This window comes from Aeribacillus sp. FSL K6-1121 (assembly GCF_038003725.1).
GTDB lineage: Bacteria > Bacillota > Bacilli > Bacillales > Aeribacillaceae > Aeribacillus > Aeribacillus composti.
The window spans coordinates 57,672-173,014 of the sequence record NZ_JBBOPS010000001.1 but is presented as its reverse complement, the minus strand read 5'-3'; the positions used below and the strand labels follow the sequence as shown (position 1 = coordinate 173,014).

At 37.7% G+C, this 115,343-nt stretch carries 112 protein-coding genes, 1 tRNA gene, 1 pseudogene, 1 riboswitch and 1 other annotated feature (2 of these 116 cut by a window edge); of the genes and pseudogenes, 50 read left to right on the top strand and 64 right to left on the bottom strand.

Going from position 1 to position 115,343, the window contains the following annotated elements; genetic code table 11:
* The gene (locus NSQ61_RS00830) for an IS3 family transposase (RefSeq protein WP_445659443.1) occupies positions 1-707 on the top strand (it extends 450 nt beyond the left edge of the window). Within the gene, positions 1-707 belong to an annotated coding region that runs on past the window's edge; the region does not span the whole gene.
* A 132-nt stretch (positions 708-839) separates the two neighbouring features.
* Here the strand turns inward: NSQ61_RS00830 and NSQ61_RS00825 are convergent.
* The 8 genes from NSQ61_RS00825 to tyrS all read right to left on the bottom strand — a co-directional run bounded on the left by NSQ61_RS00825 (position 840) and on the right by tyrS (position 8,339).
* Entirely contained in the window at positions 840-1,544 is a 705-nt protein-coding gene (locus tag NSQ61_RS00825) for an Imm26 family immunity protein (protein WP_340808016.1), read from the bottom strand.
* A 905-nt stretch (positions 1,545-2,449) separates the two neighbouring features.
* The gene (locus NSQ61_RS00820; protein WP_242513835.1) at positions 2,450-3,004 is read right to left on the bottom strand and encodes a stage II sporulation protein M; all 555 of its coding nucleotides are present in this window, start codon (positions 3,002-3,004) and stop codon (positions 2,450-2,452) included.
* Positions 2,985-3,656 (bottom strand): ABC transporter ATP-binding protein, encoded by a 672-nt coding sequence (locus tag NSQ61_RS00815; protein ID WP_327856387.1) that lies wholly within the window; start codon positions 3,654-3,656, stop codon positions 2,985-2,987. The genes NSQ61_RS00820 and NSQ61_RS00815 overlap by 20 nt, the downstream gene beginning before the upstream one ends.
* A 3-nt stretch (positions 3,657-3,659) precedes the next feature.
* On the bottom strand, positions 3,660-4,949 hold the full coding sequence (locus NSQ61_RS00810; RefSeq protein ID WP_327856388.1) for a sugar transporter: 1,290 nt from the start codon (positions 4,947-4,949) through the stop codon (positions 3,660-3,662).
* Positions 4,950-5,091: 142 nt separating this feature from the next.
* Positions 5,092-5,649 (bottom strand): hypothetical protein, encoded by a 558-nt coding sequence (locus NSQ61_RS00805; protein WP_327856389.1) that lies wholly within the window; start codon positions 5,647-5,649, stop codon positions 5,092-5,094.
* Between the two features lie 61 nt (positions 5,650-5,710).
* Positions 5,711-5,920, bottom strand: a complete 210-nt coding sequence (locus NSQ61_RS00800; RefSeq protein ID WP_327856390.1) for a hypothetical protein — start codon at positions 5,918-5,920, stop codon at positions 5,711-5,713.
* Between the two features lie 490 nt (positions 5,921-6,410).
* Positions 6,411-6,791 carry a hypothetical protein gene (locus NSQ61_RS00795; protein ID WP_340805675.1) on the bottom strand — a complete coding sequence of 127 codons (381 nt, stop codon included), beginning with the start codon at positions 6,789-6,791 and terminating at the stop codon, positions 6,411-6,413.
* 285 nt (positions 6,792-7,076) lie between these two features.
* Positions 7,077-8,339, bottom strand: coding sequence for a tyrosine--tRNA ligase (gene tyrS, locus NSQ61_RS00790; protein WP_340805673.1), 1,263 nt, complete (start codon positions 8,337-8,339; stop codon positions 7,077-7,079).
* Positions 8,340-8,387: 48 nt separating this feature from the next.
* Positions 8,388-8,603 (bottom strand) — a binding site (T-box leader).
* A 128-nt stretch (positions 8,604-8,731) separates the two neighbouring features.
* Here tyrS and NSQ61_RS00785 point away from each other — a divergent pair.
* Positions 8,732-11,521 carry a transglycosylase domain-containing protein gene (locus NSQ61_RS00785; RefSeq protein ID WP_340805670.1) on the top strand — a complete coding sequence of 930 codons (2,790 nt, stop codon included), beginning with the start codon at positions 8,732-8,734 and terminating at the stop codon, positions 11,519-11,521.
* A 129-nt stretch (positions 11,522-11,650) separates the two neighbouring features.
* Here NSQ61_RS00785 and NSQ61_RS00780 read toward each other — a convergent pair whose 3' ends face one another.
* Together NSQ61_RS00780 and acsA are read right to left on the bottom strand one after the other, a co-directional pair.
* On the bottom strand, positions 11,651-12,097 hold the full coding sequence (locus NSQ61_RS00780; protein WP_340788173.1) for a GNAT family N-acetyltransferase: 447 nt from the start codon (positions 12,095-12,097) through the stop codon (positions 11,651-11,653).
* Positions 12,098-12,203: 106 nt separating this feature from the next.
* On the bottom strand, positions 12,204-13,919 hold the full coding sequence (gene acsA, locus NSQ61_RS00775; RefSeq protein ID WP_063387341.1) for an acetate--CoA ligase: 1,716 nt from the start codon (positions 13,917-13,919) through the stop codon (positions 12,204-12,206).
* 159 nt (positions 13,920-14,078) lie between these two features.
* Here acsA and NSQ61_RS00770 point away from each other — a divergent pair, with 159 nt between their 5' ends.
* The 3 genes from NSQ61_RS00770 to NSQ61_RS00760 are packed head-to-tail and all read left to right on the top strand — an operon-like array spanning position 14,079 to position 16,585.
* Positions 14,079-14,711, top strand: a complete 633-nt coding sequence (locus NSQ61_RS00770) for a GNAT family N-acetyltransferase (RefSeq protein ID WP_066248879.1) — start codon at positions 14,079-14,081, stop codon at positions 14,709-14,711.
* Positions 14,712-14,745: 34 nt separating this feature from the next.
* Complete coding sequence (locus NSQ61_RS00765) at positions 14,746-15,387, top strand: acetoin utilization AcuB family protein (protein ID WP_063387339.1); 642 nt, start codon at positions 14,746-14,748, stop codon at positions 15,385-15,387.
* Between the two features lies 1 nt (position 15,388).
* Entirely contained in the window at positions 15,389-16,585 is a 1,197-nt protein-coding gene (locus NSQ61_RS00760) for an acetoin utilization protein AcuC (protein WP_063387338.1), read from the top strand.
* A gap of 35 nt (positions 16,586-16,620) precedes the next feature.
* Here the strand turns inward: NSQ61_RS00760 and ccpA are convergent, their stop codons facing one another.
* The 4 genes from ccpA to NSQ61_RS00740 all read right to left on the bottom strand — a co-directional run bounded on the left by ccpA (position 16,621) and on the right by NSQ61_RS00740 (position 20,327).
* Positions 16,621-17,625, bottom strand: coding sequence for a catabolite control protein A (gene ccpA / locus NSQ61_RS00755; protein ID WP_066248881.1), 1,005 nt, complete (start codon positions 17,623-17,625; stop codon positions 16,621-16,623).
* Positions 17,626-17,865: 240 nt separating this feature from the next.
* Entirely contained in the window at positions 17,866-18,942 is a 1,077-nt protein-coding gene (locus NSQ61_RS00750) for a bifunctional 3-deoxy-7-phosphoheptulonate synthase/chorismate mutase (protein ID WP_063387336.1), read from the bottom strand.
* Positions 18,943-19,419: 477 nt separating this feature from the next.
* Positions 19,420-19,863, bottom strand: coding sequence for a YtxH domain-containing protein (locus NSQ61_RS00745; RefSeq protein WP_340805667.1), 444 nt, complete (start codon positions 19,861-19,863; stop codon positions 19,420-19,422).
* 32 nt (positions 19,864-19,895) lie between these two features.
* Positions 19,896-20,327 (bottom strand): DUF948 domain-containing protein, encoded by a 432-nt coding sequence (locus NSQ61_RS00740; protein ID WP_063387334.1) that lies wholly within the window; start codon positions 20,325-20,327, stop codon positions 19,896-19,898.
* Between the two features lie 197 nt (positions 20,328-20,524).
* Here NSQ61_RS00740 and NSQ61_RS00735 point away from each other — a divergent pair, with 197 nt between their 5' ends.
* Positions 20,525-21,640: an aminopeptidase gene (locus NSQ61_RS00735; RefSeq protein WP_066248885.1), complete on the top strand. Its 1,116-nt coding sequence runs from the start codon at positions 20,525-20,527 to the stop codon at positions 21,638-21,640.
* Positions 21,641-21,699: 59 nt separating this feature from the next.
* Here NSQ61_RS00735 and murC read toward each other — a convergent pair whose 3' ends face one another.
* The 10 genes from murC to NSQ61_RS00685 all read right to left on the bottom strand — a co-directional run bounded on the left by murC (position 21,700) and on the right by NSQ61_RS00685 (position 32,638).
* Positions 21,700-22,998, bottom strand: a complete 1,299-nt coding sequence (gene murC / locus NSQ61_RS00730) for a UDP-N-acetylmuramate--L-alanine ligase (protein ID WP_063387332.1) — start codon at positions 22,996-22,998, stop codon at positions 21,700-21,702.
* A gap of 203 nt (positions 22,999-23,201) precedes the next feature.
* Positions 23,202-25,730: a DNA translocase FtsK gene (locus tag NSQ61_RS00725; RefSeq protein WP_340805664.1), complete on the bottom strand. Its 2,529-nt coding sequence runs from the start codon at positions 25,728-25,730 to the stop codon at positions 23,202-23,204.
* 153 nt (positions 25,731-25,883) lie between these two features.
* A complete protein-coding gene (locus NSQ61_RS00720; protein ID WP_339230274.1) occupies positions 25,884-27,143 on the bottom strand; it encodes a M48 family metallopeptidase in 1,260 nt (419 codons plus the stop codon).
* A gap of 83 nt (positions 27,144-27,226) precedes the next feature.
* Positions 27,227-27,532: an AzlD domain-containing protein gene (locus tag NSQ61_RS00715; protein ID WP_066248892.1), complete on the bottom strand. Its 306-nt coding sequence runs from the start codon at positions 27,530-27,532 to the stop codon at positions 27,227-27,229.
* Positions 27,525-28,244 (bottom strand): AzlC family ABC transporter permease, encoded by a 720-nt coding sequence (locus NSQ61_RS00710; protein ID WP_340805662.1) that lies wholly within the window; start codon positions 28,242-28,244, stop codon positions 27,525-27,527. The genes NSQ61_RS00715 and NSQ61_RS00710 overlap by 8 nt, the downstream gene beginning before the upstream one ends.
* 18 nt (positions 28,245-28,262) lie before the next feature.
* A complete protein-coding gene (locus tag NSQ61_RS00705; protein ID WP_327856394.1) occupies positions 28,263-28,820 on the bottom strand; it encodes a helix-turn-helix domain-containing protein in 558 nt (185 codons plus the stop codon).
* A gap of 105 nt (positions 28,821-28,925) precedes the next feature.
* Positions 28,926-29,714: an ABC transporter ATP-binding protein gene (locus NSQ61_RS00700; protein WP_094244635.1), complete on the bottom strand. Its 789-nt coding sequence runs from the start codon at positions 29,712-29,714 to the stop codon at positions 28,926-28,928.
* Positions 29,689-30,657, bottom strand: a complete 969-nt coding sequence (locus NSQ61_RS00695; RefSeq protein ID WP_066248901.1) for an ABC transporter permease — start codon at positions 30,655-30,657, stop codon at positions 29,689-29,691. The genes NSQ61_RS00700 and NSQ61_RS00695 overlap by 26 nt, the downstream gene beginning before the upstream one ends.
* A gap of 17 nt (positions 30,658-30,674) precedes the next feature.
* On the bottom strand, positions 30,675-31,637 hold the full coding sequence (locus NSQ61_RS00690; protein ID WP_340808014.1) for an ABC transporter substrate-binding protein: 963 nt from the start codon (positions 31,635-31,637) through the stop codon (positions 30,675-30,677).
* Positions 31,638-31,900: 263 nt separating this feature from the next.
* Entirely contained in the window at positions 31,901-32,638 is a 738-nt protein-coding gene (locus NSQ61_RS00685) for an MBL fold metallo-hydrolase (RefSeq protein ID WP_066248904.1), read from the bottom strand.
* Between the two features lie 103 nt (positions 32,639-32,741).
* Here NSQ61_RS00685 and yhfH point away from each other — a divergent pair, with 103 nt between their 5' ends.
* Positions 32,742-32,873, top strand: coding sequence for a protein YhfH (yhfH, locus tag NSQ61_RS00680; RefSeq protein ID WP_065095529.1), 132 nt, complete (start codon positions 32,742-32,744; stop codon positions 32,871-32,873).
* Between the two features lie 61 nt (positions 32,874-32,934).
* Here the strand turns inward: yhfH and NSQ61_RS00675 are convergent, their stop codons facing one another.
* The 5 genes from NSQ61_RS00675 to NSQ61_RS00655 all read right to left on the bottom strand — a co-directional run bounded on the left by NSQ61_RS00675 (position 32,935) and on the right by NSQ61_RS00655 (position 39,917).
* Positions 32,935-33,948 (bottom strand): LacI family DNA-binding transcriptional regulator, encoded by a 1,014-nt coding sequence (locus NSQ61_RS00675; protein WP_063387323.1) that lies wholly within the window; start codon positions 33,946-33,948, stop codon positions 32,935-32,937.
* 278 nt (positions 33,949-34,226) lie between these two features.
* A complete protein-coding gene (gene hemY / locus NSQ61_RS00670) occupies positions 34,227-35,645 on the bottom strand; it encodes a protoporphyrinogen oxidase (protein WP_340805655.1) in 1,419 nt (472 codons plus the stop codon).
* 12 nt (positions 35,646-35,657) lie between these two features.
* Complete coding sequence (gene hemH, locus NSQ61_RS00665; RefSeq protein WP_340805653.1) at positions 35,658-36,596, bottom strand: ferrochelatase; 939 nt, start codon at positions 36,594-36,596, stop codon at positions 35,658-35,660.
* A gap of 41 nt (positions 36,597-36,637) precedes the next feature.
* On the bottom strand, positions 36,638-37,678 hold the full coding sequence (hemE, locus tag NSQ61_RS00660; RefSeq protein ID WP_144597114.1) for a uroporphyrinogen decarboxylase: 1,041 nt from the start codon (positions 37,676-37,678) through the stop codon (positions 36,638-36,640).
* Between the two features lie 127 nt (positions 37,679-37,805).
* On the bottom strand, positions 37,806-39,917 hold the full coding sequence (locus NSQ61_RS00655; protein WP_066248983.1) for a transglycosylase domain-containing protein: 2,112 nt from the start codon (positions 39,915-39,917) through the stop codon (positions 37,806-37,808).
* 133 nt (positions 39,918-40,050) lie between these two features.
* Between NSQ61_RS00655 and NSQ61_RS00650 the strand changes: the two genes are divergently transcribed.
* The 8 genes from NSQ61_RS00650 (at position 40,051) to NSQ61_RS00615 (ending at position 47,133) form a co-directional block, all read left to right on the top strand.
* Positions 40,051-40,557, top strand: a complete 507-nt coding sequence (locus NSQ61_RS00650) for an antibiotic biosynthesis monooxygenase family protein (RefSeq protein ID WP_066248912.1) — start codon at positions 40,051-40,053, stop codon at positions 40,555-40,557.
* Between the two features lie 111 nt (positions 40,558-40,668).
* A complete protein-coding gene (locus NSQ61_RS00645) occupies positions 40,669-41,418 on the top strand; it encodes an ABC transporter ATP-binding protein (RefSeq protein ID WP_063387318.1) in 750 nt (249 codons plus the stop codon).
* Positions 41,402-42,613 (top strand): ABC transporter permease, encoded by a 1,212-nt coding sequence (locus NSQ61_RS00640; protein WP_144597112.1) that lies wholly within the window; start codon positions 41,402-41,404, stop codon positions 42,611-42,613. The genes NSQ61_RS00645 and NSQ61_RS00640 overlap by 17 nt, the downstream gene beginning before the upstream one ends.
* Positions 42,614-43,307: 694 nt before the next feature.
* Complete coding sequence (locus tag NSQ61_RS00635; RefSeq protein ID WP_063387316.1) at positions 43,308-43,730, top strand: HIT family protein; 423 nt, start codon at positions 43,308-43,310, stop codon at positions 43,728-43,730.
* 130 nt (positions 43,731-43,860) lie between these two features.
* A complete protein-coding gene (serC, locus tag NSQ61_RS00630) occupies positions 43,861-44,940 on the top strand; it encodes a 3-phosphoserine/phosphohydroxythreonine transaminase (RefSeq protein WP_063387315.1) in 1,080 nt (359 codons plus the stop codon).
* 82 nt (positions 44,941-45,022) lie between these two features.
* Positions 45,023-45,550 (top strand): tryptophan transporter, encoded by a 528-nt coding sequence (locus NSQ61_RS00625; RefSeq protein WP_063387314.1) that lies wholly within the window; start codon positions 45,023-45,025, stop codon positions 45,548-45,550.
* A 319-nt stretch (positions 45,551-45,869) separates the two neighbouring features.
* Positions 45,870-46,235, top strand: a complete 366-nt coding sequence (locus NSQ61_RS00620; protein ID WP_063387312.1) for a hypothetical protein — start codon at positions 45,870-45,872, stop codon at positions 46,233-46,235.
* Between the two features lie 295 nt (positions 46,236-46,530).
* A complete protein-coding gene (locus NSQ61_RS00615; protein WP_066248920.1) occupies positions 46,531-47,133 on the top strand; it encodes an HTH-type transcriptional regulator Hpr in 603 nt (200 codons plus the stop codon).
* On the opposite strand, the gene NSQ61_RS00610 is transcribed toward NSQ61_RS00615, so the two are convergent.
* Positions 47,117-47,455 (bottom strand): DUF1878 family protein, encoded by a 339-nt coding sequence (locus tag NSQ61_RS00610; RefSeq protein WP_063387310.1) that lies wholly within the window; start codon positions 47,453-47,455, stop codon positions 47,117-47,119. The two genes, NSQ61_RS00615 and NSQ61_RS00610, sit on opposite strands and share 17 nt — an antisense overlap.
* Before the next feature lie 123 nt (positions 47,456-47,578).
* On the opposite strand from NSQ61_RS00610, the gene NSQ61_RS00605 reads away from it, so the two are divergent.
* A complete protein-coding gene (locus NSQ61_RS00605; protein ID WP_066248923.1) occupies positions 47,579-47,758 on the top strand; it encodes a hypothetical protein in 180 nt (59 codons plus the stop codon).
* Between the two features lie 63 nt (positions 47,759-47,821).
* Here the strand turns inward: NSQ61_RS00605 and NSQ61_RS00600 are convergent, their stop codons facing one another.
* On the bottom strand, positions 47,822-47,908 hold the full coding sequence (locus NSQ61_RS00600; RefSeq protein WP_063387309.1) for a YjcZ family sporulation protein: 87 nt from the start codon (positions 47,906-47,908) through the stop codon (positions 47,822-47,824).
* 209 nt (positions 47,909-48,117) lie between these two features.
* On the opposite strand from NSQ61_RS00600, the gene NSQ61_RS00595 reads away from it, so the two are divergent.
* Entirely contained in the window at positions 48,118-48,954 is an 837-nt protein-coding gene (locus NSQ61_RS00595) for a peptidylprolyl isomerase (RefSeq protein ID WP_066248925.1), read from the top strand.
* Between the two features lie 272 nt (positions 48,955-49,226).
* On the opposite strand, the gene NSQ61_RS00590 is transcribed toward NSQ61_RS00595, so the two are convergent.
* From NSQ61_RS00590 to NSQ61_RS00575, 4 genes are all read right to left on the bottom strand, one after another.
* Complete coding sequence (locus NSQ61_RS00590; protein ID WP_063387307.1) at positions 49,227-49,421, bottom strand: sporulation YhaL family protein; 195 nt, start codon at positions 49,419-49,421, stop codon at positions 49,227-49,229.
* A 69-nt stretch (positions 49,422-49,490) separates the two neighbouring features.
* Positions 49,491-50,435 carry a 3'-5' exoribonuclease YhaM gene (yhaM, locus tag NSQ61_RS00585; protein ID WP_066248928.1) on the bottom strand — a complete coding sequence of 315 codons (945 nt, stop codon included), beginning with the start codon at positions 50,433-50,435 and terminating at the stop codon, positions 49,491-49,493.
* 80 nt (positions 50,436-50,515) lie between these two features.
* Positions 50,516-53,494 carry an ATP-binding protein gene (locus tag NSQ61_RS00580; protein ID WP_340805650.1) on the bottom strand — a complete coding sequence of 993 codons (2,979 nt, stop codon included), beginning with the start codon at positions 53,492-53,494 and terminating at the stop codon, positions 50,516-50,518.
* Positions 53,495-53,507: 13 nt separating this feature from the next.
* On the bottom strand, positions 53,508-54,746 hold the full coding sequence (locus NSQ61_RS00575) for a metallophosphoesterase family protein (RefSeq protein ID WP_340805648.1): 1,239 nt from the start codon (positions 54,744-54,746) through the stop codon (positions 53,508-53,510).
* Between the two features lie 179 nt (positions 54,747-54,925).
* Between NSQ61_RS00575 and NSQ61_RS00570 the strand changes: the two genes are divergently transcribed.
* On the top strand, positions 54,926-55,111 hold the full coding sequence (locus tag NSQ61_RS00570) for a YhzD family protein (RefSeq protein WP_066248936.1): 186 nt from the start codon (positions 54,926-54,928) through the stop codon (positions 55,109-55,111).
* A 204-nt stretch (positions 55,112-55,315) separates the two neighbouring features.
* On the opposite strand, the gene NSQ61_RS00565 is transcribed toward NSQ61_RS00570, so the two are convergent.
* The 13 genes and pseudogenes from NSQ61_RS00565 to NSQ61_RS00510 all read right to left on the bottom strand — a co-directional run bounded on the left by NSQ61_RS00565 (position 55,316) and on the right by NSQ61_RS00510 (position 67,881).
* Positions 55,316-55,510 (bottom strand): hypothetical protein, encoded by a 195-nt coding sequence (locus tag NSQ61_RS00565; RefSeq protein ID WP_311066419.1) that lies wholly within the window; start codon positions 55,508-55,510, stop codon positions 55,316-55,318.
* 368 nt (positions 55,511-55,878) lie between these two features.
* Complete coding sequence (locus NSQ61_RS00560) at positions 55,879-57,372, bottom strand: coproporphyrinogen III oxidase (protein ID WP_130158840.1); 1,494 nt, start codon at positions 57,370-57,372, stop codon at positions 55,879-55,881.
* Positions 57,373-57,469: 97 nt separating this feature from the next.
* Positions 57,470-58,333, bottom strand: a complete 864-nt coding sequence (locus tag NSQ61_RS00555) for a Cof-type HAD-IIB family hydrolase (RefSeq protein ID WP_094244621.1) — start codon at positions 58,331-58,333, stop codon at positions 57,470-57,472.
* A gap of 95 nt (positions 58,334-58,428) precedes the next feature.
* A complete protein-coding gene (locus tag NSQ61_RS00550) occupies positions 58,429-59,484 on the bottom strand; it encodes an ROK family protein (RefSeq protein WP_340805646.1) in 1,056 nt (351 codons plus the stop codon).
* Between the two features lie 3 nt (positions 59,485-59,487).
* Positions 59,488-59,586: pseudogene (locus NSQ61_RS20165) on the bottom strand (winged helix-turn-helix transcriptional regulator); the annotation flags it as partial.
* Positions 59,587-59,595: 9 nt separating this feature from the next.
* Positions 59,596-60,957 (bottom strand): IS4 family transposase, encoded by a 1,362-nt coding sequence (locus NSQ61_RS00545; RefSeq protein ID WP_094245809.1) that lies wholly within the window; start codon positions 60,955-60,957, stop codon positions 59,596-59,598.
* A 414-nt stretch (positions 60,958-61,371) separates the two neighbouring features.
* Positions 61,372-61,788: a GreA/GreB family elongation factor gene (locus NSQ61_RS00540; RefSeq protein ID WP_063387297.1), complete on the bottom strand. Its 417-nt coding sequence runs from the start codon at positions 61,786-61,788 to the stop codon at positions 61,372-61,374.
* A 179-nt stretch (positions 61,789-61,967) separates the two neighbouring features.
* The gene (locus NSQ61_RS00535; RefSeq protein WP_066248950.1) at positions 61,968-62,318 is read right to left on the bottom strand and encodes a YlbF family regulator; all 351 of its coding nucleotides are present in this window, start codon (positions 62,316-62,318) and stop codon (positions 61,968-61,970) included.
* Positions 62,319-62,437: 119 nt separating this feature from the next.
* Positions 62,438-63,640, bottom strand: coding sequence for a Ger(x)C family spore germination protein (locus NSQ61_RS00530; protein WP_066248952.1), 1,203 nt, complete (start codon positions 63,638-63,640; stop codon positions 62,438-62,440).
* A complete protein-coding gene (locus NSQ61_RS00525) occupies positions 63,637-64,746 on the bottom strand; it encodes a GerAB/ArcD/ProY family transporter (RefSeq protein ID WP_144597092.1) in 1,110 nt (369 codons plus the stop codon). Before NSQ61_RS00525 ends, NSQ61_RS00530 begins: the two co-directional genes overlap by 4 nt.
* A gap of 15 nt (positions 64,747-64,761) precedes the next feature.
* On the bottom strand, positions 64,762-64,995 hold the full coding sequence (locus tag NSQ61_RS00520; protein ID WP_066248956.1) for a hypothetical protein: 234 nt from the start codon (positions 64,993-64,995) through the stop codon (positions 64,762-64,764).
* A 24-nt stretch (positions 64,996-65,019) separates the two neighbouring features.
* The gene (locus NSQ61_RS00515; RefSeq protein ID WP_340805644.1) at positions 65,020-66,645 is read right to left on the bottom strand and encodes a spore germination protein; all 1,626 of its coding nucleotides are present in this window, start codon (positions 66,643-66,645) and stop codon (positions 65,020-65,022) included.
* Between the two features lie 108 nt (positions 66,646-66,753).
* Positions 66,754-67,881, bottom strand: coding sequence for a DUF445 domain-containing protein (locus NSQ61_RS00510; protein WP_158640161.1), 1,128 nt, complete (start codon positions 67,879-67,881; stop codon positions 66,754-66,756).
* Positions 67,882-68,001: 120 nt separating this feature from the next.
* On the opposite strand from NSQ61_RS00510, the gene NSQ61_RS00505 reads away from it, so the two are divergent.
* From NSQ61_RS00505 to NSQ61_RS00485, 5 genes are all read left to right on the top strand, one after another.
* Positions 68,002-69,363 (top strand): YheC/YheD family endospore coat-associated protein, encoded by a 1,362-nt coding sequence (locus NSQ61_RS00505; protein WP_144597088.1) that lies wholly within the window; start codon positions 68,002-68,004, stop codon positions 69,361-69,363.
* A gap of 53 nt (positions 69,364-69,416) precedes the next feature.
* Positions 69,417-70,526 carry a YheC/YheD family endospore coat-associated protein gene (locus tag NSQ61_RS00500; RefSeq protein ID WP_094244613.1) on the top strand — a complete coding sequence of 370 codons (1,110 nt, stop codon included), beginning with the start codon at positions 69,417-69,419 and terminating at the stop codon, positions 70,524-70,526.
* Complete coding sequence (locus NSQ61_RS00495; RefSeq protein ID WP_340805640.1) at positions 70,510-71,862, top strand: YheC/YheD family endospore coat-associated protein; 1,353 nt, start codon at positions 70,510-70,512, stop codon at positions 71,860-71,862. The genes NSQ61_RS00500 and NSQ61_RS00495 overlap by 17 nt, the downstream gene beginning before the upstream one ends.
* Positions 71,852-72,925, top strand: coding sequence for a YheC/YheD family endospore coat-associated protein (locus NSQ61_RS00490; RefSeq protein WP_340805638.1), 1,074 nt, complete (start codon positions 71,852-71,854; stop codon positions 72,923-72,925). Before NSQ61_RS00495 ends, NSQ61_RS00490 begins: the two co-directional genes overlap by 11 nt.
* A gap of 92 nt (positions 72,926-73,017) precedes the next feature.
* Positions 73,018-73,215 carry a hypothetical protein gene (locus NSQ61_RS00485; RefSeq protein WP_063387287.1) on the top strand — a complete coding sequence of 66 codons (198 nt, stop codon included), beginning with the start codon at positions 73,018-73,020 and terminating at the stop codon, positions 73,213-73,215.
* 83 nt (positions 73,216-73,298) lie between these two features.
* Here the strand turns inward: NSQ61_RS00485 and NSQ61_RS00480 are convergent, their stop codons facing one another.
* Positions 73,299-73,544: a hypothetical protein gene (locus NSQ61_RS00480; protein ID WP_327873883.1), complete on the bottom strand. Its 246-nt coding sequence runs from the start codon at positions 73,542-73,544 to the stop codon at positions 73,299-73,301.
* Between the two features lie 249 nt (positions 73,545-73,793).
* Between NSQ61_RS00480 and NSQ61_RS00475 the strand changes: the two genes are divergently transcribed.
* Positions 73,794-74,009, top strand: coding sequence for an alpha/beta-type small acid-soluble spore protein (locus NSQ61_RS00475; RefSeq protein WP_063387285.1), 216 nt, complete (start codon positions 73,794-73,796; stop codon positions 74,007-74,009).
* A 75-nt stretch (positions 74,010-74,084) separates the two neighbouring features.
* Complete coding sequence (locus tag NSQ61_RS00470; RefSeq protein ID WP_063387284.1) at positions 74,085-74,291, top strand: DUF1657 domain-containing protein; 207 nt, start codon at positions 74,085-74,087, stop codon at positions 74,289-74,291.
* A gap of 91 nt (positions 74,292-74,382) precedes the next feature.
* Here NSQ61_RS00470 and NSQ61_RS00465 read toward each other — a convergent pair whose 3' ends face one another.
* Positions 74,383-75,330 carry a LysR family transcriptional regulator gene (locus NSQ61_RS00465; RefSeq protein WP_063387283.1) on the bottom strand — a complete coding sequence of 316 codons (948 nt, stop codon included), beginning with the start codon at positions 75,328-75,330 and terminating at the stop codon, positions 74,383-74,385.
* A gap of 240 nt (positions 75,331-75,570) precedes the next feature.
* On the opposite strand from NSQ61_RS00465, the gene NSQ61_RS00460 reads away from it, so the two are divergent.
* From NSQ61_RS00460 to NSQ61_RS00430, 7 genes are all read left to right on the top strand, one after another.
* On the top strand, positions 75,571-76,188 hold the full coding sequence (locus NSQ61_RS00460) for an isochorismatase family protein (RefSeq protein ID WP_063387282.1): 618 nt from the start codon (positions 75,571-75,573) through the stop codon (positions 76,186-76,188).
* A gap of 35 nt (positions 76,189-76,223) precedes the next feature.
* Positions 76,224-77,489, top strand: a complete 1,266-nt coding sequence (locus NSQ61_RS00455; RefSeq protein ID WP_327856409.1) for an MFS transporter — start codon at positions 76,224-76,226, stop codon at positions 77,487-77,489.
* 395 nt (positions 77,490-77,884) lie between these two features.
* Positions 77,885-79,096, top strand: a complete 1,212-nt coding sequence (locus NSQ61_RS00450; protein ID WP_327873884.1) for an ABC transporter substrate-binding protein — start codon at positions 77,885-77,887, stop codon at positions 79,094-79,096.
* 89 nt (positions 79,097-79,185) lie between these two features.
* Entirely contained in the window at positions 79,186-80,046 is an 861-nt protein-coding gene (locus NSQ61_RS00445; RefSeq protein WP_094246385.1) for a branched-chain amino acid ABC transporter permease, read from the top strand.
* Positions 80,047-81,039: a branched-chain amino acid ABC transporter permease gene (locus NSQ61_RS00440; protein WP_094244607.1), complete on the top strand. Its 993-nt coding sequence runs from the start codon at positions 80,047-80,049 to the stop codon at positions 81,037-81,039.
* On the top strand, positions 81,036-81,791 hold the full coding sequence (locus NSQ61_RS00435; RefSeq protein ID WP_063387278.1) for an ABC transporter ATP-binding protein: 756 nt from the start codon (positions 81,036-81,038) through the stop codon (positions 81,789-81,791). Before NSQ61_RS00440 ends, NSQ61_RS00435 begins: the two co-directional genes overlap by 4 nt.
* On the top strand, positions 81,784-82,488 hold the full coding sequence (locus NSQ61_RS00430; RefSeq protein ID WP_094244608.1) for an ABC transporter ATP-binding protein: 705 nt from the start codon (positions 81,784-81,786) through the stop codon (positions 82,486-82,488). The genes NSQ61_RS00435 and NSQ61_RS00430 overlap by 8 nt, the downstream gene beginning before the upstream one ends.
* Positions 82,489-82,861: 373 nt before the next feature.
* Here NSQ61_RS00430 and NSQ61_RS00425 read toward each other — a convergent pair whose 3' ends face one another.
* Positions 82,862-84,151 (bottom strand): globin-coupled sensor protein, encoded by a 1,290-nt coding sequence (locus NSQ61_RS00425; RefSeq protein WP_340805630.1) that lies wholly within the window; start codon positions 84,149-84,151, stop codon positions 82,862-82,864.
* 343 nt (positions 84,152-84,494) lie between these two features.
* Between NSQ61_RS00425 and NSQ61_RS00420 the strand changes: the two genes are divergently transcribed.
* From NSQ61_RS00420 to NSQ61_RS00395, 6 genes are all read left to right on the top strand, one after another.
* Positions 84,495-84,935 carry an Hsp20/alpha crystallin family protein gene (locus tag NSQ61_RS00420; RefSeq protein ID WP_327848593.1) on the top strand — a complete coding sequence of 147 codons (441 nt, stop codon included), beginning with the start codon at positions 84,495-84,497 and terminating at the stop codon, positions 84,933-84,935.
* A gap of 133 nt (positions 84,936-85,068) precedes the next feature.
* A riboswitch (cobalamin riboswitch) is annotated at positions 85,069-85,247 on the top strand.
* Positions 85,248-85,383: 136 nt separating this feature from the next.
* Complete coding sequence (locus tag NSQ61_RS00415) at positions 85,384-87,648, top strand: ribonucleoside-diphosphate reductase subunit alpha (protein ID WP_340805628.1); 2,265 nt, start codon at positions 85,384-85,386, stop codon at positions 87,646-87,648.
* A gap of 12 nt (positions 87,649-87,660) precedes the next feature.
* A complete protein-coding gene (locus tag NSQ61_RS00410; protein WP_327848594.1) occupies positions 87,661-88,704 on the top strand; it encodes a ribonucleotide-diphosphate reductase subunit beta in 1,044 nt (347 codons plus the stop codon).
* 550 nt (positions 88,705-89,254) lie between these two features.
* Positions 89,255-89,662: a fluoride efflux transporter CrcB gene (gene crcB, locus NSQ61_RS00405; RefSeq protein ID WP_327873886.1), complete on the top strand. Its 408-nt coding sequence runs from the start codon at positions 89,255-89,257 to the stop codon at positions 89,660-89,662.
* Positions 89,663-89,674: 12 nt separating this feature from the next.
* Positions 89,675-90,037 (top strand): fluoride efflux transporter CrcB, encoded by a 363-nt coding sequence (gene crcB / locus NSQ61_RS00400; protein WP_063387269.1) that lies wholly within the window; start codon positions 89,675-89,677, stop codon positions 90,035-90,037.
* Positions 90,038-90,097: 60 nt separating this feature from the next.
* Positions 90,098-90,171, top strand: a tRNA-Pro gene (locus NSQ61_RS00395).
* Positions 90,172-90,246: 75 nt separating this feature from the next.
* On the opposite strand, the gene NSQ61_RS00390 is transcribed toward NSQ61_RS00395, so the two are convergent.
* Complete coding sequence (locus NSQ61_RS00390; protein WP_066250881.1) at positions 90,247-91,338, bottom strand: AI-2E family transporter; 1,092 nt, start codon at positions 91,336-91,338, stop codon at positions 90,247-90,249.
* Positions 91,339-91,479: 141 nt separating this feature from the next.
* On the bottom strand, positions 91,480-92,508 hold the full coding sequence (gene ytvI / locus NSQ61_RS00385) for a sporulation integral membrane protein YtvI (RefSeq protein WP_063387477.1): 1,029 nt from the start codon (positions 92,506-92,508) through the stop codon (positions 91,480-91,482).
* Between the two features lie 377 nt (positions 92,509-92,885).
* On the opposite strand from ytvI, the gene NSQ61_RS00380 reads away from it, so the two are divergent.
* The 3 genes from NSQ61_RS00380 to NSQ61_RS00370 are packed head-to-tail and all read left to right on the top strand — an operon-like array spanning position 92,886 to position 94,312.
* On the top strand, positions 92,886-93,332 hold the full coding sequence (locus NSQ61_RS00380) for a sporulation protein (protein WP_063387267.1): 447 nt from the start codon (positions 92,886-92,888) through the stop codon (positions 93,330-93,332).
* The gene (locus NSQ61_RS00375; RefSeq protein WP_066250884.1) at positions 93,295-93,570 is read left to right on the top strand and encodes a YkvA family protein; all 276 of its coding nucleotides are present in this window, start codon (positions 93,295-93,297) and stop codon (positions 93,568-93,570) included. The genes NSQ61_RS00380 and NSQ61_RS00375 overlap by 38 nt, the downstream gene beginning before the upstream one ends.
* A 52-nt stretch (positions 93,571-93,622) precedes the next feature.
* Positions 93,623-94,312, top strand: a complete 690-nt coding sequence (locus NSQ61_RS00370) for a TerC family protein (protein WP_340734154.1) — start codon at positions 93,623-93,625, stop codon at positions 94,310-94,312.
* 173 nt (positions 94,313-94,485) lie between these two features.
* Here the strand turns inward: NSQ61_RS00370 and NSQ61_RS00365 are convergent, their stop codons facing one another.
* Positions 94,486-95,901 (bottom strand): SpoVR family protein, encoded by a 1,416-nt coding sequence (locus tag NSQ61_RS00365; RefSeq protein WP_063387264.1) that lies wholly within the window; start codon positions 95,899-95,901, stop codon positions 94,486-94,488.
* 54 nt (positions 95,902-95,955) lie between these two features.
* Between NSQ61_RS00365 and NSQ61_RS00360 the strand changes: the two genes are divergently transcribed.
* Entirely contained in the window at positions 95,956-96,078 is a 123-nt protein-coding gene (locus NSQ61_RS00360) for a hypothetical protein (protein ID WP_339212004.1), read from the top strand.
* 57 nt (positions 96,079-96,135) lie between these two features.
* On the opposite strand, the gene hmpA is transcribed toward NSQ61_RS00360, so the two are convergent.
* Positions 96,136-97,356, bottom strand: a complete 1,221-nt coding sequence (gene hmpA / locus NSQ61_RS00355; protein ID WP_130156492.1) for an NO-inducible flavohemoprotein — start codon at positions 97,354-97,356, stop codon at positions 96,136-96,138.
* Positions 97,357-97,534: 178 nt separating this feature from the next.
* Here hmpA and NSQ61_RS00350 point away from each other — a divergent pair, with 178 nt between their 5' ends.
* Both NSQ61_RS00350 and NSQ61_RS00345 read left to right on the top strand, forming a co-directional pair.
* A complete protein-coding gene (locus NSQ61_RS00350; RefSeq protein ID WP_063387262.1) occupies positions 97,535-97,972 on the top strand; it encodes an Rrf2 family transcriptional regulator in 438 nt (145 codons plus the stop codon).
* A 155-nt stretch (positions 97,973-98,127) separates the two neighbouring features.
* The gene (locus NSQ61_RS00345) at positions 98,128-98,373 is read left to right on the top strand and encodes a YhdB family protein (RefSeq protein WP_063387261.1); all 246 of its coding nucleotides are present in this window, start codon (positions 98,128-98,130) and stop codon (positions 98,371-98,373) included.
* Positions 98,374-98,715: 342 nt separating this feature from the next.
* Here NSQ61_RS00345 and NSQ61_RS00340 read toward each other — a convergent pair whose 3' ends face one another.
* Entirely contained in the window at positions 98,716-100,464 is a 1,749-nt protein-coding gene (locus tag NSQ61_RS00340; protein WP_063387260.1) for a phospho-sugar mutase, read from the bottom strand.
* A 296-nt stretch (positions 100,465-100,760) separates the two neighbouring features.
* Complete coding sequence (locus NSQ61_RS00335) at positions 100,761-101,183, bottom strand: CBS domain-containing protein (protein WP_063387258.1); 423 nt, start codon at positions 101,181-101,183, stop codon at positions 100,761-100,763.
* Between the two features lie 158 nt (positions 101,184-101,341).
* On the opposite strand from NSQ61_RS00335, the gene NSQ61_RS00330 reads away from it, so the two are divergent.
* The 3 genes from NSQ61_RS00330 (at position 101,342) to NSQ61_RS00320 (ending at position 104,722) form a co-directional block, all read left to right on the top strand.
* Entirely contained in the window at positions 101,342-101,761 is a 420-nt protein-coding gene (locus NSQ61_RS00330) for a disulfide oxidoreductase (protein ID WP_063387257.1), read from the top strand.
* Between the two features lie 299 nt (positions 101,762-102,060).
* Positions 102,061-102,534 (top strand): thioredoxin family protein, encoded by a 474-nt coding sequence (locus NSQ61_RS00325; protein WP_340805623.1) that lies wholly within the window; start codon positions 102,061-102,063, stop codon positions 102,532-102,534.
* A gap of 244 nt (positions 102,535-102,778) precedes the next feature.
* Complete coding sequence (locus NSQ61_RS00320; RefSeq protein ID WP_340805621.1) at positions 102,779-104,722, top strand: IS1182 family transposase; 1,944 nt, start codon at positions 102,779-102,781, stop codon at positions 104,720-104,722.
* A gap of 152 nt (positions 104,723-104,874) precedes the next feature.
* Here NSQ61_RS00320 and NSQ61_RS00315 read toward each other — a convergent pair whose 3' ends face one another.
* Positions 104,875-105,699, bottom strand: coding sequence for an aldo/keto reductase (locus tag NSQ61_RS00315; RefSeq protein WP_094244595.1), 825 nt, complete (start codon positions 105,697-105,699; stop codon positions 104,875-104,877).
* Positions 105,700-105,780: 81 nt separating this feature from the next.
* Entirely contained in the window at positions 105,781-106,356 is a 576-nt protein-coding gene (locus tag NSQ61_RS00310) for an NAD(P)H-dependent oxidoreductase (protein ID WP_144597066.1), read from the bottom strand.
* A gap of 196 nt (positions 106,357-106,552) precedes the next feature.
* Here NSQ61_RS00310 and NSQ61_RS00305 point away from each other — a divergent pair, with 196 nt between their 5' ends.
* Together NSQ61_RS00305 and NSQ61_RS00300 are read left to right on the top strand one after the other, a co-directional pair.
* Positions 106,553-106,792 carry a hypothetical protein gene (locus NSQ61_RS00305; RefSeq protein ID WP_144597064.1) on the top strand — a complete coding sequence of 80 codons (240 nt, stop codon included), beginning with the start codon at positions 106,553-106,555 and terminating at the stop codon, positions 106,790-106,792.
* Between the two features lie 99 nt (positions 106,793-106,891).
* Positions 106,892-107,509, top strand: a complete 618-nt coding sequence (locus NSQ61_RS00300) for a DedA family protein (RefSeq protein WP_066250903.1) — start codon at positions 106,892-106,894, stop codon at positions 107,507-107,509.
* Between the two features lie 201 nt (positions 107,510-107,710).
* On the opposite strand, the gene NSQ61_RS00295 is transcribed toward NSQ61_RS00300, so the two are convergent.
* Genes NSQ61_RS00295 through NSQ61_RS00285 form a run of 3 tightly spaced genes read right to left on the bottom strand, consistent with a single transcriptional unit; the run spans position 107,711 to position 110,909 of the window.
* Positions 107,711-108,859 carry a thiolase family protein gene (locus NSQ61_RS00295; protein WP_144597062.1) on the bottom strand — a complete coding sequence of 383 codons (1,149 nt, stop codon included), beginning with the start codon at positions 108,857-108,859 and terminating at the stop codon, positions 107,711-107,713.
* Positions 108,856-110,337: an AMP-binding protein gene (locus tag NSQ61_RS00290; protein ID WP_144597060.1), complete on the bottom strand. Its 1,482-nt coding sequence runs from the start codon at positions 110,335-110,337 to the stop codon at positions 108,856-108,858. The genes NSQ61_RS00295 and NSQ61_RS00290 overlap by 4 nt, the downstream gene beginning before the upstream one ends.
* Positions 110,338-110,348: 11 nt before the next feature.
* The gene (locus NSQ61_RS00285; RefSeq protein WP_094244590.1) at positions 110,349-110,909 is read right to left on the bottom strand and encodes a biotin transporter BioY; all 561 of its coding nucleotides are present in this window, start codon (positions 110,907-110,909) and stop codon (positions 110,349-110,351) included.
* Between the two features lie 480 nt (positions 110,910-111,389).
* Between NSQ61_RS00285 and yidC the strand changes: the two genes are divergently transcribed.
* Positions 111,390-112,166 carry a membrane protein insertase YidC gene (gene yidC, locus NSQ61_RS00280; RefSeq protein WP_063387247.1) on the top strand — a complete coding sequence of 259 codons (777 nt, stop codon included), beginning with the start codon at positions 111,390-111,392 and terminating at the stop codon, positions 112,164-112,166.
* A gap of 269 nt (positions 112,167-112,435) precedes the next feature.
* On the opposite strand, the gene yhbH is transcribed toward yidC, so the two are convergent.
* Entirely contained in the window at positions 112,436-113,602 is a 1,167-nt protein-coding gene (gene yhbH / locus NSQ61_RS00275) for a sporulation protein YhbH (protein WP_340805620.1), read from the bottom strand.
* Between the two features lie 198 nt (positions 113,603-113,800).
* On the bottom strand, positions 113,801-115,343 hold the 3' portion of the coding sequence (locus NSQ61_RS00270; protein WP_063387245.1) for a PrkA family serine protein kinase. The gene runs 353 nt beyond the window's last position; the window shows 1,543 of its 1,896 coding nt (coding positions 354-1,896); its start codon lies off the right edge, out of view — the gene reads right to left on this strand; it ends in the stop codon at positions 113,801-113,803.

Below are 115,343 nucleotides of genomic sequence, written 5' to 3'. Positions count from 1 at the left end.
ATATCGAATCCCGCCAACTGTATGGGAGTCCCAAGGTTACCAAAAAGCTTAATCATGGAGGAATTAAGGTTTCACAGAAGACGGTTTCCCGCATAATGAATGAAGAGGGAATGAAGTCTCGTACCGTGAAAAAGCATAAGGCAACTACTAACTCAAAACATAACCATCCGGTCCACGAAAATGTCTTAAACCAACATTTTACTGTTACGAAACCAAATGAAGTATGGGTAGCTGATATCACATACATTCCAACGGATGAAGGTTGGCTTTATCTAGCTAGTATGATGGATTTGTATTCAAGGAAAATAGTCGGCTGGCATATAGACTGTTCAATGAAAAAGGAGCTAGTGTTGAGTGCTTTAAAGCAAGCCTATCAGCGTCAACAACCACAGGGTTCTATCCTCCATCATTCTGATCGAGGGAGTCAATATGCTTCAAATGACTATCAAGCTAAGCTAATGGAATACGGAATGAAATGTAGCATGAGCCGCAAAGGAAATTGTTATGACAACGCTTGTATTGAATCATTTCATGGGATAATAAAAAAAGAACTAATCTATCAGACTCGTTATAAAACAAGGGAAGAAGCAAAAAAGAGCATATTTGAGTATATAGAAATATTTTACAATAATAAACGTATTCACTCCGCAACAGAGTATTTTTCACCATCTGAATACGAACGTATGTACGACAAAAAGGGAGCTTAATGAGCATATTAATAGAATAGTTAGACCCGAAAATTTACCTTTAAAAATAATTAGGACAACGTCGTAATTATTTTTAAAAGGCCACCAAGCGATAGCGCGGTAGCTGCGAAAAAAATTTATAAATTTTTGTGTCTACTTTATTGACCTAATATCATCTTCACAGTAGTATATTAATGTTATACTGCTGTGCTGGATATTGCGAACCGGGTCTCTTCTAATATTTTCTTTAATTTTTGCAAATAGTGGTAAATTATTAATTACTTTAAAAGAATAATCATTTAATTTATCAGGAATAAAACTTAGTGCAGTTAAGATTTCTGCTTTAGCAAGCTCCGTATATTCAGGTAACGTATTTTTATTTACATCGAATAAGATACAAATTGGTGTTAATCCCTCTACTAACTCCACTATTTGACCAAAGTAATACGTGCCGTCTGATAAAGGAATTGAAAAAATATCACCAATTCCCCACTTTTGTTTTTTAGGAGTTTTCCAGGAAGTCAAGAATTTATTATATTCTGTAATAACTTCTTCCTCTATAGAATATTTTTTTAAATTATTGATCAAAAGGGCAACTGACAAGATAAGACTTGCATTTTTGGTTCTTAAGGAAACATAGTCACTTTCTGAATCTAAAGTAATTTTTCCTTTGATACCACTTTCTTTAATCTTCTTTTTTAAAAAAAACTCAGCCTCAAAATTAGATTCAATATCTAATAACGTTGCTAAATCTTCAAAGATAAAAAATTCTTTGGAGTTATGGTCTGGTAGGAAAATCTTTACTAACCCCACTTGTAGATAGTTTTCTAATTTATTAAAACTTTTACTGTTTATCACTTCCAAAATAACACCACTCCTATTTTTATGATTATATTTTGTATTTTCTAGGAGTTATTTCATGTCTTTTATTTTCTAACAGTCCTCCATATCTTACGGGAGCACCCAATCGGTTAGTCCATTTTTGCTCATACCTTCTTGCTTGTCGACCAGGCTTTGTTCTTTGAAGAACATAATATTGATATCTAGCTCCACTTTTGGTACTGTCAAGAATTTTGTGTAATGTAAGATAAATAGGGTATCTCTGAAATGGATTTAGAATAGAGAGGGATATTTCCTCCACACAGGAGACTGAATATTCAGTCTCCTGTGTGGAAAGGGAGAATCTCCTTTTTATTTACAATATTTGGTTAATCATAACGTTCTTCAAACATTCGCTGGAGGGCTTCATGAGCTTTGGCAAATCCTCGTAACTTTTTTGGCAATCGCTGTTTGAGTCCAGCCTTTCTGATACAACTCTCGAATCATAAAAAACTCCCCAATCTTCAGCATCGTTTCTCCCCTCATCCAAGATGTCGTTTTGAAACGATTATCTGTCATTTTTGGGGAATTTTAAACCGCTGTTATTGGGGATTTTATCACCGTTGATGACATACTACTAATGCAAAGGTTCAAAAGATATAAGGAAGTAAATGTTAAAACTGGGTGCAGACATGTTGCTAAATGGGTTTTCCCTGTGCCGAGGAGCAGGCAGGCAATTGCCAATGAAGCGCAGGCTGCACAGTTCCCTAGCATCCAACTGAGGAGCCAGATGGATCTTCTCATTCCACTGGAATGTTCTTGGTTTAGGAAACGGCGCCTTGTTGAGCAGGCGCGCCACCTTTGCCTCTTCCCTCAATGCCAGCTGCTTGCATATGAAGGTTTATACGAAATCTTTGATGTTACCGAAATTAAACAATGCCAATTTAATGATGGTAAAGATGATTTATATTACTTTTATCGACTAATAACGGAGATAAATATGTTTCCAACAGTGCGGCAATTAATAAAAGCAATACATCTATGATCAAAAGTATAAAAAGATTTTTTCCCAAACTGATAAATGACTTCCTACCAAATTCCTTTTTTTTTATCATATTAAAAATGTTTACAGTAACATATAAACCTATTGATGCCGTAAAAAACATATTTATAACTTCGATTATTCCATGCCCGGCGAAAAAGGAATATGCTGTTTTTAAGCTAGTTTTTTCTACCAAGCTATGGAAAATAAATCCTAAATAAAAAAACTGCTGGAAGAGAAAAATCAAAGAAAACAATCCGAAACTAATGATTGAGAAAAAAATGGTATGAATATGTATTTCAAAGTTCGTAAAAAAAATCTTTTTAAAAGAAGGATGCAAGTCCGGGTTAAACTGCTCATTAGGTAATAACAAAAAACCTAAAAAGAAAAATATGATTCCCGTTAACGAACTAACTAAAAAACAAATACTAAATATTTTAAATTTCACGGGTACCACTCTCTAATACCACCTTATCAAACAGATCATCTCTTCTTAACCTTATCGTTTTATTTGAAAAATCAGATAAATATATGTCTGTTGAATGAGTTGCATAAATTAAAATTGCTTTGTTTTGAACGACGTAATTCTTCAAAAAATCGAGAATGACTTTTCTAGAACGAACATCTAAATTTACAAAAGGTTCATCAAGCAGAATCAAATCAGGCGAAGAAAGAAGTGCAAGTATTAATGACAGTTTTTGTCTTGTACCCAATGATAGTTCCCGTGTTAGTGTATCTTTATATTTATGGAGCCCAATTTCTTCCATGAGAGCACCAAGAGTCTCGTCTAATCTTTTTTTATTCAAGAAGGACAAGATCATATCTATAGTTTCGGAAGGAGTTAAATATTCATATAAAAAAGGTGTATTACCAATTAATGAAACTCCTTCCATATACTTTTTGAAATTGTCCTTTAATGAAATTCCGTTTAACTTGATGTCACCCTCGAATTTGGTCATTCCGCCAATGGTATTCAGTAAAGTTGATTTACCGATACCATTTTCACCCAGTAATTCCACAATACTTTTTTTATCAATTTTCAAATTTATACCATCAAAAATATAAGCTGAATCTCCATATCTTTTCTTAATGTTTATTAACTCAAGCATTTTTTACCTCTCTTTAAGAAAGTTATAAAATAATAAAAAAATAGAGTATATAAAAAAGCAAATGATTATATGATAGACACTTCCTGATTTTATCGAATAAATAGCGACAGCACTGCTAATAATTAAAGGAAATCCAATTATAAACAGATCTTCTATTGGATTGAAAAAATAAATAAAAAAATTGTCTTTGATTTCTTCTAATGATAATTTTTTAAATCGAAAGACTCTTTTTGTAATGATCTGTATTGTGCTGAAGTAGATAACGGTTGAACATAAGCCAATGATGGCAGTAACGGACGAAAATCCGTAAAGTACGAGTAAACCAAGATAATAGCTGAGCAGGATAACAAAGAGTTTTCTGGAAAGAAATTTAGAAAGTAAATTCTCATAGTATTTTTTCTTATCAAACTTCTTTATATAATAGTAATCACTTAAATTTGAGTTATTTAACATCTTTGAACTATTTATGATTCCCTGGGATATAAAACTGATCATCACGCTTTCAACTGCTAAATAAACAGTTAGGATAATAAACTTATGAACACCAAAATGATAAGTTATAAACCATATTATAAATGGTAAAATTGCTGCGAATAGATAAATATAAAATATATATAAATAGTAGGTTCTATTTTGAACGGACCGGGACAAAGCAATCAGGTACTTATCTAATTGCGAATCATATTGATATCTTATGAAATGTTCTTTCCGCTTCATATCGTTTGGACCGTGAAAAAATAAAAATAAAATCTGATGATTACTCCAATAGAATTTTAAAAGAATTGTAAGAATGGCAGCAATGATTCCGAAAACCTCATATAAAAAGATTATTACGTAGCTAACATTCATTTTTTCCATATAAATAAAGATAAAAATGCAGTAAAAAAGAATGCTTGTTCCAAATGTTAATGCCAATCTTTCCAGGATTAGCAACTTGAATTTATTTTTTCGGGCTTTATACATCCATTCGGAAACATTTTCCATTTCCTGAGGATCATAATCATCATTATTGATATCTGTGGACCAAAGGCTAAAAATTAAATAGATTGTTGCGACATACAAAGGATTTATAAAAGGTTCTAAATAGGAATGAAAATAATAAATGAGCGAGTAAACAAAAATTGGTGCTATTTTTGAAATAAAATTAATAACCTGATTTATTTTGTATAATACAGACAGCAATATTTTTTTATCTGCTTCAGAAAACTCATTGAAAATAGATCTGTAGAAAATCTCTATATTGGAAATTGCTTTTCTTTTTTTTATTAAACGTTTATATTTGAAATACTTCATCTGTCCTCAATTCCCTAACATTTTCCCGATGATTCTTATCAATGTGATAACGCCTACCAATAAAAAAATAACTGAAATGGCGAATACGACCATCATCTTCAACTTAAAATATTTTTCCATATTCTTTTACACCTTTCCCAAATTATTGAAAAAATGTAGCATTTATCAATGTATGTATAATAAGTGGCACACCATACAATACCGAAAATATAAGAACCCCTAATTTGATTTTTACGTTGTTCGATATAGACTTATCAATAATCGAAAAAAATATATATATAAAAACTGCCAACAATATTTGTGAGACTGGCGACCAGATCAGCCATGGAATGTTTTGCATATCATCAAGACCGATAGCCTTAATAATAGTCATATTTAATAGTGTTGAAAAGATATTCGCTAAAAGGATTGGAAATATATAGTTGCTAAATTTTAATTTCTTTTTAGTCATGAAATTTGCTACAAAAGTAACAAATAGTGTTTCCATTATTACAACTGTTATACCCGCTATCAATTGCACCGAAGTTATAAAGACAATAACAAATGATTCGGTAAATAAAGGTAAGTTTTTTTGGATTTCGTTAAATTGTTCAATGATCCCAAATTGCCTGATTGAAAAAAAAGTATTGGCAACCAATATCAGAGACAATAGAAAAAAAGAAAGCGTATTGATTAATCCTTGACGTTTTAATATAAGCATATTTATCCCCTTCATATAAAGAAGTTAGTGCCCCACACACTACCTTCTTTACTATATTCTATTAAAGTGCTTTTGCTGCTGCTCTTTTACCCGCTCTGGATAGTCCCAAAATTGTAGCACGATAAGACCAAACTGCTGCTGATGCAGCAGCTCCAAGTCCAGTTAGAGTCAGTAATAATGATGCGTAGGAAATCCAATCCAAATAATCAAGAATAACCCCTGCAGTGGTTAAACTAACACCTGTAAGTGATCTAATCAAAACTTTTTCCATTATATTCAATTCATTCGTTATTCATTAATCTATAAATTATGTGGAGGCACTCAAAAATAAGATTCGGATCCGCTCAATTATATAAAATAGTTGAGCAGACCTAACGCAAATATAATGACATAAAGCAAGTCAGATTAATTACATTAATAAAATTAACTTATACAGTTGTCTGCTAGAATGCTATAGTATTACACTTACAAATCAGAATTACACAATTTATTTATTAAAATATTCCATCATAGCACTTTCAAAAATAATTATAATTATTTTTCCAAATATGTAAATATTTTTATTAAATAACAAATAATGTTTAAAAGTTTGTGTAAAGCATTTTGCTAGACCAAAAGAAAAAGATAGGTATTCTCTGATTTGGCCATAACACATTCCAAAATTTAATATGGACACAAAATCATAAGGTGACATTTACTGATCGTTTACATCATTTCGCATGGATTGTAACTTTATTTTGAAAAAGAAAACAAAACACTGTTTATATGGAAAGTAAATAAAGTTTCGTATCTTCTTCATAAATGTTGATGAAATAGAAATTTATCGATTTTAGATTAGGAGAAATTTCCTCAAATGACTTCCCCTTCTTTTTCCTTATATGGATCGGCTCAAAATAAATCTTTTTGGTAAATGTGCCATCACCATTGTAAAAAACTTTTGTATTCTCTGTCCGTTCCTCAATGATTTCCCCTCGTTTAAAGTTAATTTTAGGGGTCGGGACTTTTGACGGTAAATGACTTTCAGTAGAGTTGTTGTCTTTAGAATGAATGGTTTCTGCGAAAACGTCTAAAGGAACGGATGAGAAAAATAACAGATTCACAATTGCCCATATCAACCATTTTTTTAAACGACTAATTTTCATATAATTCCTCCTTTTCAATAATTTGTTAAATTGATTATACTTTATAAAAACTAGATTTAGGTACATTTTTTGACATACAAAATTCTGTATTTTTCGACAAATTTTGCTTCTTTTGTACGAAAAAACCCCCCTTCAATGAATAAATTAATCCATTCAATTGAAGGGGGGGTGCTTTTGACTTATTTAATAGAATACGGGTATGAGCGGTGGTCGTTTAGAATCACTCGCCCGTATATTTTCCAATTGATTTTAATAGGCCCCTAAAGTGTGAGCAGAGGCATATGATTATTTGAAATGAATTAAGAAATATTTCTTTTTGCCCCGGCGGATCACAGCAAATTGACCTTCGATGATGTCTTTTTCAGACACAATATAATCAAGCTCCTGCACCCGTTCGCCGTTAATGTAAATCGCACCGTTTCCGATGTCTTCTCTTGCCTGCCGTTTCGATGGAGAAATTTTCGCTTGAACCAATAAATCGACTAATCCGATTTCATTTTCGGTCGTTTCATACGAAGGCACATCTTTAAAGCCTTGTTTTATTTCTTCTGCTGTTAAAGCTTTTATATTGCCGCTGAACAGCGCTTCGGAAATTTTGACTGCCTGTTTGAGTGCTTCTTCGCCATGAACAAGTTTTGTCACTTCTTCCGCTAACGCTTTTTGCGCAGACCGTTTTTCAGGAGCATTTTTCACTTCTTCTGCCAATTGTTCAATTTCTTCTTTTGATAAGAAAGTAAAATATTTTAAATATTTGATGACATCCCGGTCATCGGTATTGATCCAAAATTGATAAAATTCGTAAGGCGATGTTTTTTCTTTATCGAGCCAGATGGCTCCTCCTTCCGTTTTGCCGAATTTTGTGCCGTCGGCTTTCGTGACGAGCTGGAGTGTAAGACCGTATGCTTTCGCATTTTCTTCCGTTTTTCGAATTAGTTCAAGTCCTGACGTAATATTTCCCCATTGGTCGCTTCCGCCGATTTGCAAGCGGCAATCATAGGTTTGGTACAGCTTTAAAAAATCGTACGATTGCAAAATCATGTAGCTGAATTCCGTAAAGGAAATGCCCGTTTCAATTCTTGACTGCACAGTTTCTTTCGCCAGCATATAGTTTATGCCAAAGCTTTTGCCGATATCGCGCAAAAATGTGATGACATCCAATGGCCCGATCCAATCGTAGTTGTTGGCCAAAATGGCCGGATTCCCTTCTTTTTCAAAATCCAAAAAGCGGGAAAGCTGTTCCTTAATGCGTTCTGACCACTGCTTCACCGTTTCTTTTTCATTTAATGTTCTTTCCTGTTTTTTTCCGCTTGGATCGCCGATCAAGCCTGTTGCGCCGCCAACAAGAGCAATCGGTTGATGACCTGCCTCTTGAAATCTTTTTAACGTTAAAATCGGCAGCAAATGCCCGATATGAAGGCTGTCTGCCGTCGGGTCAAAACCGCAGTACAGCTTCACCTGTTCCTCTGACAACAATTTATCTAACCCTTCTTCATCCGTTACTTGATTAATGAGTCCGCGATATTTTAAATCTTCTAGCAAAGCATTCATCAAACCCACTCCTTTTCAAATTTTATCCAAATAAAAAACGCCCCTTCATGAAGGGACGTATAATTACGCGGTACCACCCTGCTTAAGAACATTTGCATGTTCTTCACTCATTCTGATAACGGCTAAAACCGTCCTTTGCTACTTCACTTTCACAAAGAATGCTCATGGAGGTAATTCACAAAGCATTTATGTGCTGATTCGCACCGGCCATCAGCTCTCTGAAACAGGGAAATGCCTGCTACTTTCTCCAATCAACGCTCAAGTATTTTTTTCATTAATAAACATTTTTAGCATAATTGACATCCTTTGTCAACTAAGATTAGAACAGAGGGCGTCAACCGGAGAAAAAAATATGCTATAATAAACTAGATTTTGTAGAGGGATGATGAAAAATGGAGAAATGGTACGAATTTTTTAGGAAGGTAAGCTCCTTTTATCATAAGCACCAGCAAAAAATGGTCATTGCCTATAACGTAACATGGAACTTATTTCTTTTACTATTGGTTATCGGTTTAATAGGCTTCTCCTTTATCGGAGGATTAGGAGCTGGTTATTTTGCATCGCTTGTAAAAGATGAGCCGATCCGTTCCGAAAAAGAATTGGAAAAAGACATTTACGATTATTCTGAAACAACGAAAGTGTACTTTGCAGACAATGTCTATTTAGGGAAAATTCGCACAGATCTTGAACGTGAAAAAATCAAAATTGATCAAATTTCCGAGCATTTAAAACATGCAATTGTTGCAGTGGAGGACGAATATTTTTACGAGCATAAAGGGATTGTCCCAAAGGCGATCATGCGGGCGATTTTCCAGGAGTTCTCAAACTCTTCTGTCAGAACCGGCGGAAGCACCCTCACACAGCAATTAATTAAAAACCAAATATTGACCAACGAAGTGTCATTTGAAAGAAAAGCAAAAGAAATCCTGCTAGCATTGAGATTAGAAAAATATTTTACGAAAGATCAAATATTAGAAGCCTATTTAAATGTATCATCATTTGGACGAAACAGCTCCGGAAGAAACATTGCAGGCGTGCAGGCTGCAGCGCAGGGGATTTTTGGCATAGATGCGAAAGACTTATCGATACCGCAGGCAGCTTTTATCGCTGGTCTCCCTCAAAATCCTTTTGCTTATACACCGTTCACAAAGGACGGAGAAGTAAAAGAAGATTTACAGCCTGGTATAAACCGAATGAAAACCGTCCTAAGAAAAATGTTTGCAGAAGGATATATTACAAAAAAAGAATATGAAGAAGCACTTAAGTTTGATTTAAAGGCTCATTTAGCCAAAAAGAAAAAACCTGATATTGAGCAATATCCTTGGATTATATACGAAGTTGAAAAAAGAGTGAAGGATATACTGGCTGAGCAGCTGGCGAAAAAAGACGGTCACAAGCTGGAGGATCTCCGAAAAAATAATAAAGAGCTGTTTAATCGATACATGGCGCTGGCCGATCAAGACATGAGACAAAACGGCTACAACATTCATACGACCATTAACAAGAAAATTTATGACAAAATGCAAGAGGTTGTCAAAAACTACGAGTATTACGGAAGTCCAAAGCTTGAAAAGAAAAAAGATCCTGAAACAGGCAAGACCGTAACCATCGAGGAACCGGTTGAAGTCGGCGCTGTTTTAATCGAAAACAAAACTGGAAAAATTATCTCCTTTGTTGGCGGCCGTGATCATAACAGGGAGCAGACAAACCATGCTACAAGAGCATTAAGACCAAACGGTTCAACAATGAAACCGCTCGCTGTCTATGCACCCGCGATGGAAATGGGCATCGTCCAGCCGGGAACTGTTGTGGCAGATCTTCCATTTTCAATCGGGAAATATCAGCCGAAAAACTATGGAGGCGGCTATCACGGATTAACAAGTATTCGAACAGCATTGAAACATTCATATAACATTCCGGCGGTAAAAACCTATGCAAAAATTATTTCGCAAAATCCGGTATCCTATTTAGAAAAAATGGGATTTAGTTCACTTGCTCAAGAAGATTACAGTTCATTCTCCCTCGCTCTTGGGGCAATGACTTACGGAGTAACCGTGGAGGAAAACGTAAACGCCTTCGCAACATTTGCCAATAACGGTGAATTTGTCGACGCCTACATGATTGAAAAAATTGAAACACAAGACGGAAAAGTTATATATCAACATAACAGCAAGAAAGAGAAGGTCTTTTCCCCTCAAACAGCCTATTTAATGATTGATATGATGCGGGATGTCATTCAAAGCGGAACGGCTTCCTCTTTAAAAAGGTATCTATCATTTCAATCTGATTGGGCTGGAAAAACAGGAACTGGGCAGGATTATCGGGATGCATGGTTTGTTGCTGTAAATCCTAATGTATCCTTCGGCACATGGATCGGTTATGACACGCCGAAAAGGCTGGAAACGACCTACAAAGGTTTGACCTACAGCAATAGAAATATATTGCTTTGGGCAAAATTAATGAACGCCGCATACAGCGTCAAACCTGACTTAATAGATCCTAACACTTCCTTTAAAATGCCTAAAGGAATTGTTTCAAGATCGTATTGCGCCCTCTCTGGGGATCTGCCTTCTGAATTATGTAAGAAAGCTGGACTCGTTCAAACTGACTTGTATAACGCTAAATTTCTGCCGAATAAAGTGGATAAAAGCTTGGCGTACGGCAAATTTGTTTTAGTAGACAACGTAGCCTATCAAGTGCCGGCAAATGCACCGGCTGAATTTGTCCAGGAAGGGCCTCTGCTGAAAAAAGAAGTATTGAATAATCTTGGGATTTCAGACGTGTCCCAATTGACTAAACTTCTGCCTAGCGGAGTTAATATAGAGGCTTTGACGTTGACCGGCAATAGGGTTCTTAAAGATAATGGCAAGGCTCCTTCTAAAGTGCCCGCTGTAAAGCTTAGCGGAACAACATTATCCTGGAGCAAAAGCGGTGAATATGATGTTATCGGGTACAGGGTTTATGCAGCTCCATCTAATTCAAATAGTTTCAAAAAAATTGCCAGCATACCTGCAAAAAATAACTTAAGCATCTCAGTCGGAAAATCTCCTGCCTCCTATTATGTCGTTGCAGTTGATGTGGCAGGAAAAACGTCTCCTCCTTCAGCCATTGTAAAAACGGTGCAATCTGGAAAAGCAGAGCCGCAGCAAAAACCGAAGCAGACGGCAAATGCAAGACAATAGGCGAATGGAAAAGATGCATTAAACGATCAATAAAGTAGACGAAAGAGAAAAAACAGCCCAGCAAAACTTGCTTTCACCCAATAAATATTTTAAAAAGGACCGCACGTGGTCCTTTTTATCTTTTACTGGCTAGTGTGACGGCAGCTTTTTTAAGAAAACATAGCTTACTTTATTGTATCGCATTTTTTCTTCATAGAAGCGGTGTGCGTCAACGCGCTGCAAGCCGGAAGATAAAGAAACAATATTATAGCCATTTTCTACAGCATATTGATGAACATACGTTAAAAGCTTTTCACCGTATCCTTTTGATCGTTCTTCAGGCAATGTCACTAAATCACAAACCCAAATGAAACGCCCGTAGTATAAAGTGATCATTGGCATAAATCCGGTGATGGCAACCATTTTATTATGATGGTAAAGAGCAACTAATTGATATCCTTCCTTTTGTTTAGCTTCAAGCACCAATTCAAGAAATGATTGTTCATCAAGATGAGTCCGCAAATGTTTCATCACTGAAAATCCTTCTAAAATTTCCTCTTTCGTTCGCAATTCTTTCAATAAAAGGGATGATTCCATAAGCTTCTCTCCTATTTCCATTTTTAGCGTTTATTTTATCAATCTATTATTAATGCCAATAACAAAGCCGCAAGCCTATTTACTAGACTTACGGCTTCTATTATTTTTAATCTTCCAACGTCGACAAGTCACCTGTTGGCAAGTTAAGCTCCCATGCTTTCAACACGCGGCGCATAATTTTCCCGCTTCGAGTTTTCGGCAGTTTTTCGCAAAATTCTATTTCCCGTGGCGCTGCATGTGCTGCCAGTCCTTTTTTAACAAACTGGCGAATATCCTCTTTCAAATCTTCTGATGCTTCATAGCCGCTGCGCAATGCAACGAACGCTTTAATAATTTCTCCTCGAACAGGGTCCGGCTTGCCGATAACTCCAGCTTCCGCTACGGCAGGATGTTCAACAAGCTTGCTTTCTACTTCGAACGGTCCGACCCGTTCGCCGGAAGTCATAATGACGTCATCAACCCGTCCCTGGAACCAAAAATATCCATCTTCATCCATATAAGCGGAGTCTCCAGATACATACCAGTCACCGATAAAATAAGATTCATATTTTTCAGGATTATTCCAAATTGCTTGCATCATGGAAGGCCAGCCTTTTTTAATTGCTAGATTCCCCATTCGGTTTGGAGGCAATTCATTTCCATGATCGTCAATAATTGCTGCTTTTACGCCGGGGATCGGCTTGCCCATTGATCCAGGCCGGATATCCATACACGGATAGTTGCAAATAAGATGCCCGCCTGTTTCCGTCATCCACCAAGTATCATGAATGCGCTTATTAAATACTTTCATTCCCCAGCGAATAACTTCAGGATTTAAAGGTTCTCCGACACTTAAAATATGGCGCAGAGAGCTTAAATTATATTTTTTCACCAATTCGTCTCCTGCACTCATCAGCATCCGAAACGCTGTTGGAGCGCTGTACCAGACAGTGACACCGTATTTTTCGATTGTTTCATACCAATAATCAGGGCTGAATCTGCCTCCAACAATAACATTTGTAACACCTAGGAGCCACGGACCAAAAATACCATAAACTGTTCCGGTCACCCATCCAGGGTCTGCCGTACACCAATAAATATCTTCTTCCTTCAAGTCAAGAACCCATTTTGCTGTTTGATAATGCTGAATCATCGCATTATGGACATGGAGAACGCCTTTCGGTTTTCCTGTTGATCCGGAAGTATAATGCAAAAGAAGTCCGTCTCTCCGATCCACCCATTCAATTTCCAAATCTTTGCTTGCATTTTCAAAATGAGCAAAGAAATCGATTATTTTTCCTTCTTCTTTTACATCTTCTCCAACAACCACCACATGTTTGAGCGCAGGCAATTCATCAATTGGAACTCTTGGCAGCAGCTCTTTTGTTGTTACAATCACTTTTGCCTCACTATCTTCCAAACGATCCTTTACCGCGCTCTCCATAAACGCTTCAAATAAAGGACCTACAATAGCTCCCAGTTTAATTGCGCCCAAAATGACAAAATAAAGCTCTGGACTTCTAGGCATAAATACGAAAACCCGATCACCTTTTTGAAGGTCGGTATGCTGTTTTAAAACATTCGCAGCTTTATTGGAGAGCTCTTTCATCTCTTCAAACGTATACTTTTCGTCACGATTCGCATCGCGATAATAAAGTGCGACTTTATTTTTTTTGGCCCCATCTGCATGACGGTCAATCGCCTCATAAGCCGCATTGATTTTCCCAGTTTTACTCCATGAAAAATTCTCCTCTACTTCTTTCCAGTCAAAGCTCGCATATGCTTCCTCATAGTTTGCTAAGTTGTGGTTTCCTTTTATTGCTGGTAGCGCTTCCACTTTCATCGAAGTACCCCCCTAAAAATTAGTATATTTGTTTATCATTATATAACTTTTTATTCCATTTCGCAATTTTGTAAAAATTTTTTACAAAACAAATCCGATTATGTTCGACAATTCCTGTATAATATGAATAGGTTATTAGATTGGTAGGCGGTGTAATGAATGGAACATAAAAAAACATATCATGCCAAAGAAATTGAAACTCCAAATGGAACGGTGATTGTCGAAGGGCCAATTCCCCCAGATAAACTGGCAGGCTATAAATTTCATGAGGATTTAACAGCTTTCCGTCCTGCACCAAGGCAGCACAAAGCGCTTGTAGAAATTGCCAAGCTTCCTGAAGGACGGATTATTATTGCCAGAAAAGACGAAACAATCATCGGGTATGTTACATTTTTATACCCTGATCCTCTAGAACGATGGTCTGAAGGAAAGATGGAAAATTTAATTGAGCTAGGAGCCATTGAAGTGATTCCAGAATTTCGCGGATGTGAAATTGGAAAAAATTTATTGATTGTTTCGATGATGGATGATGCAATGGAAGATTACATCATTATTACAACGGAATATTATTGGCATTGGGATTTAAAGGGAACTGGCTTAAATGTTTGGGAGTATAGAAAAATGATGGAAAAAATGATGAATGCAGGCGGTCTTGAGTGGTATGCAACAGATGATCCAGAAATTTGCTCTCATCCTGCAAACTGTCTAATGGTTCGTATTGGAAAAAGGGTAGATAACGAATCGATTCAGAAATTCGACCAATTAAGGTTTACAAACAGATTTTTGTATTAATCGCCATGCTATTCTTGGAAAGGGGATGGATAACATGATTATAGAAAAAATCATGCAAAAAAACGTACTCACGCTTTCTCCGGATCACTCGATCCAAGATGCTTTAAACTTAATTAAAAAAGCTAGAATCAAGCATATTCCGATCATCAGCGAAGAGAATACCCTTATTGGCATTATATCAGACAGAGATATTCGCGATGCTGCTCCCTCTATATTAAGTAAAAATGAAAAATTGGATGCGCTTTTAAACAAGCCAGTTAAAAACATTATGAAAACCGATGTCATAACCGGACACCCTCTTGATTTTGTTGAAGATGCTGCTACGATTTTTTATGAGCATAAAATCAGCTGCCTCCCCATTACTACAAATGGCAAGCTTGTCGGAATTATTACCAAAACAGATGTTTTGAATACGTTTGTAAAGTTGACTGGAGCCCATCAGCCCAGCTCCCGAATTGAAGTAAGAGTTCCCAATATAACCGGAATGCTTTCAGAAGTCGCAACAGTATTTCATAAAGGAAAAGTAAACATTTCCAGCGTTTTTGTGTATCCGGAAGAAAACGAAAAATTCAAAACACTAGTTTTTCGGGTGCAGACGATGAATCCAATGGGGCTTATTACTGAGCTTGAGAAAAAAGGTTATACCGTTGTATGGCCTCATATGATGGGGGAATAACATGAAAGACAGCGTGTTTATTTATTCCCCTTTATTTTTAAATTATAAATTTAGTAATAAGCACCCATTCAACCAGCTGCGAGTAGAATTAACAGTTGATTTGCTAAAAAAATTGAAAGCGCTTGAAGATGATGAAATAGTTGAACCAAGATTTGCAACAGATGAGGAGCTGGAGCTTATTCATGATGCCGGCTATATTCGTGCAGTAAAACAGGCAGGGGAAGGAAAGCTGTCTGAGCATGAAGCTTTAAACTACGGACTTGGTACGGAAGATACACCTATTTTTCAAAACATGCATCAGGCCAGTTCTCTTATTGTTGGCGCGACATTAACAGCAGTTGATCATGTCATGATGGAAAAATCGAAGCATGCTTTAAATTTAGGCGGAGGTCTTCATCACGGCTTCAGGGGGAAAGCGTCTGGATTTTGTATATATAATGACAGCGCAGTGGCGATTAAATATATTATCGAAAAATATGGGGCAAGGGTGCTGTACATTGACACGGATGCGCATCACGGAGATGGTGTTCAATGGTCGTTTTACGATGAGCCAAACGTTTGCACACTATCTATTCATGAAACTGGGCGATATTTATTTCCTGGGACAGGAACAGTTCATGAGCGGGGACAAGGTTCTGGATACGGTTTTGCCTTTAATATTCCGTTAGATGCATTTACCGAAGATGAATCATGGCTAAAAGTTTACAAAGAGGCCGTTACAGAAGTTGCAGAGTACTTTAAGCCTGATGTCATCGTCACTCAAAACGGAGCTGATGCCCACTATTTTGATCCACTAACTCATCTTCACGCCAGCATCAATATTTACCGGGAAATTCCGAAGCTTGCACATGAAATTGCCCATAGCTACTGCGATGGAAAATGGATAGCTGTCGGCGGAGGAGGCTACGATATTTGGCGGGTTGTTCCAAGAGCTTGGTCGCTCATTTGGCTGGAGATGAAAAATTTAAGCTGCAAAGCACAAGGGGCTCTTCCGAAAGAATGGCTGGAAAAATGGCAAGAGAAATCTCCCGTTGAATTAATCCCAACATGGGAAGATCCCGATCCGTTATATCAACCGATTCCAAGGAAAAAAGAAATTGAAGAAAAAAACAATCACACTCTTGAATTGGCTCTGCAATTCATCCGGCAGCAAAGGGAATATAATGCAAAAAAAAATGTTAACGGCCAAACTTTTTAAAAAAGCTTGGCCGTTTTTTCTTCAGCTTAAAAAGATTATGATTTTGTCGATTGCCGAATTTCAATACGATGCGGGAGTTCAACAATATGATTATCTACTTCCTCTTTGTTCATCAATTTTGTTAACAGGCGCATCGCAACCGCACCGATATCGTAAGACGGTTGGACAACGGTTGTTAATCGCGGACGAACCATAGTCGCCAAACGAGTATTGTCAAAGCCGATGACATCAAAATCTTTCGGAATTTCATAGCCTTTATCTTGAGCGGCATGAATCACGCCCAATGCCATTTCGTCCGTTCCAACAAAGATTGCAGTCGGTTTTGGCGACAGCTCCAACACTTTGTCAAATGCTTCAATCCCGGATTCGTAGGAATAATCTCCTTCTACTACAAATTGTTCATCGTATTTGATCCCTGCCTCTTCAAGTGCACGTATGTATCCTTTAAGTTTTTTCACTTTATTCACAGGCTCTTCCATCGGCCCGGATACATAGGCAATATGTTTGTGTCCTTTATCGATTAAAAACTTAACCGCATCATAGGCTGCCTGTTCATAATTGATATTAACAGAAGGCAGTTCATTGTTCTCATCAAAAGTTGATGCAAGCACAATAGGAACCGGTGAACGTTTAAATTCTTCCACATGCTCCTCTGTAATATTGCCGCTCATAAATACAATTCCATCCACTTGTTTCCCTAAAAGGGTGTTAAGCAAATGCAATTCTTTTTCTTTATTTTGGTCAGAATTGCTTAAAATAATATTATATTTATACATCGTTGCGATGTCTTCAATCCCGCGAGCCAATTCTGAATAAAATGTGCTTGATACATCCGGTATAACAACACCTACAGTCGTCGTTTTTTTGCTAGCCAGCCCTCTTGCGACAGCATTTGGCCGATAGCCGAGACGCTCAATCGCTTCCAATACTTTCTTTCTAGTTGTCGGCTTTACATTCGGGTTGCCGTTTACAACTCGTGAAACTGTCGCCATTGAAACGTTCGCTTCACGTGCAACATCATATATCGTCACATTATTCATGATCAACACTCCTCATCTAAATGATCTATATCAAATAAATAACAGTCTCTTCCGTATAACTCTTATCATACGATACAAAGCATTCGTCCGCAATGTGCTTGACGTGTTTTCTTATATTTTTACCTTTTTCGTTAAAAAAATATGTTCATTAAAGTATATCCTTCATTAAATAATGTAAACGATCTACGCAAAAAAAGGAACCTTAAAAGGCTCCTTTTTTAAAAAATAGACGATATTCAATTAGGCATTTACTTTCGCTAATGGTCTTAATTCAGAAATAAACTGATTGAATTGCTCAATATTCATTTGCTGCGCAGAATCTGACAAAGCTACTTCCGGATCCGGATGAACTTCAGCCATAATACCGTCTGCCCCAATAGCAAGAGCAGCTTTTGCAGCAGGAATTAGAAGGTCTTTCCGGCCTGTTGAATGAGTGACATCAACTAATACAGGCAAATGTGTTTCCTGTTTTAAAATCGGAACTGCTGTAATGTCCAGCGTGTTTCTTGTAGCGCGTTCATACGTGCGAATTCCGCGTTCACAAAGAATGATTTGATCGTTACCTCGAGAAATAATGTATTCCGCAGCATTCATAAATTCTGATAACGTTGCAGAAAGACCGCGTTTTAACAATACAGGCTTGCGAACAGATCCTGCTGCTTTTAACAATTCAAAGTTTTGCATGTTCCGTGCCCCGATTTGGATGACATCGATGTAATCAAGGGCTACATCAATATCTTGAGGCGACACAATTTCACTAATAACTGCCATATCAAACTCATCAGCAATTCTTTTTAAAATTTTTAAGCCTTCAATACCTAAACCTTGGAAATCATATGGTGATGTTCTAGGTTTAAATGCACCGCCTCTTAGAAGCTTCAAGCCTTGTTTCTTCGCTGCTTCCGCAACAGCAGCTACTTGCTCATAGCTTTCTACCGCACAAGGACCGACAACAAAGTATTGGCTGCCATCCCCGATTTTTTCGCCTTTGACGTCAACGATTGTATTCTCTTTCTTTTTCTTTCTTGATACTAACAATGCTTTGCGATGATCGTCCTCTTGAAGCTCTAATGCCGCTTTAAATATTTCCTTAAAAATATGCTGTAAAGTGGAATCTTCAAATGGACCATTATTATGTTCTTTTATTAAATCGAGCATTTTTCGTTCACGGACAGGATCATATCGGTTAACTCCTTGCGCTTCTTTCGCTTTCCCAATTTCTTGAACAAGCTTGCCTCGCTCGTTAATTAATTTTAAAATTTGCAAATTGATTTCATCAACCCGTTCCCTAAGCGCTTCTAATTCTGTATTGCTCATTTTTTCCACCCTTTCACATCCGTCAAAATTTTAAGCATTTGATTTTAATTAGGGTTTATTATAAACCATATTCCTTGAAATGTCACTAAAAATTTCTTTATCGATTAAACGCTTTTAAGTGGTAAAGCGTTTATTTTTTTCAAAATATTTTCTTCAGTTCTTCACAAGTCATTTTCCAATGATCATCATGCCAGATAAAATTATTATACAATATTTGGGGGATTTATATTTCATTTATATTATGTTTCAGTTATGGAATCGGACAATTCTTGTACATGTAAACTAAATGATTAGGGCTTTGGCAATCAGCAGCAAAAGCTTAAAATTCTTGAAAACCTTGCCGGCTGATGGACTTGTAACACTGTTCGAAAAATATTCCCCATGAAAATTTTCACGCTCTTTTCCTCTATTCGCTGCCTATTTTCCTGTAAACGAAAATCATCGGCTTGTTTGCCGATGATGATTGTCTTGCCAAACCTATGACTTTGTTTCTTTATTGTTTTCGCTTTGAAGCTCTTCATCTGAGGCTTGTGAAGTGTCAGTCAAATTTTCTGTTTTCTGACTTTGTTCGTCGTCAAGCTCGGTGTCAGCGGATTCTGAAGGATTTTCTTTTTCAGAAATTTCATTTTCATTGCTTCGTTCCTTTATTTTTTTTACCAAGCCCTCAGACTGCTCTTGGATTTTCTGTTGAATATTTTGTGATTTTTCTTTTGCCAAGCTGATAAACTGTACTCCTTTTTCATATGCTTCGCTTGTAATTTTTGATGTTTTTTCCTTCACTTTTCCCGCCTGATCATTAAAATTTTCGCGAAGCTCTTTTCCTGACTTTGGCGTAAGCAATAATGCGGAAGCTGCCCCAACAACAGCGCCTATAATAGAACCTATTATGAACCCTTTTTTATTCGTGCTTTTTTTTGACATGTTTGCGCCTCCTGTTTTTTAAGTAAAATTAATTAATCAGTTTGCTTCTTTGATCGTTTTCTCTGCTTTACTTTATCAATCAATTCCATCACAGCATTTGTCCACTGGATGGCTTGAGCAACTTTTTCTTCATTTTTTTCCAATTGTCCAGTTACACTCGCTGAAACTTTTTTCATAGACCGATTAAATTGTTGAATGGATGTTCCAATCTCTTTTACGGCATCCACCACTGAGTTGACCTTCTCAGATTTTTTCTGAATGTCTTCCGCCAATTGGTTTGTTTTATGAAGCAAATCTGTTGTTTCTTTTGTAATGCCCTCCACCTGCTTTTCAAGGCCCGCAAGCGTCCCGGCTACTTGATCGAGTGTAATGCGCAGAGATTTTAATGTTTTGGCTAAATAAACAACTAACACTGTAAAAGCTACGGCTATTAGCGCAATGCTTGCATATAATATGAATTCCAACTGCTGCACCTCCAAGTAAAACCAATAATACAATTCCCTAATTTTTCGGAATGCAAACATAAAATCTGCAATCATTTATCTATTCGACATTTTGTCAATTGAATCCTTTCGATCATATCAAAAATAGAACAAGTTTTAAATCCAATCAGGAAACGCTACAATATTATTGTATAACGAAAAAAAAGGAGGCCGGCAAGTTGAAAGATCCAAGAATCGAAAAATTGGCAAAAATTTTAATTCATTATTCATGCCAACTGCAAAAAGGCGAAAAAGTGCTTATTGAAAACTTTGGTCTTGAGAAGGAGCTTGTGATTGCTCTCATCCGCGAGGCTTACAAAGCTGGCGGGCATCCGTTTGTTTCCATTAAAGATCATCAAATAAACCGAGCTTTATTGCTTGGAGGACAAGAAGAACAATTCGAAATGATGGCTGATTTCGAAGCAAATGTCATGAAAGAAATGGACGCATACATAGGCCTCAGATCAGGCAAAAACATTAATGAATTTGCTGACGTTCCAGAAGAAAAAATGAAGCTGGAAGGCAGAACAATCGGGCAAAAGGTGCATCGTGAAATCCGCGTTCCGAAAACAAAATGGGTGGTTCTCAGATACCCGAATGAATCCATGGCACAGCTTGCAAAAATGAGCACAGAAGCGTTTGAAGACTTTTATTTTAATGTCTGCACTCTTGATTACGAAAAAATGGATAAAGCGATGGATGCGCTTGTTGAACTGATGAACAAAACTGACAAAGTACATATTAAAGGTCCTGGCACTGATTTGACTTTTTCAATCAAAGATATTCCTGCGATTAAATGTGCAGGACGCATGAATATTCCTGACGGTGAAGTATTTACAGCGCCTGTTAAAAATTCTGTGAACGGTACCATTACGTTTAATACGCCTTCTCCGTACCAAGGATTTACATTTGAAAATGTTCGGTTAACATTTAAAGACGGAAAAATCATTGATGCGTCAGCTAATGATACAAAACGATTAAACAGCATTTTGGATACAGATGAAGGAGCAAGATATATCGGTGAATTCGCCATCGGTGTCAATCCATACATCCTTCACCCGATGCAGGACATTCTGTTTGACGAAAAAATCGCTGGAAGCTTCCACTTTACGCCAGGGCAATGCTACGATGAAGCGTATAATGGCAACCATTCCAATATCCACTGGGATTTGGTCGTCATTCAGCGTCCGGAATATGGAGGCGGAGAAATTTATTTTGACGACGTATTGATCCGAAAAGACGGACTGTTTGTCATTCCGGAATTGGAGCAGCTAAATCCTGAGAATTTAAAATAGTGCATTCTTCGCTATAAAAACAAAACGACTGTAACATTTTTTGTTACAGTCGTTTTGTTTTAAACACACAGCTTTTCATAGGCATCTTGATATTTTTGAATATCTCCTGCACCCATGAATAAAATAACGCTGCTTTCATGCTTTTTCAAAACTTTAATGTTCGTCTCATCGATTAACTCTGAATGTTCAATTTGCGCCTGCAAATCTTTAATCGTGAGGTTCCCTATGTTTTCACGGGCAGAGCCAAAAATTTCGCATAAGTATACTTTGTCGGCGCTTTTTAAACTATCCGCAAACTCATTAAGAAATGACTGTGTTCTTGAAAAGGTATGAGGCTGAAAAACAGCAACAATTTCCCGGTCAGGATATTTTTGCCGCGCAGCTTCAATTGTTGCTTTTATTTCCGTAGGATGATGGGCGTAATCGTCAATCAGCACTTGTCCTCCGAAATTTTTGGCGCTGAATCTTCTTTTTACGCCTTTAAACGTTTTGACGCGCTCCTGAATAACATCAATTCCAATATTTTCGTATTGGCATAACGTAATAACCGCCAGCGCATTTAGAACGTTGTGATCCCCGAATGCAGGAATTTCAAACGTGCCGTAAAACGTATTCCGAATATATACATCAAATACAGTTCCCGTTGTGCTTTTCACCACATTTCTCGCTTGAAAATCGTTTTCCTCATGAAAACCGTAATATAATACCGGAACTTTCGCTTGTATTTCCTGTAAACGCTCATCATCTCCGCAAGCGATAATTCCTTTTTTCACTTGTAAAGCCATTTGCTGAAAGGCTGAAAAAACATCATCCAGATCACGATAATAATCAGGGTGGTCAAAATCAATGTTCGTCATAATCGCATAATCCGGATGATAGGATAGAAAATGGCGCCGGTATTCACATGCTTCAAAGACAAAATATTTGCTGTTTTGAACTCCTTTTCCCGTTCCGTCTCCAATCAAGTATGAGGTAGGAAAAGCACCTTGCATAACATGAGACAGCAAACCGGTTGTAGATGTTTTACCGTGCACGCCAGTTACCGCTATGCTTGTGAATTTGTTCATCAATTCCCCTAAAAATTTGTGATAGCGGTAAACCGGCAATTGAAGTCTCTTTGCTTCTTCAATCTCCTCGTGTGTATCTGGAAAAGCATTACCAGCTATTACAGTTAAACCAGGGTGAATGTTATTTTTCGAAAAAGGAAATATTTGAATTCCCCGTTCCTCCAAGCCTTTTTGTGTAAAAATATATTTTTCAATATCAGATCCTTGTACATTTTCATTCATATCATGAAGGATTTGAGCTAAAGCACTCATCCCTGTTCCTTTTATGCCAACAAAATGATAAGCAGTCATATAAGAACCTCCAACAATCGTCTATCTGTAAAATAATATATGACGAATGACTAGTTTTGCAACTATAATATTTATTTCCTGCAAGCTTCATAACGCAATATTGTATACTTTTAGTTTTACCTAATTGAAAGCAACGTATATCGTTTTAAATCGGCATTGCCAAAATCAGCCCAACATTTTAATAATATCATGTTCAGTACATCTCAACTACTCTCTTTTATTGTTTTCAATTGTTCTTCTGACACTAGCACGTCTCTCGGCTTGCTTCCTTTCGGCGGGGAAATGATCCCCTGCTCCTCCATTAAATCAATCAATCTGGCCGCTCTATTATAACCGATTCGAAAACGGCGTTGAAGGCTTGAAGCCGAAGCATGCCCCTGCTCTACAACAAACTCGCAGGCTTCATAAAAAAGATCATCTTCTTCTGCTTGGAAATTTGTTTTCGCAAGCAATTCCTCTTGTTTAAACAAATAATTGGGAGCCATCTGGTTTTTTACATGGTGAACGACGCGATCAATTTCATCATCAGAAACAAAAGTTCCTTGAACTCTTACCGGTTTTGCAGAACCGTTTTCTAAAAACAACATGTCTCCTCTTCCTAGGAGTCTTTCTGCACCGGAAGTATCAAGAATCGTTCTTGAATCTATTTGCGATGATACGGAAAATGCTATTCTTGTAGGAATATTCGCCTTTATTAAACCGGTTATAACATCAACAGACGGCCTTTGTGTGGCAATTAATAAATGGATGCCGCAAGCTCTCGCTTTTTGGGCAATCCGGCAAATCGCCTCCTCCACATCGTTCGGCGAAACCATCATTAAATCAGCGAGCTCGTCAATCACAATCACGATGTACGGCAATCGTTTCTCCTTTTCCTTGTCGCCGACTCGTTCATTAAATTTCTCGATATCTCGAACGCCTACATGGGCAAATAATTCATACCTTCTTTCCATTTCATCTACCGCCCATTTCAGTGCAGCAGTAGCTGCTTTTACATCCGTAATAACAGGGCTGACGAGATGAGGTATGCGGTTATACGGTGCAAGCTCCACCATTTTTGGATCAATGAGGAGCATTTTCACATCATTTGGAGTTGCTTTATAGAGCAGGCTGACTAAAATCGTATTGATACAAACGCTTTTTCCTGACCCTGTAGCTCCCGCAATCAAACCATGCGGCATTTTTTTCAAATCCGTCACAATCGGCTCCCCTGAAATGCTGAGGCCCAGAGCAACCGTTAACGGAGAGCGGTTGGCTTGAAAAGCTTTCGACCGTAAAATCTCTCTTAAAAAAACCGTTTTGCTTTTCCGGTTTGGCACCTCAATCCCTATTGTGTTTTTCCCCGGTATCGGAGCCTCAATCCGGATGTCTTTTGCAGACAAGCTTAATTTAATATCGTCTATCAAGTTAGTTATCTTGCTCACTTTTACGCCGGGTTCAGGATGAACCTCAAACCTCGTGACGGAAGGTCCTTGTGACACATTGACCACTTTTGCATTGACATGAAAATTTTGCAGCGTAAGATCGAGCAAATTCTTTTGCTTTTCTATCCACTGATCATCCGCTTCTTCCTCAAACGGCTGAACGTTCAGGAGGGTGAGCGGCGGAAACAAATAATTTTGCCGTTTTTCCTTTAATTCAAGCTTTCGTTTATCTTGTCCAAACATAATGACATTATATGGAATAATTGTCTTTTCGTTTTGATTTGATGAAAGCTTTCCTCTGGAAACAGGCTTTCGTCTGTCATCGGACTTTTTCTCTAAATGCTTTGGATCCGCTTCCTGTTTTAGGCTCGTCTCCTGTTTTGGACCTTCCTCCTGATTTAGATCTGTTCCTTGTTTTAGATCTGTCTCCTGTTTTAGATTCGTCCCCTGCTTTAGAACTGTCTCTTGTTTTAGATCCGTCTCCTGTTTTAGACCTGTCCACTGTTTTAGATTCGTCTCTTGCTTTGATCCCGTCTCCTGGTTTAGATCCGTCCACTGTTTTAGATTCGTTTCTTGCTTTGATTCCATCTCCTGGTTTAGATCCGTCCACTGTTTTAGATTCGTCTCTTGCTTTGATTCCATCTCCAGCTTTGAAGCCTCGACCGATTGAGCTTTCTCAGCTTCCCGCTGTTTATCCTCCGAAGGCGGTGCTGTTATTTTAAAATATGAATCCTCAGCTTCGTGATCTTGTGTTTTTGATATTTCTTTTTCATAATCGTTTTCATATTCTATCATTTCATTTATTTCTATTTCTTCTGCTGCAGCAAACTCCCTTTGCACTTCTTTTTGTTTTTCCAGATCATTGATGAAAATATCATGTACGTCTATGTCCGTCTGTTGCTGATATTGCTCTTCAATTTTTTTGAAAAATAAATCATCTCTATTCCTCGGTCCAAATCCAAAAATCGGTGAAGGGATTTCCGTTGGCTGAAAAGATTTTCTTTCCTTTTGTGCGCCTTGTGCACTATTCAGTCGAGACTGCTTGCGTTCAGAAGATGTTTTTGCTTTTGATTTTGCCGCATCCGCTGGGCGTCTCGTTTCTCGCAATGTTTCATCATCGGATATTAGCGGAAACCGAAAGTTTCCTTTCGGATATTGATATGTAACTCTAGCTTGCATCTCTAATCTATCGTCAGTTAATGATTGATCTTTTATTTTTTCAGTAGAATTGTTTTTATCTATCTTTCTTTCATATTCTTCTTCCTGATTATCGAAAAACAACCGCAACAGTTTTGACAACCAGCTCATCTATGATCACTCTTTCATTCATACTAATCTCATCCTATATTTTATCAATAAAAATACTTTTTGGAAGTTTAAAAAGCAATGACAAACATTAATATTATATTGCTAAAATCACAGATTTAAAAATAAATAAGACTCCCTGTATAAACAAGGAGTTTATTCTTTATTTTTTATATTTTCGATATACATAATTCGTTCAATCAGAGGCGGATGATCGTAACGTAAAAATTTCACTATTTTCGGCGGATTTATTTCGCTGCGGCTAAATTTCGCCAAATGTTGAAATGTTTTTACAGCCGCTTCCTCGTTTTTTGTCATTTCAATTGCATATAAATCCGCCTGTTTCTCTTGATACCTTGATACTATGCCGGATATAGGACTTGAAGCGAACGATAACATCCCCAGCAGCAAAAGAAATAGAGGAAGCGACGACAATTCACGTATAGATTGAATGTTCAGCCTTTTTCCCCATCGATTTGTACAAAAAATCATTAACCGATGAATGATATATAAACCTGCCAAGGAAAGAAGCAAATACCCGGCTATTCCGATATAGATGTGCTTCATCACATAATGTCCCATCTCATGAGCCATAATGAATAATATTTCATCTTCGCTTAATTTATTTAACGTCGTATCCCACAAAACGATTCTCGAATTTGATCCTATTCCTGTCACATAGGCGTTCAACGCATTTGTTTTGGAGGACATATCCACTTCATACACATGCTCCGCGGGAATATCTGCTTTGGAAGCTAGCTGTAAAATTTCTTCCTCCAGCTTTTTATTTTTCAACGGGTAAAAATCGTTGTACAGCGGATCAATGATTACCGGCTGAATAAACATTATAAACAATGTGAATGGTATCGATGCAAACCATGCCCAAAGCCACCAGCGCTTTTCAAATTTTCGAATAATGATGTATAGAAACGTGACGACAACCGCCATTAAAACATAATTCACAAGAAAATCGGTCACTTCATCCTTCAGCCACGAGTTCAACGTCTGGGTCGAGATTTGAAAATCCTTTGACAGTTTATAGTTCAGCCAGCTGACAGGTAATGTTAGTAAAGTGACAAGCAATGACAGCCAAAAATAGTATAAAGCTGTTTGGACTATAAAGAAACGGGATGCTGTTTCCGCCCATTGCTGAAATGTTTTTGAAATCCCAAAGCTTAGCACAATAAAAAAGATGATCCACTCTAACGGAATGGATATGAAAAATAACAAATTTTTTAATTGTGAATAATTTTCTGACAGCTGCAGCTCCTCTGTCGTTAAAAACGTTTTCGGATCAGCAGCAGTACCTTCAATTCCCTTCGGCAGCTCATAACCCGTCCAGAAGAATAAATAGAAGTATAAAATCAAACCGTAAACTGCATATAATAAAATGATCGTTAGAAGACTCTTTTTCAAGCCGAATACCCCCTTGAGCTTAACTCCCTCCTTTAGTAGTTTAGATAAAAAAACATCGTAATAGAACTGCTTTTCCAAAATATTTAGAAAAAGAAGCTGTAAAAAGATAAAACGGCAATTGAACACATAACTACAAAAAAGACGTTGGCTCCGAAATAAGCAGCAATGAACGCTGTAAATGCACCGACTGCTCCAAACAGGAAATCCTCGTGAATAAAAAAGACCGAGGGCACGATCAATGCACCTAATGTTGCATATGGTACATTTTTTAATACATTTTGCCAAAACGGAGGGAGATGTAATTGACTGAAAATAACAAAAGGAAGCATTCGCGGTATGTATGTCACAACGCCCATTCCGATAATCAACCAAAATATTTGGCTATTCATCTTGCTGCACCTCTAATTTTCTAAAGATACATTCCACAACAACGGAAGAAAATAAGGACGACAATGCAATAGACCAGCCTATAGACAGCCGTCCGGTCGTCAATAAAACGGAATTTATCACTGCAGATAATAAAGCTAGTACGATAATTTTCCGATGTTTTTTTAATGAAGGAACCAATAAGCCGATGAATAGGGCATATAGAGCAATTCCCATGCTTTCCTGTAAGAAAGCGGGCAAATTTTCTCCAACTATATAACCGATTCCAGAATTGATCACCCAGCTGCTATATGCCATCAAGCATAGTCCAAACATATATGGTGCTGTGACCATTTCCTGTCTGACAGCCGCAACTGCATATGTTTCATCTGTTACACCAAAGCCGTACAGAGCTTTTATCCATATGGAGTCTTTCTCCACTTTCTCATTTAATGATGCTGACATAAGGAAATGGCGAATGTTTACAATGAAAGTTGTCATAATAATTTCCCATGCACCAACATGCGCAGCAATTAGGCTTAATGACATATATTGAGCCGCTCCTGCAAAAACGATTGCACTCATCATCACCGTTTCCGCAATCGAAAGTCCCGTTCTTTCAGCAAGAAGGCCGAAAGCGATGGCAACGGGGAAATAGCCGATGGCAATGCTGATTCCTGCTTGAATGCCTTGGATTAATTCCGATTTATATTTTGCCAATGCTGCCGAATGCAATCGGAATCACCTCCATTTCTAGTTTTCCGGATAATAAATGATCACATAATATTTAACTTTTTGATCCGTTATATTTTTATAATCATGCTTTTTGTCCGCTGCAAATCGGATCGCTTCCCCTTCGCAAACAACATAAGAAAATCCATCAATTACAACTTCTAAAGCTCCCTTTTGAATGATCAAAATTTCTTGCACCCCGTGCGCATGTTCATCCGATTGATGGACATGTCCAGGCTCTAAATGTGCTTCAAACACCTCAAACGGCTTGCCGATTTCAAACGTAAACATCGGGTATACTTTATACTTTTCATCATCATCAGATATAGCCGGTATGTTTGATAAAGATATTTTTTGAACGCTTGGCGCCTCCTCCTTCATCAAAGCGGAAAATGATACATGAAGTCCGTTCGCTATTTTCCACAGCGTGGAGACAGTCGGATTCGCTTCCCCTCTTTCAATTTGTGCCAGAATCGCTTTGGAAACGCCTGTCTTTTCAGACACCTTGTCGAGGCTTAGCGCCATCCTTTTTCGGATTTTACAAAAATTTTCCCCAATAATTTGCTGAATCGGCTTCATGTTTTCCTCCTTTTTTATGTTTTGTTTATTATATCATACATTTGTTTTATATATTGAACAAAATTGCATTTAAAAACCTCTCCCCTGAATGGAAAGAGGTAAATATCAGCTTAAGAGCACCCGGTCAGATACTGCATCTTGAATTTTGGCAAATTCGTCCATTAATTTCGGAATGGTCAGTTTTACTTTTTGTTCAGCAGATGCCTCAAAAATGATTTTTCCGCGATTCATCATCAGCAATCTGTTTCCTAGATCAATCGCCTGCTGCATATTATGTGTAATCATAATCGTTGTTAAATTATATTCTTCAATAAATTTTTTCGTAAGCGACAGGACGACCTCTGCGCGTGCGGGATCTAATGCGGCTGTATGCTCATCAAGCAATAATATTTTCGGTTTCGTAAATGTTGCCATCAAAAGCGACAACGCCTGTCTTTCCCCGCCTGACAGCAATCCTACTTTCGCATTTAAACGGTTTTCTAATCCAAGCCCTAAAAGCGACAGCTGCTCCTTAAAATAATTTTTCCGCTTATTCGTTACACCTCTGGCCAAAGTTCGTTTGTGAACACGGCCGTAAGCGATCGCCAAATTTTCTTCAATGGTCAACGTCGGCGATGTGCCTGACAACGGATTTTGAAACACTCTGCCGATATATTTTGATCGTTTATGCTCAGGAAGTGTTGTTATATTTACGCCGTCAAGCCAGACTTCCCCCTCATCGGGAAACAGCTTTCCAGCTATGATGTTCAGCAAAGTCGATTTCCCTGCGCCGTTGCTGCCAATAATCGTAATAAAATCGCCTTTTTCGACCTCTAAATGAATTCCATCTAAGGCGATTTTTTCATCCAATGACCCTTCGTTAAACACTTTATGAATGTGTTTTAGCTGAAGCAACTTGTTCACCCCGCTTTCTTACCAATTTTCTTTTTTTCTCACGCCGTTTTTCAAAATATCGCGGGATGATTAACGCCAAAATGACGATACAAGCTGTAATTAATTTTATATCGCCTGTTTCAAAAAAGTTAAATCTAAATGCAAAGGCGACTATGAAACGATAAATGACAGCACCGATTATAACAGCTAAGGTAGCCCGAACAATCGTCTTGCTGCCGACAATTGCCTCTCCAATAATAACGGAAGCAAGCCCGATCACAATCATTCCAATTCCCATATTGGCATCGCTGAAGCCATTATATTGGGCGACAAGCGCACCTGACAAAGCAACCAAACCATTTGACAATCCTAATCCTAATACTTTAAGAAAGTTTGTATTCGCCGAAAAACTTTTAATCATTTCTTCGTTATCTCCGACAGCTCTTATAGCAAGTCCGATTTCCGTTTTTAAGAAGTAATCAAGGATGAGCTTTAAAAAAGCGACCAATAACACCATTGAAATGATGACTGACCATGTGGTCGGGGAAAAAGAAATGACGCTCTTAACGGCTTGATCGATCGGTGCCAGCGCATCGGCCAGCTTTGAGAAAAGCGTTTCCTCCTGTAAAAGCGAAACATTCGATTTTCCCATAATTCGCAAATTAATGGAATAAAGAGCGATCATCATTAATATACCGGATAACAACGGATTAATTTTCCCATACGAATGTAAAATTCCCGTTAAGATCCCAGCTAGAAAGCCGACAATCATTCCGGCAATCGTCGCCATAACAGGATGAGCTCCGTCTATGATCATGACGGCTGCGACGGCAGCTCCAGTAACGAAGCTACCGTCAACCGTTAAATCTGGAAAATCTAATATTCTAAAAGATAAATAGACTCCGAGAGCCATTATTGCGTAAATAAGTCCCGCCTCAAGTGAGCCATATACTGCTGTCAGCATGTAAACACCCTTCCAAATTACTCAATAAACTCTGCTTCTTTGCTCCACTCGTCTAAAATCTTAACGTTCATCTCAGCTGCTGCTTTTTTATTAATGAGAAGCTTTAAGTTTTGCGGATATTGAACAGGCAGTTCAGACGGCTTTTTCCCTTCTGTTAAAATTTTTGCAGCCATTTCTCCTGCTTCATAGCCAATGTCATAATATTCAAACCCGTACGCAGCAAAACCGCCTTTTTTGACTGAATCTAATTCACCGACAAACAGCGGGATATCGTTTTCATTTACAACGGAAATGACCGAATCAAGCGCAGAAACAACGGTATTGTCAGTGATAATGTAAAAACAATCGACTTTGCCGACAAGAGATTCAGCAGCTTGTTTCACTTCAGCTGAAGTAGAAACAGAAGCTTCGACAATTTTCAAATCCGTTCCTTCTGTCGCTTTTTTAACAAGGTCAATTTGTGCAACAGAGTTTTGTTCGCCTGAATTATAGATCATTCCTATTCTTTTGCCATCTAAATATTGATCAATAAATTTCACCGTTTTCGGTATGGCATCAGGATGGGTATCAGTTGTTCCTGTTACATTCCCTCCTGGATTTTCCATCTCTTTCACAAGCCCGGCGCCGACAGGATCTGTTACGGATGTAAATACAATTGGAATATCCTTTGTAGCATTTGCTGCAGCAAGTGCACTAGGCGTTGCATTCGCAAAAATTAAATCGACGTTATCTCCGACGAAGTTATTCGCAATCGTTTGGGTATTCGATTGATCCCCTTGAGCGTTTTGAATATCATAATCTACATTTAACCCTTTATCTTTAATTGCTTGTTGAAATCCCTTCAATGCCTCATCCAGCGACGGGTGCGCTACAAATTGAGTGATACCAATTTTAAATGTTTCTTTCTTTCCTTCTTCACTATTGCTTTCGCTGCTGGACCCTTTGCTGCTTCCACAACCTGACAGCACGAGGAGCGCCATCAAAAAAATTCCTCCGATTGCTCCTATCCTAGTTTTCAAAATTTTCTTCCCCCTTTTTTACTTTTATGCTTTAAATTATAACAATATATTTTTGATTTTCAATTATTTTCTGACGAATTTTCCAAAAAAATAAGGATGCCAACATACTGCATCCTTACAGAAAATGGAACACTATTCTATCAAAATGAAGTTTGGAAGTAGCTTTAAGTTTATGAAATGTTCGGCAAAAGGCTGTCCCATAATTTTGCTAATATAATTTCTCTTTAATCAATATGTAACGACAACCCTGTTTTAGCCAGCTTGATCGATCCATTAAAAATCGTTTTAGCTTCTTCTATCAATTCTTCATGATTGCCTTTATGAGGCAAATGAGTCAGCAAAAGCTCTTTTACATTTGCTTCCTTAGCAATTGTCGCAGCTTCGTGGGAATTCATATGCCCAAACTTTTTGCCGTCTTCATTCGCATACATATTGCATTCGCATATAAGCAAGTCCGCATTTTGGCTGAATGGAATGAATTCATTTTTAAAGCTTGAATCTGCCGTGTATACAACCGTTTTATGTCCTGAAGTAAATCTCATGGCAAAACAGTCAACAGGATGATCTGTTTTTAAAAATGTAATCGTAAACGGACCGATCGAAATCGATTGATCAGGATCGTATGAAATTCCTTTTGTCACACTCAAATGTGTGAGTCTGTCAAATTCTTTTGTATCAAGGCTATGTCCGTAAATGGGCAAAATTTTGTTTGATTTTTGCAGCATGCCGGTAATTTGTCTTGCATATTGCAGCGGTCCAATATCTGCAATATGATCATGATGATAATGAGAAAGGATCACAGCATCTAAATCTGAAAGTGATACAAAATTTTGCAGTTGTGATAATACAGCACTTCCGCAATCAACTAACAGGTTAAACCCCTTTTCCTGAAATAAATAGCCTGATGTAGCCTCATTCGCTTCTGGATAGCCTCCCCAGAACCCTACAACTGTTACTTTCATCACCCTTATCCTCCTCAATAAGAAAAAATGTTTTAAAACAGTATTGACATTTTTAATTCTGTTATAATACAATGTTAATAACAACAGCACGGGGGGATAAAAAATGTTAGGACAAAAAATCACTGAATTTTTTAGAAACTTGCCAAGAAAAAAATGTATTGAATGCGGAAAAGAAATTGAAGAACAGCACGAATGCTACGGGAACAAATGCAATCATTGCTTACATGTAAAATAAATTTATTCAGGCAATTCTAAAAAGAATTGCCTGAATATTTTTTCTCTTCTCTTAACCTGTACTAATACACATTGTAATTGGCTAGCTTTGAAGAATCCCTTACAATTAATGTAAGAGGCAAAAGATGCACCTCTCTCTCTTTATACCGTCTCGTTTTTATTTTTTCCATCATCACTTCCATTGCTAAATGACCCATTTCTTTCACCGGCTGATTAACCGTCGTAATCATAGGCTCCATCAGTTCAGTTATAGCCTGATTGTCAAACCCGACGACCGCTAATTCTTCCGGGACACGGACGCCAAGTCTCTTTGACTCAGAAATCATCCCGGCTGCCACTTCATCAGAACCTGTGAAGACTGCCGTTGGAGCTTCAACCATCTCCATCATTTTCCTCAAGACATTTTTTCCGTCTTCAAATGTAAATACATTTCGGAAAATATATTGCTCAGGAAGGTACAATCCGGCTTCACGAAGTGCTTTTCGAAAACCTTCTTCCCTAGCTCTCGAAACATTACTGTTTACATTTCCGCAGCAAAAAGCAATTTTATTGTATCCTTGATCGATTAAATGCTTAGTTGCAACATACCCTCCGTAGTTTTGATCCATATGAATCATCGGGACATTTGCCTGTTCATCGAATTCGTTGCATAAAATAATCGGACCGTATTCTAAAAACGGCTCAACAGCCTCCCAGCCATTTAGCAATGTCGTCATAATCACTCCATCTACTTGTTTCGTTTTTAACAAGTTTAAATAGTCTAATTCTTTTTTTGCTGAATATAACGTTTGACAAACAATCAATTGATAATGGTATTGAGACGCAACGATTTCCAGCGATTCAACAAATTGTCCAAAAAACGGGTTCATAACCCTAGGAATAATGACAGCAATAATTTCAGTTTTTTGATTTCTTAAACTTCTAGCTGAAGAATTAGGTACATACCCTAATTGCTTCATTGCTTCTAGCACTAATTGTTTTTTTTCCTCCGATACGTAAGGCTGATTATTTATCACCCTTGAAACTGTCGTTTTCGATAAACCAGCCAGTTTTGCCACATCTTCAATTGTAGCCACTTTCATTCCTCCAAAAAATTTGGGATCCCTTGATTTTCTTTTGATTATAGATCAATGGTCAACAGATGTGCAATGAATTTTTTATATCTTTCCAGATCGCTTTTTCTAAAAAAACAGAAATGCTAACTTGTTCAACAAATATATATTTTCTTCAATTTGAATTGTCGGACTTTAAACAATGGGAACCAACCAAGGCGTTTTAAAGATCAGAAGTCGGAAGCGTCAAAACTTGCTAAAATGGATGCCTCCTCTGAAAAAATAAGAGACAAGCCTGCCTTTTAAGCTTGTCCCAAATGTAAAAATTGAAGAACATCTTTCACCGCTTTTTTACCTTGATCAATGCAGTCCGGGATCCCCAATCCTTCAAAAGAAGCACCCGTTAAATATATTCCGGGGTATTTTTGCCCCATAATACTTTTTATATTTCTTATGTTGTCAAGGTGTCCGACAATGTATTGAGGCATTGCTTCCCTCAATCTTGTAACAATAGAAAAAATCGGTTCTCCTTTTACCGGCATCAATCGATTTAAGTCATCCAAAACGGTTTGAATGATCACATCATCCGGCTCGTCAACAACCGCTTCATCTCCTGCTTTTCCAACATACGCTCTTAGCAGCGTTTTGCCCTTCGGAGCAGTATGCGGCCATTTTTTGTTGGTCCATGTACAAGCAGTAATCGTATAGCCGCTGTTTCTCGAAACAACAAACCCCGTTCCATCTGCGGGCAGCTGAACAGCTTCTTCCGGATAAGCCATTGCAACGGTTGCAACAGATGTTGAAGGCATTTTTTTGAAATAAGCGAGTGTTTGCTGCTCATTCGGAAACATAGATGGAATAGCATCATGCTGAGCGGTAATGACTATCGCATCCGCCTTGTCAACAGTTCCGTCAGATAATTCCAAATGGTAGAGATCATCTTCCTTTTTAATCTCCGAAACTTTTATTCCTTTTTTCACTACCGTATGATCCAATTGGCGTTCTATTGCTTCAACAATCGATTGCAAACCAGTTGAAACGGTTTGAAAAATCCCTTTATGTTGCTCCTGTTGTTGTTTTTGTTTAGACTTTTGCGCCTGCTTGGCCATTCCTAAAATTAAACTGCGATGCTTTTGTTCAATTTCATAAAAGTGCGGAAAGATTGCTAATAAACTTAAATTATAAATATCTCCTGCATAAATCCCGGAAAGAAGCGGTTCAATCAAATTTTCAACCACTTCGCTGCCGAGCCTGCGGCCAAAAAATCCGCCTAATGACTGATCTCCGTCCACTTTTTTCTTCGGCAGGAAAAGGTCAAACGAAGCCCGCAGCTTGCCAGTTAACGAAAACAAACCGGAGGTGGCGAAAGAAGCAATATTTGTTGGCACGCCCATAACCGCTCCTTTTGGGATCGGATGGAGCTTGTCGCCGACAAGGACAAAAGATTGCCCCACGTCATTGTTCACCAAATAATCTCCGAGCCCTACGTCCTTTGCAAGCTGCGTAGCGCTTTTTTTTCGCTCCAAAAAGGAATCCGGACCTCTTTCAATGATAAATCCGTCCCTTTTTATCGTTTCTATTTTTCCTCCTAATCGCGGCTTCGCTTCAATCAGCACAACATCTATTGGAAGATGATTTTTTTTAATTTCTGACTGCAAGTAGAACGCAACTGAAAGCCCAGTTATTCCCCCGCCAACAATTGCTACTTTTTTTCTTCCCATAAAATCTCCTTCTTATTTTGACATTCCTAAGTGTTTTAACACGACTGTAGCTAAACAATCGATGAATTCAGGTTTTGCATTCGGCATTTCTGGACGATAATAAGCTGCTCCAAGTTCGTCTGTTACTGCCTTGCACTCGACATCGTTATCGTATAGAACTTCCAAGTGATCAGCCACAAAACCTACTGGAGCATAAACAAACGTCCGGTATCCTTTTTGTTCAAACAGATCTCTTGTTAAATCTTGAACATCTGGTCCGAGCCACGGCTCCGGAGTATTGCCTTCACTTTGCCAGCCAACAGCAAAATGCTGCACTCCGGCTTCTTTTGCAATTAATTCAGCTGTTTCTTGTAATTGATCTGGGTAAGGATCCCCTAATTGAACAATTTTTTCCGGCAGACTGTGTGCTGAAACAATTAATACAGCTTTTTCCCGTTCTTCTTCAGTCATTTTCGCGTACGTTTCTTTTATTTGTTTAGCCCAATATTCAATAAATTTCGGTTCTTTATACCAGCTTTCGATAGAAGTGATGGAAGGCCCTCCGAGTTTTTTTGCAATTTCCTTTGCCCTGCCGTTGTACGACTTAATGCTAAAGGTCGAATAGTGCGGAGCTAAAACGATGCTGACCGCCTCAGTGATTCCATCTTTATTCATTTGTTCAACTGCATCTTCAATAAACGGCTCAATATGTTTTAATCCTAAATACATATGGAATTCTATTTCATTTTGAATTTGATTTAAATGTTTTTCTAAGCCTTTCGCTTGTTCTTCTGTTATTTTAGCAAGAGGAGAAATGCCTCCAATCGCCTTATATCGTTCTTTTAAATCTTCCAGACTTTCTGGATCAGGCTTTCTTCCATGGCGAATGTGGGTGTAATAGCGTTCAATATCCTCTTCTTTATATGGTGTACCATATGCCATCACTAACAAACCCATTTTTTTCTTCGACATTACGTGCACCTCCAAAATTCAAGTTGATCATTTTATTCGATCTATTTTTGCGTATAATCATGAATAAATTCCGTTAATTTTTTTAAGGTTTCCGGTTTTACTTGTGGAAAGACGCCATGTCCAAGATTAAAAATAAAACCTGGCTGTTTCATTCCTTCTTCTAAAATAGCCTTTACCCGTTCTTTCACAAAATCCCACGGCGCAAGCAAAACTGCCGGATCAAGATTTCCCTGCAATGTTTTGGAAATCCCCATTTCTCTGGCAGCAGAAATCGACAGACGCCAATCTAAACCGATCACGTCTAAAGGCAAATCATTCCATTCTTTTACTAAATGTCCTGCTCCCACTCCAAACATAATAAGCGGCGCCTCTTTTTCCTTTAATTCCGAAAAAATGCGGTTCATCACCGGCTTAATATAATATCGATAATCAGAAGCATTTAATGCTCCGACCCATGAATCAAAAATTTGCACCGCTTTAACCCCTGCGTCAATTTGCGCTTTCACGTATGTAATGGTCATATCGGCAAGCTTTTCCATTAAAAGAAACCAAGCTTCTGGTTCAGCATACATGAATGCCTTTGTTTTGTTATAATTTTTGGAAGGGCCTCCCTCAATCATGTAGCTGGCAAGAGTAAATGGTGCTCCGGCAAATCCAATCAACGGAACATTCAGCTGCTCATTGACTAAAAGCTTAATCGTATCTAAAACATATGGAACATCTTCCTCAGGATGAATTTCACCAAGTTTTTTTACATCCTCCAGCGACCTGATCGGATTTTCAATAACAGGCCCTGTTCCCGCTTTAATTTCAACTTGAACTCCAAGGGCAGGCAGCGGCGTCATAATATCTTTATATAAAATTGCGGCATCAACCCCGTACTGCTCGACAGGAAGTCTAGTGACATATGCACAAAGCTCTGGTTGATGTGTAATTTCAAATAAGCTGTATTTTTCTTTTAACGCCCGGTATTCAGGCTGGGATCTCCCGGCTTGCCTCATATACCAAACAGGAACATAGTCCGCCGCTTCGCCTCTGCACGCTTTTAAAAAAGTATCATTAAAGCTTTTCTTCCTATCCATGTAAATCCCCCTTTAAAAACGATTCCTTTCTAATACTCTTTTTAAACTATACCTCTTCCCGTGCCCGATTGTATAGGAATATAAGGGAAATGTCATAAAATCGACGAAAGATCTTTCCAGCATTTTGTTATTCCCAGCGCGGGCTGACAAAATCAGTACCTTCCCCTTCCTGATGGGTTTGCGGATTATAAGGGACAACTTGATAAAAATGCTCTGAAAAAATGTTAATATACGGTATTTCATATTCTCCTTTTCCCTTTACAGATCCGACCAATTTCTTGCTTTCTCCGCTTCGTTCATAAATTCGGTATACGACCCGGTCATCATCTTGAGCAGGCCATTTTAATGTCACTTTAAATAATTGAAGTGCGTGAAATTGATATGTGGCGGAAAGCGAAGGGATTCGTGAAAGCCTGATTGGTTTTTCTAAATCTTTCACTTTTTTCGGAATCGTAAAGGATGTTTTTTCCTCAAATTTCAAACCGCTTAAAATATTTTTAAACATTTTCGTTGGATAATCGCTCCCACCCTTTAAAAAATGTTCTTCATCTGTCTGGTCATATCCGATCCACACTGCCCCCGTCACGTCAGGAGTATATCCGACAAACCATGCATCCATCACGGCGCCCTTTTTTCCAGGAAATGATGTCGTACCCGTTTTTCCAGCTAAAGCTCCTTCATATTGTCCCGCTTTGGCAGTTCCTTCTTTAACAACCTGCTCCAGCATCCTCGTCATATTCCACGAGGTTTGCGGAGAAAAAACTTGATATTTTTGTTTTTTTACTTCTGCCACTACATCGCCGTTGGCATTCACAATTTTTTGTATGAAATACGGCTTGCTGTATTGACCATTATTGGCAAAAGTTCTGTATGCATTTGCCAAATCAAACGGCGACACGCCGTACTTTAGTCCTCCTAAAGCAATCGCCAGTCCTTTATCCTCAATATAAATCCCGTTTTTCTCTAAATACTCTTTGCTTTTATCGATTCCAAGCTTATCGAGCACCCATACAGAAGGAGCATTTTTTGAATGAATGAGCGCATCATACATGGTTACATGTCCATCATAACGTCCATCGTAATTGCTTGGAGAGTATCCTTTATAATCCAATTTCTCATCTTTTAGAAGAGAATAAGGCTGAAAAAGTCCTTCCTCCATTGCCGGAGCATACACAGCTATCGGCTTAAACGTTGACCCCGGCTGGCGCTTCGCTGTCAATCGATTAAATCCTTTGGAAACATAATTTCGCCCGCCGATCGCAGCGAGCACACCGCCTGTTTTATTATCTAATAAAATAAAAGCGCCTTGAGCATCATCTTTCGTACCTTGAAAATAAGCCTTTTCTTTAAAAACTTTGAATGCTTTTTCCTGAACATCGATATTGATCGGAACGGTAATTTTATATCCGCCTTTTAGGAGTTCTTCATTTGAAAGATGATACTTATTTTCCGCTTCCTCAAATACCATGTCAATATAGGCGGACAGCCAAGGCTTATCTTCCGTTTTATGAATATTCAGACCTAATGTTTTCCCCTGGCTTCTGACAGCTTGCTCCGGAGAAATATAGTTTTCGCGCTCCATTAAGGTTAATATCGCATTTCTTCTTTCTAAGCTTTTTTCTGGGTGCAAAATCGGAGAATAGGCTGCTGGAGCCTTCGGCAGGCCGGCTAGCAGCGCCCCTTCTTCAATAGTCAGTTCAGAGGCATCTTTATTGAAAAAAAATTTTGATGCAGACTGGATGCCGTATACGCCATGTCCAAAATAGATTTGATTCAAATACATCTCTAAAATTTTTCTTTTGCTATATTTCTGTTCAAGATAAATGGCAATGATAGCTTCTGTCATTTTTCTCAAAACCGTTTTATCGTTTGTTAAAAAAACATTTTTGGCGAGCTGTTGGGTGATTGTACTGCCGCCCTCTACTTTTTTGAAAGCAGCAATGTCCTTGAACAGCGCCCTTGAAATTGCCCGAAAATCAATGCCGTGATGCTCATAAAACCTTTTATCTTCAACAGCGATGAAAGCATTTTGTACATGCTTCGGAACTTTATCAATATCGATGATCTCTCTGTTTTCTAAATATAATTTCGTAATGGGCCGTCCTTCTTGATCGATCAAAGAGGTCGCAGAATGCAAAACAAGCTTTTTTTCATCCACAACGATAGCGCCTATCCAAATCATGGCAAAGTATGCGATAATACTTAACACAGCAGCAGCTAAAACGATTCCCGAGATCATCTTTATTTTTTTCAACAATGTTTTCACCTCTGTTTAACTCCCATAATTAGTATTGTATAATTTTGGATACAGTATGTAACATGTTTAACTTTTTTCGCAAATTATCAAGTGATTTTCGTGCGAGGTGACTGTTATGAATGTTTATATAGCTTTCGGCACTATTGAATATTTAAGCAAAATCAAAAAAAATAATCTAGCAGAATGCATGTTATTCATGCATGACGGTGAAAGCGCCGTCCTTATGCATGAAACAAAAGGAACAACAATTTTTAAAGAACCCAAAAAATATGAAATTATTGATAAAAGAGGAAGCATCTGCAGCGATGGAGGGTTTGCCGTGTTTACCTATATATCTGTTACAGATGAAGGAAAACCTCTATTTGAACAGCAATTTAAAGAGCTATCTCGATTCATTGAAAGCCATTCGGGCTTTGTTGCCTTAAGAGTTCTCCGCCCTCTTTTCAAAAACACTTATATCATTTTCACTTTATGGGAGACAGAACAAGATTTTAACAAATGGGATCAAAACGAAGCTTTTGCTAACCACTTTAAAAAAGCTTTAGGGATGAGCGATAAACTCATTTTTCCTTCTCCACTCCGAGTAAAGAAATATTATATTGTAAAAGATGAGAAGGAATGATTTAAAATGGAAAGAGAGAAGAATGGATCAAAACATGCAAAAATCGTTGAAACGGCTAAATACATTAAGCCTCATTTAATTTTAAAAAAATAAAGGGGAGAGGCGGAAAATATGACTTTATTATCAGTAGATCAGATTACCGGCGGGTACACAAATAAGCCTGTTTTAAAAAATGTTTCATTCACTGTAAACGAAAATGAAATGGTCGGTTTAATTGGATTAAACGGTGCGGGGAAAAGCACAACGATCAAGCATATCATCGGTTTGATGGAGCCAAGTGACGGGACTATTAAAATTAACGGCAAAACATTTCAGGAAGATCCGGTGCAATATCGAAAGCAATTTAGTTTTGTTCCTGAAACCCCTATTTTATACGAAGAAATGACGTTATTTGAGCATTTGCAATTGATGGCTATGGCGCACGGGATCAGTGAAGAGACATTTAACGAGCGGCTCGATCCTCTTTTAAAAACATTTCGAATGGAAAAGCAGTTGAAATGGTTTCCGGCACATTTTTCTAAAGGGATGAAACAAAAGGTCATGATTATGTGCGCTTTTTTAGTTCAGCCATCCCTTTACATAATTGATGAACCGTTTGTCGGGCTGGATCCGTTAGCCATTCACGCCCTGCTTGATCTCATGAATCAGGCGAAAAAACAAGGTGCTGGCATTTTAATGTCAACCCACATTTTAGCAAATGCAGAACGGTTTTGTGACACTTTTGTGATTTTGCACAACGGAACCGTCCGGGCTCAAGGAACTAAACTTGAGCTGCAGGAGCAATTCAATATGCCTGGTGCAACATTGGACGATCTTTATATTCGGCTGACAAAGGAGCAAGACGATGAGATCAATCAATGATATTTGGCCTGCCCGTTTGGCAGCACATATAAAAGAAACACAAACATACTTGCGTTATATGCTGAACGATCATCTGCTTTTAGTGATTATGTTTTTATTAGGCGGAGGAGCCTATGCGTATCAGCAATGGCTTGATCAACTCCCACCTCATTTTCCATCAGCATTCTTAATGGCACTCTTGTTAGCATTAACGGTAACTTTTTCGCAAGTGCGCACGTTGTTAAAAGAACCTGACATCATCTTTTTACTGCCTATGGAAAAAGGATTAAACCATTATTTTCAGCGTGCTTTTATATACAGCTATATCCTTCAGACTGTCCAAATGATCGTATGCCTAATCATTCTTGCACCTTTATATTTTCAAAGCGGTGAAGGTGAAGGCATCAACTATTTATTCCTTATCTTCCAGCTTACGGTTATTAAATATTGGAATTTGTGGATTCAATGGAAAATGACGCATTTTCCGGAGCGGTTATCCCAGATAATGGATAAGTTTGTCCGATATGCTGTCAATTTCACGGTAATTTATTTGGCTGTTAAGGAAAGCATACTGTCCCTGTTTATTTACGGCATGATGGCATTGGTAACCATTTATTTCTTCAAGATAACGAGGAACAAAACGCTGCAGTGGGAATTTTTAATTTTGCAGGAAAATCGCAAATTGCAATCATTTTATAGATTGGCCAATATGTTTACTGATGTGCCGAAACTGAAGGCTGAAGCAAAAAGACGGAAATGGATGGACTGGATTTTGTCTTTCATCCCTTACAAGCAATCAAATGTATTTTTATATATGTTTTCCAGATCCTTCATTCGTTCAGGAGATTATTTCGGATTGTTTATCCGCTTATTGATGATCGGTGTTATTGTCAGCATCTTTTTGCCTTTGTCACTTGTATCTTGCATCATTTTGCCGGCAGCTGTTCTCTTCCTAACCGGAATTCAATTAACGAGCTTATACAAGCATTATGATGCTCTTTTTATCGCTGACTTATATCCAGTTCCACAAAATGTAAAGAAAAAAAGCTTTTTACGCCTTCTTTTTACCATTCTTTTCATTGAGCTAGCCGTTCTTACCATTGTTTTATTAACGCAAACGAATATTTTATTTGTCGGCGTCCAACTGGCAGTCAATGCGTTATTTGCATATGTTTTTGTTTATATGTACTTTTCGGGAAAGTTTTTGGCACGATAAAGGAATGGAACGGAACGGAAGAATCTTCTTGGACATCTGTTTTTTATCGTTTTTCATGGACGGTTTGAATAAACTTTATGGCATTTAAGGAAGCGTCCTAATTTATTTTCAACAGGAAGCTCTTTTTCATTTGGATCGTGAGGAAAAGCGTTCATTTTCCAAGCTAATCTGTTTTGACAGATGGCTGCGAATGCTAAAAACATTTCACAAAGCCAATCTTCTCTTACGGCGCCGGATTGTTTTTTTAGAGCAAACGGTTTTTTGACTTAACGCTTTTGGCTTATGCCGCCAATTTTTTAAAAAAAATTTCATGACAATGCTGAGAGCTTCCCGAGGAGTTAAACGCCTTTTGATGTTTATCATCAAAAAACGCTCAATTTTTTTTATTTTACACAACATAAAAAATAAATTAGTGGGTATGCTATTGACTGAAGAGGGTGACCACACACTTAAACAGGTGTTTGTCATTAAAATTTTTTCATGTCGTGTTCTAACAAAAGTTTAAAGTGTCAAAAAGGAATACCATTCATTATTTGAAAATGGGGTGTTGACGAAAGACACTTTTAAATCGCTTTTTTAACATGTGCATTGAAACCCCTCTTCAAAGGAACGGACTTATGTTCGTTCCTTTTTATGTTTTCTTTCATTTTCAACACGTGGTAAAATAAAGAAAAAAATGGCGGGGAGTGTTATTATGAGCGATTGCATTTTTTGTAAAATTATTAACGGAGAAATTCCTTGTGCAAAAGTATACGAGGATGAACACGTTCTAGCTTTTATGGATATTATGCAGGTAACGAAAGGACATACACTCGTCATCCCAAAAGTACATAAAGAAAACGTTTTCGAGCTCACACCTGACATCTCAAGAAACTTTTTTGAAGCTGTTACGAAGGTCGCAAAGGCGGTAAAAAAACAATTGAATCCAAAAGGATTAAATTTAATCAATAACAATGGCGAAGAAGCCGGTCAAACAGTGTTTCATTACCATATGCACATAATTCCTCGGCACGGAAAAGAAGATGGTTTAGGCATAGTATGGAAATCCCATCAAAATGATTATACTCCAGAAGATCTTGCACAGCTTGCTGAAACAATAAAAGGCGGATTGCAATAAAAAATAAACGGCTAAAGGATCCTAACAACAGGATCCTTACTGTTTTCTAACCGACACAAAATTTTTTATTTCCCCTCTCCTTTTTTCATGATAGGATGTTTTTATAAATGTGTTAAAAGGAGGACGAATCGTGGATCGAGTATACAATTTTAATGCAGGACCAGCAGCTATACCAGTCGAAGTATTACAAAAAGCTCAAGGCGAGCTGTTGAATTTCAATCATACAGGCATGTCCGTCATGGAGCTGAGCCATCGGAGCCAGGCGTATGATGAGGTTCACAACAATGCCAAGAGCTTATTGAAAGAATTGCTTAATATCCCTGATTCGTATGATGTGTTATTTTTACAAGGCGGGGCAAGTCTGCAATTTGCCATGATCCCGATGAATTTTTTGAATAATGAAAATATCGCCTATTATATTTTAAGCGGAGCATGGTCTGAAAAAGCGTTAAGCGAAGCAAAAAAATTTGGTGAAACAAATGTGTTGGCATCAAGCAAAGAGTCAAATTACACACACATCCCAAAACAATTCGAGGCAAATTCGCTCCAAAATGCTGCGTATTTGCATATTACGTCAAACAACACAATTTTTGGGACGCAATGGCATGAGTTCCCAAGCACGAATGCACCGCTGATTGCGGATATGTCCAGCGATATTTTGAGCAGAGAGCTGAATATCGAACAGTTCGATCTCATTTACGCAGGGGCGCAAAAAAATCTAGGACCTTCCGGAGTCACTGTTGTCATCATTAAAAAAGATCTAATTGAAAAAGCAAATAAAAATGTACCAACTATTTTGAGCTATCAAACACATGCAAGCAAAAACTCTTTATATAACACTCCACCGACCTTTGCCATTTACATGCTTTCTCTAGTGTTGGAATGGGTAAAAGAACAAGGCGGAGTAGCTGAAATTGAACGCAGAAACAAACAAAAAGCTCAAATATTATATAACGCTATAGACGAAAGCGATGGCTTTTACAAAGGACATGCAGAAAAAGAAAGCCGTTCATTCATGAACGTAACATTTACGCTGCCGTCTGATGAATTGACAAAAGCGTTTGTTCAAGAGGCAAAAGAAAATCGATTAATAGGTCTATCCGGTCATCGTTCTGTCGGTGGCTGCCGTGCATCCATTTATAATGCGGTAACGATTGAAGCATGTGAAAAGCTCGCCCAGTTTATGAAAGAATTCAGAAAAAAACATTAAAAGCCTATCCTAACTTTAACGATCATACGCTATAATAGTGGAAAGTTTATTAAAGATGAGAACAGAAGAGGAGAGTTTAGAGATGAGAACGAAAGAATTAGTCATTTTATCTTTATTTGTCGCCATCGGCGTTGCTCTTCATGCGATTGTGCCGCCCATATTTAACGGGATGAAGCCGGATATGATGCTGTTGATGATGTTTTTAGGAATTTTCTTGTTTCCTGGGATGACAAACGCCGGTCTGCTGGGCATTGCAACTGGCATATTATCCGGATTGACAACCAGTTTTCCCGGCGGACTCGTTCCGAATATTATTGATAAAATTTTGACGGCATTTTTAATATATTTTCTATTTCTAGCCTTAAAACCACTCAAACAAGCAATAGCAAGGGCGGGAATTTTAACAGTCATAGGAACATTAATTTCCGGCACAGTGTTTCTTTTAGCAGCGCTCTTACTTGTAGGTCTCCCAGGAGGCGCCGGATTTACTGCATTGTTCCTTGCGGTTGTATTGCCGGCAACAGTTATCAATACAATTGCAATGGTGATTATTTATCCCATTGTTGAAAGCATTCTTAAACGTTCTAACGTTCTATCAGAAAATAAATAAAACAGATTGACCCGATCTATGATCGGGTTTTATTATTGTATATAATAAAGAAGAAAAGCTATTAAAAGTGACGTTAATCCGCCAATCGCTAAAACTGACGCCCTCTTTTTCAGAAGATGTTTTGGAGGATATGAACTCGCAGAATTGGCTAACTTCAAATTATAAAAAGCTCCTACAAGAAACAACATGCTAATGATAAAAAATAAAAAAATAACACCCGCCATAATTTCCCTCCCTTACTTTTAGTTTATGCATCTTCAACTAAGGCTATGTTTTTATTGACGGATTTTGAAAACAAGGAACTATAGGAGTGGTAAAAATGTCAAAAGGCAAATCTTTTCTATATGGATTTTTCGTCGGCGGTGTTGTTGCCGGAGCAGCTGCACTGATTACGGCTCAAGCGAGAAACGGCAATGTTTTAAAAAAGACAAGATGCAATTTGCATAAGCTTGAAAACATATTTGGAGACTTGAAATCTGATGGGAAATCGTTAAAAAAGCAAATCGCACAATCAGCGAAAGAAGGCTTGCAAATTGCTAAAGAAGTCGCTGCAGATGTCAATCGGTCCATTCAAGCATGGCAGATGGAAATTGATCCGAATAAAAAAAATTTGGAGCTGCATGTAAAAGAGATTAAAGATAAATTAACAGAGCTAGAAGATCAAATCAAAAAAGAAAGAAACTAACGCTTCAAGTTTGCGGAAGCCTTTTACAATTAAAAATATTAAACATGTCAAAGAATTGGCAGGGTGTCAATTCTTTTTTGCTATAATTTATAATCATGAAAAATTGTTACAGTATAGAAAATCTTGATCGTTCTCATCATTCTTCGCAAAATTTATTACCGCTTCTATGTGTACTATTTTTAGTGTTTCACTATTTATTTAAAAATTTCGTAAATTACATCTTTATAAATCTTTATTTTATTGGCATAATAGAAGATATTAAAAATGTTAGTATTATACAAAGTAGGTGGAAAAATTGAAGAGATCGCTCGACAGCTATACGATAAAAGATGCACTTCTGTTCAGCCAGCGTGTCGCTCAGCTAAGCAAAGCGCTTTGGAAATCCATTGAAAAGGATTGGCAGCGCTGGATTAAACCATATGATTTAAACATCAATGAACATCATATATTATGGATCGCCTATCATTTAAAAGGAGCCTCGATCTCAGAAATCGCAAAATTTGGGGTCATGCACGTATCGACGGCATTCAACTTTTCGAAAAAATTAGAAGAACGCGGTTATTTAAAATTTTCCAAAAAAGAAAATGATAAAAGAAATACTTACATACAATTAACAGAAAAAGGAGAGGAAGTGCTGCTTAAGCTTCTTGAAGATTATGATCCATCCAAAAACACCGTTCTGAAAGGCGCGCTTCCGCTGCAAAATCTATACGGAAAATTTCCTGAAATGATCGAAATTACAGCAATTATCCGAAACATTTACGGAGACGATTTCATGACAATTTTTGAACGCTCATTCAATAATATCGAAAATGACTTTGTCATTGAAGACGGAAAAATCAAGAAAAAGAAAGATGTGGAGGAACATTCTTATTTAAAAACTACAGTGAATCAATAGTTCGTTTTAAGTCTTTCATTAATTCAGTATACAGCCCTTGTAAATAAAGGGCATCGATCGTTTCATTGACATCCAGCTTTGGCGTCAGCTGTCCGGCAAAAAGCGTAAGGAGATTTTCAAAATATACAAATCCTTGCGCTTTTTGCTCCTTATGCTCCTTTGCTAATTCATCGCATATGCGAAAAACCTCTTCTATTTCCTCCTTCATAAGCCCTTTTTCCATCACGAGCTTGTAGAAAGGATACATTTCAATATTCATCATTTTCATAAACAAAGACATATAATATTCTAGAGTTTCCAGTCTTCTTTCTAAATCTTTCATTCCATCACATCTTTCTTCGGTTCATAATGGGGGCTGAAAACTCCCCAAAAATTTCCCATAACCCTATCTTTTTTGTCATTATTTTGATATTGTAATAGGTATGAATGGAAGGGGGGATTTCAAATGCTATTATATTTTATCATTTTTGCCGTCTTCATTCTATTTTATATAAACAAACTGACAACTGCTCTTTGTTCCATTCGTGAACTCCCTGAAGAAAAACAGTCAAACGTATTCCGCACCATTAATGTCTTAATTACCATTTTACTAATTTCATCATACATAGAAATTTCCTTTACTTAAAAGTTTTTTTACTTCATTAAAAAAGCCGGCAGAAAACCTCTTCTGCCGACTTTTTTGAAACCATTAATAGATCCAAGCAGCACCAACAATAATTAGTAAGATGAACAATACAACGATTAACGCAAAGCCTCCACCATATCCTCCGCTCATCACGACACCCCCTTTTTGTGTCTTTACGTTATCGTATGCACTGTTCTTTTTTTCGCATAGGCATTTGTCCTTCTTACTGGAATTTTCTTAACCCAAATTCGAAACGATTTTTCCATTACTTGGACAAACAGTTGCAAATCATATAGTTTCATGTCAAAATGTGAGTATATTTGTTTTAGATAGACAAAAAAAGGTAGGAGTTGTAAAGTATGAAAAAATTTGCATTAGCGGTTATCGCAACGGCCAGCTTATTCGCTTTGAATGCATGTTCAAACGGTGCAAATGATGCGGTCGTTGAAACAAAAGCCGGAGATATTACGAAGGACGAATTTTATGAAGCATTGAAAAACCGTTTTGGTAAAGATGTTTTACAAGAACTTGTGCATGAAAAAGTATTAAGCGAAAAATTTAAAGTCTCCGACAAAGAAATTGATGAAGAGCTCGAAAAAATGAAACAGCAGTACGGCTCCCAGTACGATTTAATTGCTCAGCAATACGGAGACAAGGTTTTGAGACAAATCGTGAAGGTCGACTTGCTACGCAAGAAGGCAACAGAAGCGAATATTAAAATTACAGATAAAGATTTAAAAGAATATTATGATTCATTGAAAGGAAAAGTACGCGCCAGCCACATTTTAGTGGAAGATGAAAAAACAGCGAAAGAAGTAAAAGAAAAACTTAATAAAGGCGAAAAATTTGAGGATTTGGCAAAAGAATATTCGATCGACGGATCTGCCTCCAACGGAGGAGATCTTGGATGGTTTGGCAAAGGCCAGATGGTGAAAGAATTTGAAAATGTGGCATTTAAATTAAAAGAAGGAGAAATCAGCGATCCTGTTAAAACAGAATACGGTTACCACATTATTAAAATCACTCAGACGGTAAAACCATTCGAAGAAATGAAAGACAGCCTGAAAGAAGATGTCAAAAAACAGAAAATATCTGATCCGTCATTGATGCAGGAAGCTATTGACAAAGCAATTAAAAACGCAGATGTAAAAGTAAACGACAAAGATCTAAAAGATTTGTTTGAAACCCAAAATTAACATATGGCATATAGAAGAAAGGGGGACTAAAAGCAAAGCTTCGTCCCCCCTTTTTAGCATTCAAAACATGACAGCGTATATAAATGTTTTTTTATCAACCTGCACCAGCTTTGCCGGGTTGACAATGGATCTTTTTATCCGGATTAAAGCAGCTCACGTTTTGTCTGATGTCTTTTGACTGTTTGATGATGTTTTTCCGAAAATCGTCGCGCTCCCGCTGGTCGGATAGAGGAAATTGAAAGCATAGTAGAAAAGCTGACACAATTTAGTTTCTAATTTGCAGATGTCATCTTTTCTTTCGCTCGCTTTTCTTTTTCTTTTTTCATTCTTTCGATATATACATTTCCTTCCCGCTCAATAAAAATTTCTTCTATTTCTTTGTCTTTTTTAGCTGTTTTATATGCCATATATGCACTAAAAATAATTCCAACAATACATAAATATACCCACCACGGCAGAAACGTCATTCCATCTCCTCCTTGCATAGACAAGCTTTTTTATTTCATTTTATGCAAGGGGCTCTATATTATGATTCTCTATCGATGAAATGACGGTTTATAGAATGAGCGATTGTCCAGAGCGAAAATCCGTTCCGTAAATTCTCCCGGCTTGACTCGTTCAAGCGCCCGGTCCAGCATGTTCATTTTTGCATCGATATTATCAATATGATGGAGAATTTCCGCTTCCTTAACCATCGGCATTTTCGGACTTCCCCATTCCGGTTTCCCGTGATGGCTTAATACCATATGCTGCAAAATGACGACCTCTTCGCCGGAAATCCCAAGTTCCTTCGCTGCTTCTCCAATTTCGTTTACCATGATGGAAATATGCCCAAGCAAATTCCCTTCAACTGTATAAGAAGTGGAAATGGGGCCCGACAGCTCAATTACTTTGCCAAGATCATGAAGTATGACCCCGGCATATAATAAATCCTTGTCTAAACTCGGATAAAAGTCAGCAATCGCTTTGGCAAGGTCAAGCATGGAAACAACATGATAGGCAAGGCCTGATACATATTCATGATGGTTTTTCGTCGCCGCCGGATATAAGAGAAAAGCGCTTTGATGCTTGTTCATCAAGAATCTTGTTATCCGTTGAATGTTTGGATTTTTCATTTCAAATATGTACTTCGTAATTTTTTCAACCATTTCTTCTTGAGATAATGGCGCTCTTTCTACAAAATCCTGTACATTTAAATTTTCATGCGGCTCTGCCAATCGGATGTTGCGGATTTTCAGTTGATTTCTTCCCCTGTAATGATGGATATCGCCAAATATTTTAACAATCTGTTGAGGCAGATAATTTTCTTCATCTTCTTTGCTCACATCCCATAGTTTTGCTTCAATTTCCCCGGAACGGTCTTGCAAAATTAACGTTAAAAAAGGTTTTCCATTGCTTGCAATACCTTTTGTTACTGATTTTATCAGCAAAAAAAGATCTACCTGCTCCCCAACATTGTAATGAATAATTCCTTTAGCCATCGTATTCTCCTTCCACTTTCCGCCTCGTAACTTATAGTATAGCATACGAACCAAATGTGCGACGGTCTGACAAATATATTTTATAAGTAAATGATTTCTTCGTCTTGAAAGTAAGATAATATATGCTGATGGCAAGTAAACAGCAGCATTTGATGATGATCCGACAGCTGTCTCATGATACTCACAATATTTTTTATGCGCAAATGATCAAAATTCACAAAGCTGTCATCGATCATTAATGGAAGATGAATTCTCTTTTGCATGCTTTCTGCCAGCGCAAACCGGATCGCCGTGTACAGTTGTTCAGCTGTTCCTTGACTCAGTTCTTCAGCCGTAAAAACAAGCCCGTCTTTCCTTTTCACTGAGAAAGAAGGCGAACCCTCCGCCAGATAAATGTTTTCGTATTCCCCAGACGTTGCTATTCGGAAAAAATATTCCATTTTATGCAACAACTTCGGCATTTTTTCATTTCGAACATAATTCGTCGTATGTTTCAGCATCTCTCTTGCCACTGCCATTGCCGCCCATTTTTTCGCAAGCTTTTTTGCTGCAGAACGCTTCATTTCAAACGAATATTTCAACTCAGAATATAGACCTGATAGTTCTATTTTTCTAATCTCTATTTCTGTTTCCGCTAATTTCTTCCGGATAGAATCCTTCATTTTTTCGAGTTCTTCTTCTTTTTCCTCAAGAAATGTTTCTCGCTCTTTCAAAGCCCTCTCATTTTGATAATCGTTCATATCACTTGATGTCAATAATCCTTTCGTTCGCAGCTGCCCTTCAATCCAGTTTAATTCGGTTTCGATTTTTTCTTTCTCTTTTTTGAGCATTCCTATTTTTCTATATTCTTCCTCGCTTGCTGCTCCGGCTGACTGAAACAGCTTCTCTAATTCTCTTTCAATGCTTTGAAAGGTCAAACGAAATTTTGTTTTTTCCTCTTGAACCTCTTTTAGCTGCTTCATCAATGCCTCTTTTTGCGATCGTTTCTTTATATTTTCTTCCATTATTCTTCTCAGTTCTGAATAGCGTTTCTCAATTGAGTCGGCACGAATGTTATAATATTCACACAAAGGCTCAAACTTTTTTCTAAACTGATTTAAGTTTTCTTCATACAAACGAACTTTTTCCTCTAACATTCTTTTTTCTCTTATCAGCTTTTGACAGCTTGCGATGCGTTCAAACTGCTCAAGCAATTGTGATCCTTCGGCTTCTTTCGGAAGTTGAAAATGTTCATAAAACGGGAAAATTAAATGTTGCAATTGATACTTTTCATGTTCCCATTCATCATATAACGAAAGAATCCGTTCATAAGCTTGTTCTTTACCTTTATAATTCATCTTTTCGATCTCAATTTTTTGGCGGACTTGCTGATCCTTCCATAATATTTCCTTAATATGCTTCAAACGCAACGTTCTTTCCAAGATTCGGGAATCATTTTGTTTATCAAGTTTTTTCACAAGCTGTTCATGCTCATTTTGTAAATGCTTTAACAGCTCATCATCCTGTGGACGGAAGAAAAAGAAAACAATGATGAATGGAAGAAACGCTGTTAAAAACAGCCAATTCTTATAAACGAACGAAAGAACAATGGCAAACGCAAAAACAGATAGCAAAGATACAGTGAGAATTTTCCATTTTTTTAATTTTTCCCGATTCTTTTTTTCTCTTTCATTGATTTTTGCTTTTAACTGGGCAATCTGCTCTTTTAAATAATGTTTGTCGGCCGTTTGCGCCATTTCTTGTTCTATGGCTGACTGCTCCTCTATTAATCTTTCCCTTTCAGATGGATCAAGCAGAAAAGATTCGTATTCTTTTATGCGGCGCTCACATTCTTCCAGCGAATATTGGGCACGCTCATATTGTTCATCGAGAAGCTTTTTTCTTTGAAATAATTGTTCATATTTCTTCGCAGCATCCTTTATTTTTTCCTTCATGCGAACAGATGTGTCGATTTTTTTTATAGCATTTTCATCTTGATGGCCGAAAATATAGATGAGCTCCTCATGAATCTGTCCTTCCAGCATTTGTTGTTGAACAATGAAAAGTTTTTGTTCTTCTAATTGTTTTTGGATGAGGGGAAATTGACTTTTTAATTCCTCAAATATTGTCTCGTCAGCTGGACGGCCGTCGATCTTCAAGGCTGATAAGGAATCCTCGATCCCCTTTTCTTTTTCCTGCACCCTTCCCAGCTGTTCTAAAACTTCGTCTCTTCTTGCCGAAAGCTTTTCCAGTCGAACAAACCCGTCCTCCGGGAATTGAATGCCGTCAGGAAAATCTTTTAACAGCTGCAAGCATTCTTTCCGTCTTTCCAAAAGGGGAAGAACTGCTATTTGTTTTTCCACTTTTTTCCGTTCTGTTTTCAGCGTCACCTTCTCGTTCTGGCAGTCCTTCAGCTGCTTCTCTAAGCTGTCCCTTTCTTTGATCAAAAAATTGTAAGCGCGCTGCTGTTCTTTTGCATGTTGCAGTTCTGCAAAGTCCTCCATCAGTTCATTTAACGATCTGTTCAGCAACGGTTTTCGTCCGTTCGGTTTAAACAAATCCTCCTGCTCTCTCTGCAGTTTCTCCTCTAAACGATATAACTGATCAGACCCGAATACACTTGTTAAAAATAAATATTTTCCCAGCTTCTCACGATTCAGCTCATACACTTTTTGCAGCCCGAATAAATCAAAGGAAAAAATCGCTTGATATGTTGGTCTGTCGGTTCCTTTTAAAATTTCAGCCAGCTCTTTATCCCCTCCTGTCCGTCCATCCTGAAAATAAAGAGTTACATCCCCCGCTGCGGCTCTCCCTTTTACGCGCTCCACTTTTACTGTTCCGTAAATTTCACATTCGATGATTAATGCCCCGCCGTATTTTCCGCCCGCTTTCGGTTCGAACCGTTTATCTGGATGCTGTTTAACGGGAAATCCGAACAGCATGCTGTGGATAAAAGACATCAGCGTCGATTTTCCGGCTTCATTTAAACCGTAAATGACTTGTATGCCATGATCCGAAAATGAAATTTTTTTATCTGCAAATTTTCCGTAGCCATAAATGTGCAGTTCTTTTATTTTCATCTTATCACCTTTTTTACGACCGCTTCCATTCTTGTTTAAACAGCTCATAATAAATCATTGTTTTCGCTTCTTTTATCAATTCTTCTTTTTCATTTTCTGTGAAAGATTGAAAGAAACGCCGAAATAAACGATTTTTATATAAAGGCCCCATCGCTTCGTCAAATTGATGAAAATGATCCAAAATTTGTTCAAAATCTTTCGAAATGTAAGAGGAGGAGAAAAAGTCGTCGCTCGGCACGATTTGATGTTGAATGGAAACAATCCAAACGAATTCGTTCTTTCCTTCTTCCTCTTCATTCAATATTTGCGCAAGCTCATCCAAATGATCCTGATCCATAAGATCCCAAAACAATGATGAAGCTCCATCTAGCATAATTGTCAAAAGAGCCGAGCCATTTCTTCTCTGCTGTTCCTTTACCGCTCGAATATGATCATGCAGCTCGCCAACAGCAGCTATTTCATTTACAGAGAGCTTGATTTCATTCCAAAGTATGTCAAATACCGGCACAAATCGGTACGCGCTTTTCCCGCCTTCTGCTAATTCTACAAGATACACTCCCTTTTCTCCCGTTTCTTTTTTATGGCGGCCTTGAATATTTCCCGGATAAATAATCGGAGGGTCGGAACGATGTAAAATTTGCCGTTTATGTATATGTCCTAAAGCCCAATAATCAAAATCTTTTTCCAATAAATTTTGAATCGTAAAAGGACAATACGGCTCATGTCCTTCCGTCCCTGACGCGGTGCCGTGAAGAAGACCGATATGAAGCGGCGCTTCGCTTCTTTTTTGAAATTTATAGACAATATTTTCTGTAACCGAACGAGTTGGATAGCTGTAGCCGTAAATGTTGGCTAAAACCTTTCCGTCGCGGACAAACGGTATACATTCTACATCACGATCGGAAAAAATATGAACGTTTTCAGGCCATTGAATATGAACCCAATTACCTCCTGTATGATCATGATTTCCAAAAATAATAAAAACTTGGATGCCTTCTTCATTGAGCCGTTCAAACTGTTTCTTTAATCTCAACTGGGCTTTCAAACTGCGGTCTTCGTCATCATACAAATCTCCTGCGATCAGTATAAAATCGACTTTTTCTTTTGCCGCCAGTTCAATTACACGTTCAAATGCCGTAAAAGTACTTTCTTGAATTCTTTTAAAGATGCTTTCCGGCAAATGCTCAAGCCCTGTGAACGGACTATCTAAATGCAAATCTGCCGTATGTATAAATGTTATGCGGCGAGTCATAGTCTCCCTCTTTTCACTTGTTTCCGGAACGTACGTTTGCTTTTCCATATTATATCATTTTAATGTGAAAAAATACATCCCGGTACCCGGGCCCCTGCCAAAAAATTTTTTAAAAAAAGCTGAAAGGATTTTTTTTCAGGAAAAAGAAATATATTTTTTAAAAAAGGAGGATGTTTGAAATGCCGACATATTTTTTAACTGCGTTTACAAACAAAGGAGAACTGCTTTTAAATGAAAAGTTTGAAGCAAATTCAGAACAAGAGGCAAAAGAAATCGGTTCAGAAATATTGAAGGAGCATCAATGTTTAAATACCGCGCATCGCTTAGTTACTTCTTCTGGTCGGCTTGTTTTATTTCATCGCTAAAACTTAACAGGATTGACAGTCCACAAAACAATGACAGGGGAAGTCTTTCACAACAAAAATACTGCGCGGCATAAGCCGCCCGCTATATTCATCCTGCTCCCCAAATTTTATGAGGCTAATTTAAAATATCTAAATGGATATGACGCTTTTTAGCCATTTACCCGTGTGGAAAAATTGTAGTGGGCATCTAAAATCAGTTTTTTCCTAGTCCCCTGCATTTTGTGGGGGGCATTTTTCTTTCCAAAACTGCCTCTCAAAAATTAGGATGATTTTGGTTCTGGAGCTCACTAAAATCCCGATCACAACAATGCTAATAATGGTCGCGACGACATCATGTTTAAGAACTAAATTTGAAAAAGTAATAGCTAAAAGACCGACTATTCCAATTATGATGAACATCTTATTATCTCCCATTTTGTTCACAGAGCCCCCTTCAATATCATCCCATTAATTTAAAGCTAACATGATGAAACAGATTTATCAGAGGCTGTCCAAGAAGTCCTAAAAATAAAAGCAAGTAGAGAATAGCTCGTATTTCTCTACTTGCTTTTGTATGTTTTGTCTGAAGTCTGCCGGCTACGTTTGTTGCAGGCTAATGGCGCAATCGCTTTTATGATTAAGTCTCGCGATCTCATCTATTAAAATTTGTTCTAAAGTGTTTTTAGGGAAATACGGAAATCGTTCTCCATTTTCGACGTTCCCAAGCTCTTGTTTTCTATCGGGCCCTCCTTTCAACACGACCCGATACGTTGTGGAGCGTAAAATTATCAATTTTCGCCATAAAGAGCGTTTAGCAATTTGATTTTTTCATTTGTATAATGTTTAAAGCCATCGTTATACGATTTCGGATCTTTCGGATTGGCGAAATGAGTGATTTCCCGGGAAACCGGGTCGATCAATTTGCTTGATGCCCCGCAGCCTAATCCGATAATCGTTTGCATTTCTTCCATGATGATTATATTGTATATACTCTCATAACCCTTCCGGGAATATCCGACATTTTCTAAATTTCCTAAAATATTTTTTTGACGGTACAAATAATAAGGCTCATAATGATTTGCCTTTGTCCATTCAACCGCTTTATTCATCATTTTTTCTACTTCGCTTCGTTCAGCTACTTTATATTTTTCTTTGTTTTTTGTCATTTCCGATGCCCGCTTAAAGGAAAGCGTGTGGACAGTCAATGATTCAGGCATCAATTTGGCTGTCTCCTCAAGGGTGAACTCAAATTCTTTTAACCCTTCCCCCGGCAGTCCAATAATTAAATCCATGTTGATGTTGTTGATGCCCATTTCCCTAGCTAAATGAAATTTTTCAATCGTCTCCTCAACTGTATGATGTCTTCCGATTGCTTTCAATGTTTCCTGTATATATGATTGAGGATTAATGCTGATTCTGTCTATGTTCCATTTTTTTAAAACATTCAGCTTCTCTCTTGTAATTGTATCCGGCCTGCCGGCTTCTACTGTGATTTCCCGAATGCGATCAACATTTGGAAAAGATGTATACATTTCTTCATAAAGCATATCCATTTCTTCTGCCGTAATGCTTGTCGGTGTCCCTCCGCCGTAATAAACGGTCGTAATATTGATGCCTCGTTCTTTTAGCCATTCGCCGATCATTCTCATTTCATAATGCAGACCGCCGAGAAAAGAATCAACTTTTCCTTGCTTGCCGCCAATAGCATAGGCAGGAAAGGTACAATATGCACATTTTGTCGGGCAAAAAGGAATGCCGATATAAATGCTTACTTCTTTTGTCAAATTGTAAAGATCAGGAACAACAGTTAATTGTTTTTCTACAATTTGTTCCATGATGCGAATTTTTTCATTTGATACGAGCAAATCTTCTTTTAATTGTTTATAAATTTCTTCATTTTTTCTTCCTTCAAGCTTCTTTTTATGAAAAAGCTTAGTGGGTCGGACACCTGTTAAAATCCCCCATTTTTGCGTAATTCCCGTATACTGTTGAAGAGCTGTTACATAAACATTCAATACCGCCTGCTTCATTTGTTTGAATTGTTCTTTTTCATCTGTTGCGGTAAAGCTTTTTTCTAAAAAAGCTTCATACGTTTTTCCTTCTGCTTTTAGCTCGCAAGCCAACCGAAAATCACTTTGTCTGAATTCGAAATTGAATAATGCTTCGATATCATGTTCAGAAGGTTTTAAAAAAATTTCGGCTTCTTCAAAAAACAAATTAGATATTAACTGAAGAGGCCGCATAAAACGTTCATCATTTATGCCGCTGATTTGAATGCGCATGTGATCACCTTGTCGAATAGAATAAAACTCCTTATAGTGTACTAAAGGGGATTTTTTCAGTCAATACGAAAAAAACATCCTAAGAAGCGGATGTTTTTTATCTGTTTTTAATTTTATTTAAAAATTTAATTGGGTATTGTTTTCGGAAATGCTCTTTTACCATATATGAAACGCCTTGTTCATCATTCGACCTCGTGATCCAGTCTGCTGCCCGTTTTACTTCAAACGGAGCATTCCCCATCGCAACCCCCAAACCTGCCTGCTGGATCATATCCAAGTCGTCAAGGCCGTCGCCGATTGCGACCATTTCATCCAGCTTAATGCCTAAATGATTGCCAAGTACCTGCAAGCCATTCAGTTTAGATATTCCCTTTGGAACAATTTCAATTTTTCCGTCATGAATCTCGATCACATCTACATCATAAAAAGAATCAAGTATCGTTTTTTCCGCCTCTTTCAATTCCTCCTTCGTATCAAAATATACATCAATTTTTGGGGCAGCTACTGGCTCATCAATTAACGCATCAGCAAGAGATTCTACAAATTGAATTGGATAAAAAAGCGGATCTGACGAATTCAATAGCATTTTGCTTACAAGATTTGAAGAGATTTTTTTCCGGTTGCCGATCGAAAAACGCTCATGAATGATTCGAATATTACAATTAAAATATTCGAGCACTTGCACAATATTAAATGTTTTTTCTTCTGAAATTCGCTTCACATAAAGAGGTTCATCTAAACGGTTTCCGATGAACGCTCCCCCATGAGTAATTAAGTGGCTGTCTATTTTGAGCGCCTTTGCAACTTTTTTTGCCGATTGAAAATGGCGGTTCGTCACCAAAGTAATATATACATCCTTTTTTTGAACAAATTCTATCGCATCCTTCGTAGAATGCTGAAGGCGTCCATTTGAACGGAGGAGCGTTCCGTCGATATTTAAGGCAAGCAAGCGGTAGAGCATGTGTTGTCCCCCTTCTCTTGTTGTTAAATTCTATTATGAAAATATGTCCTTGTGAGACAAATTAGAACTTTTGTGTACTAAAGGAAGGGGAAACATTATGACACCGATTCATATTGAACAGAAAACATTTCATTTAGCACTAGGGCAACAGCGCCAATGACCGTCGCTTGATCTCCCAGCTTTGACAACACAATTTCTGTTTTTTTCGCTTGCTCTGTCAAAGCTCTTTGTTCAACCACTTCTTGAATCGGAGTTAAAATAAAATTCTTTGCCTTTGCTAATCCGCCCCCAATAATAATCCGCTCTGGATTGAATAAATGGATAATGTTCATGATGGCAATTCCTAAATACCTGCCAGTCTCCTCTAAAATGTCTTTAGCAAGCAGGTCTCCTTCTAATGCAGCCTCATAAATCAGTTCTCCGTTCACATTTTCTATCATTCCGTTTGTCCGTTCTATTAATTTCGTTTTATACCCAAGCGATATTTTGTTTAATGTACGCTGTTTTATCCCTTCAGACCCAACAAGCGCCTCTAAACATCCGTCTTTCCCACACGAACATTTCAAACCGCTGCTTTCTATAAACATATGGCCGATTTCACCCGCTAGTCCGTTCGTTCCATGAAACAGCTTCTTATTTAAAATCAAACCTGCCCCAACTCCATGACTGATCTTAATGCATACAAGATTGCTAATTCCCACCCCGCTGCCAAACCAGTTTTCGCCTATTGCCATGGCACGAACATCATTTTCAATTTTGACAGGAAGACGAAATTCTTTTTCAAGCTCTTTTTTTAACGGTACATTTCGATGCTGCAATTGGGGAGCAAAACCGCTTGAACATTCATCTGCGTCAATCCTGCCATGAATACCAATGCCAATTCCTACAAATTTTTTTAATTCTATACAAGCTTCATCCATCATAATGTAAAGCTGTTTAGCAATCATTTGGAACAAACGTGAACTCGTCATCTCTTCTTTCATCGTGATTGTTTTATATAAAAGTGTTTGAGCGTTTAAATCCGTGATGGCAAATCGGATTTCCCTCGGGCTGATATCAATACCGAAAACATAAAAATTTGATGAGTTGATTTTCAGCAAAATGGGTTTTCTTCCCCCGCTGGAAGATCCGGTCTGCCACTCTTTTACCAATCCTTCTTCCAACAATTCATTTACAATATTTGTGACTGTCGGAGGTGTTAATTTTGTTTCTTTCGCAATGTCAGATCTTGAAATCGATCCGTGTGTCCGAATTGTATTAACTCAACTTTCGCAGCTCAATTTTGGTAAATAAGCCTTGATATAATTAGGCAAAACTACAATCCATTTACGTAATTGACTTTCGATGAATTTTTTAATCTTTTGATTTACATTTTGAAGTGCATCTTCAAGAATTTCAATGAGTAGTTGAAGTGCAAAGGCCCAATCTAGTTCATCGATTTCATCACAAAGTTCATAAAAAATGCCGCCTAATGTTCGATAATCTGTACTTACTCGGTTTTGCCAAGACAAAACAATGTACCTTGTAAACACAATAGTGGTATGGCTGATCATGGAATCATAAGATCTTCCTTGGAACTCTTTTTGGAGTTTCAATAAGGATTTGACTGTTTTGAAGAATACTTCAATATCCCAACGTATCCCATAAATACGAATGATTTCTTGATCCGATAAAGTACAGTCTGTACTCAAAATAGCTAGCCACTGTCTCTTTTTATTACGATTACGGACAAATACCACTTTAACAGGTACGCCATTTGCCATCGTTGTGTGAATAGAGCGCAAAATACCCTTTTGATGTTGTGATGGTTTAGCTGTTTGGTATAGTTTTTTTAGGCTCACCCATTCACCGTTCACTTGATATCTTTGTTTTGTATCCTTCACCATTCCAATAACATCCAACCCTTGATCCACAATGGACTTGATCAAAGGCTGTTGGGTAAACCATGTATCCATTAAAACGTATGAGGCATCGATTCCTTGAGAAAGTGCCCGTTTAATCATATTGGGAATAACTTCCGGCGCTTTTTGTAAAGCTTCGACACGCCGCTTATAACCGGATGTACGCTTATCGATTCGGTTATCAATCCCATTGATTTGGGAATTCGTAGAGCTTAATAAAGCAAAATCAATAGGCAAAAATGTAGCACCATCTGACCAGCCGAGTGTAAGCATACGAAATCCTTTGTAATAACGCATTTTTTGAGAAGAATGATCGAAACAGCGAGCAAGCAGTTCAACCTTTTTACTGCGATTTCGTTCATAAGATGAGTCGTCCACGATCAGCACTTTCGGACGGTCGTGTCTCGTTAAACTACTTACCTTCATAATGGTGAAAGTACTCAAAACAAGTAAAAACCTGCGCCAATTGTATTGAGGGTTATTTAAGAAGCGATAAATAGCGTTTTTTTCCGGCAAATCTTTAGCTTTTTTACTTTGAAGAAGTCGAAACAAATTTTTGCCTTCAAAAACTAAACTAAAAACTAGCTGGAATAAATAGGCGCAGGAATAACCGAAACCCTTGTTAATTCCCACTTTCCTTAAATATTTTAAGATTTCAAGTTCATCAAATATAGCTTTTACTTCTTTTGGTAGTTGATTGTTCAGTCTGTTATTCGTTATCATAATAAGAGACACCTCACCTGCTTTTGGTAATGTTTTTTCTGGACAATTAAACTATACCAAAAGTTGAGGTGTTTTTTTTTTGCAAATTTTTATGTCAAGAAGTATTCGAAACAACCAACAAACCCATTAACCGTAAGGCTTAGAAATCCAATTTACTGTGAGAAAGTTGAGTATTAAGAATTAAAGATTTATTCAATGATTTCATTAATTGGAAACTGCCGACAATTTTTTCATCTTTCATGACAACCACCCCGAAATATACAGAGGCTCGTAATGTAAACCCTTACATTTTAGTATCTCAATGAATCAAGGTTTTCGCAAGTAATATTTTATTAGAAATTCCTACAGCTCGATGCTGAAAGAGGAAATGAAGAGAGTATGAAAGGGGATTTCTCCCCTTTCATGTTTCATAATTTATTTTTCTAAATAATGGATTTCAGAAATTTTAACAGCTGTTTTTCCTCCAGGTATGTCTAAATCAATCGAATTTCCTCTCATTTCAAGCAGCAGCTGATTACCGATGGGAGATAAAAATGAAATTTTCCCTTGGTCAGGATCAGCTTCTTCAGGAAAACAGATTGTATATGTTTCTTCATCCTCTTCTTCCAAATATACAATTTTCACTGTCGCCCCAATAAAAACTTTTGTGAAAATATCTTCATCTTCTTGATTAAAAAGCTGTTCCAATTCCCTTACATATTGCAAAAACTTTTTTTGATTATTCATATAAAATCGGCCGATTGGAGAAGTTCTGTCATTTTGTTGTTTCTGAAAAAGCGTTAATTGTTCTCGCAATGCCGTTTTTAAGCTGGATAGCGTACTATGGCTCATAAAATATGCCACCTCCTTTTTCTTTAATAAAAAAATGGAAAATGAGTCTTTGATTCATGATCTGTTCCCTCCAATTTTGAAAATGAAAAAAGAGATGCACAAAAAGTACATCTCACTCTAGACTACCAAATATTTTACTTTTTTCAATAAAATCCTTGATTTGATATTCTTTTCTTTTACTATTCACTTTTTTTATAAAGCTCATCAAGCGGCTCCAAAATAATGCTGGTTATCCTCTGTAAAAGCATATTCATGCTTTCCTCTGCTTTCAACAATGCAGCAATCTTGCCGTTTTGCTGTACTAATTGAACGCATTTTTCTGCATGAATAATTTCTTCTTCAGTAATTTCTTTTCCGGTTACTTGTTTTTCATGCAGGTTTAATTGAGTGCTGCGAAAGTTGTGGAAAATGTTTTTCGCTGATTCATCGTGTTGGACATCATCATACAATTTTTTTAATTGAATATATTCCTTGCTTTGTTCTAATGCTTTTTTCAAATCGTACGCGGAATTATATAAAATATTAGACACTCCTAATCCCTCCTCGCTCCGCGAGCCCTTTTAGCTAATATAAAGGATGACAAGGCCGCCTGTCAAAAAAGTTTTAAAATTCCCTTACACCCTGAGGAATTTTTTAGAAGTTCGGGAAGCTACGGTTTCATTTCATGAAGAGGAGAGTTATTAATTGTGCCGATTCTCCTTAGCTTTACGTCAACATCCACATGAACCTGTATATCTTTAAAATGAGAGTGCCAATCTTTTTTAACTTTATGCCAAATCGACGGATGGCTGCGATGAAGGGCTTCTCCAAATCCAAAAATATCTACTTCATATTTTTTCTGGGAAGCTTGAATAGCTGTCAGAATATCTTTTTTAACCTTTTCCTCAGCTTTTTTCTGCAAAAGGTTTATCGTTTCTATTTTCTCCAAATCCATTCGTTCGCATTGAACCTCGGCTACCGCCCCATCTATATGCAGCTGAACGGTGCCTTTAAACTGATGACCGTCAACTTTTGTTTGAATCTTGCTGTTTGTTCGGATCGTTTCAATTGCCACCTTCTTCTCTTTGCATGGCACATTAATGACTGCTCTTTGCACTTTTCCTAATGCATAATGGAGACCATTGCTTTCCTTCTCCGTTAACCAGTCAACTAACTTATCTTTTCTCATGATAGCTACACTGCCAAATTTGAGATACGCATCAGCTTTTGTTTTTTCAACATTTTCTATTTTTTCTCCAGCTTCAGGATTGCCTATTATTTCTACACCTATCACATGAGGTTCAATGCCTTTATAAACTAACTCGTTGACAAATTGATTGATTTCTATTGTTTCGATAGGCCCCCATGATTTTTCAGATAACTTTAATGAAGAACTTAATTTATGTGCGGGAATTGTCTCCAGCTGGCTAAGTACTTTTAAAATGTTTTCAGCTCTAGTGTTTTTAGCGATAGAGAGATAAAAATCTGTCCGAAATTCTTTCCCCCTTACTACATAATCAATAATTTCCCCCATTCCTTCTTTTGCTAAATCCTCTCCAATAATCAACATGCGGAGATGACTTGAATAAACGGCTCTTGGCGAGAAAGTTGTCACTTTTCTCATCGCCTCAGACAATGTACGCGCTTTCGACTGGAATGTTCTAACAGGAGCTTTTGTTATTCCCCCTTGTTTTACAGTTGCTACCTGTCCCGGGTTGATCACTTGTATCGTTACAAGTAATTCATCATCTACTTTGTCTATTCCTAATGCTGAAACGATTGCGATGTCATTTAACTCCCTCCGATCCCAGCAGCCTGCCAGCAACATGATGGACGCCAATATGAATAAAAGACTTGTCAACCGCTTATTCATCTATTTCCCCTCACATGACGCTGACGTTTTTTCATTAGAGCTGTACCCAACAGGATGAGAGGAAAAAGAAACCCGATCGTTAAAGAGTACAAAGGCCAAATATTATGTACAAACTCAAAAAAGTGAACGATGTTCGGATGGAAGGCGATCGCATACACAATCAGCATCATAGAAATAGGAAGAGTAATCGAACGATAATCTTTTATTTTAAATAGTTGAGAGAGACCTAAAACAAAAGCATAAAAACTGATGGTTAGCTTATAAAAAATAGATAAAAACCAAATTCCCGCCATAATAACCTCTACGCGTTGAAAAAATTTTCCTATTTCAATTTTTCTTGCCAGGGCATAGCTCGGATATATTTGTCTGGCTGTATTTTCGACACCTAAAACAAGAATAGAAAACATGACAACAAATGTAAGCAGGATTCCTCCAATTATAACGCCTACTAAAAATCCTTTTTCTGCTCCTTTTTGATGATTGACAAAGGGAGCAATCATTAAAAAAACGATTAATTCTAAATACGGCAGACTAATAAAATGATAAAACCCAAATAAAATCGGTTTCATTCCTTCTCCCAATATCGGTTGCAGGTTTCCTATTTTGATTTGAGGCAAAATCGCGATGAAATAGATTGCTAAAAGGATGAATAGCCATAATGAAATGATTTCTGAAGAACGTCCAATCACTTCTAATCCTAAAAGGGTTGCCATAACAACGACTCCCATAAAAACAATATGGATAGCATCGATCGGTGTATCAGGCATCATTTGAGTAGTTGTAAAATCGCCGATTTCCCTGAGCAATTCACCGGATAAAATAAAAGCATACATGAGAAATAATGCAACCGCGAATTTTCCAATCCATTTTCCGAGCAAAAGCTCGCATATTTCTACAAGAGTCATATTTGGAAAAATTGAATATATTTTAATGTACATAAGCACTAAAAGAATGGAGATGATGACCGTAAAAATGATTGCTATCCAAGCATCCTGTTTCGCATCATTCACTAATGCAGTAGGAGCAACGAGAATTGAACTTCCAATCGTAAATAATAAAACTAACATTTTATATTGATTTGCTGTTATTTTCCCGTTGTCTAACATACCTTCACCAACCTCTTATTGAAATATTTTGTTCACTGCTTCGCTTAGCGGCTGGTAGATCCATGTGAGCAATTCAATCGGATTTGGAATAGGAAAATTAATGCATCTGGCAATACTTAATCCTGTTCCTAAAAAAAGAAAAATGATAAACACAATAAAATCCTTCCAGAGCTTATGTTTTAATAGCAGCAGAGCTTCGATTATAAAAATACATGCAGAAACGAAAAGAATGCCGATTATGTTCCACATTCATTTAATACCCCTTTAGGTAATCTATTTCTTCTTTCGTTGATTTTCGTTTTGAAAAAGTGATTTCTCTCTTTTCGTATTTTGCTGTGAACTAAAAACTCGTGGTCGAAAAATAAGCAGACGGCGGGGCAGACGAATAAAAACGTCCTTTTGATCTGCCAGCGTAAACGGAGCCATTGGACTTAAATAAGGGACGCCAAATGAACGAAGACTGCTCAAATGAAGAACAAGCGCCACCAATCCAAGGATAATTCCGAACAAACCGAAAGATGCGGCAAGCCCCATAAAAACAAATCGTAACATCCGCACGGTGATCGCTAGGTCATACGAGCTGACCATAAAACTTGAGATAGCTGTAAATGCTACAACAATTACCATTGCGGCGGAAACAATTCCCGCGTCTACTGCTGCCGTCCCGACAACTAATGTTCCAACAATTGAAACGGCTTGTCCGATAGCTCTTGGCATTCGAAGTCCTGCTTCCCTTAAAATTTCAAGCATAATTTCCATTAGAAATGCTTCAATAAATGCGGGAAACGGAACGCCTTCCCTTTGGGCGGCAAGACTGATCAAAAGCTGTGTCGGCAGCATTTCCTGATGAAAAGTTGTAATAGCAACATAAAGAGACGGTGCAAGGAGCGAAGTGAAAAAACCGAAAAAACGGAGAAAACGAATTAATGAACTTATATCTGCGCGTTGATAATAATCTTCAGGGGATTGCAGAAATTGCACAAAAATTGACGGTACAGTTAAAACGAAAGGAGTGCCGTCCACTAAAATGGCTACGCGGCCTTCGAGAAGATGTCCTGCCACGATATCAGGACGTTCCGTATTATAAATAGTTGGAAATGGCGTGTATGAGTCATCTTGAATCAGCTCTTCGATATAACCGCTCTCTAATATTCCATCAATATCAATTTGTTCAATTCTGCTTCTGACCTCCTGCACCACTTCTTCTCTCACAATCCCTTTAATATACATAATGCTGACTTCCGTTTTTGTTACTTTTCCGACTTTTTTTGATTCAATCCATAAACGATGGTCTTTTATCTTTCTGCGAATAAGGGAAGTATTGACACGCAAATTTTCCGTAAATCCTTCCCGAGGACCGCGAATAGTTGTTTCAGTTGTTGTCTCTTGGACTCCCCTCTCCTTTCCGCCTTTCATTTCAACGGCAAAGCCTTGTTCGTATCCATCGAATAATAAAACAACTTTTCCAGACAGAACAGCATTCGTGATAACGTTGAAATCATGCACATCTTCAATCGAACCGACGGTCAAGACCATTTCTTTTATATAATTGAGCAGCGTCAAACCTGCCAGATCTTTCAGATCCACTTCATTTCTTCTCAATTCAAACATTAACGATTCCATAACAAAATTATGATTCGCTTCACTGTTAATCAAACCGTCCGTATAAATAATCCCGACGCGGATTTCCCCTTGTCTTCCTATTCTTATTTCCCTTGTAACAATGTCGCTGCTGTTGCCAAATGCTTCTCTAATTTTTTTTAAGTTTTCATGCAAGCTGCGTTTGATCGTTTCTTTGCTTTGCGGTTGCTCGCTGCTATCTTGCTTTTCCTTGTCTGCTAATAGCTGTTCAAATGACTTTTTATCGATCGATTTCTTAAAAAATTTTAAAAAACTCATGCCGAATCCCCCTAACGGTTTTTGAACCTTTTACTTGTAAAGTGCCCAATTGTTCTTTTAATATGTAAAAAATCCCATGAAGCAGGCGGTTTGCCTGTTTTCATGGGATTAAATAAACAGAATGATAATCGATTGTACGAACCCGATTATACCACCAAGGAGAGCGCCTAAGTAGGTAATCATTTTAAATTCCCTTTTGGAAATAGTCAGTACAACTTCTTCGAGACGTTCAACCGAGAAGGATTCTACCTGTTCCGTCACAATTTCATCGATATCGAAAGCTTTCATAATCTGTTCCACACTGTTTTGCAAATAAAGAACAGAGCTGGAAATGACAGCTGGCAGCATTTTTTCCGTAATTGCTTGTTTATACGGCTGGATAAGCTCTGAAATTGGTTTATCCAATGTTTCGTAGATACGTATTTTTTCCGAAATAAGTTTTGCAATGGACAAGCTTGTCTTGTCTTTGTCCATCCTGCTTGTAACCTCAGAAACCGGCATATCAAGCAATCGGCTCCATTCTTTAAAAAGAATGGAAGCAATCAGATCAATCGTTCCTTGATGACGAAAAAACTTTGCTGCTTCTAATTGAATTTTATCTGCGATATTCAAGTTCCCTAAAAACATTTGAATCATGCCGCCAAACGTTCCTTTTTGTTGAAGAAAGTCATCGATCATTCTTTGCAGCGCTTGTTTCCCTTCATCACTTTCAACATATTGAACGCCTTTCATTGCAATCCATTCTGCAAGATTAGGAATTTGCAATTCGATGTTCTTCTTCCATTCTTGCGGCAAAAACTGACTGACTTTTTGATCTGTATTGAAAAAATGAAGTATGCTTTTTTCAATCGCTCGTTCAAGTCGGGTGGTAATCATTTCCTTGCTGTTGGACACTCCATACTCTTCCAGTAATTCCGTTAAAGTTTTTTGTTTGGCAAGCCAAGCATCTATCGATTGAAGCAGGAATGATTGTATTTTCTGCTGGAAGGAGACCTCCTCCATTTTCTTTTTGATTCCTTCTGGTGTAACTAAATGCTCGATCACCATTTTTCCTAGCTGCCTAGCCAGCTCATCCCGGCGTTTCGGAATAAGGCCTGGCGTAAAGGGAAGCTTTTTTCCAAACAAATAGATTGGTCTATATGGGCGAAAAAGCATTTTAATGGCAATGTAATTCGTAACACCGCCAATAAATGCACTAATTACGACCATCATAGCTGATGTTAATATAAATTCCATTTGCATCTTCCTCACTGTTTATTCACAAGATCAACTGCCAGACATACGATATCATAGCATGATTTACCTAAGTTAATATTATAAATCGGTTAACATTTGTAAGCAAACGGGGTAATTCAAATGGCAGAAACAAAAATTTTGATGCTTCCACTCGAAGAAAAAAACGGTTTCTATATGGAAATAAGCGATTCTTTGCAAAAAGCTTTGACCCTTCCACTGATCCAAACGTTTTCCTTACATTGCGGCCAAGAAACAGTTAAAACAAAAGCCTCCTTCATCCGAAACGAAAAAATCGTTCTTTATGCCAGTGAAGAGATTTACAACGCTCTTCATCTTCCTATAAAATCTTTAACGCTTCGTCTTCAGTATGATAAATTCACCAACACCTTCAAACTCGGACCGGTCATTTGTGTATTGATTGATTCTATTCAGGACGATGAAAAAATCCTGTTTGGAAATATTGATGATTTTTGTAAAGAGATGGCGAATTACTGTGCGGAAATTGGCGCATTTTTTTGTATTTCAACATTAACTGATCTGCAGCAAAATCAGAAGAAAGGGTTTCATTTATCTCATCAAAATTGGAAAAAGGAAACCATTCCTTGTCCTGACGTGATTTATAATCGGATTCGATCAAGAAAATTAGAGTATTCTCAAAAATATTTGAAGTTTTTGCAATTTGCAGCTGCAAACGATATACCGGTGTTTAACCACCGCTACTTAAACAAATGGGAAATTCATAAAATTTTTGCGTCCAACCAGCATCTTCTTCCCTATCTTCCAAAAACGATGCTTTTAACAAAAAAATCAGATTTGCAAGTGTTTGTAAATGATTTTCAAGACGTATTTATTAAACCGATTAACGGCAGTCAAGGGAGAAGAATTATTCGCTTGAAAAATAAAAACGATCTTTTCGAAATATACTTTACCCATCCCGGTAAAAGCGAGCAGCCAATTATTTTTCATTCCTTTCAGGAAATGTATAAACATCTCTTTCCATATCTCAAAAGAGAACCGCATATTATTCAGCAGACAATCGACACAATCAAATTGGATAATCGACCGCTTGATTTCAGGTTTCTATGCCATAAAATCAATCATCAGGGCTGGAAAATAACCTCTTCTGTCGCCCGCCTTTCCGCTAAAGATCAATTTGTTAGCAATTTAGCTAAAGGCGGAGAGCTGTATAAAATAAAAAAAATCTTATCTGACATTTTTGACAAAAGCACTTGTTTACATCTTTGCAGCATTCTTTCAGAAATAGCACTGGAAGCCGCCAAAACAGTTGAAATGAACGTGGAGGGAGAATACGGGGAATTTGGAATTGATATGGCTGTAAGTGAGGATCAGAAACCATGGATTTTAGAAGTCAATACAAAGCCATCCAAAAATATTGAATACTCTCTCAATCCTTCCATTCGTCCGTCTGCCAAAGCAATCATCCGTTATTGTTTCTTGATAAGCGGTTATGATGTTTCATAACGATTCATATAATAATTGGGTAAATATAGATAAACGGAGGCAGGCGGATATTTGTGGCAGAACCTCTTTTGTCTTTCGGATTTTTAGTCAATAAATATTTTCATGAAGCAGCCTATTTTAAAAATATTTCAAAAGCGGCAAAAAAATTGAATATGAAATGTATTATGTTTCGCCCGTTGGACGTACAATTCGCAAATGGTACGTTAACGGGATTTACATTCAATTTGACATCTAATAAATGGGAGCGAAGTACTTTTCAGCTTCCACATTATATTTATGACCGCTGTTTTTATGGCAAAGATGCTGCTTCCATTCAAAACAAAAAAGCCGTTCAAAAATTAAAAATACAACAAAATGTTTCTTTTCTAGGCTACGGATTCCCAGATAAATGGAAACAATATAAAACATTAAAAACTGATCCATTCATTTATCAATATCTTCCTGAAACAGAATATTTCCAACATCCCGATCAAGTTTATACATTTTTGCAATCATATGAGGAATGTATCTTAAAACCAATTCACGGCAGTTCAGGAAAAGGAGTGCTTGTAATTAAAAAGGAAAAGGAGACGCTATTTCTATACTTTTTCATTGGAGCGAATCAAAGGATCGTCCGTTTGAAACATTTCAATCAATTGAAACCATTTCTTGCGAAGAGACAAGTTGACTCATACATTCTTCAACGATTGCTCCCTTTAAAGGACAAACAGCAGCGTCCATTTGACTTGCGCATTTTATTTCAAAAAAACGAGTTCGGTCAATGGATTATGCAAGGAAAAGGAATTCGAATCGGTCAAAAACATACGTATGTATCCAACTTGTCAAAAGGCGGTTCTGTCGTTTCCCTTGAACAATGGGAAAAAGATATTCCAAGGCAGCGATTGAACCATATTTATAACCAAATCGAACAGCTTGCTCACCATCTTCCGCAAAAAATTGAAAAAAATTTTGCTCCTTTATTTGAGCTTGGTGTGGACATCGGCATTGATTTGCAAAATGAAACGATATGGATTCTAGATATTAATTCTAAACCAGGGAGAAATGTCGTTTTAAAAACAGATCCTGCGAGAAAAACAGTTCTGTACGAAGCTCCTGTCCGCTATGCCCGCTACTTGCAACACTCTCTACAAACCGGGGTGGAAATAAATGATTTATCAAATTAAACAGGCAGACCACCTAAACCAAACCGTTTTGCTTCCTAGCTCTTTTTCCCATGTAACGATCGAATCGATCTCTTTCGGCAAACGGAAAATAGCGTGCCGTTCTATTCTCCATGACGAAGACAGCCAAAGCATTTATATTTCAAAAGATATTGCCGAATCTCTGCTTTTACCTAAAAATATTAGGATCAAAGCTTTAGTCCATAGTGAAACGCTATTTTTAGGCCCCGTTGTCGGCATTTTCACAGCAGGTTTTTATAAATCCCTTTTGCGCCCATTAGGCGACAGATCGATATTTTTTTCAAAATTAGTGGTCAACGGCTGCTCAACAGGCACTTTTTGTTTTGTATTTGGGATACATCAAATTCATTGGGATTTAGAGATGATTGAAGGCTATACATTCAATGAATCCGGATGGGTAAAAATAACCGTTCCATTTCCAAATGTCATTTATGATCGTCTTCCAAATCGGAAGGTAGAAAACTCAGACTACTTTCAGTCTGCGAAAAAAAACTTATTTATGCGCTCAATTCCGCTTTTCAACTCAGGCTTTTTCAACAAATGGGATATCCATCATATTTTATCCAAAGATGAAACAGTAAGGCATTACTTGCCGGAGACATATCATGCTCCGTCCATAAAGACAATTGAACAGCTGATTAACCGCTTTCAAACGATTTATTTAAAACCTGAAAACGGAAGCCTTGGCCTAGGAATATTTAAGCTGGTGAAAAATCGGAAAAATGGATCAATTCTTTGCTGCTATTATGATGAGAACGGAAAAGGCCAGTTGAAGCTGTTCTCTTCTATTGAAGGCTTTTTGCAGCATTTTTTTACACAGCGATCATTAGATCAATATATTGCTCAACAAGGCATTTCTCTTCTTAAATCGAGTGGAAATCCTGTCGATTTCCGCGTGCACACAAACAAGAACGAAAACGGAATCTGGCTTGTCAGTGCAATCGCTGCGAAATTGGCGGGAAAGGGAAATCCTACAACACACGTAAAAAACGGAGGAACAATAAAATCTTTGCATGAATTATCATTGCCGTTGAATAAAGAGGACATTTACCGTTCACTTTCCACCGCGGCCCTTTCTATTAGCAAGGCAATTGATCGCAAAATGGACGGTGAAATCGGAGAAATCGGTTTTGATTTCGGCATCGACAATAACGGGAACATATGGCTATTTGAAGCGAACTCGAAGCCTGGCCGCTCCATTTTTATGCATAAAGATTTGCAGCAAGAAGACCGGCTAACATTGCGCTTTCCATTCCAATATGCCGAATATTTAATGAAAAAAACAATTTCAACTGAGGAGATCTATGATGCCCCATGAAATGCTCGTCGGAATTTTAGCTGGTGATAACGATCGAAGCGGTTCTTTTTATGGAAACATTTCGTTATTTAAAGCTATACAAAGACATTTGACTGAGCAGAACAGTTCAAGCTTTGTTTTTACACCTTCTGGCATGAAAGAAAAATCGATTGTCGGCTATATATATGAACCGAACGAAAATCTCTGGTTGAAAAAAAAGTTTCTATATCCAGATGTTGTCTATAATCGCTATCCGTTTCGCGATACAGTTCAAAAAACAGATTTCGTTTTCCGCTCTTTAAACAAAAAAAACATCCCATATTTCAACAGACATTTTTTTAATAAATGGGATGTCATTACTTGTTTGCAAAAAAATAAGCACCTTCTTCCTGTCATACCTGAATCGCAATTAGTAACATCGAAACAAGATTTTTATACATTTTTTGAAAAATACCCCTCCGTTTATTTAAAGCCTGTTGGACAAAGCCAAGGGAAAGGAATCATTAAAATAACAGCCGAATCCAAACATAACTACATTATCAAAACGGTAAATTCTATAAAAAATGAATCTTCATTGGAAAATATTTGGAAAGAAATAAAACACATTCTAAACGAGCCGTATATGATGCAGCAGGAGATCGTTTCCGATCAGATTAACAGTCAGAAATACGACTTGCGCATTCTCGTTCATTACAGTCAAAACAAATATGTTATTTCGGGAATTGGCGTGCGCGCATCTAAAAACATTACAACACATGTAGTACATGGAGGCACTATCCTTCCCTTCTCCTTTGTCAAAAACCGTGTCGATACAAAAAAACTGGAAATTATTTGCCATGAAATTGGCAGCACACTCTCTCAATGTTTTCAATTCATTGGGGAATTTTCTATTGATGCTGGAATTGATACAAAAGGAAATATTTTTATTTATGAGGTTAATTCGAAACCGATGGTGTTCGATGAAAAAGACATATTCCAAAACGGAATTGTCCAGCTAAGCAAATTGTTCCATCATTTAGCAAAAAATCGAATCGATTCCAAAAAACTTGATAAAAACGGATGCACAAGCCACAAATTTTTGTAATCATCCATGATATCATACATTCTCTTTATAATTTTACCTTTTCCTGAGCAACCTAATGAATAATTCCAGTGAATAAGGAGGGTAATACGGTTATGGATAAGGATAAGGAAGTAAAAGATTCGCTATATGAAGGTCGTGATCAATCGTTTATGGACATTGACAGAATGATTAATGAAGGTCTTTCAGGAGGATCTGTTCACTACCGTTACAATGCGACCAATATTGAAGAAGCAAGGGACCTCGAGGAAGAAGAACCGCCTTTTGACATAGAGAAAAATAACGGAAAGTAAGCCTGATGTTTGAAAAACACATCAGGCTTTTTAAATTTTAGCTGTAAAAGAATTCAGAGCTTAAAGCTTAAAAGCCCCTTTCGTTATGTTTCCTGAATGATTGCATGCTCTCCTTCATGGCATTGGCTGCAATATAAAAGATGTATGCATTGATAATTTTTTAGTGAATCTCTTTTTCCATCTAAAAGCTTCATCAAGTCCATTTCCATATAAGCACTGTAGTCATCTAAATAGTCAGTAATTTTCCCTGCATCCAATAAAATGCCTCCGCATTTGGAACAATACTTATGAAGTTGCTGAAATCCATTGCATAACGGACAAGCTCGCATATGAAAACTCCTTTATTTGTTGTTGATTTATGTATAATGTTCCCTTTCTAGTCTGATTTACAGAGTAACGACACAAAACAGAAATTACCATTTCTCATTTCGAATAGATTTTTACATCCTACTCATACTACTTAATGAACAGCATACATCCCGGTGGGTTAAGCCGAGTTTGGCAGTGAATCTTTTGATTCACGCTGGTGCAACTCCAGCTAACCCAGCCAAAAAAAAATTCACAAGGAGTTGAAAATTATGGCTCAACAAAACCGAAGCAACAACTCTAACCAACTTTTAGTTCCTGGTGCACAACAAGCGCTTGAACAAATGAAATACGAAATCGCAACAGAATTCGGTGTAAATCTCGGACCAGACACAACTTCCCGTGCCAATGGATCTGTTGGTGGAGAAATCACAAAGCGTTTAGTTGCACTTGCTCAACAACAAATTGGCGGTTTCCAACAACAATAACTAAAAAATTTATATTCATGGCTATGGAGGCACTACCCGTGTCTCCTTTTATTTGAGAATAAGGAGGTTTTTCAAATGACAGTTGGTACAAAATTGATGGAAACTATTTCAAGCTGTGAAAGTGCGGTTGCAAACTTACATAGCTTCGCACTGGAAACAGAAGATCAACAAGCTAAGCAGTTATACCAAAACCTTGCAAAACAACAACAGGAAGTGCTTGACCATTTAAAAGCGAGGCTAAATTACATTCAAAACGAAGAGCCGCAATTTAAACAGCTATAAATCAGGAGGGGACCATTCACTCTCCTGATATTTCCCATTTTGTTCTTGAACCCTTCCAATTCAGATTCCTCTTTCTTTCTAGACTTCATCTTCATTCATTTTTCTTCATTGTCTGTTTAAAATCAACAACACGCCTGTACACATTATAAGAAATTTTTTCTACAGGAATTGAGGCACCGTTCGCTTTCAAATATGCGATTTGAATGTGGATCTTAGGTATTTTATTAGTACCTATGTCAACCAGCCGAACCGGAATCCTTCCCTGATGAATTTGATCAAAAAATTGAGTTATGCTCGATTTTGGAATAATCGTATAACCATAATCGCCAGCGACAAGATTGATCATAACATTCATATCATCAATTATGTGAAACTTCGCGATCTCAAGCTGCTGAATGATTTGGGACGTAATGTTGCTGTGATAAACAAGTACTGGATTATCAAAAAGCAAAAACGGTTTGTTTTTTAATAAAGAAATGTTCGATAAATCATTTTCGATCTTAAAACTATTGTTAGAACAGTAAAGAAGAACCATCTCGTCTTCGATTAGCGGTAGACTATTAAAAACGCTTTTTTGCTCTTCAGTATAAAAAATTCCGATCATTACAGCTTCATTTTCAATTAGTGTAATAATGGTCTCTGTTGGCAACGACAAAATTTTAAACTCGATCTCAGGATCATATTGAAATTCAGCCAAAATGTGTTGAACAAAAAGAGGGACAAGCCAGGAATCAATTCCAATATATATTTTTTTTATATCAATAACCTCTTTATAGGATACCTTAAATTCATGACACACAGTTAAAGCGTTACTAAAATCTTGCAAAAATTGAGCAACATAAGGCAAAAAATATCTCCCTTTTTCAGTTAACCTTACTCCTTCCCAGTTTCGTTCAATCAAAGAGAAACCGAGACCCTCTTCAAGTTTTCGAATGCGCGCACTAAGTGTAGGTTGTGTCACATGCATTTGTTTCGCCGCTTTAGAAATACTTTTCGTTCGAGCAACCATTAAAAAAGAATATAAGCTTTCAAAATCCATGCTAACCTCCTCCAACGAAACCGTTTTCTTAACAAATATGTTGCAGTGATGAAATAAATAATAAAATGGCTATAAAAAACTTCTATATCCATCATATAATCAATCCATGCTATACTATATCAAAAATTATAGCAATATTCACAAAATTAAAAAAAGAATGGTGAATGCTTCTTTTTTTAAACTAGGATATCTTTAAATATTTAAAATTCAAAACAATAAAAATATTATGGAGGGATTTCTATGGAAAATTTTATTGCATGGAATTTCAATAAAAATAAAGCTGTTCTTCTTGTGATTGATATGCAAAATGATTTTGTCAAAGAAGGCGCCATCATGGAAGTTCCAATGGCACGCCGCAATTTGCCGAATATGAAAAAAATTCTTGATTCATGCCGCCAACATCATATACCGGTCATTTTCACGACACATGTGCTTTTCGACGAATATGAAGTATCTCCATTAGAAGTTGCTTACCAGCCTTGGCTAAAGAAAGAAGGAATGCGAAGCGGTACACTAGGTGTACAAGTGGTCGATGAATTGAAACCGCTTCCAAGCGAAATAACCATCCAAAAACATAGATATGACGCTTTTTACAATACACAATTGGAAACTATTATACGGAACATCCGAGGAGCAGGAATAGTGGATACTGTCATTATTACAGGAACAGTTACGAACGTCTGCTGCGAAAGTACAGCTAGAAGCGCTTTTATGCGTGATTTCAAAGTAGTCTTTGTCGGGGATGCCTGCGGCGGATTTGACGATGCTTCTCATCAGGCAACATTAACTGTTATCGATAAAGTTTTTGGACGAGTTATGTCAACAGAAGAGCTTATTCAACAAATCGAAAAAAATTAGATATCAATTAATACATTTAGGGAGTTGGAGTGAATATGCGAGAAAACATGTTGAATAAATGGGATCGGTCATATGAAAAAAAGTCTGTTCCTCTTCTCGCCATTGGTTTTGGACTTGTGGGACTAGATAGATGGATCATTAGTCCTCTATTCCCAGTAATGATGAATGATCTAAATTTAAACTATCAAGATTTAGGCATCATTGTCGCGATCACGGGAGTTTTCTGGGGTTTGTTTTCCATTATTATGGGCGGTGTATCAGACAAAGTCGGAAGACGTGTTATTTTAGTACCCGCTATGATTATTTTTTCGTTATTAGTTGGCTTTACAGGCTTAGCTGCCGGATTGATGAGTTTACTGTTTATAAGAGCTGCCATGGGTGTTTTTGAAGGTGCATTTTGTTCGGTTAGTGTTGCGGCAACAGCTGAAGCCTCTCATCCGAAAAGAAGAGGGTTTAATATGGGGGTTCAGCAAAGTACATTTGCTCTATTTGGTCTAGGTTTAGGCCCAATTATTGCTACTCAATTGTTAGGCATTGTTCCTTCATGGCACTGGGTATTTGCTGTTGTAGCTGTTCCCGGATTGATCGTTGCTTATTTGTTGCATCGCACAATTCGTGAACCAGATCATGTAATGTCAAACAGTCTTGACAAAAGCCAGTTGTCAGAAATGGGAAAAACGGAACGGACGCCTTGGATCAAGATCTTTCGTTCTCGCAATGTCAACTTATCTATGATCGGATTGATTGGAATCATGTGCTGTGTTTTTGTTTTAAGCGCGATGCTGCCTAACTATTTTACAGATTATTTACATTTTTCTGTTGCTCAAATGGGCTTTGTGATTTCAGGAATTGGGTTCGGTGGATTCCTGGGGCAATTAATCCTTCCGGGGATTTCTGACTTGCTCGGAAGAAAAACAACTTTGATTGCAGCTTTCATTTTAGCAATAATTGTTCTCCTTATTTTCATGAACATCGGCGCTCAACCCGTTTTACTGTTTATGCTTCTGTTTATATTAGCATTGCTTGCCTTTGGAAGTTTATGCTTAATGGCAGGTCCTGTACCGGTTGAGTCAGTGCCGCCTTCTCTTGCTGCTTCTGCAGCGGGTATTCCTATTGGGATCGGCGAGATTTTTGGCGGCGGAGTGATGCCGGCATTAAGCGGGTTCATTGCGCAAAATTATGGCATCGAGAAAACGCTTCTCCTTGCTCTTGGAGGCTTAATAGTATGTCTCGGCATTGTTTGTTTTATAAAAGAAACTGCGCCCACTAAAGTAAAAAAAGGAAATGCTGTTTCCATTTAATTTTCGATATAGGGAGATAAGTTGTTAAGGAGCAATTCAGTAAAATTGGGATGTATAGCTCTTTTCGCGTGTTTTTCATATAAACAATTTTAATCCGAATAAACAGCTTCTGCTTTAACCGAAACAGTCATAGTCACATTAGGAATTTATAAATTTGCTAAGTGCGATAAGAATCATCTTTCTGGACAGCTGTTTATTTTAAAATTATAAAAATTATTCATTCGTTGCACATTCTGAAACAACGATGTTGTGAAGACAATCTGCAAGCAATAATATAAAAAACAATAATAAAAAAATTTGGAATATTAAAAATATAAATAAGGGAGGGAAAAGCTTTTTAACCTTGCAATCCAAAAAATGAAAGCGTTTAACTAATGCTTTTAGGGGGGTATAAAATGGTGGGAAAAGGTAAATTTTTGAGTGTTCTTTTTATTACTATAATGTTGATTTTATCAGGTTGTTCAGGATCGGCTGTAAGCAATAGCAAGTCTAATTCCAGCGGTGAAAAAGATACAATCAAAATTGGCGTCATCCTTTCTTCAACTGGAACATTCGCTCCGCTTGCGGAAAGCATTAAAAACGGATTTAACCTTTATCTTGAAGAAAATGATAACAAGTTGGGCGGAAAAAAGGTGGAAATAAAATTTGAAGATGATGAAGCAAACCCGCAAGTTGCTTTAAGGAAATATCGCCAATTAGTCAAGAATGAAAAAGTAGATATACTTGTTGGACCAATTTCTTCAGCAGTCGCTTACGCATTGAGAGACGAGGTGGAGAAAGACAAAATTATATTAATTGATGCCAATGCTGCCGGAAACGATCTTTCCTGGAGCAAAAAAAGCGATTACATTTACCGCCTGTCATTTTCCAACTGGCAAAATGGCAGCAGTGCTGGAGAATATTTAGCAAAAAATGTTGGAAAAACAGCGGTAGCGATTGCACCCGACTACCCTGCAGGAAAGGAAGTTGTTTCCGCTTTTAAAGAAGCTTTTGAAGCTGCTGGCGGTAAGGTAGTAAAAGAAATATACCCTAAATTAGGAACGAATGATTTCGCAACGTATCTTACTGATGTAGCCCAAGTAAAGCCTGAACTAGTTTTTACATTCATGGCAGGCAGCGATGGAATTCGGTTTGTTCAGCAATACAATGATTTTGGCTTAAAGGGAAAAATTCCGCTGTCAGGTCCAATGGAATTTGGCGATCAACTGATCCTCGAACCTACTGGTGAAGCAGCAGAAGGAATCATTTCTGGCATCCTGTACTCGCCTTGGCTAGAAAATGATGAAAACAAAAAGTTTGTAGAGGCATATCAGGAAAAATACGGAAAGCTGCCAAACACTTTTTCAGTGGGAGGCTATGACTCCGCAAAAGTCATAGATATAGCGATTAAAGAAGCAGGAAGCACAAATGCAGAGGATTTAATAAAAGTCCTTAAAGGGATTTCCTTTGACAGCCCACGCGGACCAATTACGATTGATCCAAAAACGAACAACCCAATACAGAATTTCTACATCGCAAAGAACACAAAAAAGGATAATCAAATTGTCCCTGAAGTACTGGAGACAGTCGAAAAAGTAACGATGCCTGAAAAAGCTCCTGCAAATTAGTCCATGTAACCGGATTGGGATCTGGGGCAAAGTTCTCCAGTCCCAATTTGTCGTTTCATAAATTGAGAAAGTGGGGGATCGTTTTGTCATTGTCTATATTTTCTGTACAGCTATTAACGGGATTAGCGTATGGGATGCTGTATTTTATGATAGCAGCAGGGTTGACGATTATTTTAGGAGTTATGAATATTGTTAACTTGGCGCACGGTACATTATTTTTACTTGGATCCTATATGGCCTTTACCTTTATGAATCAACAATTCAGTTTTTGGATTGCTTTATTGTTATCAGTTGCTGTTACGGCTGTGATCGGGATTATTATTGAAAAATTATTTATTCGACAAATTTATGGAAAAGAGCTTGAGCAGGTGCTGCTCACATTTGGTTTAGCCTTCGTTATTGCGGATACCGCAAAGTGGATTTGGGGTACAGAGCCTCAAACGATGGCTGTCCCTGCTTTGCTCGATTCGTCGATCTCCATTGGACCGATGGTTTTCCCTTTTTATCGGTTGTTTGTTGTTTTAATTGGCTGTCTGCTAGCGCTGCTTCTTTGGTATTTTGAGAGCAAAACTAGAATCGGCGCGATTATTCGTGCAGGTGTGGATGACAGGGCAATGGTTTCAGCTCTTGGAATAAATGTTGGGGTCGTATTTACTGGAGTTTTTGCTTTCGGTGCAGGACTAGCTGCGTTGAGCGGAGTATTAGGAGGACCGTTAATCGGGATGTATACAGGTATGGAATCAGACATTCTCGTTACATCATTAATTGTTGTAGTGATCGGCGGCTTAGGTTCGTGGAAAGGCTCTTTCATTGGTGCAATTCTCATCGGATTGATTGAGACCTTCGGCAAGATTTGGTTTCCTTCATTATCAATGCTAATCGTATTTCTTCTCATGGTTGTAGTATTAATTATCCGTCCTCAAGGGCTATTTGGAAGGGAGGTGGCATAGTTGAAAAAGAATATTTTAATTTTCATTGTATTTCTGCTTATTGCTTTCGTTCTGCCCTTCGTTTTAAGTGTGTATGGGATAGATCTTGTTTCCGAAATCTTCATTATGGCTATTTTTGCCATGAGTCTTGGTTTAATAATGGGGTATGCAGGAATGGTTTCACTAGGTCATGCAGGATTTTTCGGAATTGGAGCCTATACCGTGGCACTTCTCGGACCGCATATTCCAAATTCCTACTTGTTACTATTTTTTTCTATCTGCTTATCTGGTCTTCTTGCATTAGTTACTGGCGCGATATTTATACGCACTTCGAAATTTTACTTTTTAATGATTACTCTTGCTTTCGGACAATTGCTGTTTGCTCTGGCTTGGCAATTAAAGCAATGGACTGGCGGAGCAGACGGCATGAAAGTTTCCGCTCCTTTGAATCTCGGTTTTGGCGAAATTGTCAGTCCTATAGGGATTTATTCCGTAATGGCAGCAGCTTTTATTATTGTTTATTTACTGCTTAGATTTTTTGTTGAATCTCCAGTCGGTAAAATTGTCAAAGGAATAATGGAAAACGAAGCACGAATGAGTGCATTGGGGTACGATGTACGCATTTATAAGCTTTTAACATATACATTTTCCGGAGCCCTAGCAGGATTTGCAGGATCTTTATACGGATTTTACAACCTTTTTGTAAGCCCAGATGTATCGAGTTGGATGTTTTCGGGTCAAGTTATGATGATGGTAATAATTGGAGGAGTTGGTACGCTGATTGGTCCGGCAATCGGAGCTGGCCTATTCATTTTTTTACAGAACTTTATCAGCACGTACACAGAACGGTGGCCAATTATAATGGGAGCCCTGTTAGTGATTCTTGTGCTGGTTGGCAAAGGTGGAATTATCCATTGGTTTGCTTTATTGAAATCTAAGATTTTTTATAAAAAACGAAAAAATAGCGATGATTACGCTCCGCAGCATGTTGAAAAAGAGGAGGTAGTCAATTGAGTATATTAAAAGTAGAAAATATAAACAAATCATTCAAAACATTACAAGTTCTTCAAAACGTGTCATTGGAAGTTCAGCCAGGAGAACGCCATGTTATCATCGGCCCTAACGGTGCGGGGAAAACAACTCTTTTTAATTGTATTACAAATGTCCTGCCAATTGACTCAGGAAAAATATTTTTGGAAGGGCAAGAAATAAGCAATATGCCTTCCAGTAAATTGGTTCATTTAGGAATGTCGCGAACGTTTCAAAAAAACAACTTGTTCGGAAATTTGACAGTCGAAGAAAATCTTCATCTTGCTTTAACAGCAACGAAACGATATCGCTACCAAATGTTTCATGCGTTGACAAAGCATATCGACCTCAAAAAAGAAACAGATGAAATCCTTGCACAATGGGAGATTTCTACACGCAGAAATGTCAAGGTGAACAATCTTTCCTATGGAGAGCAGCGACTTCTTGAGATTTTGCTAGCGATGGCGTCTAAACCGAAGATCTTGCTTTTGGATGAACCGACATCAGGAATGTCTCCAGCAGAAACTGCACAGACAGCTGAAATGATTCAAAAGCTTCCTCGGACGGTATCTATACTAATTATTGAACATGATATGGATGTTGTATTTTCCATTGCTGACAGAATTACTGTTCTTCATCACGGAGAAGTGATATTAAGCGGCACTCCCGAAGAAGTTCGAAACAATGAAGAAGTAAGGAAAATTTACTTTGGGGGAGGTGCAAAAGCTCATGCTTGAGCTTCAAAATGTCCATTCTTACTACGGAACGAGTCATATTCTTCAAGGCGTTTCATTTTCAGTTCCAAGCAAGAAATGTGTTGCTCTTCTTGGGAGAAATGGAGCAGGTAAATCAACAACGATTCATACGATTGCCGGGCTGCTTAAACCGCGGAGGGGAAAAATTCAATTTAAGGAACGGCAGCTGAATAACCTGTTGCCTCATCAAATTTCGTGCCTTGGAATTGGATTCGTTCCACAAGGAAGGCGGATTTTCCCTTCTCTTACCATTCGTGAAAACTTGACAATGGCTGCCCGTAAAAATTTAATAGACCGAAATAATAATTGGGATTTGGAAAGGGTATATGAATTATTTCCTGTTTTAAAAGAAAGAGAAAAAAATATGGGTACTGAGCTATCAGGCGGACAACAGCAGATGCTTGCAATCGGAAGAGCTTTGATGACAAATCCCAGTTTTTTATTAATGGATGAACCATCGGAAGGATTAGCCCCTGTCATTATCGATCAGGTCGGCGATATAGTTGTAAAACTGAAGCAGGAAGGACTCTCGATCTTAATGGTTGAGCAAAATATATCACTTGCATGCAAAGTAGCAGATGAAATTTTAATTATGAACAAAGGTACTATTGTATGGCAGGGCAGCCCAGATGAATTAATGAAAAATAATGAAATACAACATAAATATCTTGGGGTATAGAAAAACACCACATAACATTTGGAAGAATATGAGGATATATGTTCAATATACGAGCATATATCCTTATTTTTTTAATCTCCAAGCAAAACGATAACGATGTTAGAACTGCGCAAACAATTTTTATAGATCCTCGTACTATTAAATTTGTACAGAACCAAAGTACTTGTTCAGCTTTTTGTGATTCATCCAGAAAAAGAAGGAAAAACATTTGCAACAAGCGGATTTGCCGACGGTACAGGCGGTATGGTGATTTATGAAGCAAACATCTCCCGGCCGCCCTCCTTTTCATATATCTATTTTATGGTTCAGTACCAATAAAAACCCCATCTCTCCTAAGTTCGGAATGATGGGGCTCAAGCGTCTGAAAAAGAATTTATATATGATTGGCCAGCTTTTTTAAATGTTCTGAAGTCTCATTGATTTGCGCAATGAAATTTGTTATATCATCAATGATTTCAGCAAAGTTTTCGAGTTCATTTTTCGTCTTTTCAGTTTGTTCTTTATTTTTGTCGAAGGCATACAAAATATTGTCGAAGAATTGGTTCATCTCTTTCATTCTTTGCGAACCATTGCCTGTAAGCTCTGTTACTTCCACAATAGATGAAGCGATATCGTTAATTTTCGCTCTGATTTCCTCAATTAAATTGGAAACGCCAAGCACGGAATTTTTTGTTTCTTCCGCCAGCTTTCTCACTTCACTAGCAACAACAGCGAATCCTTTCCCGTATTCCCCTGCACGCGCTGATTCAATTGCGGCATTTAGAGCCAGCAAGTTAGTTTGTTCAGCAATAGAAGTAACAATCGAGACGACATGATTAATTTTTTCAGAAGTTTGTTCAAGCGACTTTATTTTTAAAGCAATATCATCTGTCCGTTCTTTTATATTGACCATTAAACCGGAGTGAAAATTCAAGTCTTCTCTCCTTGAACTGACTTCTGCTTCGGTTGATGCCGCTGTTTCAAAACGATCAACTGCAATTAAGGCAAATTGTTTGGATCGTTCGTTAATTTTTTGTATAGCTGAATTGGCTGATTCAATAAGATCAGCAAGACGAATGGAGGTTTGGGCGATGTTTTCATGAAGCTCCTGTTTTTCCTTTTCGATTTTTTGCCGTCTTTTTAAATACTCTTCATTATATGCTTCCAACACAATTTGCTGTTCAAAGTTTAACATTTTTGCAATGGTGACCACCGCTTTATGATAATCTTCCTTCGATGGACACGCTTTCGCAACAACGGAAAAAATTGATTTCTGTAATTGCTGGAATGAACTCATGTACCAAATCGTATCTAATCCAATGCGGACGTGGGCTACAGCAATCCGCTTCATTCTTGTTATATCTTCATCTGTCAAGGATCCGCTAAACATAAGCAGCACATGTTTTTTCAATCTTTCCTTCTGCTTTTCGATCGAGCTGTATTTATTAATTATGTCAATCAAAAATTGTTCTTGATGGAGAGCATCATAAAATGCATCGATAATAAACTTTATGTTTTCTTCAATCGCATCTTTTAATATAAGAGTACAAATAAGATCATCCTTTGTCAGGCCAACCATCGCTAATTGTCTTTGATATTTTTCATCAGTCACTTCAAGTTTTACTTGTTGAAGATCTACTTGTTTTTCAAAAAGTGATGGAACTTGTTTTCTTTTTTTAAACATTGGTTGATTTCCCCTTCAAAATTCATTATTAGTGTCCATTGTATATATCGGCAATTAAAAATAGATGATCAACAATTTTTTCAATTAATTTTTAAAATTTATTCAAATTCGTTACATTCAATATTCGAAAATGAAATATTTTCTATAAAACTAAAGATTACTGTTGACGAAAAACATGTTTAAAGGCGATTATAAATAGTAAAAATCTGAAAGAGCTCTATTCCGAAATAACTTTGGATACACCGGACATTGAAAACAATAATTGGAATTTTGCTTGGTGAATATTTCTCGGTTACAACACAAATAATATTTTCTGTAAAAAAATCAAAGGAGGAACAATCATATGGCTCTCATTCCTTACGATCCTTTTTCTGAGATCAACCAATTTAGACGAAACATGAATCGCGTTTTTTCTGAAGGCTTCCCGCATTTTTTTGAAAACTTTGAGACTATGAATACCCCCCGGCTTGATATTCATGAAACTGCTAATGAAGTAATTGTTACGTGTGATTTGCCCGGCCTTGAAAAAAAGGAAGACGTTGACATTCATCTTGATCGCAACGTTCTTACGATCAGTGGCACAATTCAAAGAAGCAAAGAAGTAAAGGAAGAAGAAATGCATAGACGCGAACGGTTTATCGGGCGGTTTCACCGTGCTGTTGCATTGCCGGCAAATGTAAAAGAAGAAGAAGTGAGCGCGACATATAAAAATGGCGTTCTGGAAATCCGTATTCCAAAACAAACCGAAAACAACAAAAAGAAAATTGATATTCAGTTTCATTAATTGTTTCGTGAGGTTGCAAAATTTCAATCAGCCTCACTTTTTTATTGCAATTTTCGCCAAGTACGATTATGATGAATATATAACATCAAAAATCTATATATTGTGTAATCAAAAACAATTAAATACTATATATTGAAAACCTAACGACAAAGGTGCTGTTTTCAGCTTAAAAGGGAATCCGGTGAGAATCCGGAACTGTCCCCGCAACTGTGAGTGCTACGAAATGAATAATCCACTGTACGTTTCGTATGGGAAGGATTCAAAGTAGGATGAAGCACGAGTCAGGAGACCTGCCTTTGTCCGAACGTTTCTAATTCTTCGGGGGTTGGGAAGATGAAACGATGGTTTGAATGGAGTAGTTTCGCCTTGTAAACTGCCTCCTTTTTAATCATCGTTTGATCCGCTCAGCTTCCTGAGCGATTTTTTATTTTGATAAGGAGGATGTTTGATGAATATTACGAAAGCATTAAATCTATACGAGGTTTTTCAAAATCATTTTAACAGGAGCGATTTGGAGCTTTATCTAAGGCAGCTTGAAGAAAAGTTTCCGTCCCTTTCCTTTCATGAATACAGCGAAAGAGTGCTGACAACCTTACAATACCAGCAGATTGATGATCTTGAAAAATTTACAAACCTGCTGATTATTGAAGCTTTAGCAAACATTTCGGAAAGTGAGCCGGATTGGACTTTTTTAGCTGCACACGTATTTCTTGAAAAAATTTACCATGAAGCGAGCCAAAACAGAAATTACAACCAACCGGGCTACGGCGATTTTTATTTGTTAATCGAAACATTAACCGATCTTGGAATCTACAGCCCTCTTTTGCTAGAGCATTATTCAAAAGAGGAAATTATGGAGCTGGGAAATGCCATTGATCCTGAGAAGGACAAGCTGTTTACATACATCGGATTAAGGACCCTTTACGACCGGTATTTAGCTAAAGATTTTCATAAACGAACATTTGAGCTTCCACAGGAACGTTTTATGATCATCGCTATGACGTTAATGATGAAAGAGCATCCATCCAAACGTTTGCATCTTGTAAAGGAAGCGTATTGGGCATTGAGCCATTTATATATGACGGTTGCAACACCGACATTGGCTAATGCAGGAAAATCAGTCGGTCAGCTTTCAAGCTGCTTTATTGATACGGTAGACGACAGCCTTCAAGGCATTTATGATTCGAACACTGATATTGCCAATGTTTCTAAAAGCGGCGGAGGCATTGGAGTTTATTTAGGGAAAATCAGAAGCCGCGGAAGCGATATCCGGGGGTTCAAAGGAGTTTCATCAGGTGTCATTCCTTGGATGAAGCAATTAAATAATACGGCGGTGAGCGTCGACCAGCTCGGCCAAAGAAAAGGAGCAATTGCCGTTTATTTGGATGTTTGGCATAAAGATATTTTCGCCTTCCTTGATGCAAAATTAAATAACGGAGATGAACGGCTGCGCACCCATGATTTATTTACAGGTGTATGCATTCCTGACCTATTTATGGAGCAAGTTGAAAAGCGCGGGGACTGGTATTTGTTCGATCCCCACGAAGTTCGCAAAGTCATGGGATTCAGTCTGGAAGATTATTATGATGAAGAAAAAGGTAACGGCAGCTTTCGGGAAAAATATTTTGAGTGCGTGAATCATCCTTCCTTATCTAAAGAAAAAGTGCCTGCGATTGAAATAATGAAACGGATTATGATCAGCCAGCTTGAAACGGGAACGCCTTTTATGTTTTATCGGGATGAAGTGAATCGAAAAAACGCAAACAAGCATGCCGGCATGATTTATTGCAGCAATTTATGCACAGAGATTGCGCAAAATCAAAGTGCTACTACTGTTGAAGAACAATATGTTGAAGATGGAAAAATTGTCATTGTGAAAAAGCCCGGCGATTTCGTCGTCTGCAACCTTTCTTCCATCAACTTGGCACGGGCTGTCCCAGACAACGTTCTGGAACGTTTAATCCCTATTCAAGTGCGGATGCTGGACAACGTTATCGATTTAAATAACATTCCGGTATTACAGGCGAAGCTTACAAATGAAAAATACCGTGCAATCGGTCTTGGAACGTTTGGCATGCATCATTTATTTGCACTAAAGGAAATTACATGGGAAAGCGACGAGGCAGTCCAATTTGTCGACCAATTATATGAAAAAATTGCGTATTTAACCATTCAGTCGAGTATGGAGCTCGCAAAAGAAAAAGGCGCATACCCTCTCTTTAAAGGCTCGGAGTGGGATACAGGGCGATATTTTGAAATCCGCGGTTATACGTCAAAAAAATGGCAGGAATTAAAGGAAAAAGTGCAGACTTTTGGGATTCGCAACAGCTATTTAATGGCGGTCGCACCGAACGCATCGACCTCCATTATAGCCGGAAGCACAGCAAGCATCGATCCAATTTTCCAAAAAGTTTATTCAGAGGAAAAGAAAGACTACAAAATTCCAGTTACCGTTCCCGACTTAAATGCAAAAACGACTTGGTATTATAAATCCGCTTATTTGATCGACCAAACATGGAGCATTAAACAAAATGCGGTGCGTCAAAAACATATTGACCAGTCCATTTCGTTCAACTTTTACGTTCTAAACACGATCAAAGCGAAAGAATTGCTGGAGCTTCATTTGACTGCTTGGAAATCCGGATTGAAAACAACGTATTATGTCCGTTCGACATCAAGCGACATTTATGAATGTGAATCATGTGCAAGTTAAGGAGGAATTAATATGGAGCAAACATTAACAAAACGAATTATTATGGATCCTGATGCACCAAACCGTTCAACAGCAATAGTGAACGGAAAATGTTCCAACGTGCTCAATTGGGATGATGTCGCCTACCCGTGGGCATATCCAAAATATAAACGGATGCTTGCAAACTTTTGGACACCTTTTGAAATTAATATGGCTCAAGATGTGAAGCAATTTCCTGAGCTTTCAGAAAGAGAACAGGACGCATTTTTAAAAATTATCGGCCTCTTAGCTTTATTAGACAGCATTCAAACCGATTATGCCGGAAAAGTTGCCGATTATATTACAGACTCGAGCATAAACGCCTTAATGATTTTGCTCGCCCAGCAGGAAGTGATTCATAACCATTCATATTCGTATATTCTCTCAAGCATCGTGCCTAAAAACGTACAGGATGAAGTATTTGAATATTGGCGGAACGAACCGGTTTTAAGGAAGCGAAATGAATTTGTCACCAACGGTTATAAAGCATTTGCAGAAAATCCGAATGTGGAGAATTTGTTGAAATCGATCGTCTTTGATGTCATACTGGAAGGTTTATTTTTCTATTCCGGTTTCGCATTCTTTTATAATTTAGCCAGAAACCAAAAGATGGTAGCCACTAGCACGATGATTAACTACATTAACCGTGATGAACAAATACACGTAGGTTTGTTTGAAAAAATTTTCAAAGCGGTGCTGAAGCAATATCCTGAATATGATACAGATGAACTGAAACAATTCGTTTCGAAAACATTTCTGAAAGCAGCCGAGCTGGAAATCGAATGGGCCGGTGTAATTATCGGCAATGACATTGAAGGCCTGCATTTAAAAGATGTGGAGAGCTATATTAAATTTTATGCGAATTTCCGTGCCAATCAGCTGGGATTCGAACGTCCTTTTGAAGGCTATCGGACAAATCCTTTGAAATGGATACGGGCTTACGAAGAAGTGGACTTAGGAAAATCAGACTTCTTTGAACAAAAATCGAGACAATATACAAAAGTCAACACAATTGATAACGGCTTTGATGAGCTGTAAAAATTTACGTTCTCATGATAACGGGCAGCAGAGACTGCCCGTTTTTTTATCTGCTGCCAAACCAAAAGGAATGCTATGAATGAATTTTTCGATAAGCAAATACTTTCTTTTAAAAGAGCTTATCTTTTTGGGAACCTAAGCATCCCATTTTTCCATGCCATGGTATAATATGTGCGGAGGGGATCTATGTTAAAATCAACCTTGATCATAATGTCAATTTTGTTAGTAACAATTCATTTCGCTATTCTATATTTTTGGATGTTTGATTGGCAAAAATTAGCTACAAAAACAGGCTTTATAAGTTGGTTTGCCTCGATTCTATTAGGCATCTTTGTATATTTTTCTTTTCAAACTTTCAGCAGATGCGACAAAGCTGCTGTCGTCATCAGAAACATATTGTTATGTTCAACTTTACTGACCATCTTTTTAGCTTGTATTGCGTTCATTATAGAAGCAATTACAAAGGCGATGCCCTAAAAAAAGAAATATAGTTTTCACGATATTGGCTAAAAAGAACTATGTTGTTTTCCACCATTGCGAGGTGAATATAATGATTTATTTATTAGTCGGTTTGGGCGGGATAGCAGGTGCCTGCCTTCGATACAGTGTCGGCCTATGGACTTCCAGCTTTTGGACCGGATCTTTCCCAGCAGCGACACTTTTAGCCAATTTGGCTGGAAGTTTTCTTTTAGGATGGTTGACTGAATATGTATTTAAAATAAAAGGATTTCCTCCCCATTTTGCCACAGCGATCGGTACTGGCTTAATCGGGTCATTCACAACATTTTCAACTTTTAGTTTTGAGAACATTCAATTGATGATTGCCGATAAATGGGAAACAGCCATTATGTATACATTGTCAAGCTTAATAGGCGGTTATTTATTTGTTTCATCTGGTTATCATCTTGGCCGAAAAATGCTTTCCCAGCACAACGCACGAACGGCCGGTCATGAATAGGAGTGAAGAGTAATGCTTTTCAACTTTATCGTTGTAGGAATCGGAGGTTTTTTAGGAGCTAATGCCCGCTTGATCGTCACCAATTGGATTAAAAAGAAAAGCAATATGAAGTTCCCTGTCGCGACATTTATTATCAATGTCAGCGGATCTTTCCTGCTCGGCCTTTTGATCGGCATGAATATTTCAGAAGCATATCTACTGTTATTTGGAACAGGATGTTTAGGAGCCTTTACCACCTTTTCTACGTTTCAGCTTGAAAATAAACAGCTGTTAACAGAAAAACAAAAAACAGTGTCCATTTGCTATTTTCTTTCAAGCTATGCGTTCGGTCTTTTGTTTGCCTTTCTCGGCTTCCAACTAGGCGCTATATTTTAAAAACTTATTTGAATCATATTGTCATGGTTTGATTTTTTCTTTATAATACAGATTGTCCAGCGGGATGTAGCTCAGCTTGGTAGAGCACCAGCATGGGGTGCTGGGGGTCGCAGGTTCGAATCCTGTCATCCCGACTCTGTAAACCTCCTAAATCATCATTTAAAACCAAAAACGCCGCTTGAGCTTTTTCAAGCGGCTTATATTTTGAATTACGTCTTTTTAATCCCTTTCCTCAGTTTAATTAATTTATATAAGTTAATCACAACCGTTTTGGTTACAGCATATGTTGGAACAGCCAAAATCATCCCCAAAATTCCCGCGATATTTCCTGCAACAAGCAACAAAATAATAATGGTCAACGGATGTGTATCAAGCCTCTTGCCGATAATAAACGGAGAAATCACATTCCCATCAATTTGCTGAACAATTGTCACGACAATAATCGCAAGAAGTGCTTTAAAAGGCGAATCAAGCAAGCCGACAATAACGGCTGGAGCAGCTCCAATAAACGGACCTAAATACGGAATAATATTGGTGATTGCCACAGTTATTCCAAGCAGCAAAGCATATGGCAGATCAATAATTAAGTATCCGATAAACGTAAAGAGCCCGACAAACATGGAAACAAGCATTTGTCCTTGAATATAGGTAGATAAGGTTTCGCCTGTTTCCTTTAAGATAATCATAACTTCATCGCGGAAATCGCTCGGAAAAAACTTTACGACCTGGTGCGGCAGCTTATGTCCGTCCTTGATCATATAAAATAAAATGAACGGCACCGTGACAATAATGAGTGTTATATTTGTGATAACGCTGAAAACGGACTGAACGCCATTCGTAATATTATTTGTAATTCTCGATGCATATTGCGTAATGGTGCTCTCAATTTTTTCAATGGAAAAATAATCTTGCGTCAATACCCATTGGAACCAGCTTGTTTGATAGAGGTTTTCAATGATTTCTCTCGTTTTTGTTATATAAAAAGGAATGTTTCGAATTAAATCATTAAACTGCTTAACAATCGTAGGCCCTACCAATCCGATGGCGATCGAAATTCCGCCGATAAACACGATATACAAAATCAAAATGGCCAGCACTCTTGGAATTTTTCGCTTTTCAAGAAAACCAATAATCGGAGCAAACAAAAAGTAAAGAAAACCGGAAATAATTATAGGAAAAAACAAAGTAGTTATAAAGATCACAATGGGCTCAAAAAGAAAAGATATTTTTGTGCTGAAATATAAGATCAAAATGATCAAAAGTATTTCTAACGTCCAAAAATGAAGTTTTGATTTAAACAAAATGCTTGCCTCCCGCATCCAATTTTGCAACATTCGTTCCAATATTTAGAATATCATGTATTTACATATTCTAAGCAATTTTTTTCAATCCTCCTATTGCTTCTAATCCAAATTTTCCGCTCAAATTTAAGGAAAACCTTTTTAAATTTTTATGTTAAGCTTTATAATGTTTGCTCTTCGCAATGTTTCAAACAAAATCACAACAACAGGACCTAAAAATAAACCTAATATACCGAGCATCTTTAGTCCAATGAACATGCTGATCAAGGCGGCAAGAGGGCTTATTCCCATGTTGGTCGACATAATTTTCGGTTCGACAGCACGTCTGACGACAGTGATCACAAGAAATAAGACAACTAATCCTATTCCGAGATTGGTTTGCCCCTGGCTAAATGCATAAATAGCCCAAGGAACCAGCACCGATCCTGTTCCCAATATTGGAAGGATGTCAACAACCACGATAATGATTGCCAAAATCAAGCTATAATCTACACGAAGCAGCACCAACCCAATATAAGCTAGTATAAATGTCAGCAAACTTAAGATAACTTGCGCTTTAATAAAGCCGAAGCCTGCTTTGTAAAGATCATTCACAACATATTTTATTTTATTTCTCGTTTTTTCTGTCAGCATGGTCTCGAGCGAAGCCCATATTTTCGGCAGATCTAAACTGATTAAATAAAGAGCAATCAAATAAATCAGCGCTTCAATGAAAAAGCCAGGAATGCCGGAAACAAATAATATGAGCGATTCCATCAATTGCTTCACAAGACCGTCAACTGCATTGACAGAATTATTAATGGAAATTTCAATAGACGTCATGACACCTTCTGGAAGGGAAGCGGAATAATTTTCCCACGTATCAAGAAGAGGATTAATAAAATCATGATTGAATTTTCTAACATATAAAGGGATATTTTCTATAAAACTCACAAAGTTTGTATATATAAAGTTTATCAAACCAAAGCCTAGAATACATAATAAGAGTAAAAAAACAACAAAAATGAGCAAAACTGCATACGGTCTTTTTATTTTAAATCGATTTTGGAGAATGCTGATAGGCTTTTCAAGTACAAGAGCTGTAAGCAGCGCAAGCAATATCGGGATGCTGAACGGGATTAGTATAAGAATGGCAATACCAATGATGATAAGCGGAAGATACTTTTTCATTTTCAATACATCATTCTCCTATCTATTCTATACTCAAAATCATCATGTTATCCTTATTATATCGTGGATTTTCCATTTGAACTATTGAAATTCCTTATTTTTTTTATAAATTGTTATTTGTTCGACATTTTGCAAAACACATTTACTTCAGTAAAAAAAATACTAGACAAATCGCAATTTGACCAATATAATCAAATTAGAAAAACGGAATAAGAATAAAAATTCCCAAAGGGGAGTAGCTTAACAATAAAGTCGTCATTTCGTGGAGGAATCCACCGGCTTTATTGAACAACTGGATGTTGTTAGCGAGACCTTTGCCATAAAAATGGCAAAGGTCTTTTTGCATCTTAAAACAATTTTTGGGAGGATAATTTGAGTTGCTGCTTAGAAAATATATGTCCAAAATCGGAATAGGCTCTGCAACAGTCGATCTTGTACTGGATAAAGAAACGTATTCTCCAGGAGAAAAAGTAACAGGCACGCTCTACATTAAAGGAGGCACTATAACTCAAAAGATTAAGCAGCTGCAATGTGATCTTATGAAAATAAACAATCAGGCTGATCAGCAATCAATCGCCTCCATTACGTTATTCGCTCCTGACATAATCGATCCAGCTGATTGCGCAAAAATTCCTTTTGAATTTGTTTTACCAAAGCATCTTCCCGCAACAACAGACAGTTTAACATACCGTTTTAAAACAACATTAGTGTTTGAAGAAGGAATCGATAGTCTGGATCATGACACAATACAAATTTTAAAAAATAAACCTAGTGGAGGGGAAAACGATGAGAAAAATATGGAAAAGAATTCGGTTCATTTATAACTTTCGTTCATTTTTCCCTTTTATATTTGAATTTTTCTTATCGAAGGAGGTGAATAGGAAAAAAAAGCTATTCTCGATCGCTTTTATAATTGGATATTTCCTGTTGCCGTTCGATGCAATACCAGATTTCCTGTCCTTAATTGGAATTGTGGATGATGTCGTTATATTTACTTTTATCATGCAGCAAATGATCAAAATGGCTCCGAAGGAATTACAGGAAAAATATTGTCTTGCATAACAAAGGATAAAAACATCGAAATGAGTATAAAATATTTGAGGAGTGATAAATATTGGAACTATTCTCACCTGAGTTTTTTTCAGCATTACTTTCGATTGTTATCATTGACCTTGTTTTAGCTGGTGATAATGCCATTCTAATCGGTTTAGCAGCTAGAAATGTGCCGAAACACCAACAAACAAAGGTCATTATATGGGGGACATTTGGAGCGATTTTTATCCGGGCAATTGCGACGCTTGCGGTTGTTTGGCTTTTAAAAATCCCTGGACTGCTATTAGTCGGCGGAGTTCTTCTCCTTTGGATCGCCTATAAACTTCTCATCGATAAAAAAGAACATAACGTCGATACCGGGAATAGCTTTTGGTCCGCTATGAAAACGATCATTGTAGCAGACGCTTTAATGGGGCTTGATAATGTTTTAGCGGTTGCCGGTGCCGCGCACGGATCGTTCCTTTTAGTCATAATCGGATTGTTAATTTCCATTCCAATCGTTGTGTGGGGCAGCACGCTCATCATCAAATGGATTGAACGGTTCCCAGTTATCGTGACAATTGGGGCTGCCGTTATTGCCTTTACAGCAGCCAAAATGATCGTAGATGAAAAATTTCTAAAAGGCTTCTTTGAAGAAAACCCGCTTCTAAAATGGGGCTTAACCATTATTCTTGTTGCAGGCGTTATTTTTGCCGGATATTTAAAAAAGAAAAAAGCTTCCCCTGTGGAAGCAAAAGAAGAAGCATCTTAAAAAATGATGCTGATACCGTTTTTCCTAAAGCCTAAAAACAAATTCCGTGGGGCTGTCTAATAAGTCGATTTTCCGGCTTATAGACGTCCCTTTAATGTTTTAGCAATGTTGATATATCAATGTTTATGATGTTTCGTTTTCAATGGATTTTGACTTTCTGGACAGCTCCATCATTACAAATATTTTCGATGGACATTCCGGCCGTCAAAATTAAATAAAACAGGTTTATCCTCAATAATCGTTTCTAAATGGACACCTCTCCCCCAAAGCTGATAAATGTATGGAAGCACCTTTTCAAGGTACTTAATATCAAGTTCAATCCCTTCATACCAATGTTTTAAATATAGTTCGCCGTTTTTCATATAATCCCCATCCATTACCGTAATGTACGGAAAACCGCCATTCACCCGCATGCTTACGAGCTGATCCCGCACTTTTTCCCAATCTTTATCAACAATTTTATAGTCTTTGCCTTGTTTTTGAAATAAGTACATGTCTTCCCGCATAACAAGATCTTTTGTTAAATAGTTGCGAAGAAATGAAATATCCGATTCAATTTCCCGCACCTCAAACAGCTTTTCCCTGCCCGAACCGGGTTGAATTCCCCGCTTTTTCATTTCCTCGGTCGGATTGTTATACCTTTCTTCGATATCCTCAAATATTTTTAAACCTAAATAATAAGGGTTAATGCTCGTTCTTGACGGCTGTACGACACCCGCATTTAATTTAGCATATTCAATTGCTTCATCAGAGGTCAAATCCAGCTCTCTCATGATCCGCTGGTGCCAATACGTCGCCCAGCCTTCATTCATTATTTTTGTTTCAAGCTGAGGCCAAAAGTAAAGCATTTCCTCTCTCATCATTGTTAAAATATCACGCTGCCAGTCTTCAAGCTCCCGGCTATACTCTTCGATAAACAAAAGCACGTCTTTCTCCGGTTTGGGAGGGAATTTTTTCTTTTTCTTGATTGTCTGTTCACTTTTTTCTTTTTTTTCTCCTAAAGACCAGAGATCATCATACGGTGTTTTGTATGTCTTAAGCTCTTCTTCCTCATCAACATCATCCAAGCTCCAAGAAAGTTTTGTCCGAACTAAAGACGGATCAATATGTTCTTGGATGGATAAAACCGCGTCTAAAAATTTTTCCACTTCTCTTTTTCCATATAAAAGTTCATATTTCTTGATTCTTTCCGCTGTTGCCGCCATGCTTTCGACCATATCCCGTTTCGTATTACTAAAGCGAATATTGTTTTTAAAAAAATCACAATGCGCGAGGACATGTGCAACAATTAGTTTATTTTGAATAAGAGAATTAGTATCAAGCAAAAAGGCATAACAAGGATTTGAGTTAATCACCAGTTCATAAATTTTACTAAGACCTAAATCATAATGGAGCTTCATTTTATAAAATTGCTTTCCAAAGCTCCAATGGGAGAAACGAGTCGGCATTCCATATGCACCAAATGTATAAATAATATCAGCTGGACAAATTTCATATCTCATCGGATAAAAATCAAGACCAAACCCCTTTGCGATTTCTGTTATTTCTTCAATTGCATATTGAAGAACTTTATGATCCTCCTTGTTCATTGTTCATCCCCCTTCTTTTTCCTTACAACAATTTATGAAAACAAACGGGAGATGATGAAAAACATTTTGAACGTTGTGTCAGATTGCACTATTTCCATTTCACATCTTGAACTGCCTGTCACCAAACGAAAAGCTAAAAAGGGAGACATTCCTGTTCAAAAATACACAATCTTATAAAAAAAATGGTGCCTTCTCACGGCACCAAATATTAAAAACTTTTTTGGAAAAACTACATTAAATGGTCGAACCTTCAGGCTGCGCAATTTGTAAAGCTGGGCCAAAAAATTCGTAATGAATATTTTCGGAAGCAACCCCCAGCTCCTTTAAATAATTAATGACTGCTTTCATAAATGGTACAGGGCCGCAAATAAAATAATCTGCATTTTCAGATAAGAATTGCTTAAGAATGTCTTTAGTCATATAACCTGTATGATTGGCGCTTTCTTGACGTGACGGCTCCGTATAACAAATAAAGGATGTTCCATTTGGCAACCTGTTCATTAACTCTTTTACTTCCAAACGAAAAGCATGAACATCTTCATTTTTAGCAGAGTGAACAAAACGAACCGGTCTAGAAGGATTTTCTTTTGCTATTGTATTCAGCATGCTCATAATTGGCGTTACTCCAACACCGCCGCTGATGAAAACAACCGGCGAGTTTTGCGTGACATCCAATGTAAAATCGCCAGCAGGCACGCTAATATTAAGCTCATCGCCAATTTGAACATCATCGTGCAGGTAATTCGATACGACCCCTTTTGGTTGATCCGGTTCTGCCTCACGTTTAACAGAAATTCGAAAATATTCTTTGCCAGGAGCGTCTGATAAGCTGTATTGACGATTCAGTAAATATTGATGGCCGTCTATTTTTACTTTTACGGTAACATATTGTCCGGGCAGGAATGATGGCAATACAGCATTATCTTTCGGTTTTAGGTAAAACGATGTAATAACAGAGCTTTCTTTTACTTTATCTACAACAACAAACGGCTTAAAGTCTTTCCAGCCACCTTCCATATTTTCAGCGTCAGCATACATTCGTTGCTCCAATTCGATAAATACGTTTGCAATTTCGTTATAAGCTTCTTCCCACGCAGAAATAATTTCATCTGTTGCTAAATCGCCTAACACTTCTTTCATAGCTGCTAATAAATTTTCGCCGACAATTGGATAGTGTTCTTTTTTAACCCCTAAGCTTCTGTGTTTATGAGCAATTTGCTTCACAGCTGGCAAAATCGTCTCCAATTGATCAATGCGCTCGGCAGCAGCATAAAGTGTGGTTGCTAGCGCTGTTTGCTGTCTTCCTTTCTGTTGGTTTGTATGATTAAAAATATTTAATAACTCCGGATGATTGGAAAGCATTCGTTTATAAAAATGACTTGTGATTTCTGTTCCTTGCTTAGCTAAAACTGGCACGGTGGACTTTATAATTTCAATAGTACGTTCGGATAACATAAATTTGCACTCCTTTGTTTTTTAAAAAAAGATGTATTTTATATATATCTTTAAAATAGTTGATCTTCGTCTTAAAAGCAATATTTTAAATACATCTTTTGAAAAGATGTCACATTTTTGAACCTAAATTATCCATCAGTGTATAATGGAGCTAGTACGGACAAAGAGAGGGAGGCCAATGCGTCTTACAAACTATACTGACTATTCGCTCCGTGTGCTCATTTACATTGGCACGAAAAACCGAGAGGAATTATCCAATATTAAAGAAATTGCGGATGTGTACGGCATTTCAAAAAACCATTTAATGAAGGTCATTTACCAGCTTGGGAAAAACGGGTATATTGAAACGATTCGAGGACGAAATGGCGGTTTCCGTTTAGCACGTCCTGCATCCGAAATAAATATTGGCGATGTGGTCAGAAAAACTGAAGAAGATTTCCATCTTGTCGAATGTTTTAATGAAAAAAACAGCGAATGTGTGATCACATCCGCCTGCAGGCTGCGCCATGTTTTCCAGCAAGCCTTGCAAGCTTATTTACAAGTGCTGGATCAGTACACACTCGCTGATTTAATCATAAATCAAAACGAATTGAAGCATTTGTTTAATGTGAAGTAGAAAAAAGCCTTAAATGGTCTTTCGTTTTTTGAATGAGGCATTTATACATTTGTTTTGAAAGAAACGGCTGTTGTTATGTCCAACATTTGCAACGGTACAAAAAACCGATTTATTCATACAATAAACATAACTCCTTTTAGGGAGGGATGTTTATTATGAATAAAATGGATTACGACAAAGCATTATATTACACGCACCGTTCGCAATGGGACAATTTGATTATTTTAATGGTGCGCACAAACGACGATTTTCTTTCCAAAAAAATTGAGCATTTTTTACACGCTTATAATTTTGAACACGATTATCAAATTATTGAGCATAAACTATATGCTTTACTTCGTTATATTGACCATGCATTAGAAAACGTAACAGAGGTTGAACCGGAAATCGCGCTGAAATAGTTTCCAGAAAGGTGACTCAATAGTTTAAGCAACCTTTTTTCAGAAAAGTTATTTCTGAAAAATGGGGTTGCTTTTTCTTTCTGTTTTAGTCGTTTAAGTTATTGCTTCAATGCTGAAAGCGGCGATCGTTTTTGCCGAAAGCCCGTTTTTTCAGGAGCCTTTTTTCATGGCTATTGATCCGCTGCTATAATCGGCTATCAACTTTGCCAAAACTCGGGACTTAGCTCGCTTTTTCAAGAGCGTAAACGAAAAAGCGAGGGTGGAAAAACGTCTTGTTTTTCTCCCTCGCTCTTATTTTTAAGACTTATTGGATAGACTGAAGGGATCTCAATCGAAATGGAGTTAAGCTTTTTTAACTGTCAGAATATCATTTACTTTTTCCATTACGGCATTTATTAATTCTTCCAATGCCTTTTCACTATTATTCAGTGAATCGGCCTGAACAGCAAAATAAAATTTCACTTTCGGCTCGGTTCCCGAAGGCCGCAAACAGAACCAAGATCCGTCTTCAAGGAAATATTTCAATACATTTGATTTTGGCAAATCAATTGTTTCCTTTTTGTTCGATTGAAGCAATGTACGTTCACTTGTTAAATAATCCTCGATAATCGTAACCGTTTTACCTGCAATTTCAGCAAGCGGATTTTGGCGGAAAGATTCTAAAATTCGCTTAATCTGTTCTGCTCCGTCCTTACCTTTTAAGGTTAACGATTTTAACCCTTCTCTGTAATACCCGTATCGATTGAAAATTTCCATTAATCCGTCATAAAGTGTGAGCCCTTTTTTCTTATAAAATGCACATACTTCAACAGCTAAAACGGCCGCTTGAACGGCATCTTTGTCTCTGGCAAAATCGCCAATTAAATATCCGTAGCTTTCCTCATAACCGAATTGAAATTTGTATTGTTTCGTTTGTTCAAATTCTTTAATTTTTTCCCCGATAAATTTAAACCCGGTAAGCGTATCAATTGTTTTTAGTCCATATTCCTCCGCTATTGCGCGTCCTATTTCCGATGTAACAATCGTTTTTAGAACAACGCCATTTTCAGGCAGCAATCCTTTTTTCTTTTTCTCAGAAAGGATATAGTTGAGCAAAATCGCACCCGTTTGGTTTCCTGTTAACACAATGTATTCGCCTTTGTCATTTTTGACAGCAACTCCTAAACGGTCAGCATCAGGGTCAGTTCCGATTAAAATATCAGCATCAATGCGTTTCCCTTCTCTTATCGCTAGCTCAAACGCTGCATGCTCCTCAGGATTCGGCGAAGCCACTGTCGAAAAATTTGGATCTGGAAGCTCCTGCTCTTTGACGACGGTTACATTTTGATAGCCTAATGATTGAAGAGCTCGTCGAACCGGTTTATTGGCTGTACCATGAAGCGGCGTAAAAACGACCTTTACATCTACTTCTTTTGCCAAATTAGGATTCAGTGAAATCGTTTTGATCTTTTCATTATATGCTTCGTCTATTTCCGCTCCAATGATTTTAATCAAGCCTTTTTGTTTTAAAATATCTTCATTTTCAACAGCAACTTCTAATTCATTTTCAACTTCATTCACTTTTTTGATGATTTCATCAGCTATTTTTGGAGGAATCTGACCTCCATCCTCTCCGTAAACTTTAAATCCATTATATTCCGGCGGGTTATGGCTTGCCGTTATTACAACACCTGAAAATGCGTTTAAATAACGGACAGCAAAAGATAATTCAGGAGTTGGCCTTAATTCATCAAATACATAAGTTTGAATACCATGCGTTGCGATAGTTTTTGCCGCTTCCATAGCAAATTGCGGCGATTTGTGGCGGGAATCGTAAGCAATTACCACGCCGCGTCTTTTGGCTTCTTCTCCAAAAGATTCAATATATCTTGCCAATCCCTCAGAAGCCTTGCGGATTGTATAAATGTTCATCCGATTTGTGCCTGGGCCAATTTCTCCCCGCATTCCTCCTGTACCAAACTCTAAGCTTTTATAAAAGCAGTCCTCTAATTCGAGTTCATTGTCTGCTTTTTCTAGTAATTGCTGTTTTAGCTCTTGATCTATATCTTCTTTCGATATCCATCGTTGATAATTTTCTTTCCATTTCGCCATAACTTAACACCCCTCCAGTTCCCCTTCTTTTTCTCTCCTGAAATATTTTATCACAAATTTTATGGAAATGAGATGATCATCCCTATTTTTAGAACTATTCGAAACAGCTTTTACATATTTTCCGCAAATGATCGTCTTTCCATTTCTCCAGTTATTTATAAATTTATGTATTATTTGTATCATTTGAAAAAAAACAAACCGAGCGACAAAGCTCTTTGCCACTGAACGGAAAAAAGAGCGCCAAACGGACGCTCTTTTTTCAGCAAGGCACTCCCATCCCGGGATTGCAAGAGGGGTTATTGAAGATCTTTTTCAGAAATGTTTGTTAATGCTTCTCCTGCCGCTTCATCAGAAGTCTTATTTGTTGCTAAATCTCCTAATGCGACCATGCCGACAACTTGATTATTTTCCACTACAGGCAACCGGCGAATTTGATTTTGTGCCATGATTTGGGCAGCTTCTTGCAGACTCGCGTCTGGACTACAGCATACAGGGTTTGTCGACATAACTTCTGCAACGGTTGTGCTTTCGTTTTTGCCCTGAGCTGTTGAGCGAAGCGTAATATCACGGTCTGTAATAATTCCTTTTAATTGTCCATTATCTGCAACAGGGATCGCACCAACATTATGCTGTCTCATTAACTGAGCAGCTTCCTGAACAGTTTGATTTGATGAAACGGAAATGACATTAGAAGACATGATATCGCGAATTTTATCCATAGTCTCACTCCTTTCGTTGATAGTTTGAACAATATGTAAAAATTTATGAATGATAATAATTCTTAGCTGATGTTTTATTGATTTCATCGCAAAATCATTTTTAATTCAGGGGAAATGTATTATAATGCCTTTAGAAAGAAAACAGAGAGGTTAGTTGGATGGATGATAAGCGAAAAGACAATTTGCTGTTGATAGGCTGGATCGCTTCTTTAATTTCTACCTTAGGAAGCCTGTATTTTTCTGAGATCATGCATTTCGAACCATGTAAATTGTGCTGGTTTCAAAGGATATTTATGTACCCGCTCGTTGTTATACTTGGAATAGCTGTAGTAAAAAAGGATTACAAAATTGCAAGCTATTCCTTAACTTTGTCCATTATGGGAGGCATGATTTCCATTTACCATTATTCTATACAAAAAATTCCTTTTTTGGGGGAACATAGCCTCGCATGCGGAAGAGTTCCTTGTACAAGCGACTACATTAATTGGTTTGGATTCGTTACAATTCCTTTCTTGGCTTTAATTGGCTTTTCAATTATTTTCCTCACAAGCTTTTTCATTTTACGGCAGAAAGGATAACGTTTCCGTTATTTTCAGATTTTTCAAGAGGCGAATGATGCAAATTCTATAGACCAGCAAACAAAACCTTTGGATTTATAGCTTTCAATTATGTTTTTTTACCCATATTAAGACTTAATCGCAATCCGGCAAGTTCATGAGGTCTTAGAAAGATAAACATTTATTTTTTGCGGTTGCCGTCATTCCCGTCATTTATGAAAATCGGTTTACATTTTTTAGTGCAAAGGAACGAAAGGAGTGAATAACGGCGATACTTTCCCCAAAATTTTTAAAATTACGGGGTCTTCTCGCCAAATTATATGAAAAAACTGCTTATATTCGGCGGAATCATTATTGTACTGTTCGCGGCACTGGCAATTGTAACAAATTTGCAAAATAAGCAAAAGGCGGAAGGAAATCCGTACAAAAAGTCGAGCCTGCATCCTGAAACCGTCAAGCTGCTGGATGATCCAAATTATCAAAACATCATACTTCCGAATGAGCTAGAAACAAAATTAAATAATCAAGAAGATGTCATTGTCTATTTTTTCAGTTCTACCTGCCCGCACTGTAAAAACACAACACCGATCTTAATGCCTTTGGCAAAAGAATTAAATGTGGATATCTACCAATACAACCTTCTTGAGTTTGAAGAGGGCTGGGACGAGTATAAAATTGATGCAACTCCAACGCTTGTCCATTATGTAAACGGAAAAGAAGCCGATCGTATCGTCGGTTCACAGGAAAAAAGCGTTTTTCGGGAAGCGCTGGAAAATTGGACAAAATCAGAATAAGGAAATCCTGTCTTTTCATGACAAGCATGGAAGCTGTAAATGCCTGCTTGGCAATGTGGAACAATTGTCTGGCGGAGAAAAACAAAGACTTGCACTAGAAAGTTAAAGGGGCTGTCCAAAAAGTCAGGGTAACTGACTTTTTGGAGCCCCTCATTTTTTCACTTTTTAAAAAAAATGCACAAAAAAATCGTCCTTTCTAGTAAAATGAAGTTACCACACAACATTACAGAAAGGACGATTTTTTATGAGCAATCAAATGATTACTCGTGAAAATTATAACACACAAATGACACTTCCTCTAGATGGAAAAGAAGAAAAAACTCCTGCCAAAAGAAATTTAGCCCCTACTTTCAAACCATATGACAACCGTCAAGTTCAAATGATTTATGATATTGAATCTCTTATACCCGAACATCACGTGGCACGTGTCGTGGACGAAATGGTGGAGGCGATACCAGATAAACAATTGTTTTCTCATTATAAAGGCGGCGGCAGAAGTTCCTATCATCCCAAAATGATGCTGAAAATCATTCTGTATGCTTATTCTCAAAAGGTTTATTCTTGTCGAGGAATCGAAAAACTCGTTAAAGAAAATATTCCTGCCATGTGGCTTTCAGCGATGCAACAACCAGATTTTCGCACCATTAATGAGTTCCGAGGGGAACGGATGAAAGCTTTAATGGATGAGCTCTTTGAAGTCATGATTCTCAAATTGATAAAAGAACATTACATCACGATGGAAAACTACTTTTTGGATGGCACTAAGATCGAAGCCGATGCCAATAAGTATTCTTTTGTGTGGAAAAAATCCACTTTGAAATTCGAAGAGAAATTAAAAGAAAAAATCCAAGAAACACTAAAGCACATTCATGAATTAACCCAATTAGAAGCCGGAACAGGGCAAAAGGAAAGCGATCAACATACAGAGATCACCGAACAAAACCTGGAGGAAATCGCAAAAGAAATAGAAGAAAAAGTTGAAACGCTAACGGAAGAAATCGAAAAGGAGACCGATACATCCATTCGGAAAGAGAAGCGAAAAAAACGCAGTCAATTAAAGAAATCGGTGAAACAAATTCGTGAAGATTTCCTGCCCCGAATGGCAAGATACAAGGAACAAAAGGAAATGTTCGGTGACCGTAACAGCTACTCGAAAACAGACAAAGACGCAACCTTCATGCGCATGAAAGAAGACCATATGAAAAACGGTCAGCTCAAGCCCGGATACAACGTGCAAATGGGGACAGAGAATCAGTTTATCTTGTTTTATACCATTCATCAACGACCGACCGATACACGTTGCTTTATCCCACATATGGAGAAGCTAGCCTCCAGTTCATTACCGATGCCCAAAACGGTCATTGCGGATGCAGGCTATGGTAGTGAAGAAAACTATGTATATGCAGTTGGTGATGAGAAAGAGCCCCGTTTTGAGTTTCTAATTCCTTATGGGAGCTATGTAAAAGAACAAACACGTACATACAAAAAAGACATTAAAAATGCCAAAAACTGGACCTATTGTGAAGAGGATGATTGTTTTATTTGCCCGAATGGAAGGAGAGTAACGTTTAAAAAATACCAAAACAAAAAGAATCCATCTGGCTATGAACAAAGCTTCAAAATATACGAATGTGAAGATTGTACCGATTGCCCATTGAAAGCGAAATGCACAAAAGCGAAAGGCAACCGACAAGTTCACTGGAATCCCATCTTCGAAGAAATGAAAGCAAAGGCCAAAACAGCCCTTGAATGTGAAGAGAAAGCCGCCATCTACGCTCGACGCAAAGTCGAGGCAGAAAGTGTGTTCGGTCACATCAAGGGCAATCGGTCGTTCCGCAGATTTTCTTTGCGGGGCCTCGACAAGGTACATGTTGAGTTTGGGATTGTGGCATTAGCCCACAACATACTGAAAGTAGCCGGCATCCGCCAGCTACTTTCAGATAAAAATCGAAAAAATATAAAAGCAAGTGGAGAGAAACGAATTGTTTTTCTCCACTTGCTTCATTTTAGGGACTTATCGGACAGCCCCTTTTTGAATAATCAAATTTTGTCAGTCTTAACAAGAAAAGCGGACAGAATATCCGTAGCTCCAATATTTAGAAATTTTGTTCATACTGCAATAAATCGTCTTCATACGCTTGGCTCCAGCAAAATGATGAATGATTTGCAAATCACTATCGCAAAATAATCAATTTATCCGGAAAGATTTACAAACATATTTCTTCTTCAAGCTCACAAATGTATTTCCATTGAAGCTGAAGCATTTTTTCACCTTTCAAAAGCTGCTGAACAGCATATAGGAAAGGCTTGTAGTATTACCGATTTCTTATTTCTTACCTTTTAAAAAGTATCAGGATCAGGACCTATCCGCTCATTTTTATTGAGGGAATCGATTTTTTCCATATCTTCTTGAGATAGTTCAAAATCGAAAATAGAAGCATTTTCAATAATTCGATGCTCTTTTGTCGATTTTGGAATTGTCACGACCTCATGTTGAAGATCCCAACGGAGAATCACCTGTGCGATCGTTTTATTGTATTTTTCAGCAATCTCGGCTAAAGTTTCATTATCGAGAAGCCCACCTCTCATAAGCGGGGACCAAGCTTCAAATTGAATGTTTTGCTCTTTGCAATATTTTCTAAGTTCCTCCTGTGTTAATCTTGGATGAAATTCCACCTGATTAACCATCGGTTTAATCTCCGCACTTTGCAATAAATCCTCTAAATGGTGAACATGGAAGTTGCAGACTCCAATCGCCCGAACTCTTCCGTCTTTATACAACCGTTCTAATGCCTTCCATGTTTCTTTATATTTTCCTGAAACTGGCCAGTGGATTAAATATAGATCCAAATAGTCTAATCCTAATCGATTTAGGCTGTCATCAAACGCTTTTAATGTAGAGTCGTAGCCTTGATCGTCATTCCAAACTTTTGTTGTGATAAATAGTTCTTCTCTCGGTATTCCCGATTCTTTTATCGCAATTCCGACTCCCTCTTCATTTTTATAATATGCCGCCGTATCTATGCTGCGGTAGCCCGCTTTAATTGCTGATTTTACAGCTTGAATTACTTCTTCCCCTTCATTGACTTTATATACGCCTAAACCAAACCACGGCATTTTAACACCATTATGTAAAGTCACCGTATCTTGCAAGCTTTTGACCAACCAACTCCACTCCCTTTCTAGTTTTGGTGCATCATTTCTATTATGCATGATCCTTATCAAAAAGTGAATATTTCGAAAAGATTAAATCATTTCAACTATATCTTCTACTTCCTTTAGCATCGCCTTTTTTGTATTTTCATCGACATAAGGAACTGAATAAAAAAACTTATGAGTGATTGTTTCAATCCCGCAAAAATTTAAAATACCGACATCAACGATTGTCTCCATTGATGCAATTAACTGATATGGCTTTAAATAATTTTCCGGATGAGATGTTGTTTGAAAAATAATCGCTCTTTTATTTTGCAAAAGCCCTTTTGCCCCTTCATCCGTAAACGTAAAAGCGAAGCCATTCGTGAATATTTTTTCGATATATCCTTTTAAAATAGCGGGCATGCCGTTCCACCATGTCGGATAAATAAAAATTAATTGTTTTGCCCACGAAAAATGCATTTGTTCCTCTTGTATCGCTTTGGATACGGCTGGATTTTGTTTTGTAAAGTAATCTTCTTTTAAGACAGGATTAAAATTCATTTCATACAAATCCCGAATTCTAATTTCATGCTGTTTCTGCTGAAGTTTTTGTACAGTAGTCTGCAAGATCGCATAATTAAAACTGTTGGGATTAGGATGGGCGTAAATAATCAGTGTATTCATAAAACTACCTCCAGACGATGTTACTTTTAGTATGAAAGTTCTTGTTGATCTTCATGCACGACAGCACATAATGAATCCCCTTTCATTTTTCATAATTTTTGAAAAGGAAAATAATCTTAAAATAAGGTTGAAAGTTAGTTGGAACTTGGTAAAATAACAGTAATCTAAATCTTTTTTAAAAGGTTGGGAATACTATTTGAGTACAAAAAAAACTTGCCGTTTTATTATTCATGCAACTGGAAAAAATGGAGAAACGTATTTAGCGACCTGTCAAAACAAAAGGGAAGTAAAACAATGGATTACAGCCAATCACTCGAAAGTAAATAAAAAAGAATTGAAAATCATTGACAAACAGAAAAAACAAATAGTAGCCAAAAACATTTTCATTGTGTCCACCGTTCTACTTGTACTTTATCAGCTTTATATACTTCTTTAGGGACATCCAGTCAATTGGCTGGATTTTTATTTTTGATCATTTAGGACAATTTCTTTAGTATAATATATAGAGAATTTGTTCTTTATAGGAGGAACTTGAATGGAAAACTGGATTACAGATTTTATGGAACAATATGGCTACCTCGGGATTTTTTTAATTATTGCGCTAGAAAACATTTTTCCACCGATTCCGTCCGAAATTGTCCTTCCTTTTGGCGGTTTTATGACCACTTATTCGAACCTGACAGTTCCAGGAGTTATTTTGGCGGCAACTTGCGGCTCCGTTGTCGGTGCAATCATTTTATACGGCGTCGGTCTGTTGCTGGATGTTGAGAGGTTGGAAAAAATTGTTGACCGTTGGGGATACATATTGAAAATTTCAAAAGAGGATATACATAAAGCAGACAATTGGTTTGATCGTTACGGCATATGGACTGTGTTATTTTGCCGAGTTATTCCGTTATTGCGAAGCTTAATTTCCATTCCTGCTGGAATGTCCAACATGAATTTCGTTTTATTTTTGATTTTCACTACGATCGGTTCTCTCGTATGGAATATATTTCTCGTATCGGTTGGCGCGGGATTAGGAGAAGCTTGGCCTCTCATTACCGAATACATAGATATTTATTCGAAAATCATTTATGCTGTGATCGCCGTTCTTGTATTTGCTGCAATCATCATTTGGTATTTTTTTCGATTCCGACGCTCCAAATCATAACGCTTTGCCTGAAGCGCTGAAAAATAATATATGCGCGTTTTTTATACTTTTGGCTCGCCTCAATCAAACAAATACCGCTCGCAATGATGATTGAGGCTTAGCTATTCCATTCATCGCTGATAAGCGATTATTTCCACTTGTCTGGCCGAATGAAAGGATATTGGAAAGCTGCTTCGAAAACGCGCTTTCCAATGATTTGTTTTATGCGTCATACAATTCAAACAATGTAGCGAGGCCCAGACCACCTGCGATTCCTAATGTTGCGATTGCCCGTTTGCCTCTCAATCTTTTCATTTCTGTGCAAAGCCTTGCAACAAGAATAGCGCCTGAAGCACCATAAGGATGTCCGATGGCAATAGCCCCTCCTCCCACATTCAGCTTTTCCAATGGGATGTTTAATTGCTTAACAGAAGCCAATACTTGAGAGGCAAAAGCTTCATTAAATTCGATTAAATCGATATCCTCCATTTGGAAGCCGGTTCGTTTCAGCAGCTGTTGCACTGCTGGAACAGGACCAATGCCTAAAAGGTTCGGATCGACACCTGCACTTGTACAATCGACAAATTTCAGAACGGGCAGAAGCCCAAGCTCTCGGCATTTTTTTTCAGACATGACAAGGACGGCACAAGCCCCGTCATTCAATGGACAAGAATTTCCAACAGTCACTGTGCCATTTTCTTTAAATATCGGCTTCATGGCACGAAGCCTTTCCAAGCTCAACCTTTTCCTTGGACATTCATCACGATCCATGCCATTTACAGGGACAATTTCACTGCTGAATCTGTCATTCTCCATCGCTTGAACCGCTTTTTGATGGCTGCTGTATGCAAACAAGTCCTGCTCTTCCCTTGAAATTTGAAACGCTTCCGCAACATTTTCCGCCGCTTCCCCCATTTCAGGATCACCGAACGACTCCGGCGAAAACCGTGCTCTCGTATAGATCTTAGGTGGCTTCATTTCATATAAAGATAAAGGTTTTTCAATTTTCCAAGGGGCAAGGCTTGTACTTTCGACTCCTCCGGCAATATAAATGTCGCCGGCTCCTGATTGGACAAGCCGGCAAGCGAGATTCACCGCTTCCAATCCTGATCCGCATTGGCGATCAACAGTAATACCCGGAACTTGATCGGGAAGCCCCGCTAAAAGGAGTGAGAGTCTAGCGATATTTCCTCCTGGACCGACCGCATTTCCTAAAATAACTTCATCAATTTCCTGCGGATCAATTCCGCTCTCGTCTACAACCGCTTTGATGACTGCAGCAGCCAGTTGTTCAGGGCGGACGTTTTTAAACATTCCCCCCATTTTTCCAATAGGCGTTCTTTTTGCCATAACAATGACAGGGATCGTCATTTTTCTTCCCCTTTCACAATGAATTCAAGTTCTTTTCGCGCAATCTTTCCGCTGGATGTATAAGGGAACTCGTCCACTTCATAAAACGTTCGCGGGCATTTATATAACGGGAGCTCAGATCGGCAATAGCGCTTTAATGCATTGAAGCTTCTATGCTGAGCTTTCTCTTTCCATTTAATAAATGCAACCGGCTTTTGCCCCCAATAATCGTCCTCTACTCCAATGACAACCGCTTCCTCAACCTCATCCCGTTCCTTCAAAACTTTTTCAATTTCTTCCGGATAAATATTTAAACCGCCGCTGATGAACATATTTTTCTCGCGCCCAACGATCGTTAGAAAACCGTTCTCGTCTAAGTACCCTAAATCACCAATTGATGCGCCGTCATCCTTCAATACATTTTTTGTTTCAATCGGGTTGTTGAAATACCCTGAAAATAATAAATTGCTACGTACGACTACTTCCCCAACTTCATTAAAGGATGCTTCCGATCCATCTTTTTTTCTGATTGCTACTTCCACACCTGGAAAAGGAATGCCGACACTTTTTGGCGCTTTTTTAAAAATTTCATCATCGACATAACTGACAAAGCTTAATTCTGATGCGCCATAAAACTCAAACAACTGTCCGTTCGGAAACATTTCTTTTAACTGCTTTCTAGCTTCATAAGAAAGCTTTGCACCAGACGAAATGATTGTTACATTGTTCATTATGCATTTCTCTTCATTTTTCTTCATTTGAAGCAAAGCTTGAATCATCGTTGGAACACCATAAAATACAGTTGCCTCTCTCTTTAACAAAATATTAAATGTTTCCTTTTGAGAAAAAGCCGGGAGCAAATAAAAAGTCGCCCCGATATGTAAGGCGTGAACAGCCGCAAACAGGGACAACGAATGACATAAAGGACCGGGAGCAAGGATGACATCATTTTTTCCATATCCAAAAATTTGTTCTCCGACATTAAAGCTTTCCAGCCAGGATTTATGATTTCTCATATATCCTTTCGGTTTTCCAGTTGAACCTGAAGTAAAGCCGAGATAAAACAATTCTTCATCAAACTCTTCCCACTTCTCGTGATGATCCGTTTGGACATCTTTTTTTATTTCGTCAATTAACATGACGTTCTCCTGCTTTATTCCGGTCCGCTCCAAAAAATCGCGGCTTCCAATGCATACATCCAGCTGGCCGCTTTCCAATACATGCCGGATATCGCGCTTTCTCCATTTTGGATCAAAAGGAACAGCAATCCCGCCAAGTGTAATAACGGCAAAAAACACTTCTAAAAATTCTGAAGTGTTTCCCATTAATATGCCAACTTTTATATTTTTTTTGTTTGTCATTCGAACGAAAGCTGTTTGTATTTTTTTTATATTTTCGTACAGTTCATAATATGTAACTGTCTCTCCATTTATTTGTTTAATTGCCGGTTTTTGAGGATGTTCGTATGCAAATTGACTAATGTTTCTCCCGATCCCCATCAGCTCACCCCTTAAGCAGCCTGTTTATTACGAGCTTTAATCAATGGATACGATTTTTGAATTCTTACTGCCAAAAATGCTGAAATCACCGCTTTTGTTAAATCTCCTGGAATATAAGCCAACGCCGATATGCTCGCACTTATCCAATTCATATTGGCAATCCAAGACAAATAGGAAATGCCGCATAAATAAACAAATAAAATGCCTCCAATTATATTAAATACTAACACTTTCCAAAATGCTAATTTTTCAAAATTCTTTTCAACTAAAAAACCGATTATAAAGGATGCAAAAGGCCAAGATAAAATATATCCACCGCTCGGACCAAATAATACTGCCAGCCCGCCTCTTCCGCCAGCAAGAATCGGTGCTCCGGCTCCTACAAGTAATACAAACAACAATAAACTGATAAATCCTCGTTTGGATCCTAATATTGCCCCTGCCAGCATCACACCCAATGTTTGAGCGGTGATTGGCACTGGCGTGAACGGAAGCGCAATCGGCGGTATGAGGCCGAGCACAGCAACAACAGCCGCGAACATTGATACTAATACCATATCATATAACTTCATATAAATAACTCCTTTCGAAAAAATTTTATAATCACATAATAGTTGAAATAACGATTTTTGTAAACCTAAAATTTATTTAAGTTTACATTAAAATGTTTTTTCATAAAGAAATGACAATTAGGCTTGTTCACGATACAATATCTTTATAATTGCTATTGAGGTGACTCTTGTGCCCGAACTAGAGCTGACTTTTGATACATTAATCATCGCCCTTTCACTGCAGATCTGCATACAGATCGGGCTAAACTTTTTTCATCGTTATGTCCGTACTGGTTATCAAATTTCTGCCAAAGCGAAATTTGAACAGTTCAAAAACAGCTTTTTTGACAGCATTTCAAGAGAGATCCCGTATTTCACTTTCCTTTTTCTTTCATTTCTTATAAAGAAAAGAAAGCGGAAAGAGGGACCGGACGATATGGAGGATCATCTTTTTCCTTCCCTGTTGGAGACACATTTTGTTTATTTATAAGGAGGAAAAAGATGCGAAATATTTTGTATATCGTAGTCATGATCACTTTTGTTGCACTAACTGGATGCAGCGCTGGCAGCTCAAATCAATCAGGCTTTTTCCATCAAACATTCGTTGAACCTTTTTCAATTATTATTAAAACTTTTGCGGACTGGTTTCACGGCAGCTATGGAATCGCGATTATTTTAATTACGGTCTTGATTCGGTTGATTCTTATGCCGTTAATGCTTCGCCAATATAAAGACCAGCAAAATATGAAATTGAAAATGGAGAAAGTCATGCCGGAGATGAAGGAGCTGCAAGAAAGGTTTAAAAAGGCGAAGGATCAAGCAGAACAACAAAAAATTCAAAAGGAAATGATGGATTTCTATCGAAAGCACGACATCAATCCATTGAAAATGGGCTGCCTTCCCATTATTATTCAAATGCCGATCATCATGGGGCTGTATTATGCCATTCGCGGTTCGAAAGAAATTGCAACACATTCATTTTTATGGTTTAATCTCGGAACACCTGACCTTATTTTGACGCTTTGTGCTGCAGCTATTTATTATGTGCAATTTAAAGTTTCCATTAGAACGGTACCTGAAGATCAATTGCAAGGACCGATGAAAATGATGGGAATGCTGTCGCCGCTAATGATAGGAACAGCTTCTTTTGCTTCACCAGCTGCCTTGCCTCTTTACTGGACAGTAAGCGGATCATTCCTTATTCTGCAAACATTACTTGCGCAAAAGCTCTACTATAAACCAATAGAAAAAGAAAAAGGCAAGAACTCTGAACAGTAGAATCAGTAGCCGTACAAAAATACCTTTTGCGAACAATATGAATAAACTAGCGAATTGATCTTTCCTCTTGCGTTAGACAGTAAAATCACCTGTCTAGCGCAGGAGGAAATTTTTTTGGTTGAAGGGGACTGTGAAAATCTTCGTGCTTATCTTCTCTCCAACATGCAAATGAATCTGCTGAAATTTTCCTTCAAAAAATCTTTTTGAACAGCTGTTACTAGAAACTGCAAAACAAAAGAAGGAACCTATGTCAGGTTCCCTTTTCACACTTAGCCGGTTTTACTTTCTTGTTTTTTAAAAAAAGTTTTCATCGCATGAAACACATCTGCTTTTTGCTTTAACACAAAATAGCGGAATTTTGGATTGTTGATGTTTTTATAAGCTGACATTAAGGTGGAGTATCTGTTGTACTGGTTGACCTCGCCGTAACAAAAGATGTTGCAAATTTTCATTAGTTCTTCGACAAGCTTCACGCATCGGCTGTTATCTGAAGTTAAATTATCTCCATCGGAAAAATGGAACGGATAAATATTGTACCGGGAAGGCGAGTATTTTTCTTCAATAAGTGCTAATGCTTTTCGATAGGCAGAAGAACAAATGGTGCCTCCGCTTTCACCTTTTGAAAAAAATTCATCCTCAGTGACAACCTTTGCCTCCGTATGATGGGCAATAAATTCAATATCTACCGTTTCGTATTTCGATCTTAAAAATCTAATCATCCAAAAGAAGAAACTTCTTGCCATGTATTTTTCCCATATTCCCATAGAACCGCTCGTATCCATCATTGCAAGCACAACAGCTTTTGACTCTGGTTTTTCCACTTCGTTCCAAGTTTTAAATTTCAAATCTTCCGGATATATCGGATAAAAACTTCGTTTTCCTGCCATCGCATTTCGTTTAAATGCCGAAAGCATTGTCCGTTTTTTATCAATGTTTCCCATAAGGCCTGTACGGCGAACATCGTTAAATTCTATTTTTTCAGCAATATTCTCATCCATTTCTTTTTGCTGTAAATCTGGAAGTTCAAGTTCCTGAAAGAACGCTTTTTCCAAGTCCATAATCGACACTTCAGCTTCATAATAGTCCTCTCCAGGCAAATCTCCAGCGCCTTCGCCTTTCCCAGCTGCTTGTGCATCATTGCTGCCATCCCTCGCAACAACATCGCCAATTTTACTGTCTCCCTTTCCTTGGCCGACATGTTTGTTTTTGTCATAGTTATATCGAATTTTATATTCATCAAGCGACCGTATCGGAATTTTTACTACATTTTTTCCGTTTGACATGATGATGCTTTCTTCTGAAATAAGATCAGGGAGATTATTGCGAATCGCTTCTTGCACTTTTTCTTGATGGCGAACTTGGTCATCATGGCCTTTACGATGGAGGGACCAATCCTCTCTAGAAACAACAAAGTGATGGTTCCCTTTGGATGTCATTTTTTTCCCTCCCTTAAAAAACTTGGCAATTCTTTTATTATATTCAAACGAATGGGTTCGTTTGGACAAATAAAAGATTATTCTATCATATGCTCGAACCTTCCAAAATTGACATGCTGTTGCACACCTTTTTTGATTAGAAATTTTGAAAAAAATAGCGCCCATTGGGCGAATCATGAACGAAACCAGCTTCAATTGTCAACGATTTAGTAAACTGCCTACATAGCGAAGAAGTTCATTGGCAGATGTTGAATTGTATCCATATTCATCAATGAGTCTCGCTACAACCTCGTTAATTTTCTTTAATTGCTGTTCGTCAGGCGTTTTAGTTGACGTTGTAATTTTCACAACGTCCTTCAAATCAGCAAACAATTTTTTCTGAATAGCTTCGCGCAACCGCTCATGGGAATTGTAGTCAAAACGTTTCCCTTTTCTTGCATATGCTGAAATGCGAATCAAAATTTCTTCTCGGAAAGCTTTTTTTGCATTTTCTGAGATGCCGATTTGCTCCTCAATTGAACGCATCAATTTTTCATCCGGATTCATTTCCTCGCCTGTCAGCGGATCGCGGATTTTGCTTTTATTGCAATACGCTTCAACATTATCTAAATAGTTGTCCATTAAAGTTTTTGCCGATTCTTCATATGAATAGACAAACGCCTTTTGAACCTCTTTTTTCGCAATTTCATCGTATTCTTTCCGCGCGATGGAAATGAAATTCAAATAACGCTCACGGTCTTCTTCTGAAATCGAAGGATGCTGATATAAACCTTCTTTTAACGAACGAAGTACATCTAACGCATTGATAGAAGGCACTTCTTTCCGAATAATGGTAGAAGAAATCCGATTGATGACGTAACGAGGATCGATGCCGCTCATTCCTTCTTCCGGATATTCTTTTTTTAGCTCTTCCACATCTACAGCATTAAACCCTTCAACCAATTCTCCGTCGTAAAGCCGCATCTTTTTCACAAGATCGATATCCGATCTCTTCGGCTCCTTTAAACGGGTTAAAATAGTAAACATTGCCGCTACTCTCAATGTATGAGGAGCGATATGAACATCGGATACATCGCTTTCTTTAATCATTTTTTCGTAAATTCTTTCTTCATCGGAGACCTTTAAATTATACGGGATCGGCATGACGATAATTCGCGAATGGAGAGCCTCATTTTTTTTGTTTGAAATAAATGAACGATATTCTGTTTCATTCGTGTGAGCGACTATGAGCTCATCAGCTGAAATGAGCGCAAATCGGCCCGCTTTAAAATTTCCTTCCTGAGTTAGAGATAGCAGATGCCATAAAAATTTTTCATCACATTTCAACATCTCTTGAAATTCCATCATTCCTCTGTTTGCCTTGTTAAGCTCTCCATCAAATCGATAAGCCCTCGGATCGGATTCTGAGCCGTATTCAGCAATTGTAGAAAAATCTATACTTCCCGTTAAATCGGCAATATCCTGCGATTTTGGATCAGACGGACTGAATGTGCCGATTCCTACCCGTTTGTCTTCTGAGAAAAAAATTCGTTCAACTAAAACATCCTCAATTCTTCCGCCGTATTCTTCTTCAAGGCGCATCATATTAAGCGGAGATAAATTGCCTTCAATTCGAATGCCGTATTCTTTATAAAAGTCGTCGCGAAGATGGTGCGGAATTAAGTGCAAAGGATCTTCATGCATCGGGCAGCCTTTAATTGCATAAACTGCACCTCTATCGGTTTTCGAATATTCTTCTAAT

Excerpts from the sequence above, each read along its gene's own strand:
- NSQ61_RS00610 (WP_063387310.1), bottom strand. The coding sequence starts at position 47,455 with ATGAAAGATTTAGAAAGAAGACTGGAAACTCTAGAATATTATATGTCT.
- NSQ61_RS00495 (WP_340805640.1), top strand. The coding sequence starts at position 70,510 with ATGATTTATCAAATTAAACAGGCAGACCACCTAAACCAAACCGTTTTG.
- NSQ61_RS00410 (WP_327848594.1), top strand. The coding sequence starts at position 87,661 with ATGGAGCAAACATTAACAAAACGAATTATTATGGATCCTGATGCACCA.
- NSQ61_RS00635 (WP_063387316.1), top strand. The coding sequence starts at position 43,308 with ATGAGCGATTGCATTTTTTGTAAAATTATTAACGGAGAAATTCCTTGT.
- hemE (WP_144597114.1), bottom strand. The coding sequence starts at position 37,678 with ATGGATAGGAAGAAAAGCTTTAATGATACTTTTTTAAAAGCGTGCAGA.
- NSQ61_RS00600 (WP_063387309.1), bottom strand. The coding sequence starts at position 47,908 with ATGAGCGGAGGATATGGTGGAGGCTTTGCGTTAATCGTTGTATTGTTC.
- NSQ61_RS00695 (WP_066248901.1), bottom strand. The coding sequence starts at position 30,657 with ATGCTGACAGCAGTATATGGCTCACTTGAGGCGGGACTTATTTACGCA.
- NSQ61_RS00290 (WP_144597060.1), bottom strand. The coding sequence starts at position 110,337 with ATGGGGATCGGGAGAAACATTAGTCAATTTGCATACGAACATCCTCAA.
- NSQ61_RS00760 (WP_063387338.1), top strand. The coding sequence starts at position 15,389 with ATGAAAGACAGCGTGTTTATTTATTCCCCTTTATTTTTAAATTATAAA.
- NSQ61_RS00685 (WP_066248904.1), bottom strand. The coding sequence starts at position 32,638 with ATGAAAGTAACAGTTGTAGGGTTCTGGGGAGGCTATCCAGAAGCGAAT.
- NSQ61_RS00350 (WP_063387262.1), top strand. The coding sequence starts at position 97,535 with ATGCGTCTTACAAACTATACTGACTATTCGCTCCGTGTGCTCATTTAC.
- NSQ61_RS00525 (WP_144597092.1), bottom strand. The coding sequence starts at position 64,746 with ATGTTAGACAACGGGAAAATAACAGCAAATCAATATAAAATGTTAGTT.
- NSQ61_RS00470 (WP_063387284.1), top strand. The coding sequence starts at position 74,085 with ATGACAGTTGGTACAAAATTGATGGAAACTATTTCAAGCTGTGAAAGT.
- NSQ61_RS00645 (WP_063387318.1), top strand. The coding sequence starts at position 40,669 with ATGACTTTATTATCAGTAGATCAGATTACCGGCGGGTACACAAATAAG.
- crcB (WP_063387269.1), top strand. The coding sequence starts at position 89,675 with ATGCTTTTCAACTTTATCGTTGTAGGAATCGGAGGTTTTTTAGGAGCT.
- acsA (WP_063387341.1), bottom strand. The coding sequence starts at position 13,919 with ATGAAAGTGGAAGCGCTACCAGCAATAAAAGGAAACCACAACTTAGCA.
- NSQ61_RS00480 (WP_327873883.1), bottom strand. The coding sequence starts at position 73,544 with ATGCGAGCTTGTCCGTTATGCAATGGATTTCAGCAACTTCATAAGTAT.
- NSQ61_RS00555 (WP_094244621.1), bottom strand. The coding sequence starts at position 58,333 with ATGCTCTACCGCTTGCTTGCCTTAAATATCGACGGAACGCTCCTCCGT.
- NSQ61_RS00570 (WP_066248936.1), top strand. The coding sequence starts at position 54,926 with ATGCCGACATATTTTTTAACTGCGTTTACAAACAAAGGAGAACTGCTT.
- NSQ61_RS00545 (WP_094245809.1), bottom strand. The coding sequence starts at position 60,957 with ATGATAACGAATAACAGACTGAACAATCAACTACCAAAAGAAGTAAAA.
- NSQ61_RS00450 (WP_327873884.1), top strand. The coding sequence starts at position 77,885 with ATGGTGGGAAAAGGTAAATTTTTGAGTGTTCTTTTTATTACTATAATG.
- NSQ61_RS00475 (WP_063387285.1), top strand. The coding sequence starts at position 73,794 with ATGGCTCAACAAAACCGAAGCAACAACTCTAACCAACTTTTAGTTCCT.
- NSQ61_RS00360 (WP_339212004.1), top strand. The coding sequence starts at position 95,956 with ATGAAAAACATTTTGAACGTTGTGTCAGATTGCACTATTTCCATTTCA.
- NSQ61_RS00425 (WP_340805630.1), bottom strand. The coding sequence starts at position 84,151 with ATGTTTAAAAAAAGAAAACAAGTTCCATCACTTTTTGAAAAACAAGTA.
- yhaM (WP_066248928.1), bottom strand. The coding sequence starts at position 50,435 with ATGGCTAAAGGAATTATTCATTACAATGTTGGGGAGCAGGTAGATCTT.
- NSQ61_RS00580 (WP_340805650.1), bottom strand. The coding sequence starts at position 53,494 with ATGAAAATAAAAGAACTGCACATTTATGGCTACGGAAAATTTGCAGAT.
- NSQ61_RS00625 (WP_063387314.1), top strand. The coding sequence starts at position 45,023 with ATGAGAACGAAAGAATTAGTCATTTTATCTTTATTTGTCGCCATCGGC.
- hemH (WP_340805653.1), bottom strand. The coding sequence starts at position 36,596 with ATGTCGAAGAAAAAAATGGGTTTGTTAGTGATGGCATATGGTACACCA.
- NSQ61_RS00485 (WP_063387287.1), top strand. The coding sequence starts at position 73,018 with ATGGATAAGGATAAGGAAGTAAAAGATTCGCTATATGAAGGTCGTGAT.
- NSQ61_RS00725 (WP_340805664.1), bottom strand. The coding sequence starts at position 25,730 with ATGAGCTGGTTGTCAAAACTGTTGCGGTTGTTTTTCGATAATCAGGAA.
- NSQ61_RS00455 (WP_327856409.1), top strand. The coding sequence starts at position 76,224 with ATGCGAGAAAACATGTTGAATAAATGGGATCGGTCATATGAAAAAAAG.
- NSQ61_RS00320 (WP_340805621.1), top strand. The coding sequence starts at position 102,779 with ATGAGCAATCAAATGATTACTCGTGAAAATTATAACACACAAATGACA.
- NSQ61_RS00650 (WP_066248912.1), top strand. The coding sequence starts at position 40,051 with ATGAATGTTTATATAGCTTTCGGCACTATTGAATATTTAAGCAAAATC.
- NSQ61_RS00770 (WP_066248879.1), top strand. The coding sequence starts at position 14,079 with ATGGAACATAAAAAAACATATCATGCCAAAGAAATTGAAACTCCAAAT.
- NSQ61_RS00620 (WP_063387312.1), top strand. The coding sequence starts at position 45,870 with ATGTCAAAAGGCAAATCTTTTCTATATGGATTTTTCGTCGGCGGTGTT.
- NSQ61_RS00365 (WP_063387264.1), bottom strand. The coding sequence starts at position 95,901 with ATGAACAAGGAGGATCATAAAGTTCTTCAATATGCAATTGAAGAAATA.
- NSQ61_RS00310 (WP_144597066.1), bottom strand. The coding sequence starts at position 106,356 with ATGAATACACTGATTATTTACGCCCATCCTAATCCCAACAGTTTTAAT.
- NSQ61_RS00510 (WP_158640161.1), bottom strand. The coding sequence starts at position 67,881 with ATGGAATTTATATTAACATCAGCTATGATGGTCGTAATTAGTGCATTT.
- NSQ61_RS00540 (WP_063387297.1), bottom strand. The coding sequence starts at position 61,788 with ATGAGCCATAGTACGCTATCCAGCTTAAAAACGGCATTGCGAGAACAA.
- NSQ61_RS00340 (WP_063387260.1), bottom strand. The coding sequence starts at position 100,464 with ATGGCGAAATGGAAAGAAAATTATCAACGATGGATATCGAAAGAAGAT.
- NSQ61_RS00330 (WP_063387257.1), top strand. The coding sequence starts at position 101,342 with ATGGATGATAAGCGAAAAGACAATTTGCTGTTGATAGGCTGGATCGCT.
- NSQ61_RS00420 (WP_327848593.1), top strand. The coding sequence starts at position 84,495 with ATGGCTCTCATTCCTTACGATCCTTTTTCTGAGATCAACCAATTTAGA.
- NSQ61_RS00430 (WP_094244608.1), top strand. The coding sequence starts at position 81,784 with ATGCTTGAGCTTCAAAATGTCCATTCTTACTACGGAACGAGTCATATT.
- NSQ61_RS00285 (WP_094244590.1), bottom strand. The coding sequence starts at position 110,909 with ATGAAGTTATATGATATGGTATTAGTATCAATGTTCGCGGCTGTTGTT.
- ytvI (WP_063387477.1), bottom strand. The coding sequence starts at position 92,508 with ATGAAAAAGTATCTTCCGCTTATCATCATTGGTATTGCCATTCTTATA.
- hemY (WP_340805655.1), bottom strand. The coding sequence starts at position 35,645 with ATGGGAAGAAAAAAAGTAGCAATTGTTGGCGGGGGAATAACTGGGCTT.
- NSQ61_RS00800 (WP_327856390.1), bottom strand. The coding sequence starts at position 5,920 with ATGGAAAAAGTTTTGATTAGATCACTTACAGGTGTTAGTTTAACCACT.
- NSQ61_RS00300 (WP_066250903.1), top strand. The coding sequence starts at position 106,892 with ATGGAAAACTGGATTACAGATTTTATGGAACAATATGGCTACCTCGGG.
- crcB (WP_327873886.1), top strand. The coding sequence starts at position 89,255 with ATGATTTATTTATTAGTCGGTTTGGGCGGGATAGCAGGTGCCTGCCTT.
- NSQ61_RS00705 (WP_327856394.1), bottom strand. The coding sequence starts at position 28,820 with ATGAAGCCGATTCAGCAAATTATTGGGGAAAATTTTTGTAAAATCCGA.
- NSQ61_RS00690 (WP_340808014.1), bottom strand. The coding sequence starts at position 31,637 with ATGGCGCTCCTCGTGCTGTCAGGTTGTGGAAGCAGCAAAGGGTCCAGC.
- NSQ61_RS00605 (WP_066248923.1), top strand. The coding sequence starts at position 47,579 with ATGCTATTATATTTTATCATTTTTGCCGTCTTCATTCTATTTTATATA.
- NSQ61_RS00785 (WP_340805670.1), top strand. The coding sequence starts at position 8,732 with ATGGAGAAATGGTACGAATTTTTTAGGAAGGTAAGCTCCTTTTATCAT.
- tyrS (WP_340805673.1), bottom strand. The coding sequence starts at position 8,339 with ATGAATGCTTTGCTAGAAGATTTAAAATATCGCGGACTCATTAATCAA.
- NSQ61_RS00655 (WP_066248983.1), bottom strand. The coding sequence starts at position 39,917 with ATGATCTCGGGAATCGTTTTAGCTGCTGCTGTGTTAAGTATTATCGCA.
- NSQ61_RS00520 (WP_066248956.1), bottom strand. The coding sequence starts at position 64,995 with ATGTGGAACATAATCGGCATTCTTTTCGTTTCTGCATGTATTTTTATA.
- yidC (WP_063387247.1), top strand. The coding sequence starts at position 111,390 with ATGCGAAATATTTTGTATATCGTAGTCATGATCACTTTTGTTGCACTA.
- NSQ61_RS00325 (WP_340805623.1), top strand. The coding sequence starts at position 102,061 with ATGAAAAAACTGCTTATATTCGGCGGAATCATTATTGTACTGTTCGCG.
- yhfH (WP_065095529.1), top strand. The coding sequence starts at position 32,742 with ATGTTAGGACAAAAAATCACTGAATTTTTTAGAAACTTGCCAAGAAAA.
- NSQ61_RS00490 (WP_340805638.1), top strand. The coding sequence starts at position 71,852 with ATGCCCCATGAAATGCTCGTCGGAATTTTAGCTGGTGATAACGATCGA.
- NSQ61_RS00515 (WP_340805644.1), bottom strand. The coding sequence starts at position 66,645 with ATGAGTTTTTTAAAATTTTTTAAGAAATCGATCGATAAAAAGTCATTT.
- NSQ61_RS00460 (WP_063387282.1), top strand. The coding sequence starts at position 75,571 with ATGGAAAATTTTATTGCATGGAATTTCAATAAAAATAAAGCTGTTCTT.
- NSQ61_RS00530 (WP_066248952.1), bottom strand. The coding sequence starts at position 63,640 with ATGAATAAGCGGTTGACAAGTCTTTTATTCATATTGGCGTCCATCATG.
- NSQ61_RS00795 (WP_340805675.1), bottom strand. The coding sequence starts at position 6,791 with ATGAAAATTAGTCGTTTAAAAAAATGGTTGATATGGGCAATTGTGAAT.
- murC (WP_063387332.1), bottom strand. The coding sequence starts at position 22,998 with ATGACTGCTTATCATTTTGTTGGCATAAAAGGAACAGGGATGAGTGCT.
- NSQ61_RS00640 (WP_144597112.1), top strand. The coding sequence starts at position 41,402 with ATGAGATCAATCAATGATATTTGGCCTGCCCGTTTGGCAGCACATATA.
- NSQ61_RS00505 (WP_144597088.1), top strand. The coding sequence starts at position 68,002 with ATGGCAGAAACAAAAATTTTGATGCTTCCACTCGAAGAAAAAAACGGT.
- NSQ61_RS00415 (WP_340805628.1), top strand. The coding sequence starts at position 85,384 with ATGAATATTACGAAAGCATTAAATCTATACGAGGTTTTTCAAAATCAT.
- NSQ61_RS00810 (WP_327856388.1), bottom strand. The coding sequence starts at position 4,949 with ATGAAGTATTTCAAATATAAACGTTTAATAAAAAAAAGAAAAGCAATT.
- NSQ61_RS00750 (WP_063387336.1), bottom strand. The coding sequence starts at position 18,942 with ATGAGCAATACAGAATTAGAAGCGCTTAGGGAACGGGTTGATGAAATC.
- hmpA (WP_130156492.1), bottom strand. The coding sequence starts at position 97,356 with ATGTTATCCGAACGTACTATTGAAATTATAAAGTCCACCGTGCCAGTT.
- NSQ61_RS00345 (WP_063387261.1), top strand. The coding sequence starts at position 98,128 with ATGAATAAAATGGATTACGACAAAGCATTATATTACACGCACCGTTCG.
- NSQ61_RS00565 (WP_311066419.1), bottom strand. The coding sequence starts at position 55,510 with ATGTTCATCATAATTGGAATAGTCGGTCTTTTAGCTATTACTTTTTCA.
- NSQ61_RS00375 (WP_066250884.1), top strand. The coding sequence starts at position 93,295 with ATGAGAAAAATATGGAAAAGAATTCGGTTCATTTATAACTTTCGTTCA.
- ccpA (WP_066248881.1), bottom strand. The coding sequence starts at position 17,625 with ATGAATAATGTGACGATATATGATGTTGCACGTGAAGCGAACGTTTCA.
- NSQ61_RS00295 (WP_144597062.1), bottom strand. The coding sequence starts at position 108,859 with ATGACGATCCCTGTCATTGTTATGGCAAAAAGAACGCCTATTGGAAAA.
- NSQ61_RS00335 (WP_063387258.1), bottom strand. The coding sequence starts at position 101,183 with ATGGATAAAATTCGCGATATCATGTCTTCTAATGTCATTTCCGTTTCA.
- NSQ61_RS00805 (WP_327856389.1), bottom strand. The coding sequence starts at position 5,649 with ATGCTTATATTAAAACGTCAAGGATTAATCAATACGCTTTCTTTTTTT.
- yhbH (WP_340805620.1), bottom strand. The coding sequence starts at position 113,602 with ATGACATCCAAAGGGAACCATCACTTTGTTGTTTCTAGAGAGGATTGG.
- NSQ61_RS00815 (WP_327856387.1), bottom strand. The coding sequence starts at position 3,656 with ATGCTTGAGTTAATAAACATTAAGAAAAGATATGGAGATTCAGCTTAT.
- NSQ61_RS00765 (WP_063387339.1), top strand. The coding sequence starts at position 14,746 with ATGATTATAGAAAAAATCATGCAAAAAAACGTACTCACGCTTTCTCCG.
- NSQ61_RS00465 (WP_063387283.1), bottom strand. The coding sequence starts at position 75,330 with ATGGATTTTGAAAGCTTATATTCTTTTTTAATGGTTGCTCGAACGAAA.
- NSQ61_RS00590 (WP_063387307.1), bottom strand. The coding sequence starts at position 49,421 with ATGACGTTTCTGCCGTGGTGGGTATATTTATGTATTGTTGGAATTATT.
- NSQ61_RS00595 (WP_066248925.1), top strand. The coding sequence starts at position 48,118 with ATGAAAAAATTTGCATTAGCGGTTATCGCAACGGCCAGCTTATTCGCT.
- NSQ61_RS00745 (WP_340805667.1), bottom strand. The coding sequence starts at position 19,863 with ATGTCAAAAAAAAGCACGAATAAAAAAGGGTTCATAATAGGTTCTATT.
- NSQ61_RS00715 (WP_066248892.1), bottom strand. The coding sequence starts at position 27,532 with ATGAATAGCCAAATATTTTGGTTGATTATCGGAATGGGCGTTGTGACA.
- NSQ61_RS00780 (WP_340788173.1), bottom strand. The coding sequence starts at position 12,097 with ATGGAATCATCCCTTTTATTGAAAGAATTGCGAACGAAAGAGGAAATT.
- NSQ61_RS00560 (WP_130158840.1), bottom strand. The coding sequence starts at position 57,372 with ATGCGCATTCAAATCAGCGGCATAAATGATGAACGTTTTATGCGGCCT.
- NSQ61_RS00575 (WP_340805648.1), bottom strand. The coding sequence starts at position 54,746 with ATGACTCGCCGCATAACATTTATACATACGGCAGATTTGCATTTAGAT.